Origin of the sequence: Blattabacterium cuenoti (genome assembly GCF_014252295.1) — a bacterium.
Lineage (GTDB): Bacteria > Bacteroidota > Bacteroidia > Flavobacteriales > Blattabacteriaceae > Blattabacterium > Blattabacterium cuenoti_V.
Map to the genome: position 1 here is coordinate 173,015 of NZ_CP059215.1, position 115,343 is coordinate 288,357.

Sequence of the window (115,343 nt, forward strand, 5' to 3'; positions counted from 1 at the left end):
TTTATTACTTAATCCTTTTCCTGCATTGAAAATAGCTCCTCCATTAGATAGTTGAATAATAACAGGAGAGTTAACTGCTGCCGCAGTTTCCATAACAGCGTTTATACTATTAGATCCAATAACATTTACAGCAGGTATAGCAAAAACATTTTCCTTAGCATATTCAAATATTTCTAGAACAAGATCACCAGTAGCCACTCCAAATGGGAATTTTTTAGACATGTATTTATTTATTTAATTTAAGGATAAACAAATGTAAAAAAAGTATTAATAGGTTAGGTTATAATTTATAGTTATAGTTTTGTTTCATCAGAGTAAAATATATGAAAAAATTTTTTTGCGTAAACTATGCTTATTCCATCAACATTAAAGATATATAACGCTTCGGCAGGATCTGGGAAAACCTTCTTTTTAGTAAAAAATTATCTTTACGTTCTATTAAAAAGTCCTTATCCAGATGAATTTAAAAGAGTTTTAGCTTTGACTTTTACTAAAAAAGCTTCTGAAGAAATGAAAAAACGCATATTACAATGTTTTAAAGAGTTTTCAAATAAAAAAGTTAAAGAAGAATATTCTTCTTTGTTTGAAAATCTCACAAAAGATTTAAGATTATCAAAACATCAATTGTATGAACGTTCTAAAAAAATATTGTTTTCTATTTTACATGATTTTTCTTCTTTTTCTCAAAATACAAGTACAATAGATAAATTCACTTATAATATTGTTAGATCTTTTATTCTAAAAAAAGAAAAAAATTTGGAATTAGAAATGGATACTAACAGATTTCTATTGAATGTTGTAGAAAATCTATTATATAGATTAAAAGATTCAAAAAAATGGTCAAATATTTTAGTTCAATTTTCTCTGGAAAAATTAAAAAAAGGAAAAAACTGGGATGTAAGAAAAGAATTATTTAAAATAGCTAATCTTATGTTGAAAGAAAACAATTTTTTTCCAATAAAAGAAATTAAAAGTCATTCTTTAGAAGAATTCATACAATTAAAAAATTCTTTAATAAGAAGAACTCAAAAGTTTGAAAAACAATGCAATATACAAGGGGAAAAATTTTTTCTCTTTTTAAGAGAAACTTCCATTGAAAAAAATTTATTTCTACATTCAGATTTACCAAGACTTTTCCGAAAATTTCAAACTAAAAATATATTTTTTAATCCTTTTAATGAACGTCTTGAAAAACACATTCAAAAAAGAGTTTTTTATTCTAAAAATTCTAGACAGAAAAATCAAAAAATATTAATAGAAAGAAATCAAGAGAATATTATTTCCTTATATGAGGAAACAAAATCTATTTATAAAAAAAACATATCGTGTTATCTTTTAGATAAAATTCTTCTGAAGAATATCAATATACTATCGATAGTACATGAAATAGAAAAAGAATTCAATTTTTTAAAAAACGAAAAAAAAATTTTTCTGAATGCTGAGTTAAATAAAATTCTTTATGAAAGAATTCTTCAAGAAAAATTTCCTATGATTTATGAAAAAATAGGAACGGAATACAAATATTATTTTATAGATGAATTTCAAGATATTTCATTTTTGCAATGGAGTAATATTAGAATTTTAGTTGAAAATGCATTATCTGAAAATGGATCAGCTATGATAGTAGGAGATCCGAAACAATCTATATATAGATGGAGAGGTGGTGATGCAAAACAATTTATTCATTTAATTAATTATAAATCATTTTTTTATAAAAAAGACTTCAAAAGTTTAGACACAAATTTTCGTAGTTACGAGGAAATTGTAAAATTTAATAATTTATTTTATCAGTCTATATCCAAAATTTTCCATTCAAATACTTATCGAAATATATATCAAAATTCAAAACAAAAAATATTTAAGAAGAATGGAGGATATGTAGAAATAAATTTTCTAAAAAAAAAGGATAAGGACTACAAAGAATATATTTATTTTCAAGTAAAAAATAAGATTAAAAAATTATTGAAACAAAAATATGTTTTATCAGACATTGCTCTATTGGTTAGAAATAATAAAGAAGGCCACTTTTTATCTGAAAAACTTGTTGAAGATGGTATTAACGTAAACACTTCTGTTTCTTTATTAATAAAAAATCATTTAGAAATACAAATAATCATAAATTTACTTTATGTCATTGCTAACCCTCATTGTTATCAAAAAAGAGTTTCTTTAATTTTTCTTTTATTAAAACATAAATTCATTCGTTCTAAAAAAAATCATCACGATTTTATTATGGAAATAATATTTTTACCATTAGATCTTTTTTTAACAAAAATTACATCAAAAAATTCATTATCATTAGATAAATTATATAATAAATCCATATACAACATTGCAGAAGAAATAATTGAAGTTTTTGGTTTGTTAAACAAACAAAACATTGCATCTATTTATTCTTTTCTGGATTTGATTTATAGGTTTATGAGAAATTCAGAAAATTCTATTTTCGATTTTTTAAGTTATTGGGAATCTAAAAAAGAAAAAGAAAGCATTATGATTTCTGATCATAAAAATGCTATTCGTGTTATGACTATTCATAAATCTAAAGGATTGCAATTTCCTGTCGTTCTTCTTCCTTTTACTGATTGGGATTTTTTTTCTAAAAAAAAAGAAGAAGGATGGATCGACGTTAATCCTTATTTATATAATGGATTGAATACTATTTACTTGAAAATAGAATCATATCTCCAACGAATAAAACATGATAAAAAAATACGTAACTTTTATGAAAGTTACCTATTAAACACTGCATTTGAAAATATCAATCTATTATACGTTGCTACTACCCGTTCTATAGAACAATTGATATTATTTTCTAAACTAGAAAATGAAAAATCTGTCTCATTTTATATTAAAAATTTTCTTCGTGAAAGAAAAATATGGAATGAACAAAAATATAAATATTGTTTTGGAAAGGAAAAAAAAAATTCTTAATGTCACTTTACATGTTTTTCTGCATGATAAGAAGATCTAACCAAAGGACCGCTTTCTACATATTTAAATCCCATTTTTAATCCAATTTCTTTCAATTCTTTGAATTGTTCTGGGAGAACAAAAAAACGGATAGGATAATGCTTTAAAGAAGGACGTAAATATTGTCCCATTGTTAGAATATCTACTTTAGATTTTATCATATCTTTCATTGTTTCTATGATTTCTTCTTTTGTCTCTCCTAATCCTAACATAATTCCTGTTTTTGTACGAATTTTATGATTTTTTTCTTTAATGTATTGTAGAACTTCAAGACTTCTATTGTATTTAGCTTGAATGCGTATTTCTTTTGTTAATCTGAAAACTGTTTCCAGATTGTGAGAAATTACTTCTGGTTGAACATCAATAATTTTATCTATTATTTTTTTTTCTCCTTTAAAATCAGGGATTAAAGCTTCTATCGTTATATTTGAATTTAAATATCGTATTTCTTGTATAGTCTGTACCCATATAGAAGATCCCATATCCTTTAAATCGTCTCTATTAACAGAAGTTAATACAGCATGTTTTATATTTAATATTTTTATGGATTTCGCCACTTTTTTCGGTTCTTCCCAATCTACTTTTTCAGGACGACCCGTTTTTACTCCACAAAATCTACAAGATCTTGTACAAATATTTCCCAATATCATAAAAGTAGCTACTCCTTTTTCCCAACATTCTCCTATATTAGGACAGCTCCCACTCTGACAAATCGTATTTAATTTATGCAAAGAAACTAGTTTTTGTAGTTTATAATAATTTTTATTCATTGGTAATTTGACTTTGATCCATTTTGGTTTTTTGAAAAGAATATTCATAATTATTTTAATTTTGTTTATTATAATAATAATCAATTTTTTTTGATAAATTTGTTGATATAGGGATTTTTTAACATGTAATATGGAAGTATTTGTAAAAAATATAGCTGAAAAATTAGAAAATTTAGCACCTGTAGAATATGCTGATTATTATGACAATGTTGGACTGATAGTAGGATCTTACCATCAAAAGGTAAGTAACATATTAATTACTTTAGATCTTACTGAAGAAGTTTTTTATGAATCCATTAAGAAAAAGTGCAATTTGATAATATCCTTTCATCCTGTTATTTTTAAACCAATAAAAAATTTAATTGGAAAAACATTTTCAGAAAGAGTTCTAATTCATGCATTAAAAAATGATGTATCTATTTATGTTATTCATACAAATTTAGATTTCATATGGGAAGGAACTTCTGCCTATATATCGAAACTATTGAAAATTAATAAGGAAAGAGTTCTTATTCCAAAAAAAGGAACTATAAAAAAAATGATCACTTATGTTCCAGTTCATTATGCAGAAAAAGTAAGAAATTCTTTATTTGAAGCAGGAGCCGGAAAAATTTCCAATTATAGTCATTGCAGTTATAATTTTGATGGACTAGGAAGTTATATGGGAAACGATAAAACAAACCCATTTTCTGGAAAAAAAGGAATTCTTTCTATGGAAAAAGAAACTTGTATTGGTGTTATTTTTCCATCTCATAAATTAGATCACGTAAAAGATGCTCTTTTTAAAAATCATCCTTATGAAGAAGTAGCTTACGAAATTTTCAATATTGAAAATATTAACCCTTACATAGGGTTAGGATTCATAGGAAGTATAGAAAAAGAGATGAACGAAGATGACTTTTTATTCTTCCTAAAAAAGGAAATGAATTTTTTTTGTATTCGTCATTCTCATTTTGTAGGAAAAAAAATCAAGAAAATAGCTATAGTAACAGGATCTGGACGTTTTGGAATAGAATATGCTATAAAAGAAGAAGCAGATGTTTTTATATCTTCTGATTTAAAATACCATGATTTTTTTAAATCTGAAAAAAAAATATTGATAGTAGATGTAGGTCATTATGAATCAGAAAAAATTTCTAAAAATTTATTAAAATCTTTTTTAGACAAAAATTTTACTTCTATTTCTATTTATGAATCGAAGGTTAATACTAATCCAGTTAAATATTTTTATTGATATTATTTATGTCCCGTAAAATACAAGAAGCTATCACAGTAGTAGATAAATTAAGAGCATTGTATAATCTTCAATTAATAGATTCTCGTATAGATGAAATACGAAAATTTCGAAGAAATGTTCCCATGGAAATAAAAAGTTTGGAAGAAGAATTAAATAAAATGAAAAAAAATATAGAAGATATCCGTGAAGATATTCTTTCTATAAAAGAAAATATAGATAAACAAAACAAAAATATTAAATCTTCAGAAAAATTAATTAAAAAATATGAAAAACAGAAAGATAATGTAAAAAATCATAAAGAATTATATTCTCTTGATAAAGAAATAGATTATCAAAAATTGGAGATTCAGTTATCCAAAAAAATAATCAAAGAATTGAATATAAAAATCAATAAAAGAAAAGATATTCTAGAAAAAAAAGAAGATTTTTTGAAAAAAAAAGAAGAACATCTTTTTCACAAAAAGAAAGAATTGAAGAGTATTCTATTAGAAAATGACAAAGAAGAAAAAATACTTAGGGAGAAATCTTTATGTTTCTCTAAAAAAGTTGATAATAGTTTATTACAAATTTATAAAAAAATAAGAAGTGGAGTCAAAAATGGATTGGCTATTGCTCCAGTACAAAGAGGGGCTCCATTGGGATCTTATCTAGCAATAACACCTCAAAAATATTCAGAATTAATACAACGCAATAAACTTTTAATAGATGAACACAGTGGAAGAATATTAATAGATTCTGAATTAGCTGAAGAAGAAGAGAAAAAATCTCTTGTTTTTTGTTCTAAAATAAAAAAATAATAAAATCAATAAATTATGGTATTAACTTACTCTTCTAGTGAAATTAAAATGCAAATAAAAGATTTTAACTTATTAGAAGTTTCTTCAGGGAAGAAAAAATCCATGAAAGACTTTTTTTCGAGTAAAGCAACTGTAATTATGTTTATTTGTAATCATTGTCCGTATGTCAAACATATCAATGCAGAGTTAGTGCGTTTATCTAACGATTTTATTAAAAAAGGAGTTTCATTTTTAGCTATCAGCTCTAATGATGAAGAAAAATATCCAGAGGACTCTCCGGAAAACATGAAAAAAATACATCATAAATTAGCTTATCCTTTTCCTTATTTTTTTGATGAAAAACAAGATGTAGCTAGATATTATTGTGCAAAATGTACTCCAGAATTTTTCATTTTTTCTGGAAAAGGAAATTTGTATTATCATGGTCAACTAGATGATTCTCGTCCTGATAATGACATACCAGTAACAGGGTTAGATGTAAGAAATGTATTAAAAAATATTTTGAAAGGAACGAATATAAATAGTCCAATTTCGAAATTAAGTTACGGATGTAATATCAAATGGAAAACATAAGATTTCTATGATAATTAGGAATAATTTTTAAAAAATACTCAATGGATTCAGATAAACTTTTTTCTGAAATACCTCCTGCTGCATTTTTATGTCCTCCTCCTCCAAAATGATCTCTTGCAAACTTATTAACATCAAAATTCCCTTTAGAACGAAAAGAAATTTTAATTGGATATTTCTTTCTTTCTTCAAAAAAGAAAACAGAAAAAATAATGTTTTTTATTCCTAATCCATATGTAGGAATACCTTCAGTATCTCCTTCTTGATAAGAATAGTAATTTCTATCATAAGCATTGATACTTGTGTAAGCTGTGCGATATTTTTTTATTGTTTTTAGTCTTTTCAATGCTTTAGATAATAATTTTAATTTATTTTCATTGTATTTCTCTTGCAGATGATTATATATATCATTTATATCAATGCCCTTTTCTATTAAATTTCCGGCAATAAAATGAGTTTCTGAAGTAATAGAAGGAAAACGAAAGTAACCTGTGTCAGTCATTAATCCAACGTATAGACATGTAGCTATTTTTTTATCTATTTTATCCAAATGATTCATTTGAGATATAAATCTGAAAACTAAAATACTAGTAGCTGCAACTGTTGAATCAGAAAACATAAAATCGAAAAGAAATGGAGAAGGGTGATGATCTATTAGTACTTTTTTTGCCTTTGAAAATACAAGAAATTTTTCTAAATTTTTTATTCTTGATAGATTATTAAAATCTACAAAGAAAACATAATCAGAATTTATAATTTTCTTTTTTACTAAAGATTGAGTTTTTTCTGATAAAATAATAATATTTCCGGTTCCTGGAAGCCATTGAAAAAATTCAGAATATGCTGTTGGAGATATTAAATCTACATCATGTTTAAGTTTTCTTAAATAAAATAAAAGAGCTAAAGAGGATCCTAAAGCATCACCATCCGGATTATTATGTGGCAATATAACTATTTTTTTTTTGTTTGTTCCATTAATACTAGAAAACATGTTATTTCTTTTTTAAACCTAATTCTTCTCCTTTTTTTAACATAAGAAGATAAGCAGAATGAAATTCGTTAGATATTTTACCTTCCAAAATAGAATCTTTAATAAAATTTTTTATGATTCCTATCTTTCTACATGGATCAATATGAAAAACTTTCATGATATCATTTCCTGATATAGGGGATCTCCAATTTCTGATTCTATCTTTTTCTTCCAATTTTTTAATTCTTTCCATAAGAAGATAAATATTTTTTTTATATTTTCTCCTTTTTTCTATATTATTCGTAGTAATATCAGCGATACATAATTTCATTAAATCTTCTATATCTTCACCAAGATCAAACAATAATCTACGTATAGAAGAATCACTAGTATTATTTCCTATTAATGCTATAGGTTTATAACTGTGTTGAATAATCTTCTTCACATATTTCATGGTATTACCCTTTGGTAGTTTCAACCGATGGAATATATTCTGTGCAATTTTTGATCCTACAAATTCATGAGAATGAAAAGACCAACCTATTTTTGGTAAAAATTTTTTTGTATAGGATTTTCCGATATCGTGAAGCAATGCCGCCCATCTTAACCAAAGAGAATTAGTTTTTATTTTACTAATGTTATCTACTACTTGCAAAGTATGATAAAAATTATCTTTGTGTTTCCATCCATTTTTTTCTTCTATTCCTCTTAACAAAATTAATTCTGGTAATATAATTGACAATAATCCAGACTCATATAATAACAATAATCCTCTAGAAGGAGTTTCAGATAATAGAATTTTATTAAACTCTTCTATAATTCTTTCTATAGAAACAATATTTATTCTATTCTTGTTCTTCTGAATAGATTTAAATGAGTATTTTTCAATTGTAAATTGAAGTTGCGTCGCAAATCTAATAGCTCGCATCATTCGTAATGGATCGTCAGAATAAGTAATATCTGAATTTAATGGAGTTCTTAATATTTTTTTTTTTAAATCTAACAATCCTCCAAATGGATCAATCAATTTACCATAATTATCACGATTTAAACTAATAGCTAAAGCATTGATTGTAAAGTCTCTCCTATTTTGATCATCTCGTAGTGAACCTAATTCTACAAAAGGTCTCCTACTAGAAAAATGATATGATTCTTTCCTAGATCCAACAAATTCTATTTTCTGATTTCCGTATTTTAACATAGCAGTTCCAAAACGTTTAAATATCCTTATTTTAGGATAAGGTTTAATATATTTAGAAACTTCCTTAGCTAATCTAATTCCTTCTCCTATAGTTAAAATATCTAAATCTTCTGATTTCATTCTTCCTAACAAAAAATCTCTTACATAACCTCCTACTACGTAACTATCTTGTTTTATTTTTTTAGCAGAAAGACTGACGATACGGAATATGTTTTTATGAAGGGCAGATGACAAATTCATTACTGAACTACATACGTAATATTTTTACCTTATTTGAAACAATCTTTATAATTGATGAGCTACTATAAGTAGCTATTTCTTTTCTTCTAAAATTCACAGCATAATCTATTTTTTTTACAATAAAAGAATTTATTTCAGAAAATGATGTAGGAGCAGCAAATCCTGATAAATTTGCAGAAGTAGAAATAATTGGACTATCAAAATTTCGTATTAAACAAACACAAAATGGATCATGTGTTAAACGAACGGCTAAAGTATCATTTTTTAAATTAGATCCTATTTTTATTTTGCTAACGTTAACATGATCGTACACGATGGTAATAGGTTTTTTTTTGATAAAATTATCAAGAATAATTTTTCTAGTAATATTCGTAATATTTCCTACCAACTGATGTAATCTATCCATGCTTTCTACTAAAACAATCATAGATTTAGAAAAATCTCTATTCTTAATTTTACATATTTTTTTAATAGCATGTATATTAAATGCGTCACATCCTAATCCCCATACAGTATCTGTAGGATATAACAAACTCTTTCCTTTTTTTAAAATATCAGTACTTTTTTTTATTTCTTCGTAAAAAGACATTTAAATTACTAATTTGTGAGTTCTTAATGCATCATTCAATGATGTTTTTTCATCCGTACTTTTTTTTCTCTTTCCTATAATCATAGCGCATGGAACATAATATATTCCTGAAGGAAATTTTTTTGGATAAGAACCAGGAATAACAACAGAATACTTAGGAATAAATCCTTTAAATTCAATAGCGTTATTATCATTAGTAACATCAAAAATTTTAGTAGAAGATGTTAAAACAACATTTGCTCCTAAAACAGCACCTTTTTTTATTAATACTCCTTCTACTAGAATACATCTAGATCCAATAAAAACATCATCTTCTATTATTACAGGATTATCTTGTAATGGTTCTAAGACTCCCCCTATTCCTACTCCACCGCTTATATGAACACGGGATCCAACTTGAGCACAACTACCTACTGTAGCCCATGTATCTATCATTGTTTCTTTTCCTATATAAGCGCCTATATTAATATAAGAAGGCATAAGTATTACTCCTTGTGATATATACGAACCATAACGTGCTATAGCATGAGGTACGACGCGAACATTTTTTTCTCGAAATTTATTTTTGATAGGTATTTTATCATAAAACTCTAATGGTCCTAATTCTATAACATTCATTTTTTTAATAGAAAAATACATTATGATTGCTTTTTTTACCCATTCATTAACTATCCATTTTTCATTTAAAAAATCAGACACTCTTATTATTCCATTTTCTAGATGATCAATAACCTGAATAATTACATTTTTCATATTAGTGGTAGACCAATCTTTTTGATCCCAAGCTTTTTCTATCTCTAATTTTAATTTTTTCACTTTCATAAAGTTTGATGAAAACAAAAATAGTAAAATAAAATAAGATAACAAGTATATATATTTGTCATAGTAGTCATAAGTAATAAAGATGTCCAAAATATTGGGAATAGATTATGGAAAAGTAATAACAGGTTTATCTATAACTGATAATAAACAAGTATTCGCTTTTGGATTGGATGCTATTCCAACTAAACAATTAATGAATTTTTTAGAATCTTTCTTTTTTAACGAAAAAATTGATAAAATCGTTATAGGTTTACCTAAGAAATTAAATAATCAAAAAGAAATATTAATAGAAACAGATATTCAAGCATTTATAAATAAATTCTGTATAAAATATCCTAAAATTATTATAGAAAGATTAGACGAGCGTTTTACGTCTAAAATAGCTTTTAATACTATGATAGAATTAGGTTTAAAGAAAAAAAAAAGAAGAAAAAAAGCAATTTTAAATAAAATTAGTGCTATTATTATTTTACAATCTTATCTCGCAAAAAAAGAAAAAGAAATTAATTTATGATATTACCTATAGTTCTTTATGGAGATCCTATTTTAAGAAAAAAATGTTCGAATATAAATTTATCTTCTTGTAAAGAAAAGATCAACCTTTTAATAAAAGATATGTTTGAAACTATACATAAAGAAAAAGGAATAGGATTGGCTGCCCCACAAATTGGAAAAAATATACGTCTTTTTATAGTAGAAACCCCTTATTTAGACGGAAAAAATATAAGTAATTATAAGGAAGTTTTCATTAATGCTAAAATATTAAAAATTCATGGAAAAGAGTACAAATTTAATGAAGGATGTCTTAGCATTCCTGGTATAATGGGATATATAAAAAGAAAATCTAATGTATTGATCGAATATTATGACCATAATTGGAAGAAACAAAAAAAAACTATAACCGGTATATGTGCTAGAGTTATTTTACATGAATATGATCATCTTGATGGAAAACTTTTTATAGATTACTTTTCTTACAAAAGAAAAAAATTAATAAAAAATAAATTGATTAGTTTGTCAGAAATGAGTTCTTCATGAAGAAATATAATTCACTATTTTTTTGAAAGTATTAGGCTCATTCATAGAAAAATCTGAAAGTATTTTTCTATTTATTTTAATTTTTTTATCGTATAATTTTTTCATAAAAATAGAATAAGATATTCCATACTGACGTACTCCGGCATTAATACGTTGAATCCAAAGAGATCTAAAATCTCTTTTCTTTTTTTTTCTTCCTGAAAAAGCATATATAAAAGATTTTTCTACTGCATTTTTAGCAACTGTATAAACTTTACTTCTTGAGCCATAAAAACCTTTTGCTGATTTTAGTATTTTTTTTCTTCTTCGTCTAGAAGAAACTGAATTTGTGGATCTTGGCATTATTTTATATTTGTTTTTTTATATTTTTTCGATCTGATTGATTCAATATATTAAATTTAGAAAGATGACGTTTTCTTCTTTTCGATTTTTTAGTTAAAAGATGATTTTTGAATGCATATTTTTTTTTTATATATCCATTAGACGTTTTCTTAAATCTTTTTTTTGATCCAGATTTTGTTTTCAATTTTGTCATATTTTTAAAACTTTTTGGGAGACAATATTATATACATTCTTTTCCCTTCCATAACTGGCATTTGTTCCACTTTTCCATATTCCTCAATTTCTTCTGCGAATTTTAACAATTTTATTTTTCCTTGATCTTTATATACTATAGAACGACCTTTAAAAAAAACAAAAACTTTCACTTTATCTCCACGCATTAAAAATTTTTCAGCGCTTTTTATCTTTACTTTTCCATCATGATCCCCTATTTGTGGACCAAATCTTATTTCTTTAGTATTTACTTTAGTTTGTTTTGCTTTAAATTGTTTTTTTCTTTTTTTTTGTTCATATAAGAACTTTTTATAATCCAATATTTTACATACTGGTGGTTCCAATTTAGGATTAATTTCAACTAAATCTAATTCTCTTTCTCTAGAAAATTGAAGAGCTTCTTGGATAGAGTAAACTCCATTTTTTATAGACGAATCACCAACCAGACGAATTTTTTTAGAATTAATATTTTCATTAATCCTATGTTCTTCTTTTTTTTGTGGAAATGGTCTAAAAATTCTTTTTTTCTTTTTTCCTCTTGAAAACTTCTTTTTTATAATAGTTTTATAGTTTTAGTTTTTAAATTTATTTCATCAAAAATAGTTTCTATTCCTTTGGGAACAGAAAATGTTCCTATATGTCCTAACCTATGACGCCGCAATGAAATCATTTTATTTTTTTCTTCTTTTTCACCCAAAATAATCATATAAGGAATTTTATTACTTTCAGAGTCTCTAATTTTTTTGTTAATTTTTTCATTTCTATTATCAACAAATACTCGAATATTATAATCCAGCATCAAATTTAAAATTTTTTTTGCATAAATTATATATTTATTACTTATAGGAAGTATGACTGCTTGATTAGGAGCTATCCATGATGGAATATTACCTTTGGTATGTTCTATCATAATGGCGATAATCCTTTCTAAAGAACCAAAAGGAGCTCTATGTATCATAACTGGACGAAATTTTTCATTATTCTTTCCCTTATAATATAAATCAAACCTTTCAGGTAGATTATAATCTACTTGAATAGTTCCAAGTTGCCAACTTCTTCCTAGGGAATCTTTAATAATAAAATCCAGTTTTGGACCATAAAATGCTGCTTCCCCATAATTAATAGATGCTTTAATTTTTTCTTCTTTAACTGCTTTCAATATAGCTTCCTCTGCTTTTTCCCAATTTTTTTCTGATCCAATATATTTATCTATTTTTTTTGTATCTCTAAGAGATATTCTAACTGTATATTCAGAAAAACCTAAACATTGAAAAACATAAAAAACTAAATTAATAACCTTTTTAAATTCTTCTAATAATTGATCATGTGTACAAAAAATATGTGCGTCATCTTGAGTAAAACACCTAACTCTAGTTAAACCATGAAGTTCTCCACTCTGTTCGTAACGATATACTGTTCCAAATTCAGAAAAACGTTTAGGAAGATCTCTATAAGACCATTCTTGAGAACGATAAATTTCACAATGATGAGGACAATTCATAGGTTTCAATAAAAATTCCTCACCTTTGTGAGGTGTATGGATAGATTTAAAATTATCTTTTCCATACATTTCCCAATGACCACTTCTAACATACAGTTTTTTATGTCCAATATGAGGAGTTACTACCATTTCATATCCAGATTTTTTTTGAATATCAGTTAAAAATTCTTCTAAATTTTTTCTAAAAATTGCCCCTAAAGGCAACCATAGAGGTAGTCCACTTCCTACTCTATTAGAAAAAATAAAAAATTTTAGTTTTTTCCCTATTTTTCTATGATCTACAGTATTGGTTTCTTCTTTTAAAGAATATGATTTATCCATTAAAAAAAAGTTACAAATTTTTTTATCATGATAAAAATAAATATAATGTTGAAGCTATTAAACACCCCAAAATAGGACCTAATACAGGAACAAATGCATAATCCCAGTTACTTTTTCCTTTTCCAGGAATTGGAATGATAGAATATATAATTCTCGGACCTAAATCACGAGCAGGATTAATAGCTGAACCAGTATTTCCTCCTAATGATAAAACAACACCTAATAATACTAAAGAAGGTAATAATGCCCCTAAAGATCCTAAACCTATAGGATATTTATTTTCTTTCAAAAAAAGGGTACCCTCTACTGTTAGGTATAAAGAAATGAATATAAAAATAAAAGTAGATAATACTTCACTTAAAAAGTTAGAAAATAAATTCTTTATAGAAGGAACTGTAACAAAAACAGATAGTTTATCTTGTTCTTTTTCCGTTTTTACAAAATGATCCTTATACAAAAACCATACAAATAAAGATCCTAACATAGCTCCAATTAATTGAGCAATTATATAAAATGGAACCATATTCCAATTGAATTTTCCAATTATAGCAAAACTTATTGTAACACATGGATTCAAATGAGCTCCACTATAAGGAGCAGAAACTATTATTCCCATAAAGACGGCTAATGACCATCCTATGGTAATCGTTAGCCATTCTACATTACGGCTGTGACCTTTAGTTTTTGACAAAATTACATTTGCTACTACTCCATTTCCTAAAAGAACCAAAATCATTGTTCCTATAATTTCTCCATATATTTTTGTCATTTTATTTTATTTTTTATATATTGACAATATTATTGACAAGACCATGAACGAGTTGCTTTTACCGCTTTTTCCCATCCTTTAATTCTTTCTAAACGATTAGACATTTTTTTCGGTTCAAAAATATGTTCTAATTGCCATTTTTTTTGAATATCTTCAAGACCGGTCCAATAATTTACAGATAATCCAGCTAAATAAGCTGCTCCAGCCGCTGTAAGCTCTGATATTTTAGACTTTACTACTCTTACATTTAAGATATCAGACTGAAATTGCATTAGTAATTTATTTACTGTTGCTCCTCCATCTACACGAAGTTCCTTTATAGAAATTCCAGAATCTGCTTCCATAGCTTTCAAAACATCCATATTTTGAAAAGCAATACTTTCTAAAGCGGCTCTAACAAAATGAGCAGAAGAAGTTCCTCTTGTTATTCCAACAATAGTTCCTCTAGCTTTTTGATCCCAATAAGGAGCTCCTAAACCTGAAAAAGCTGGAACCAAATATAACCCTTCTGTATTCTTGACTGAAGAAGCTAAAATTTCTGCTTCATTTGAAGATAAAAGTAATCCTAATCCATCCCTTAGCCACTGTACAACAGCACCCGCAATAAAAACACTTCCTTCTAGTGCATATTGAACTTGATTTTGAATTTTCCAAGCAATAGTGGTTATTAAATTATTTTGAGAAAAAACAGGTTTGTCTCCTACATTCATTAACATAAAACAACCTGTTCCATAAGTATTTTTTACCATTCCAACTTTAGTGCACATCTGACCAAAAAGAGAAGCTTGTTGATCCCCCGCAATTCCTGATATAGGAATTTTATGAGAAAGAATGTGTCCTGTAGTATATCCAAAAATTTCACTAGAAGATTTAACTTCTGGAAGCATTGTTATAGGAATATCAAACAGATCAATTAATTCTTGATCCCAACTGAGTGTATGAATATTAAAAAGCATAGTACGAGATGCGTTAGTGACATCTGTCACATGAATTTCTTTTCCTGTTAAATTCCATATTAACCATGAATCTATAGTTCCAAAAGCTAAAGATCCAGAATTAGCTTTTTTTCTTGCTTCTGGAACATTATCTAATATCCATTTAATTTTTGTTGCGGAAAAATAAGGATCTATGATTAGACCTGTTTTTTTCCTAATCATTTCAGTTAATCCTTCTTTTTTAAGAAGATCACAATATTTATATGTACGTCTATCTTGCCAAACTATAGCATTAAAAATAGGCTCTCCAGTTTTCCTTTCCCAGACTACAGTAGTTTCTCTTTGATTGGTAATTCCTATCGAAACAATATTTTGACCTTCTAAATTTGCTTTTAAAATTGCCTCTAAAGCAACTGAAGCCTGAGTAGACCATATCTCTTCTGCATTATGTTCAACCCATCCAGGATAAGGATAAATTTGTGTAAATTCTCTTTGAGCTACGGAAATAATATTCCCAATCTTATCAAAGATGATAGCTCTAGAACTAGTAGTTCCCTGATCTAATGATAGCACATATTTTTTCATAAACATATGATGAATAAAGGTGTTACAACATCAAGCAATCGGATAATAGTACCGAACAGCTAACTTTTTGAAAGCAGCTATTTGTGATTTTTCCCATTTTTCATCTTTAGATAGTTCTTTAGCCATTAACTTTGCTACTCTTGGCGCTATATTTATTGCTTCCTTCGCATTCAAAAACAATAAACGAAACCTTCTTGCCAAAACATCTTCCACTGTTCTAGCCATTTCATAACGAACCATCCATATAACTTCTGCTTCCGTACAATAATAATAAGAAGTAGCATTCTGATATTTTGGGATCAAGGGTGTTTCTAATAATGGATTTTCCTCAATTAATTTTTTTATATGATATTCATCCTCTCCATATTTTTTCCAATGATAATTTTCGTTTTTATATGAATAATTTGATCCATAAATTCTAATATTTTTTGTAATAGAAGGTATTTTATCTAATTTTCCTATTTCAATAGCTTTATTAACAGTTTCTTCTGCCATTTTTCTATACGTAGTCCATTTTCCACCTATAATGCTTATTAATCCGGATGAACTAATCATAAGTTTATGTGATCTAGAAATATCTTTTGTTTTAGTAGAAACAGAAGAATCACTAGAAACAAAAAGAGGACGTAATCCAGAAAAAGCGCTGAGAATATCAGTTTTTTTTGGTGGTGAAACAAAATATTTGTTAAAAGTTTGCAAAATAAAATCTATTTCCTCTTCTAAAGGCTTCGGTTCAAGAACACTTTTTTTTAAAAAAGTATCTGTAGTCCCTACTAACACATGATTGTACCATGGAACACAAAATAATATTCTTCCATCCGAAGTTTTTGGAATAACTACTGCATTTGAACTGCTAAAAAAAGATTTATTTAATACAATATGAGTTCCTTGACTAGGTTTTATTAAAATAGGGCATTCTGACTCATCCATTCTAGAAATAGAATCAGAAAAAACTCCAGTAGCATTTATAACTATTTTTGAATAAATAGAATACTTTTTTTGAGTTTCAAGATCATAAGCGACAACTCCAGATACTCTATTACCAACCTTTTTTATAAGATTTTTGACTTGAAAATAATTTAGAAGAATTCCACCCTTTTGAACACAAGTTTGTGCTAGATTAATAGCTAAACGAGCATCATCAAATTGACCATCATAATATAAAATTCCTCCTTTTAAATTATTTGTTTTTAATTCAGGAAAATTTTTAATTATTTCATTTTTTGATAAAAATTGAGACTTTCCAAAACTTAATGATCCAGATAAACATTCATATAGTTTTAATCCAGTCCAATATAAAATTCCCATTTTCCAACTGAAAATTGGAATAATAAATTTTTGCTTTTTCACTAAATGAGGAGCATTTTTTAACAAAAGACCTCTTTCTTGTAATGCTTCATAAACTAATTTTATATTTCCTTGAGATAAATACCGTATTCCTCCGTGAACTAATTTTGTACTACGACTTGAAGTTCCTTTAGAAAAATCAGATTGTTCTAAAAGAAGAGTTTTATATCCCCTGGAAGAAGAATCCAAAGCTATGCCTAATCCTGTAGCTCCTCCTCCAATAATGATAATATCCCAAATATTGACATTCTCCAAAATATTCAAAAACCTATCTCTATTTAAAAAACCTTTCATCATATTTCATTCATATCAAATTCCAAACGGAATATTTTTCCTATTGGGGTTTTGAAAATGTTCAACGAACAAAATTAAAAATATTTTCAACAAAAGAAAATTTTAAATTAACACGACCTAAACATTATTATTTTTTATTCATCATTTTATACATAAAATCTTTTATGATTTTTTGTCCTGAATTATCATTAATTTTCTTCATTATCTTGTTTATATCGTAAAATTTTTTGAAGAAAATATCTATGTGATTTAACGTAACTCCAGATCCTTTAGATATTCTTTTTCTTCTTTTAAGATCAGTAAATAATTTCGGGTTTTCTCTTTCATTAGGAGTCATAGAATAAATAATTGACTCTATTCTTTTAAAAGAATCTTTATCTCCATTATGAAAAAATGAAAAATATCTATTAAGTCCAGGAATCATAGAAACAATATTTTTTATATTTCCTATTTTCTTGATTTGTTGAATTTGTTCCAATAAATCATTAAAATTAAAACGATTTTTTGAAATTTTTTGATAAATTTTTTTAGTTTTTTTTTCGTCAAATTTTTCCTGTACTTTTTCTACTAAAGAAACTATATCTCCCATACCTAAAATCCTATTAGCTATTCTATCTGGATGAAAAATTTCTATATCTTCTATTTTTTCACCATTGCTAATAAATTTAATAGGTTTTCCCACTATGCTAGACATAGTTATAGCAGATCCACCTCTACTATTTCCATCTAATTTAGTCATTACAATTCCATCAAAATTCAATATTTCTGAAAAAGATTTAGTAGTATTCACAGCATCTTGTCCAGTCATTGCATCTACAACAAATAAAATTTCATCTGGATTTGAATGTAGATTAATTATTTCGATTTCTTCCATCATGACCTTATCAATAGCTAATCTACCAGCTGTATCAATGATAATTACATTTCTATTCGTTTGAGAAGCAACAATAATAGATTTATCTATTATTTCTATAATATTTTTACTTTTTTTTAAAGAAAAAACAGGAATATTTACTTCTCCTGCAAGAAATTTCAATTGGTCTATAGCTGCAGGTCTATGAATATCTGCAGCTACTAATAAAGGACGTTTATTCTTTTTTTTTAAAAAAAAAGCAAGTTTAGAAGAAAAAGAAGTTTTTCCACTTCCCTGTAATCCACAGATTACAATAATAGAAGTCTCTTTAGAAAGATTTATATCTACACTTTTTCCGCCCATAAGTTTTACCAACTCATCATATACTATTTTTATAATAAGTTCTTTTGGACTTAATGAAGTCAGTACTTTTTCTCCAAGAGATTTTTTTTTAACTTTTTGAATAAATTCTTTAGCAATTTTATAATTTACATCTGCATCAATAAGGGCTCTTCCAATTTCTTTCATAGAAGATGCAATATTAATTTCTGTAATTGTATCATTTCCCTTCAAAAATTGAAGAGCTTTGTGAAATTTATTTTGTAAATTTTCGAACATATAATGTATTTTTATTTAATCTTTACATGACTATTTTATTTAATGAATTTTATTACATACGATCCAGCATTTTGATACCTAATAAATTCATTCCAGATTTTAACACATTTCCTGTAACATGGATAATATTCATACAAATATTACTCTGAACAAGATTTAGAGGATCTATCAGTCTTTTCTTTTGATAAAGAAGATTGAAAGTTTTGGATACTTCAAAAACATAATTTGCTATCAACGAAGGATTTAAACTTTTTGATGATTTTTTTAATATTAATGGATATTTTTGAAGAATTTTAATCATATTTTTCTCATACACATCAAATTTTATATTTGACCAATAATCATTTAACAATGAACATAAATTGAAAAATTTACGTTCTAAAGAACGAATTCTTGAATAAGTATACTGAATATATGTTCCTGTTTTTCCTTTAAAATCTATAGATTTTTCAGGATAGAATACGATTTTTTTTTTCGGATCTACTTTAAGAAAATAATATTTCATAGCTCCTAATCCTATAATTTTAGCGGAACTATCTTGTTCTTTTTTTTCTTTTAATTTTGAATATTTATTTAAAAAATTTTTTTTTGCGATAGAATACATTTTTAAAAATAGGCTATCTGCATCTATTATATTTCCTTCTCTAGATTTCATTCTACCACTTGGTAAATATACCATTTCATAAGAAAAATGGGATAATTTATTTACCCATGAATATCCCAAACATTTTAATATTTTGAAAAGAATCTGAAAATGATAATCTTGTTCTTTTCCAACAATGTAGATTAACTTATCTATGTTATATTTCTTAAAACGTTCTACTGCAGTTCCAATATCCTGAGTTATATATACTGAAGTTTGATCGGATCGTAACAAAAGTTTCTTATCAAAACCTTCTTTAGTTAAATCAATCCAAACAGATAAGTCTTTTTTCTGAAAGAAAATTCCTTTTTTAAGACCTTTTTTAATAATTTCTTTTCCAGTTTTATACACATTACTTTCGTATTCTATTTTATCAAAATTTATTTCCAACTTTCGATAAGTTTCCTCAAATCCATTGTAAACCCAACGGTTCATTCTTTCCCAAATTTTTCTAGTTATTAAATCTCCATTTTCCCATTTATTTAATAATTCTCTAGCTTCGTTTAAAATAGAAGAATTTTTTTCTTTGGGAACTTTTGAAAGTTCTTCACGATAGATTTTATCAAACAAACTGTAATATTTTCCGACAAAATGATCTCCTTTCATATTAACATCATCTGGTGTTTCTCCTTTCCCAAATTTTTTCCATGCTACCATTGATTTACATATATGAATACCTCTATCATTAATAATTTGAATTTTTATTATTTGATGTCCAACCATTTTTAATATTTCAGCTATAGAAGATCCAATTAAGATATTTCTAACATGTCCTAAATGAAGAGGTTTATTAGTATTAGGAGATGAATATTCGATCATAATTTTTTTAGATGGTAATTTTAAATGATAAAAATTTGTATTTAACATTCTTTTTAAAAGAAAAATATAATAACCATCTTCGAAAATAAAATTTAAAAAACCTTCAATAATAGAAAATCGAATTAATCCTTTTAATTGATTTTGAACATATGTTCCTATATTTTTCCCTATATCTTCTGCAGGTTTTCTTAATTTTTTAGATAAGGAAAATAAAATAAAAGTAAGATCTCCTGGATATTCTTTTTTCGTATATTGAAAATCTAATTCAGGACAATATTCTAATTTATACAAAACAAATATAGATTCTTTTGTTATTTCCTCTATAGATTGAAAATGATCATTCATACATATACAACGCATACTATTAAGAATATTTTTATAAATATTTTTTTAGTTGAACTCTCCATCCAAAAGGATCTTTTGATAAATTATGTTGTATATCCAATAATCTTTTTTTCAAACGAAGAGATATTCGTTCTTTTTCAGAAATATTTGGTAATAAAAAATTACGACCTTTATAACTGATCATTTTAAAATAATTTATGACAGCTGCAGTTCCACATCCAAAAGATTCTTTTAACTTTTCTTTTTCTAATCCATTTATAATTTCTGAGACACTTAAATCTCTTTCTTCTACGTGAATTCCTTCTTCTTTCGCTAAAGAAAGAATGCTTTTACAAGTAATTCCACTTAAAATGTTATCATTCAATTTTGGAGTTACAAGTTTATTATTTAACCAAAAAAAAACATTCATAGTCCCTAATTCTTCTATCATTGTATGAGTAGAAGAATCTGTCCACAATATTTGATCAAATCCTTCTTCATTTGCTAGTCTAGTAGGATAAAAAGAAGAAGCATAATTTCCAGCAGCTTTAGTAAATCCAATTCCACCTGCTGAAGAACGACTATATTTTTCTTCTATTTTAATTTTCAAAGGATGTTTGTAATAGGAATCTGCAGGAGTAGATATTATTATAAACATATAATCTTGAGAAGGTTTTGCCGATAAAACTCCATTTGTAGCAATTAAAAAAGGACGAATATATAAAGATTGTCCATAGTTTTTAGGAATCCAATTCCTGTCTATATCTATTAATTTTATAAGTCCATTCATAAAAATATCTTTTGGGATAGAAGGCATTTCTAAACGAGCAGCAGATCTATTTATTCTTGTAAAATTTTCTTTTGGACGGAATAAAAAAACTTCTTCGTTTTTATCTTTATAAGCTTTCATACCTTCAAAAACAGCTTGTCCATAATGGAAAACAGGAGATACAGGAGAAAACATGATATTTCCAAAAGGCTTAATAATAGAATTTATCCATTCTCCATTTTTGTATTCAGAACAAAACATATGGTCTGAATACTGATTCCCAAAGGAAATATTGTTAAAATCCATTTTTTCAATTCTTGATTGAAAGATTTTTTCTATTATCATTCTCATAAATAAAGTAAAAAAATTAGTGAAAACAAATATAACAAATGATTATTATGTTTAAATAAAAATTTTATAATAAAAAACTTACTTTTTTTAAGTATCATACATTATCTCTAACACTTTTTCTACAATATTTTCAACAGAAGGTTTTGAAAAATAATCACCATCTGATCCATAGGGAGGACGATGTTCTTTCGCAGTAATTGTAACAGGAGGACTATCTAAGTAATAATATCCATTTTGTTCTTCTAATATTTTTTGTAAAATATAAGCGGAAGCTCCACCTGGAACATCTTCATCTATAATTAATAGTCTATTTGTTTTTTGTAAACTTTTAACAATATTTTTTCGTAAATCAAAAGGAATTAAGGATTGAACGTCAATTATTTCTGAATCTATATTAATCTTAGATAATTCTTCTGCTGCTTCATTTACAATCCTCCAAGTAGAACCGTAAGTAACTATAGTTATATCTTTTCCTTTTCTTGTAATTTCTACGATTCCAATAGGAGTTTTAAAAAAACCTAAATTTTCCGGTAGTTTTTCTTTTATCCTATATCCATTTAAACATTCAATAACTAAAGCAGGATCATCTCCAGATAATAAAGTGTTATAGAATCCAGCAGCTTTTACCATATTTCTTGGGACTAAAACAAGAATTCCTCTTAAATAATTAATAATACCTCCCATAGGAGATCCTGAGTGCCATATACCTTCTAGTCTATGTCCTCTAGTACGAATAATGACAGGAGATTTTTGACCTCCTTTTGTTCTGTATTGTAAGGTAGCAAGATCATCACTCATTATTTGTAATGCATATAAAATATAGTCTATATATTGAATTTCAACTATAGGTCTAAGTCCACGCATAGCTAGACCAATTCCCTGTCCAATAATAGTAGATTCACGTATTCCAGTATCAAAAATTCGAGTTTTTCCGTATTTTTTTTGTAATCCCTCTAATCCTTGATTTACATCTCCTATTTTTCCGACATCTTCTCCAAATATTAAAAGATCAGGATATAACTCTAATAATTTATCAAAATTTTCTCTTAATACAATTCTTCCGTCTACTTCAAAATTACTATTTTTATATATTGGAAAAATTTCTGTTATCTTGAAAGAAGATTTATCGGAAATACTATATAAATGAGAAGAATAATTTTCTTGTTCTTGATTATACTTATTTTTGACCCATTCTATCAAACAATACTTTGAATTTAATTCTACTTTAGATAGTAGATATAAAATTTTTCGAGCAATACGAAATATTGATTTTTTTGTTGAAAAATTTTTTTGTGTATCATTTAATTCTTGAATATGTTTTTTGATACATTTGTTAATCCATTTTTTATTCTTAGTTAAAGAAGAAGAATTTTGCATTTTATGCAAAATTCTTACAACTTCATTCTTAATTTTAAGAATTGGAGATTGAAAGGATTTCCAAGCTTTTTCTTGTTCATTTTTTACGTATTTTTTGGCTTCTACATCTATTTGATCTAAATAATAAACGTCTGTTAAACTTTGTAAGTTATTTTTTTTGTTGAACTTAAAATTTAAAATCCAATTTCTAAATTTTTTGATACCATCGTTGTTTATTTCCCACTCTAAACGTTCTTTTGATTTATATCTTTCATGAGAGGAAGATGTGGAATGTCCTTGTGGTTGAGTTAAATTTGTGACATGAATAATAACTGGAACATGCTCATAACGAGCAATTTTATCTGCATGAACATATGTTTGTGTAAGATTCATATAATCGTATCCATTTACGCGAATAATTTCTATTCCTTTCTCTTTTTTATTTCTATGAAATCCAGACAAAAGGTCACTAATATTTTTTTTAGAGAATTGGTATTTATTAGGAACAGAAATTCCATATTCATCGTCCCAAATAGATAAAATGATAGGAATTTGTAAGACTGAAGCTGCATTCAATGTTTCCCAAAATAATCCTTCCGAAATACTAGCATTTCCAATAGTTCCAAATGCAACTTCGTTTCCATTATTAGAAAACATTTTATGTGTTTCTCTTAAATTTTTTAATTTTTTATAAATTTTAGAAGCCTGAGCTAATCCTAATAATCTAGGCATTTGAGATGCTGTAGAAGAAATATCTGCAATAGAATTTTTTTTTTGCACAATATTTTTCCAAGTTCCATCATTATTGATAATACGAGTTCCAAAATGTGATGTCATCATTCTTCCAGATGAAACAGGTTCAGATTCCAAATCTGAATGTGCATATAATTGGGAAAAAAAATTTTTTACAGTTAAAACACCAATAGCCATCATAAATGTTTGATCTCTATAATATCCAGATCTAAAATCTCCATTTTTAAAAACTTTTGCCATAGCTAATTGAGGAATTTCTTTTCCATCCCCAAATATTCCAAACTTAGCTCTTCCATTTAAAACTTCTTTTCTTCCTAAAAGACTAGTTTCTCTACTAATTCGAGCTAATCTATAATCATTCAGAACTATTTGTCTAAATGAATCAAAAGAATTTTCTTCTTCATCGTTAGTATTATTTTTATTGTTGCAATTCATAATTTCTAATTTTTTAGATGAAAATACAGGAATTTTCATTTATGAATTTCTTTATTTAATTTTATGTTTTCTTTCAAAAAAAATTATAATTTGTTTGGAAAAATAACTCTTTCTATTATAAAACCGGATGCAGTTGAAAAAGGATATAGTATATCTATTTTATCTAAAATAATTGATGCAGGATTTCATATTATCGCTCTTAAAATGATGGAACTTTCTAAAAAATCTGCCTTCATATTTTATGAAGAACATAAAGAAAAATATTTTTTTGATTCTTTAATAGAATTTATGTCTTCTGGACCAATTATATCTAGTATCTTAAAAAAAGAAAATGCTGTAAAAGATTTTAGGATTTTAATAGGAGATACAAACCCAATAAATGCTAAAAAAGGAACTATACGAAATCTATATGCTACTTCTTTAGAAAAGAATGCTATACATGGATCAGATAGCAATAAAAATGCATTTAAAGAATGTCAATTTTTTTTTCCAATAGAAAAATTTTATTACAAATGAAAGAAAAAAATTTTATAATAACGATTTCCTCTATTTTTATTTTAATATTCATAATTGGATTATGGATTTCCAGTATATATAATCACCTAGTAGAGCTAAACGAAAATATTAAAACGCAATGGGGACAAGTAGAAAATGTTTATCAACGAAGAGCGGATTTAATTCCGAATTTAATAAATACAGTAAAAGGATCTGCAAATTTTGAAAAAAATACATTAACACAAATAATAGAAGCCAGAACAAAAGCTACTTCTATTCATACCAATACAAATAACTTAAATCAAAATCAAATCAATAAATTTCAGAAAGTACAAGAAAATTTAAATGACTCTGTTAGCCGATTTCTTCTTATTGTGGAAAATTATCCTAATTTAAGCTCTACAAAAAACTTTTACGAATTACAAAATCAATTAGAGGGAACAGAAAATCGTATTAATATAGAAAGAAATCGATTTAATGATCATGTCAATTATTTTAACACTTATAGAAATCAATTCCCTAAAATTATCATAGCAAATTTTTTTGATAAGTTTCAAGAAAAAGGATATTTCCAATCTAAAATAGAATCCAGAAAATCTCCTGTTGTAGATTTTTCTAAATGAGAATTGAAAAAAAAATTCAAAAAATCATGAGAAAAATTATTCAAATAATCATTATAATTTCTTTTTATATAAACCTAGTACAAGGACAATTTTATTTACCTGATGCTCCTAAAAAAATATACCCTGTTCAAGATTACGCCGGTGTACTATCCAAAATACAGATAGAAAAATTGAATCAAAAACTTGTTTTATACTCTAAAAAAACATCAACAGAAATTTTAATTTCTATTATTCAGGATCTTCACGGAGAAGATCCAAATTTTCTAGCTGCAAAATGGGGAGAAAGATGGAAAATTGGAAAATTTCATAAAAATAATGGAATAGTTATATTATTGTCTATAAATGATAAAAAAATATCTATCCAAAATGGATACGGATTAGAACCCTATCTAACTGATTTTTTGACTAAAAAAATTATAAAAGAAATAAATCCTATGTTAAAAAATCATTTATATTATCAAGCTATAGATTTTTGCACTAAAAAAATATTTAAAACTATTGATAATAAAAATTATCAAAAAAAGAAAAAAAAGAAAGTTTTTTATGGATGGAATTTTTTTATTTGCATGAGTTTTTTATTTTTTGTGTCCTTTCTTCTTTACAGAAAAAGAATAATAGATTTTCCATTATTAAATACTTTATTTTTGACAAATTTTTTATTTAAAAATAATAATTCTAATAACCATGAAAATGATGATAATTTTGATGGATTTGGGGGGGGGGGACATTTTGGAGGAGGAGGAAGTAGTGGTACTTGGTAATTTTTCTAATTATTGAATTTAATTTTTGTCTTTTTTTAAAAATTCTAAATACTTTTCGAGTTTATATATTTTTTTCAGTGTGTCACTTTCTTTTTTTTTCTCTTTCAAAAGAACATTTTCTGATACAGAAATTACATATTTATCATTGGATAAATTTTTTCGAATTGAAGATAAAAAGTTATAAAAATATTGAATTTTTTTCTTAATATTAAGAATATCAAGATTACGACTAATATTAAGATAATTTTCCGGATCTGTTAAAGATAAAAAAAACTGATCCGTATCTAAAAAAAAAGAAAATAATTTTGATATATTCTTCGGTTTTTTTAATACGTAAATAATTTCCGATAAATTAGCCAATTTTAATATAATAGGATCGTATTCTTTTTTTTCTTTTTTTATCGGAGAAAATAATATAAGACTTCTTTTATAAGAAATATTATTACTATTTCTAATATTACGTATTTTAGATATTATTTTAGTGACTTTTTCAAAAGAAGCTAACATTTTATAATCGTAACTTTTTTTCTTAGGCCAAGAAGAAATAATCAAAGCTTCTTTCGGGTTCCTTTTCTTAAAAAGATTCCAAATTTCTTCGGATAAAAAAGGCATATATGGATGTAATAATTTCAATATTTTTTCAAAAAATTTCACAACGTTTAAGTATTCTATTTTTGAAATATATTTACATTCATGAGTAGGTTTAATGACTTCAAGAAAGTAAGAGCAAAAATCACACCAAATAAATTTATATAAAACCATTAATGATTCATCAAATTTATATTCTTGAAAATGTTTTTCAAAAATTTCCAAAATATAATAAAAACGATTTTTTAACCATTTAATAACGATTATAGAAGAATTAGGTATATTCTTATTTTTCTGTACTTTCCAACTTTTTATTAAACGAAAAGCATTCCAAATTTTGTTGGAAAAATTTCTTCCTTGTAAACATATTTTTTCCTCAAAATGAAAATCTTGTCCTGCACTAGTTTTTAGTATCAAACCTATGCGTACAGCATCGGCCCCATATTGATTAATTAAATCTATAGAGTTTGGAGAATTATTCAATGATTTTGATATTTTTTTATTATTAGAATCTCTAATAATTCCTGTAAAAAAAACTTTTTTAAAGGGTTTTTTCTTTTGAAAAAGGAATCCTGCCATAATCATACGAGCTACCCAAAAAAATAATATATCTGATCCTGTTACGATATTTTCAGTTGGATAGTAATAACAAATTTCTTTATTATTAGGATGACAAATACCATCAAAAACAGATAATGGAAATAACCAAGAAGAAAACCAAGTATCTAAAACATCGGTATCTTGCCATATTTTTTCACAACTTAAATATGAATTTTTACTTTTTTTTCTTGCTTCTTTCAAAGCTACCTCTAAATTTTCTGCAACTACAAATTCATTAGGTTTTTCTCCATAGTAATAGACAGGAAGACGATGTCCCCACCATAATTGTCTAGAAATATTCCAATCACGGATCTGATTCATCCACTGAAAATAAATTTTATTTAATTTTTTTGGATAAAATTGAATATCTCCATTCTTTACTGCTTCTATAGCGGGAATAGATATTTCCTTCATTCTAAGAAACCATTGAAGAGATAATTTTTGTTCTACTACTGATAAAGTTCTTTCTGAAAAACCTATTTTATGACTATATTTTTCTATCTTTACTAAAGATTCTAATTCTTTTAATTCTTCAATAATTTTCTTTCTGACTTCAAATCGATTCATCCCTTTATAATGAAGAGCTTTTTCGTTTAAGGAAGCATCTTCATTAAAAATGTCAATTACGTCTAATTTATGTTTATCCGCTATATTCTTATCATGTATATCATGAGCTGGAGTAATTTTTAAACATCCTGTACCGAAATTTTTATCTACATAAGGATCTTGTATAATGGGAATATATCTATTAATTATTGGAATTTTTGCAAATTTTCCTTTTAAATGAAAATAACGTGAATCACATGGATGAAAACAAAGAGCCGTATCTCCAAATATTGTTTCAGGACGAGTTGTTGCTACAATTACATAATTTTCCTCTCCTTTTATTTGATACTTTAAATAACAAAGCTTACTATTACGTTCTTTATAAATAACTTCCTCATCCGAAAGAGTAGTTCTAGCTTCTGGATCCCAATTAACAATATGATATCCTCTGTATATATATCCATGTTTATATAAATCTATAAAAATTTTTGAAACAGATTTCGACAATTTTTTGCTCATTGTAAATTGAGCACGATTCCAATCACACGAACACCCCAACTTTTTAAGTTGATTAAAGATAATATTTTGATGTTTTTCTGACCATTCAAGAACATAATGCAAAAATTTTTCTCTTCCTAAAAGAAACTTGGATAAACCTTGTTTTTTTAATTGATTAACTACTTTAGCTTCTGTTGCAATAGATGCGTGATCAGTTCCAGGAATCCAACATGCGTTATACCCTTTCATTCTAGCATGTCTAACCAAAATATCTTGAATGGTATTATTCAACATATGTCCTATGTGGAGAGCACCAGTAATATTTGGAGGAGGCATAATTATTGTATAAGGAATTCTACTATCTGGATAAGATGAGAAATAATTTCCTTTCATCCAATAATGATATCTTTTTTTCTCTACAGATTCAGGGTCATATTTAATTGAAATATCCGAAATATCCATATATTTAAAAATATAAAAAAAATTGAAATAATGACAAAAATTATTTTAATTGCTGCTGTATCAAAAAACGGATTTATAGGAAAGAATAATCAGATAATGTGGAATTTACCTAATGATTTAAAACGTTTTAAAAATTTAACCATTGGAGAAACAGTTTTAATGGGAAGAAAAACTTTCGAATCCATTGGAAAAACACTTCCAAAAAGAACAAACATTATATTAACAAAAAATAGAATAGACTTCATAAAGTCATTATCATTACAAAACAAAAAAAACATAAAAGTTTTCTCATCCATTAAACAGATAGATTATTTAAATAATAAGAGAATATTTATTATAGGAGGAGAAAAAATATATGCTTCTACAATTGAAAAAGCACAAACTATAGAATTAACATTAGTTCATAAAAAATTTTATGGAGATGCAAAATTTCCTAAAATAGATACAAAAAAATGGAACAAAATATTAGAATTTTTTTACAAAAAAGACAAATACCATTCATGTAATTATAGTTTTATCAGATTTGAAAGAAAAAAATAATTATTATCTTCTATCTAATTCTTTTTTAATTCGTGCTGCAAGTTCATAACACTCATTGACTACCGCATGATTTAATAAGGCATTTAAATCTCTTTCAGTCATTTTTTCCAAATCTTGTTGACTTTTTTCTTTAAAAAAAATAAATTCACCATTTTCTATTCCTTCTTCAGAATATTCATTTTCTTTATCAATAGGAAACCCATTTTCAAAATAAATACCAGCTTTATCAAAAATTTCTCTGGTGGTATAAATAGGAGCTTGAAATCTTACTGCCAAAGCTACAGCATCTGACGTTTTTGAATCTATTTTATGCTCTATTTTATCTGTTTTTTCTCCTTCTATGTTTTTTTCCAATTCGAATAAGATGTAAGAAAAAAATATTCCATTCACTAGTTTATATATTACTACTGCTTTTAATCTTATATGAAAAACTTTTGCGAAAGTAAGAAATAGATCATGTGTAAAAGACCTAGATGTATCTCTTTTTCCTAAAGCAGAAGCAATTGATTGAGCTTGTAGACTTTCTATGATAATAGGAAGTTTTATTCTTCCAGAATCTTCTTCAAGCAATAAAACATATATCCCAGATTGTATTTGACTCAAGGATATACCCCGTATAGCTAATCTAATGAATTCATCCATAGGAAAATTTAAATTATATAATAAATCTTTCTATTGTACAACCAAACATCCTAAATTTAATTAAGGATATTTCTATTTATTTATAATATATAAAAATTATTCTTAATATGTAGTAATTTTTTTTATATATTTATTATCAGTAATTTAAACTTTTTTATCATGAAAACTTTTGTGAATTTTGTAAATTCAACGTTTTTTTTTACGTTGGGATTTATTCTATCTTGCAATGATAACGTCACCCCAGTAAAAAAAGAAAAATCTGAAGGTGATAATCCTCCTGACATTGTGGGAATTTATTCCCCTAATCTTCCTCCTAATTTTATTTCTTCTTCCATGGTTTCTTCTAATACACCTAATCATTATCAACAAAATTCCAACTCTGAAAAAAATCTTCTAGATATAGAATATGAAGATTTGTCTAGACAAATCCAAGAAAAAGATGATAAAATAAAAATACTAGAAAAAGAAAGTGAACAATATTTTGATGAATATTATTCATTAATAGATGTTCAGAAGGGAATATTGAATGAAATTATAAGAACAAAAAAGATTATGAGATCTAAACCTGTTGGATCACAAGAAGAAAAAGATGCTCAAAAAGAATTTGAACATCAAAAAAAATTAGGAAAAGAAAAATTAGAAATAATAAAGGATAAAAATATATTTTTGAATAAAAAAATAAAAAAAATAATGGAAATAAGAAATGAAAAAACAGATTTGCAGATGAGACAAGAAGAATTGAAAAAACAAAAAGAACAAAGTAATTAGATTAATTAATTTATTTTTTGTTTTCATTTTTTTTATAACGGAAAAGAAAAATTTTTCTTTTCCGTTTATTATTTATAAAATAAAAACAATATCCATTTAAATTATATGTACATGAAAGAAAAGACTTTTCGTGAAGTTATAGCAGAAGCAATGAGTGAAGAAATGAGAAGAGATGATTCTATTTTTCTTATGGGAGAAGAAGTTGCCCAATATAATGGAGCTTATAAAGCATCTAAAGGAATGTTAGAGGAATTTGGATCAAAAAGAGTTATTGATACACCTATATCAGAATTAGGATTTTCTGGAATAGGTATAGGTTCTGCAATTAACGGATGTAGACCTATTATTGAATTTATGACTTTTAATTTTTCTTTAGTTGCCATGGATCAAATTATTAATAACGCATCAAAAATACGTTATATGAGTGGAGGCCAATGGAATATTCCAATTGTGTTTCGAGGTCCTACTGGTTCTGCAGGACAATTAGGAGCTACACATTCTCAATCTTTTGAAAGCTGGTATGCAAGTTGTCCAGGATTAAAAGTAATAATTCCATGTAATCCTTATGATGCAAAAGGTCTTTTAAAAGCAGCAATAAGAGATAATAATCCAGTAATTTTTATGGAATCTGAACAAATGTATGGAGATAAAATGATGATTCCAGAAAAAGAATATATTTTACCTATTGGAAAGGTAGATATAAAAAAAGAAGGAACTGACATAAGTTTAGTTTCTTTTGGAAAAATCATAAAAATGGCTTTAGATATAGCAAAAAAATTAGATAATGAAAATATTAGTGTAGAAGTTATAGATCTACGGACTATACGTCCTTTAGATTATGAATCTATAATTTTTTCTGTAAAAAAAACGAATCGATTAGTTATTTTGGAAGAATCATGGCCTTTTTCATCTATTGCTTCGGAAATTTCATATTTTATACAAAAAAAAGCATTTGATTATCTAGATGCACCTATTCATAGAATAACTTTGTTAGACACTCCAGCCCCTTATGCTCCAAACTTAATTAAAGATTGGTTTCCAAATGAAAAAAAGATAATAAGTGGAATAAAAGAAACTCTCTATTTAATTTAAAGCTTGAACGATTTTATAAATATTTTCTGGTTTATCCATAGTGTAATAATGGATAACTTCTACTCCAGAATTTTTTAATTCTTTGGATTGATGAATAGACCATTCGATTCCAATATGGGATACAATTTTTTTATCTTTTGCTTTTTCAACTTCTTTGACCAATTCGTTAGGAATATTTAAGTAAAAACGAGAGGGAAGACTATTCAATTGTTTTTTTGAAGAAATAGGTTTGATTCCAGGTATAATAGGAATAGAAATACCTTCTGATCTACATTTTTTTACAAAAGAAAAATATTTTTTATTGTCAAAAAACATTTGAGTTACAATATAATCAGCTCCTGATTCTACTTTTTTTTTCAAAAAAAATAAATCACTTTCAATATTTGGAGCTTCTAAGTGTTTTTCTGGATATCCTGCTACTCCAATGCAAAAATCAAATAATGGAGACTCTTTCTGTTCAATAAAAGTTTTATCAAGGTATATTCCTCTATTTAAATCGTTAACTTGCTTAACGAGTTCTACTGCATATTTATGTCCATCTTTTTTTGCAAAAAAACTTTTTTCTGATTTTAAAGGATCTCCTCTAAGAACTAAAACATTATCTATTCCCAAAAAATTTAAATCTATTAAAGCATTTTCTGTCATTTGTTTATTAAATCCACCACAAATAAGATGTGGAACTGCATCTACTCCATATTTATTCATGATAGCAGCACAAATTCCTACAGTTCCTGGACGTCTTGAAATTTTTCTTCTTTCTAATAATCCATTATCCTTTTCTACATAAAGAAATTCTTCTCTATGATAAGTAACATCAATAAAAGGCGGATTAAATTCCATTAGAGGATCTAAAGTAGAAAAAATATTTTTAATATCATGTCCCCTTAAAGGGGGTAATATTTCAAAGGAAAATAAAGTTTTTTTTGCTTTATATATATGATCAATCACTTTCATAACATTGGAATATTTTACTTTATATGATCAAATTCGGTATAAGGAACCAAAACTTTAGGAATGTTAATTTTATTTTTAGTTTGGTTATTTTCTAATAGAGCAGCCATAATTCTTGGTAAAGCTAAAGAACTACCATTAAGAGTATGACAGTATTTCATTTTTCCTTTAAGAGTTCTGTATTTAATATTTAATCTATTAGATTGAAAATCATTACAGTTAGATATAGAACTTACTTCTAACCATTTTTTTTGTGCTATAGAATAAACCTCAAAATCATAAGTCATAGAAGAAGAAAATCCAAGATCAGGAGCATTTAAACGAATTAGACGAAATGGCAAATTTAAAGATTTTAAAATACTTTTAACATGCAAAATCATTTCTTCTAAAGAAATATTTGATGATTCTTGTGTAGTGATTTGAATGATTTCCACTTTTTCAAATTGATGCAACCTATTCAACCCTCTAACTTTAGATCCATAAGACCCTGCTTCTCTTCTAAAACAAGAAGTATGAGTAGTAGCTTTAATAGGAAGATCTATATCTGTGAATATTTTATCTCTATAACAATTCATAATAGGAATTTCTCCGGTAGGAATTAAATAAAGATTATCTCTCTCTATGAAATACATTTGATTTTCTTTATCTGGAATTTGTCCTGTAGAATATCCAGATTTTTCATTTATAAGATAAGGGAGACTGTATTCTTTATATGAAGCTTGGATGTTTTTATCTAAAAAAAATTGAATTAAACTTCTTTGTAATTTTGCTCCTTTTCCCATACAAACTGAAAAACCAGGAGCACTTATTTGTGTACCTAAATTTGAGTCAAATAAACAAAACTTTTTAGACAATTCCCAATGTGGAAGTGGAGTTTCAATATTACAATTCATCTTTCCTTCTTGAAAAAGAATATCGTTTTTTTCAAAATTATTTCCTATTTTATCATTAGGAATGTTAGGAATTTGGTTTAATTTTTTTTCTAAAATTTTTATAATTTTTTGTAACTTAATATTTACATTATTTTTTTCTCTCTTTAAAAAGAGAGATCTTTCTTTCAAAAATTCTATTTGAGTTTTTTCACCAGAATTTATAATTTTTCCTATTTTTTTGGATATTAAATTTTCTCTTTCTAATATTTTGTTCAGTACATTTTGAACTATTTTTTTTTTTCCGTCTAAAATTAATATTTCATCTATCAGATGTATTTCTTGAAAATTTCTTTTTTTCAATCCTAATAAAACTTTTTCTCTATTTTCTCGTATAAAAGAAGTTCTCAGCATATATAATAGAATAAAATACTGTTTGTTATAATTTGAACAAGATACAAATAAAATTTTCTATATTTGTACAATGCGAATGCATAATCCTGTTTTTAGAATTCGAAACAAATTTGATCAATATTTTTTGAAAGATAAAAATATAGCAAAAAAAATTGTAAAAATTCTTTCTTTTCAAGATTATGATTCTGTAGTAGAAGTAGGTCCTGGATTAGGAATTTTAACCCAATATTTATTAAATTATCGTAATAATATTTTTTTAATAGAAATTGATGGTGAATTAATTTCCTTTTTAAGAAAAAATTTTTCTATTTCTAGAAACAGAATTATTCATAAAGATTTTTTAAAATGGAGTCCTGAAGAGGTAAACTTGCGAAAGTTTGCAATTATTGGTAATTTTCCTTACAGTATTTCTTCTAAAATATTATTTCATATATTAAGATATAACCAATATATACCAGAATGCGTTGGCATGTTTCAAAAAGAAGTAGTTAAACGTATTACATCTCATGCAGGAGAAAAAACTTATGGTATCTTATCAGTTTTAATTCAAACATTTTATGAGGTAAAACATATTTTTACTGTAACTAAGAAAGTTTTTTATCCTATTCCAAATGTAAAATCCGCAGTTGTTTTTTTAAGAAAAAAAAATAATCCTTTACATTGTGATAAGGATTTATTATTCAAATGTGTTAAAACAGCCTTTAATCAAAGAAGAAAAAAATTAAGAAATTCTTTACAATTATTTAAACATCTTCCAAACTTTTATGATATATCATTTTTGAATAAAAGAGCAGAAGAATTATCTGTAAAAGAATTTCTCAAACTAACAAAAGAAATAGAAATTAGAATAGGATATGACTAAATTACTAGATGGAAATCAATTAGCAATAGAAATAAGAAAAGAAATTTCCAATGAAATAGAAAAAAATATTATAAATAAAAAACAACGAGTTCCACATCTCGGAATTATTTTAACAGGAAACGACCAATCTAGTATCACATACGTAAATAGTAAAATCAAAGAATGTAAAAATATAGGAATAAAATCTTCTTTAGTTCATTTACCATTAGGATCTTTAGAGAAAATTTTATTGAAAGAAATCAAAAAAATGAATAAAAATCCATTAATAGATGGATTTATTGTTCAATTACCCATTGAAAAACATATTAATCAAAATAGAATAATTTTATCTATCAATCCTAAAAAAGACGTAGATGGGTTTCATCCTGAAAATTTTGGAAAAATGGCTTTAAATATGAAAGCATTTTTTCCTGCAACTGCATTAGGAATATTAACTCTTTTAGAAAGAAACAAAATTAATATTTCTGGAAAACACACTGTAGTCCTTGGAAGAAGTAATATAGTTGGAAGACCTATTAGTATTTTAATGAGTAGGAAATGTAATTTTGGTAATAGTACTGTAACCTTAATTCATAGTAAGACTCCAAATATAGAAAATTATACAAAACAGGCTGATATCATTATAGTTGCAATTGGTATTCCAGAATTTATTAAAGGAAAAATGATTAAAAAAGGATCCATTGTTATAGATGTAGGAATAAATAGCAAAAAGGATGAAAAAAAAATAATAGGAGATGTTGATTTTCATAGTGTTTATGGAATAGCATCATATATTACTCCTGTTCCAGGTGGAGTTGGGCCCATGACTCGTGTCATGTTATTAAAAAATACTTTAATAGCTGCATTGAATAATAGAAAAGAAAAATAATAGATGAAAGGAATTTCATTTCCTATAAAAGAATCTTTCTATTCCATTCAAGGAGAAGGTTATTATTATGGTATAGCTGCATATTTTATTCGTTTTGAAGGGTGCAATATAAAATGTGATTGGTGCGATACAAAAGAAAGCTGGAAAATAGAAAAAAAAGATTTTGTTCCTATTCATCAAATTATTACTAATATTAGCGATTATGCTGTAAAAAATATAGTAATTACTGGAGGGGAGCCTATGATGTGGAATTTATATCCTTTAACAAAAATTCTTAAAAAAAAAGGATATCGAATTCACGTTGAAACCTCAGGATCTTATCCTATAAAAGAAAAATATATAGATTGGATTACAGTTTCTCCTAAAGAAATAAGACCTCCTTTAAAGGAAAATTATAAAAAGACTAATGAGTTAAAAATCATTATTTCTAATGAAAAAGATTTTCATTTTGCAGAAGAACAATCCATTCATGTAAATACTACTAATTGTTTTCTATTTTTACAACCTGAATGGAATCATTTGGATAAAATCCTTCCAAAAATAATCTTCTACATAAAGAAAAATCCAAAATGGAGAATCTCTCTTCAAATTCATAAAATTTTAAAAATTCCTTAATTCAATTTTTAGAATTGGAATAATGTCTTTTTTTTAGAACATTTATAACATCTTGTATAGAAAAACCTTTTTCATGTAAAAGAATCAGATAATGAAAGAGTAAATCTGAAGATTCATTTAAAAATAAATTTTTATTATTGTCTTTAGATTCAATAATAAGCTCTACTGCTTCTTCCCCTAATTTTTGAGATATTTTATTAATTCCTTTTTTTGATAATTGATATATATAAGAATTTTTTTTCTTTTGATTTATTCTATTGGCAATTAAATCTTCTAAATAAAATAAAAAATTCTTTTTATTAATTTCTTTCCAACATGTATCTGTTCCTTTATGACAAACAGGTCCGGCAGGTTCTGCTTTAATTAATAATGTATCTTCATCACAATCTATCAATATTTTTTTAATAAATAAGTAGTTGTTACTTATTTCTCCTTTAGTCCACAATCTTTTTTTAGATCTACTATAAAAAGTAACTTTTTTCTCATGAATACTTTTTTCATAAGCTTCTTGATTCATATATCCGAGCATTAATACTTTATCCGTGTTTACATCTTGAATAATCACAGGTATTAAGTCTACAGATAGATTACAGAATATTTTTTCTTTGAAAAATCCTTCTTTCATAAAAATTATATTGTAGTTCTAACAGGTATATGAAAACGTTCTAAATAATATTTTAAATTTGAAATTTCTATTTCTCTATAATGAAATATGCTAGCAGCTAGAGCTGCATCTGCTTTTCCAATATGAAATATTTTATAAAAATCTTCTAATTTTCCAGCTCCACCTGAAGCAATGACAGGAATAGAAATATTTTCTGATATTTTTCTAGTAATATCTAAAGCAAATCCGTTTTTTGTTCCATCATGATTCATTGAGGTCAATAATATTTCTCCTGCTCCTCTATTAAAAGCTTCTTTAGCCCAATCTAAAGTTTTTGTTTGAGTAGAAATTCTACCTCCATTTAAATACACCCACCATTCATTGTTCTCATATTTTGTATCAATAGCTAATACAATACATTGACTTCCAAATCTTTTAGAAAGATCCTCTAGAAGATTTGGATTTTTAAAAGCAGCTGTGTTAATAGATATTTTATCTGCTCCAGCATTTAATAATAATTCTACATCTTCTTCTTCTCGAACCCCTCCTCCAACTGTAAAAGGAATATTAATATGACTAGAAATATCTCGTACTAAACTAGTCAACGTTTGACGTTTTTCATTTGTAGCTGTTATATCCAAAAATATTAATTCATCTGCTCCTTGTTTCGTATACCAACAAACTAATTTAATTGGATCTCCAGCGTCTTTTAAATGTTGAAAATTAACACCTTTAACTGTTCTTCCATTTTTAATATCTAAACAAGGGATAATACGTTTAGCTAACATATTTATTTTTATTATTCTTTTTTTGCCAATTTTTAAGCTCTAATAATGATATTTTATTTTCATATATAGCTTTTCCAATAATCACTCCACCACAACCTAAATTGTATAATCTATTTACATCTTCTATATTTCTAACACCTCCACTTGCTATAAGTTGAATATTTGGAAATTTTTGAATAATTTCCTTGTATAATGAAAAAGAAGGTCCGGTACCAGAAAGAACTCCATCTCTAGATATATCCGTACAAAAAAATTTTTTTATTCCATAATTTTTTTTTTCTTCTAAAAAATCAAAAAATGGAATATCAAAAAATTTTGTCCATCCATTAGTTGCAATTTTTTTATTTTTAAGATCTACTCCTAATAAGATTTTATCTTCTCCATAAATATGAAGAATTTTTTTCAAAAGCATTGGTTTTTTTACAGCAATACTACCAATAGTAGCCATATCCCCACCATTTTCAAATACAGTACGAACATCCTCTTCAGTATGAATACCTCCTCCAAAATCTATAATCAGACGTGTATGTTTTGCTATTTTTTCTAAAATTTTCCAATGTACTACTCTCCCTTTTTTTGCTCCGTCTAAATCTACCAAATGAAGTCTAGATATTCCATTATTTTCTAATAAAAAAGCCGTTTCTAACGGATTAGAATTATAAATTTTTTTTCTTTGAAAATCACCTTGTGTTAAACGAACGCATTTTCCATCAATTAAATCTATAGCTACTATAATATTCATCCATTAATTATTTTTATAATCGTATAAAATTTTCCAATATTTTATGCCCTACATAAGAAGATTTTTCTGGATGGAATTGCACAGCATAAAAATTTTTTTTTTGTAAAGCGGCACTATAAGAAATTATGTACTCTGTTCTTGCTGTTGTATATTTTCCTAAAGGAGCATAATAACTATGAACAAAGTATTGATAACTACCATCTGGAATATTTTCAAATAAAGGTCCTTTTAGGTTATGAACAGTGTTCCAACCTATTTGAGGAATTTTATCATTTCTGTTCTTTGATTGAAATTTTTTAACTAACAAATTAAAAATTCCTATACATGTAGTGTTGCTTTCTTCTGATAACTTACAAAGTAATTGCATTCCCAAGCATATTCCTAATACAGGTTGTTCCAATTCAGATAAAAGTACATCCAATTTCTTTTCTTTCAAATATTTCATTGCACAACTAGCTTCTCCTACTCCTGGAAGAATAATTTTCTCTGCATTTTTAATAGACTCTTTAGAATCTGTGACTATTGCTTTGACTCCTATCCTTTCTAGAGAAAAAAGAACAGATTGTACATTTCCAGCAGGATATTTTATGATAATTGTTTTCATAATTTTTCATTAAAAATTTTTTTACAATAGACCTTTAGAACTTGGTATTTTATTAGAAGAATTTTTTCTTATTGCCATTTTAATAGATTTTCCAAAACACTTAAAAATGGATTCTATTTTATGATGTTCATTTTTTCCTTGTGAATGGATATATAAATTGCATTTTGCAGATACAGAAAAAGATTTAAAAAAATGATAAAACATCTCTGTAGAAACTTTTCCTATTTTTTCTCTAAAAAACTTGACTTTCCATATTAATTGACTTCTACCTCCAAGATCTAACGCTACTGTGGATAAACTATCGTCCATAGGAATCAAATAAAATCCATAACGTTCTATTCCTTTTTTATTTCCTAAAGATTTATCAAAAATTTCTCCTAAAGCAATTCCAGTATCTTCTATAGTATGGTGCTCATCTACGTAGAGGTCTCCTTTTGTTTTAATATTCAAATCAATAGAACTATGAAATGCCATTTGTTGTAGAAGATGATCAAAAAAACCAATTCCTGTTTGAATATGGGACGACCCTTTTCCATTTAGAAAAATGGATATTTTAACATTTGTTTCTAGCGTAATACGATTGTGTTCTAATCTATTATTGGAAATGGATAATAAATATTCATAAATATTTTTCCAACTATTTGTTTTTAAAGATATTGTTTTTTTTAAATCTTTTTTATTTATAGTGGAGTAATAATCTTTTTCATCTTTCGTTAAATTTTTATAGTGATCATTTTCTTTTATCCATATAGATTTGCATCCTAAATTTTTAGCGAGTAATACATCAGTTAATCTATCTCCAATAACAAAAGATTCAGAAATATTGTATAAACCATTTGATTGCAAATAATTAACAAGCATATCTATTCCAGGTTTTCTGGTAGAAGACTTTTCTTCTGGAAAAGTTTTATCTATATGAACAGAAGAAAAATTAATTCCTTCTGATTTTAGAACATTTAAAATATGATTATGAATAGGCCAAAATATTTTTTCAGGAAATTTTTCCGTTCCTAAACCATCTTGATTAGTAACCATTACTAAATCATAGTTTAGATCTTGTACTATTTTTGCTAAAAAAAATATAACCTTCGGATAGAAATTTATTTTTTCAATAGAATCTATTTGATATGTATGGTGGTTTTCTCTAATAAGAGTACCATCTCTATCAATAAATAATACTTTTTTCATTATTTTACTTTTTTATTTTTTGAATGGAGTATTTTTTAATTTGATTAATTAAATACTCGTTTTCTTTGTGAATTCCTACCGTAATTCTTAAACAATTATTGCATAAAATAATTTTGGAACGATCTCTAACAACAATTTTTTTCCCTACCAAATATTGATAAAGATTTTTTGAAGAAAAATTGAGTTTTGTTTTAATTAATAAAAAATTAGCAGAACTAGGGTATACTTTTTCTATAATAGGAATTTTTTCTAATGATTTTTTTATATATTCTCTTTCTAAAAGAATATTTTTTAAATGATAAAAAAACAAATCTCTATTTTCGAGAGATTGTATAGCAATTTTTTGAGAATGAAGACTGATATTATATGGATGTTTAATTTTATTCATCCATTGAATAATATCTGCAGAAGCAATAGCTATTCCTATTCTCAAACCTGCTAACCCCCAAGATTTAGAAAGTGTTTGCAAAATAATTAAGTTTGGATACTTATCAATATCCAAGGATAAAGATTTTTGATTTGAAAAATCAATATAAGCTTCATCTAAAACAACAATTCCTGTAAATTTCTTGATAAGATATTCAATATCTTTTCTTTTTATATCGTTTCCTGTTGGATTATTTGGAGAACAAATAAAAATAATTTTACTTTTCTTAGTAAGAGATTTTTCTATTTTTTCCAAATCTAATTGATATTTTTCCTTTGTAAGATAAATTTTCACAATATTTACTCCATGAATTTTTCCACTTACTTCATACATACCATAAGTAGGAGGAAAAATGATAGAATTGTCTACTTCTGGACGAGAAAAAATACGATAAATTAAATCAATAATTTCATCACTTCCATTCCCCAAAAATATTTTAGATGAAGGTATATTTTTTAAATTAGATATTTTCTCTTTTAGTTCCTTTTGCAAAGGATCTGGATATCTATTATAAGAGTTCAAAAAAGACAAAGGAGATCCAAAAGAATTTTCATTAGCATCTAAGAAAACATAATTTTTCTCTTTATCATGTTCTATTCTTGCGGATATATAAGGATCTACTTCTAAAATATTCTTTCTTATTATAGAATTCAGATTAAAACTAGAACTACAATTTTTATCTTTACTATTGTTCATGCATTTAAAATTCATTTTTGTAATCTAATATTAATGGATTTTTGGTGTGCTATTAATCCCTCTTCGGAAGATAAAATATTTACACATTTCGATAAATTTTGTAATCCTTCTTTAGATATTTTTTGAAAAGTAATTTTTTTTACAAAGCTATCTACAGATACTCCACTATAAGATTTTGCATAACCATATGTAGGTAATACATGATTTGTTCCAGAAGCATAATCTCCAACACTAACTGGAGAATAATTTCCTAAAAAAACGGAACCAGCGTTAATTACTTTTTTACTCCAGTAAGAAGAATCATTACAATTAATAATGAGATGTTCTGGAGCTATTTGATTTATTAAATCCATACATTTTTTTAAAGAAGAACAGACAATCATTTTACTATTTTTTATAGATTTTTCAATGATATCCTGTTTTTCAGTTATTTGAGAAAATTGCTTTTTCAATTCTTCTTTTACTTTTTCTATCCAAAATTTATTGTTGGTGGTTACTAAAAGAATATAACTTTCTGGATCATGTTCAGATTGAGATAGTAAATCGGAAGCAACATATTCAGGATTTGCTTTTTCATCAGCCATAATAACAATTTCTGAAGGACCTGCAGGGATGTCTATAGATACAATTCCATTGTGTGAAACAATTTGTTTAGCTATTGTAACATAAGAATTACCAGGTCCAAATATTTTGTATACAGAAGGAATGCTTTCAGTTCCATAAGCCATAGCAGCTATTGCTTGAACACCTCCTACTTTGTATACACTTGTTATTCCAATATATCTAGCTGTATATAATATAGATGGATGAATATCTCCGTTCTTATTGGGAGGACTGCATAAAATAATATTTTTACATCCAGCTATTTTTCCAGGAACTCCTAACATCAATACAGTAGATAATAAAGGAGCAGATCCTCCTGGGATATACAAGCCTACTTTTTCTATTGGGATAGATTTTCTCCAACAAAAAACTCCTGTTGTTACTTCTATTTTTTTTTCTTCATGTACTTGTTTTTGATGAAAAAATTCAATATTCTTATGTGCAATTTCTATGGATTTTTTCAAAGAATTTGAAACTTTCATGTTTGCTTTTTGAAAATCTTCTTCTGTAACTTGAAGATTTTTTACGTTAACATTATCATACTTTCTAGTATAACTTCTTACAGCAGTATCTCCATAGTTTTTTACATCATTTATAATAGGAAACACTAAATCTGTTAACTGAGAAATTTTTTTCGATGATCTATTTAAAATAGATTTACATGTTTTGTATGTAGGATCAATATACACTTGAATCATAAATTATAGTATAATTTTTTCTATTGGTAGTACTAATATATCTTGCGCTCCAAGTGCTTTTAAGTTTTCTACAATTCCCCAAAAATCATTTTCGTTTACAACGGAATGAACAGAACTACATTCTGAATTAGCTAGAGGAAGAACAACTGGGCTTTTAATTCCTGGAAGGTAAGATATTATTTTTTCTAATCGTTCATTGGCAACATTTAATAAAATATATTTATTATTCTTTGCTTTTTTTACAGCTCTAATTCTGAATAATAATTTATCCATAATTATATTTTGAGGATGTCCTAAATATAAATTTGAAGCTAATACAGCTTCAGATTGAAGAACTGTTTCTACTTCTTTTAGTCCATTCATAAAAAGTGTAGAACCACTACTAACTAAATCGCAAATACAATCAGCTAATCCTATTCCAGGTGCAATTTCTACAGCTCCAGATATTTCGTGAATTTCTGCATTGATATATCTTTTTTTGAAAAATTCTTGAACTAAAAAAGGATAACTTGTTGCAATTTTTTTCTCGTTTAAATCTTTTATATTATTATAAGATAAAGATTTAGGGACAGCAATAGAAAGTCTACATTTTCCAAAGCCTAAAGCTTCTTTTATTTTTATTTTTTTTCTTTTTTCTAAAAGAACATTTTTTCCTACAATTCCTATATCAGCCACTCCATCTTCTAAATATTGAGGGATATCATCATCTCTTAAAAAAAGAATTTCTAACGGAAAGTTAAGAGCCGTTGTTTTTAATTTATCTATGCCAATATTAACTTCAATACTGCAGTCTTTCAGTAATTTTATTGAGTCGTCATAAAGACGCCCTGATTTTTGAATAGCTATTTTAAGTTTATCCATAAGGAAAAAATAACAAAAGCTTACTGTTGTAAGCTTTTTAATAGTAGATTAAATTAATGCATTAAGGCAAATATAAAAACTATTTTGAATATTTTATAATTAAATTGATCAACTAAAAATAACATAATTTAAATGAAAATTATTAGTTATAATATAAATGGAATAAGATCTGGAATTAATAAAGGATTATTTGATTGGATTGAAAAAAAAAATCCAGATATCTTATGCTTACAGGAAATAAAAGCTTTTCCAGAACAAATAAATACAAAAATTTTGGATAAATTAGGATACAATTATTATTGGCATCCTTCAAGAAAAAAAGGTTATAGCGGTGTCGGAATTTTATGCAAAGAAAAACCTATTCATGTGGAATATGGAATAGGATATGATCCTATTGATGAAGAAGGGAGAGTATTGCGTATAGATTTAAAAAAATTGTCAGTAATTAGCCTTTATCTTCCTTCAGGAAATAATATAAAAAAAAGATTGAGTTTTAAATTTCTTTTTATGAAAAAATTTTTTTTTCATATGAAAAAAATCATAAATCAATTCAATAATCTTATTGTTTGTGGAGATTACAATATCTGTCATCATGAAATAGATATTTATGACCCTATTAAACATCAAAAAATTTCTGGTTTCTTATTAGAAGAAAGAGAATGGATGACTAAGTTTATTAACTTAGGATTCGTAGACAGTTTTAGAAAATGTGTAAAAGATGCGCATCATTATAGTTGGTGGAGTTACCGTTTTAATTCTAGAATAAAAAATAGAGGATGGAGAATTGATTATATTATGGTTAGATCTTTTTTAAAAGAAAAAATTAAAAATGCTTATTTATTGTCAAATGTAAAATTTTCTGATCATTGTCCTTCTGTATTAGAATTTATAGATCTATAAAATGACCTGACTGGGATTCGAACCCAGGACCCTTACATTAAAAGTGTAATGCTCTACCATCTGAGCTACCAGGTCTTCTAAATCAAATTATTAATCATTTCATTGAGAAAACAAATATACTATAAATTATGAAAATCACTTTAATAGGATACATGGGAAGTGGAAAAACTTCTATAGGAGAAAGATTATCTCAGATAATAAATTATAATTTTTATGATTTAGATTCTATTCTTGTTGAAAGTGAAAAAGATTCTATTTATAATCTCTTTAAAAAAAAAGGAGAACTTTCTTTTAGAAAAAGAGAACATTCAGTTTTAAAGAAAATTTTAAAAAATAAAGATAAATATGTTTTGTCTGTTGGAGGAGGAACTCCTTGTTTTCATAATAATATTTATTTATTGAATAGATATTCAAAAACATTTTATTTACAAACGAATAGTTATACATTATTCAGAAGGTTACTTTTAGAAAAAAATTCAAGACCTTTAATTTCTCATCTATCTAAAAATGAATTGTTTCAATTTATTATGAAGCATTTATCACAAAGGATTTATTTTTATGAGAAATCTTATCAAAAAATTAACGTAAGTGCAAAATCTAAAGATGATATAGTTCAAGAACTTATAAAATATATTAAAATATGATAACACATCATCATGTTTTTATAGAGAAAATAAAAAAATATTTATCATTTCAAATAAAAAAAAAAGTATGTGTTGCTTTAAGTGGAGGATTAGATAGTATGGTTCTAATCAATCTATTACTTCACATTTCTAACATTGAATTAGAAGTAGCTCATTGCAATTTTACATTAAGAAATAAAGAATCGGATGAAGATGAAATTTTTATAAAAAACTTTTGTATAAAAAAAAAAATTATATGTCATGTTAAGAGATTTGATACTTTAAATTTTGCTAAAAAAAATAAATTATCCATACAAATGGCTGCTAGAAGACTTAGATATGATTGGTTTTTTGAGTTATTAAAAAAAAATTCGTATGAATACATAGTTTTAGGGCATCATCTCAATGATTCTATAGAAACTTTTTTTCTCAATATTTTGAGGGGGACTGGAATCAAAGGATTGTTAGGAATACCACATAAAAATGAAAAATTTTTACGGCCTCTTTCTGATTTTACAAAAAAAGAAATACTACATTATGCTAAAACAAAAAATATAAAATGGAGATCTGATAGTAGTAATCAAGATACTAAATATTTAAGAAATAAAATTCGTTTAATTTTATCCGAATTTTCTTCTTTTTCATCTTTTTTTTATAGAGGGTTTGAAAAAACCATAAATTATCTTTATGATGAAAATTTTTTAATAGAAGAAAGAGTAAAAGAAATCCATCACAAAATTACAGTAGAAAAAAAAGATAATCCATTTTTTTGGAAAATAAAATGTAGTAAGATAAAAAAACTACATCCTTTATCCTTTTACTTATTTAAATTATTTTCTCCATACGGATTTAACGATATAAAAAGTCTCAAACATCTTATTCAGGCGCAATCAGGAAAACAACTTATATCAAAAAAATATCGTATTATTAAAAATAGAAATGATTGGATTTTAATTTCCAAAAAATTATTATCCGAAAATAATAAAAAAACTTACACGATATTCAATATAAAAGATGTTGAAAAAGTTTCATTACCTATTAATATCAGATTTTTTTTGGATCCAAAAAAAAAAGATAGAAGAAAAATTTTTCTTGTAGATTTTGATAAAATTCAATTTCCATTATTATTTAGAACGTGGAGAAAAGGAGATTTTTTTTTCCCTATAAAAATGAAAGGTAAAAAAAAGTTAAGTAAATATTATAAAGAAAAAAAATTTTCTCTTTTGGAAAAAGAACAAACATGGTTATTGATTAACGGAAATGGAGATATAATTTTTATTGTAAAAAATCGTTTAGACGATAGGTTTAAAGTAACAAAAAAAACAAAAAAAATATTAGGAATAAAAATATAGTTAATCTATTTTCCACTACATTTACAATTTCAATTAGTATTTTTTTTAATTTTGGAGAATTAGTTGTTCTATTTATTTATGTTTATGAAAATACATAATTTCAATGCAGGACCTTCTATTTTACCCAAAGAAGTTATTAGAAAATCAGCTGAATCTGTAATCGATTTTAATGAATCCGGTTTATCTTTACTTGAAATCTCTCATAGAAGTATAGAATTTTTAGAAATAATAGAAAGAACTACTTCTTTAGTAAGAAAAGTTATGAACTTGAATCATGATTATGCTATTTTATTTCTTCAAGGAGGAGCTACATTACAATTTTCAATGGTACCATATAATTTGATGAATAAAGAAGCCGCCTATTTAGATACAGGTTTTTGGGCAAAAAATGCTATTAAAGAAGCAAAAAAATTTGGAAAAGTAAAAATTCTATTTTCTGGGAAAGATCAAGAATATACATATATATTGAAAAATTATCAAATTCCATGTAATATAGATTATTTTCATTGTACATCTAATAATACAATAGTTGGAACACAGGTAAAAGTTTTTCCTAAAACATCTGTTCCGATAGTTTGTGATATGTCTTCCGATATTTTTAGTAGAAAATTAAATTTTTGTCAATTCAGTTTAATTTATGCTTCTGCACAAAAAAATGTAAGTTCTGCTGGAATGACTATTGTCATAGTAAAAAAAGATGTTTTAGGAAAGATAAAAAGAAATATGTCATCTTATATGGATTATGAAATTCATATAAAGAATAAAAGTATTTTAAATACTCCGAATGTTTTTTCTATTTATACATCTATGTTGACTTTAGAATGGATAGAAAATAAAGGAGGTTTATCTATTTTAGAAAAAGAAAATCAACATAAGGCTAAATTGTTATATGACGAAATAGATAAAAATAATTTTTTTGAAAATAAAATACATAAAGAAGATCGTTCTAATATGAATGTATCCTTTTTTTTAAAAGAGAAAAAACTAGAAGAAGAATTTAATAAAATGTGGAAACAAGAAAATATTGTTGGATTAGATGGGCATAGATTTTTAGGAGGATATAGAGCTAGCATTTATAATGCTCTTCCATTAAAAAGTGTTCAATTTTTGATTGAAGTTATGAAAGAATTTGAAAGAAAATTTTCATCATGATAGAAAATAGATTTTTTTCTATAAAAAAATTAATTCCTAAAAATGTAAAAATATTAGCAGTTTCTAAAAATCAAAAAATTTCTTCTATAGAAAATTTATATAAATTAGGGCAGAGAGATTTTGGAGAGAATTATATTCAGGAGATGATGAAAAAATATAAAGTTTTGCCTAAAGATATCCGTTGGCATATGATTGGAAAAATTCAAAGTAATAAGTTAAAATATATAGTACCTTTTATTCATTTAATTCATAGCGTTCAAAACTTAGAAGAAATTCAAATAATAAATAAAATTGCATTAAAAAATAATAGAATTATTAATTGTCTTTTACAAATAAAAATTAGCAATGAAAAAAATAAATCTGGAATAACTGAGAAAGAGTCTTATAAAATATTGGAAAATAATATTTATAATTCGATGAATAACGTTAAAATAGTAGGAATAATGGGTATGGCCTCTTTTCAAGACCTTACTAAGGTTCGTAATGAATTTTCGTATTTACATACGTTATATAATGAATATAAGAAAAAATACGGACATTATATACTTTCTATGGGAATGAGTCGAGATTATAACATAGCAATAAAATATGGGAGCACTATCATTAGATTAGGAACTTCTCTTTTTGGAGAAAGATGAAAGAATTAACTTCTAATATATTTTATATATTTTTTTATATTTTCTTCTAATTTATCGTCATTCGATACTAATTCCAATGATTGAATAAAAGAACTTCCGATTATTCCTCCATTTGCATATTTACATGAAAAATCAAAGGATTTTTTGTTTTTTATTCCAAAACCAACTAATTTCGGAATATTTGTAGATGATTGTTTTATACGTTCAAAAAAAGATACTTGTTTTTTTCCAAAAAAATCTACTACTTTTCCTGTAGTTGAATTGGAAGATACTAAATATAGAAATCCGTCAGTAATTTCACTGAGAAAAGCAACTCTATGTGAATTTGTTTGAGGAGTCACTAAAAATATCATTGATAATGAATATTTTTTAAATAAACTTTGATATTTATTAATAAAAAGATCTACAGGAAGATCTGGAATAATTAGTCCAGAAATACCTGATTTCTGGCATTTTTTTAAAAATTTATCTTCTCCAAATTTATAAATTTGATTATAATATCCCATAAGAACAATGGGTGTTTTTATTATATTTTTACATTCTTTAATTTGAGAAAATAATAAAGATAGATTCATTCCATTATTTAATGATTTTTTGTTACTGTTTTGAATAATCATACCATCTGCCAAAGGATCGGAATAAGGAATTCCTATCTCTATCATATCAACAGAAAGATCCTGAAGTATTTTTATTATTTTTACTGTGCTATTTAAATTTGGAAATCCAGCTGTAAAATAAATGCACAATATTTTTTCACTTTTTTTTATAAATAAATTATGTATTTTATTCATTGATTAGATAATTTTTCAAAAAATTTTTCATAAATATTAATATCTTTATCTCCTCTTCCAGATAAAGTTACAATAACAACATCATCATTTTTAAATGAAATATTTTTTAATGCAGCTAATGCATGAGAACTTTCTAAAGCAGGAATTATTCCTTCTAATCTTGTTGATTCATATCCAGCTTGCAAAGCTTCCTCGTCTGTAGAAGACAAAAAATGGACACGTTTTTTTACAAAAAGATTGGCAAACATAGGACCTATTCCAGGATAATCTAATCCAGGAGATATAGAATGAGCAGGGAGCACTTGTCCATCTTTATTTTGTAATAGTATAGTCATACTTCCATGTAATACTCCCTGAGATCCACAATGGATAGATGCAGCTGTTTTTCCTGTATTTATACCTAATCCTGCAGCTTCTACTGCTATAAGATTAACTGATTCCGTATCTAAAAAATGATAAAAAGATCCTGCTGCATTACTTCCTCCTCCTATGCAAGAAATTACATAATTAGGAAAATTAGATCCTTCTTTTTCTTTTAATTGTATTTTAATTTCTTCACTAATAATAGATTGAATATCCGCTACCATTTGAGGATAAGGATGAGGTCCAACTGTAGAGCCTATTAAATAATAACTTTCCGGATGATTAATCCAATAACGAATAGCTTCGTTGACTGCGTCTTTTAAAGTTTTATCTCCACTATAAACAGGAAGAACTTCTGCCCCGAGAGTTTTCATCCTAAGAACATTAGTATATTGACGATTTATATCTTTTTCTCCCATAAAAATAATACATTTTAAATTCATTAATGCGCAAGCAGTAGCAGTTGCTACTCCATGTTGTCCGGCTCCCGTTTCGGCAATAATTTTTGTTTTCCCTAATTTTTTTGCTAACAGTGATTGACCAATAGCATTGTTAATTTTGTGAGATCCTGTATAATTTAGATCTTCTCTTTTAAAGTAAATTTTAGCTTTATACTTTTTGGAATATTTTTTGCAAAAAAATAAAGGAGTAGGTCTTCCTGCATAATTTGTTAGTATTTCTTTATATAATTTTTGAAATTCAAAACTTGTAATCAATTTTTTATATTTATCCTGTAAATTTTTTATATTTGGGTATAACATTTCAGGGATAAAAGCTCCTCCAAATTCTCCGTAATACCCATTTTTATCAACAAAGTATTTCATACTTTTCTTATTTTTTTTATAAAAGAATTTAATAAGATATCGTTTTTTTCCCCTGGAAAAATTTCGAATTTACTATTTACATCGATTCCAAACATTTTAGGATGTGTAAAATTTTTAATTTTATCAAAATCTTTTTCTCCAATTCCTCCACTTAAAAAAAATGGAATATCAAAATTATATTCATGAAGTTTTTCCCAACAAAATTTTTTTCCACTACCTCCATTATTATCAAATAGAAAATAAGTACAAAAAGGAATGTAATCTACAATGTTTTCTTTAAAAGAAAAGGAATCATTTATTCTAAAAGATTTAATTATTTTTAATTTTTTCTTAAATAATTTTTTACAATAAAAAGAACTTTCTGTTCCGTGTAATTGAATAAAATCCAATTTATTTCTTTTATTTATTTCCAATAAATTTTCCTCTGATTCATTTACAAAAACACCAACTTTTGATATTCTTTTTTTTAGTTTTGGAATTATAAAATTAAAACCTACAAATCTTGGAGAATGAGGATAAAATATAAAACCTATAAAATCAGGTAATAAATTAGAAATTTTCTGTATATGAGATTTAATTCCACATATCTTTATTTTTAATGATTTATTTATCATATTTTGAAGACAAATATTTTATTAAATTTTTGCAAATTTTTCCAGGATCTTTTCTTTTCATAAAATATTCTCCAATCAAAAAACCTTTAAATCCTTTTTTTCTTAATTCTAAAAGATTATTTATATTACTAATTCCACTTTCTGCTATTTTTATATATTTTTTAGGAATTTTAGAATATAAATTCAAACAATTATTATAGTTTATGATAAAAGTTTGTAAGTCTCTATTATTAATTCCCACAATATCTAAATTATCTGTTATTTTATTTATTTCAAATTCATTATGAATTTCAATAATAACTTCTAATCCAATATCTTTTGCTATTTGAGTAAAATTTTTTATTTGATTTTTAGAGAGGATACTAGCAATTAATAAAATAACATCAGCTCCTATAGATTTAGATTCTATAATTTGATACTCATCTATAATAAAATCTTTTCTAAGTATAGGAATAGAAACTATGGAACGTGATTTTTCTAAATCTTCATTTTTACCAGAAAAAAAATTATAATCCGTAAGTATAGATATACCACTTACTCCTGATAATTCATAATCTTTCACGACCTTTTCTACTGAAACTATATTATTTATAACTCCTCTAGATGGTGATTTTATTTTAAATTCTGCAATAATTCCACTTTCTTTTCTATTTAAACTTTCAATTAAGGAGAAAGTTTTTCTTTTGAATAAGGAACTTTTTTCCAATTCTTTTATAGAATGGGCATTTTTCTTGTTAGAAATTTCTTTTTTTTTAACACATATTATTTTTTCAAGAATTTTCATAAACTCAATAATTTTTTAAGAACATTCTTTGCTTTTCCGCTTTGTAAAGATTGTTTTGCTTTATCATAATTATTTTCAATACTATCCTTATTCAATAAACTTAATGCAAATGCAGAGTTTATCAAAACAACTTCATTTTGATATAAAGTTCCTTCTCCTGATAAAATTCTTGTGAACAGACGCACATTTTCTTCTGTATTTTTTCCTCCTTTTAATTCATCTGGAATTACTTTTATTTTATCTTTTCCTATTCCTATTTCTAATAATTTTTCAACAGAATAAAATTTTTCTCCCTTTGGGGTATAATATTTTATATCATTAGTAAGTGTTATTTCGTCGTATCCATCTATTGAATGAACAATAGCATAATTATTTTTTGTTTCTTGATAGAAGTAATAATAAATTCTAGCAATTTCTAAACTAGAAACTCCTAAAAGTTGATTTTTTGGTTCTCCTGGATTAATTAATGGACCAAGCATGTTAAAAATAGTTTTATTTCCTAATTCTTTTCTTTCTAGAGAAAGAATATTTAAGGTTTTATGAAATACAGGAGCATGTAAATAACAGATTCCAACTTTATCCAACTGATGTTTTAAATTTTCTTCTTTATTTGTGAAGTGATATCCTAAACTTTGCAATATATTTGAAGACCCTGTTATAGATGAAGAATTAAAACTTCCATGTTTAATTACTTTTTCTCCTGCTCCTGCTACAATAAAACATGTTAAAGTGGAGATATTAAAAGTATTTTTTTTATCTCCACCTGTTCCTACTATATCAACAGCATTAAATTCTTTCAAATTAATTTTTATACATAATTCCATTAACGCTTGTCTGAAACCTATTATTTCTTCTAATGTAGGAGTTCTCATGTTATATATAGTTGTTATAGCAATTGCTTGAGTTTTATTAATTTTTCCTTTTGATAATCCTATAAGAAAATTTTTAGCCTCTTTTTTTGTTAAAGTTTTTTCTGAAAAAAGATTTTCTAATATTTTTTCCATGTTTTTCTTCATTATTTTATTTTAACCAATTGCTTATTATTTTTTCTCCATATGGAGTTAAAATAGATTCTGGATGAAATTGAACGCCACAAACATCATAAAACTTATGACGTAGAGCCATAATTTCTCCCTTACCTCCAATAGCTGTAATATGAAGATTTTCAGGAAAATTATTCGGAGATATAATCCAAGAATGATAACGTCCAACTTTAATTTCTTTAGGTAGTTCCTGAAAAAGAATTTCTTCTTGGTCTACAATTTTTATCAAACTAGATATTCCATGATAAACTTTTTTTGTGTTTATGAGAGTGGCTCCGAAAACTTCTCCTATAGCTTGTTGTCCTAAACAAACTCCAAAAATACTTTTAGTAGAAGAAAAAGTTTTTATTAAAGATTTTAAAATATGTGCTTCATCAGGGATTCCAGGACCCGGAGAAAGAATAATTTTATTATATTTTTCTATATCAGAAAGTTGAATTTCATTATTCCTAGATACTTGAACAGGATTTTTTGTTAATTTTTTTACAGCATGAACAAGGTTATAAGTAAAAGAATCATAATTATCTAAAATCAGTATTTTTTTCATATAAACTTCATATATTTTTAGCTAATTCTATAGCTTTAAATAAGGCCATCAACTTATTATTTACTTCTTTTAGCTCATTTTTTTCCTTAGAATCAGCAACAATTCCTGCACCAGCTTGAAAAAAAAGAATATTGTTTTTACTTACAAAGGAACGGATCACAATAGCTGTATTTATATAAGAATTATTCAATCCAAAAAATCCAATCGCGCCACCGTATATTCCTCTATTTTGATTTTCTATTTTATCTATTAACTCCATTGCTTTATACTTAGGTGCTCCTGATAAAGTTCCTGCAGGAAAAGTATCTCCAAATACTTTTATGATTGATATCTTGTCTTCTATCTTTCCAGATACTTTAGATACCATATGTAATACATGAGAAAAAATTTGAATTTTTTTAAATTCTTCTACTTTAACATCTGAAGAATTTTTGCTTAGATCATTTCTAGCTAAATCTACCAACATAACGTGTTCTGCGTTTTCTTTTGTATCCTTAGCCAGAATTTCATATAGCTTTTTATCCTTTTCTTCATTTCCAGATCTACGTATAGTCCCTGCTATTGGGTTGATATAAGCTATTTTATTATTAATAATCAATTGTGATTCTGGAGATGATCCAAATAATTTATAATTTCCGTAATCAAAATAGAAAAGATATGGAGAAGGATTTATAAATCGTAATGCTCGGTATACATTAAATTCATCTCCTAAAAATTTTTGTTGAAATTGTCTAGATAATACTATTTGAAAGACATCCCCCCGTAAACAAGATCTTATACCTTTAGATACCATTTTTTGGTATTCCATATCTGTCACATTTGAAGAACGAGTTCCAATAGATTTAAATGAAAAACAAGGAAAATTTTTCTTTTGAATTAATTCTATTAACTGGTCGATGTAAGTCTTTTTATCAATATTGATATTGAGAAATTGGTGTTCTACTAAATAAATTTCATTGTAAAACTGTCGAAATATTATTAGATTTTTGTAAAAACTAAGTCGTATTTTCGGAAGATTATATGTTTTTTTAATAGGAGCATTAAGTTGAATATTTTCAAAATATTGAATACTATCGTAAGATATATATCCATATAATCCAGTATAATAAGGAATAAAAAGATCTTTGCTTTCAAACTTTTTGAAAAAATCTTCAATCAAAAATTGGATATCTAATCGATCATTTATAAAAATATTTTTATGAATGAAATTTGGATATGATATCTGTAAGACATTATTATTTAGAATAAATTCAGAAATTGGGTTCATGCAAAGTATAGAGGAATTATATTTAAATTTCTGATCATCAGAAATTTCTAGCAATAATGTTTTTGGAAAAATATCTCTTAGTTTTAAATATAATTCTATCGCTGTAGTACTATCAGCTAAAATTTTTTTCTGAATAGTTCTAAAATTAAACTTAAACATGGTTTATGGTATTTTACATGATGAAAAAAAAGGCCGTCATTGAGACAAGCCTTAGAATTAAAAAGGATTTAAGATCCCTCAAAATTAATTTTTTAAGAATACCATTTACTTTAAGATAAGAAATGACATTTACCTATTACAAATATATATAAATTTTTTATAACGAATAAAAATTATAAACAGTATTATAATGGAAATATTTATTTTTTCTTTTTTATTTTTTATATCTCCTTTTTCATCTATATCTATGAAATCTGGAGATTTTTCTATAAAAAATAAAGACATGTTTAATCTGGATAAAGATTGTAAAAATAATACTGGTATGGAAAAGAATAATATAGGTATTAATATTTATAATCCAACTTATCAAGATTATAAATTTTGGACAGAAGAAAATCGATTCAAGAAAGTTTTATTGGATACTGATTCTTTTTCAATTGAAAAATATTATTCTCACAATTTTTTTAAACATGATAATTTTGGATTATTTCATAATATTGGAAATGGAAAAAATTTATTAATTCCCAACAATTTTTTTTTACAAAGAAATTCATATTATTTTCAAAAAATTAGTTTTTTTGAAGATCCTTTTTTTTACCGTGAAAAAATTCAATATTTTGATGTTAAAACTCCTCTTTCAGAAATTTTTTATGAAAATAATTTTTCTCAAGAAAGAGGATTAGGTGGTTTTTTTTCTCACAATTTAAATGAAAAAATTAACTATTCCATAGAGTATAGAAACGTCAAATTCCAAAAAGATGAAATTGACTTTCAGAAAAATCAAGAATTATTATTAACTACTTTTAATTATCAAGATCAAAAAGATGATTTTTATTATAAATTATGGGGTCATTATATTAAACAAAATTTCCTTTTCAAAGAAAAAGAAGAAATCATAAAATGGAAAAACATAAAAAACTATAAAAATGTTTTTTTTGATTTTTTTGATCAAAAAAAAATCAATTATAATAGATTTTATATTAGTTTCCTTCAAAAAATTTTTCCTAAAGAAACTTTTTTTTTTAAAAATTATATAGAATATGAAAAATATTCTAAAAGTCATTGTTTTTCTGAACAGAAAAATAAAATAAATTTTTTTTATTTAAAAAATGGTTTTTTTTTTCTTTTTAAAAAAAATGAATTTGATATAGAAATAGGATCTATTTTTGATAGAATAGATTATGAATTATTTTCTAATAAATATTATTCTAATAATAGAATAGTTCCGAAGAAAAAGCACATAAATAATTTTTCTATAGAAGCTCAAATAAATTATCCCATTAGTAATACTTTTATATTTCATTCATTTAGTAAATGGATGGTGGAATTTAATAATTTGAAGAAACCATTGTTCCATATAAATATGGAATTAAACACTTTTTTATTCCCAAAGTTTCATTTTATCACTCAATTTTATATTACTGAAAATAAAAAACTTTCACCCAATTTTATTCATCTTTATACTCTAAAAGAAAATAATGATTGTTACAATAATAGAAGAAAAAATATGCCATTCTTTGATAAAGAAAGAACAATAGATTTTTCTTTTTCTTACATGAAGAACTATAATATTTCTTTTTATGTATCTAAATTAGGACATTTGTTTCTAGATGAAAAAAAAGAAATGGAAACGTTTTTATATCGTAAATTTATAAAATCATATGGTTTAAAAATTGGAACAAAAAACAAAATATGGAAATTTCAAATTTCCAATCTTTTTTTCTATCAAAAATATGATTCTAATCCATTAATTTTTTCTATTCCTACTTTTTTATCGAGAAATACAATATCTTATCAAGATCGTTATTTTAATAAATCATTATTAATGGAAACTGGTTTTTCTCTCCATTATTTTAATAATTTTTCTTACCAAAGAATTTATTATCCTTTTGATAATTATATTTTTTCTTCAGAAAAAGAATGTTATCCAAATAAAACAGGAAGACATTTATTTATGGATTATTTTTTCAATTTTAAATTGAATAGAATTACATTCTATTTTGGGATTCAAAATATTAATTGTAAAAAATTTTTTAATGAAGAATCATTTATTAGAACTGGTTTATTGTGGACTTTTTTTACTTAAGAAAAAATTTCCTATTTTTAGATTTTTGAAAAAAAATGTAATTTCACATATCAAAAGTTGATAAAAATGAAAAATTTTTTTTATTTTATATTATTCCTTTTGATATCTTTATTCTCATTTTCAAAAGAAGCAAAAGAAACAAAAGAAGCAAAAGAAGCAAAAGAAGCAAAAGAGATAGAAAATGTTATTGAGTACATTAAAAAATATGCTGTTTTTGCAATTGAAGAAATGGAAAAATATGGAATACCAGCTAGTATAAAGCTAGGACAAGGAATCTTGGAATCATCTACTGGACAAAGTACTTTATCCAAAGAGACAAATAATCATTTCGGAATAAAGTGTGGAAAAAAGTGGATGGGAGAAGTTTCTTACCATGATGATGATCTTCCACAAGAATGCTTCCGCAAATATAATTCTGTACGAGAATCTTTTCAGGATCATTCAAAATTTTTGCAACAACCACGTTATTCCAAATTATTTCTTTTAAACAAAAATGATTATCAATCTTGGGCATTAGGTCTTAAGAAAGCCGGTTATGCAACATCATTAAATTACGCAGACTTATTGATTTATCAGATAGAAAAGTACTTACTGTGGAAATTTGATGAAGAAAATTCTTATGGAATAGAAAAGAAGATAAATCTGTATTTAGATTCCATTTCGAAAAAAAATGAAAAAAATGATTCTTTTATGAAAAAGAATATATATTTTCTTTATAAAATTTTTCTTTTGATTAAACAAAAATTGATATCTATCAAATAAAAGAAAATCATTGTTAAAAAAAATTTTATTTATGAATCCCAATAATTTGAGGTATAGTAAGAACCATGAGTGGGTAGGGTTAATAAACAAGAAAAACAATAAAGCATATGTAGGGATTACTCATTTTGCACAAAAAGAATTGGGGGATATTGTTTATTTAGATATAGAAGATTCTATAATAGGAAAGAAAATAAACAAAGAAGAAACATTTGGAACAATAGAAGCTGTAAAAACTGTTTCCGATTTATTTATGCCTGTTTCTGGATACATAATTGATATTAACAAAGAAATAATATCTCATCCTGACCTTATTAATACCAGTTATTATGATGATGGATGGATTATACAAATAGAAATTTTAAATATCGATGAATATAATAATTTAATGAAATTAGAAGAATACAAAAATTATATACAAGAATATAATTAATTCAGGAATTATAATTTTTTATGATTTATGAAAAAAATTAATTCTTTTGATTTTCTTGATGATAAAAAAATTTCGGAAAAAATCATTTATTTTCATCATAATAATGTTACAACCGTTCGTTTTTTAATACCTTCTATTCATTGTAGTTCTTGCATTTTTATTTTGGAAAGTTTACCTAAATTTCATAAAAATATTTTAGAATCTACTGTAGATTTCTCTAGTAAACAAGTTTGGATAACATTCAATAATATTGAATTGAGACTAAGTCATTTAGCTGAATTACTAGAGAAAATGGGATATAAACCTTCAATTAATTTTGAATCAATAGAAAAAAGAAAAACAGAAAAAAATTATTTTGATAGAAAATTAATAGGAAAATTAGCTATTTCCTTTTTTTGTTTTGGAAATATTATGCTTTTAGCTATTCCAGGATACATTGGAGCTTATAAAGATTCATGGTTTTTAGAAAATAGAAATTTTTTTCGTTATTTAATGTTAATTTTATCTTTACCAGTAGTAATCTTTTCATTTGTAGATCATGTAAAACATGCGATTTTTGGATTAAAAAAACATGTTTTGAATATAGATGTTCCCATTTCAATTGGAATATTAGTTCTTTTTTTATGGAGTTTGTATGAAGTTTTTTTTGACTTAAGTTCCGGATATTTTGATACTATTTCTAGTTTTTCTCTATTTCTTCTTATTAGCAAAATGCTTCAAGTTCACACTCATAATAAAATTCTTTCTTTTAAGAATAGTTATAAATCTTTTTATCCAGTTTTAATAACGAAAATAGATAATGATAATAATGAAAAAAAAATTTTTCTTTCTTCATTAAAAAAAAAAGACATTATTATAATTAGAAATGAAGAAATCATTCCTGCTGATTCCGTTTTAATAAAAGGAAAAGCTATTTTGGATAATAGTTTTATTACAGGGGAATCTTATTTAACAATAAAAAAAATAGGAGATAGAATATATGCGGGATCTAAACAGAAAGGAGAATCTATTGTTTTAAAAGTTCTTAAAAATATAGATCATAGTTATTTAAGTCATTTATGGAACAAAAATAAATCTAATTCTAATTATTATAAAAAATTATATTATCTAAATTCTATATCCAATAAATTAAGTCAATATTTTACTCCTACAATTTTAATGATTTCAATAATAACTGGAATTTATTGGTATTTAAACAATGATATTCAAAAAATATTTCAAACTACTTTTTCTGTTTTAATTATTACTTGTCCTTGTGCTTTGGTACTTTCTACTCCATTGATATTTGGAAGTATAATACGATTCTTTTCAAGAAAGAATTTTTATGTAAAAGATATTTTTACAATGGAAAAAATTTCCACAGTAGAAACTTTAATTTTTGATAAAACAGGAACTTTAACTTCTCCAGATAAAGAGAAAATATTTTTTATAGGAAATATTAAATATGAGGAAAAAAAAATTATAGCATCTCTATTAAAAAATTCTATTCATCCTTTGAGTCAAAAAATATTATCAGAATTATCTATAAAAAATTTTTATTCTATACAAAATTTTAGAGAAATAGTTGGAAAAGGATTAGAAGGTATTATAAATAATATACCGGTTAAAATTGGATCTCAAAAGTATTTGGGAATTACAAAAAAATTAAATGATAAGACAACAGTTTCTGTTTCTATAAACAATAAATTTATAGGTTATTTTTTATTTAGAAATCATTATAGAAAAGGTATAAGAAACATTTTTCAAAATTTAAAGGAATACAAGATAGTTATTCTTTCTGGAGATCAAAATGAATTAGAAAAGAAATATTTGAAATCTATCTTACCAAGATCTGGAAAAGTTTTTTTTAGTCAAAGCCCTGAAGATAAACTTAATTATGTAAAAAAATTACAAAAAAAAGGAGAAAAAGTGATGATGTTTGGAGATGGGATTAATGATTGTGCCGCTTTAAGTCAAAGCGAAGTAGGTGTTGCTATATCTGAAAATACAATTGGTTTTTTTCCAAGTTGTGATGCTTTTTTGCAATCTGATTATTTAAATCAAATTTTTTTATTTTTGAAGATATCCAAAATTTCCAGAAAATTAGTAATTATTAATTTTATGATTAGTATATTTTATAATGTTGTAGGAATTTTTTTTGCTGCGACTGGAAATTTAAAGCCTTTGATAGCATCTATTTTAATGCCTTTAAGTTCCTTTTCTGTTATTTTTTTTTCTGTCATATCTACTTGGATAATTTCACGGAAATTTATATTTTAATTTCAATAAAAATTATGAAATTTTCATATTATGGATATATTAATTATTATGATATTATCTAGTATTTCTTTAGGAGCACTCTTTCTTATATTATTTTTAATTTGTCTTTCTTCTGGACAATTTGATGATTACGAATCTCCTAGAATTAGAATTTTGATTGAAGATATTGAAAAAAAATGATTTTTTAATGAAAATGCAATTGAATACATCATATAATAATCGCATTGTAAAAGCTTTTTTATACGCTACAATATTTTGGGCACTTCTTGCATTTTTGGCTGGATTATTTATAGCACTATTATTGTTTTCCCCTGAAATTCCTGATTTCATTTTTGGAGATAGACTCAAGGATTCTCAAGGAATTATGGGATTTGGACGATGGAGGATGTTACATACAAATACTGCTGTTTTTGCATTTGTAGGAAACATAATATTTACAGGTTATTATTATGCTTTACAACGTCTATTAAAAACTAGAATTTTTAGTGATACTCTTAGTATTATTCATTTTTGGGGTTGGCAAATATTTATTGTTTCTACTTGGATTACTTTTTTATTAGGGATAAATACTAGTAAGGAATATTCTGAACATGAATGGCCATTAGACATAGGACTCTTTTTTATTTGGATAGTTTATGGAATTAATATGATAGGAACTATTTTAAAAAGAAGAATTAAACATTTATATGTTAGTATTTGGTTTTTATTAGGAACATGGGTGGCTGTAGCTATGTTGCATTTATTTAATAATCTGGAATTACCTATATCCCTCTTATCTTTTAAAAGTTATTCTATATATGCCGGAGTACAAGACGCTTTAATGCAATGGTGGTATGGACACAATGCTGTTGCGTTTATTTTAACTACTCCTATACTAGGGTTAATGTACTATTTTGTTCCAAAAGCTTCTAATCAACCTATTTTTTCTTATAAGCTTTCTATTATACATTTTTGGTCTCTAATATTTGTATATATATGGGCAGGGCCCCATCATCTTATGTATACATCTCTCCCTAACTGGGCTCAAATGTTGGGTACTATTTTCTCTATTATGTTAATTGCACCTTCTTGGGGTGGCATGCTGAATGGAATTTTAACATTAAGAGGAGATTGGAATAAAGTAAAAAAGGACCCTATTTTAAAATTTTTTGTTATTGGAATTACTTGTTATGGAATGGCTACTTTTGAAGGTCCAATGCTAGCTACTAAAACTCTAAATTCTATTGGACATTTTACGGATTGGATTATAGCTCATGTCCATTTGGGAACTTTAGGATGGAATGGATTTATGGCTTTTGGAATTATATATTGGATAACAAAAAAGATATGGAATACAGAATTATATTCTGTTTCCTTAGCTAATATTCATTTCTGGTTAGGAGTTTTAGGAATCGTGTTATATATTTTTCCTATGTATTTCGGATCTGTATTACAATCTATGATGTGGAAAAAATTCAATCCAGATGGGACTTTAACCTATAAAAATTTTTTAGATTCAGTGTTATCTATTCTTCCATTTTATAAAATAAGATTTGTAGGTGGAATGATATACTTTGTAGGTTTTGTTTTAATGATTTATAATATTTTTAAAACAATTCAAAACGGACATTCTGTTGATAATGAACATTTTAAATGTGATCCTTTTCATAAAAAAACAGAAGAAAAAAATGATAATTTTCACAATTGGTTAGAAAGGAAACCAATTCAATTAACAATCCTTTCTTTTATAGCAGTAGCTATTGGAGGATTTATAGAAATAATTCCTACTTTAGTAATCAAGTCAAATGTTCCTACCATTCACAATGTTAAACCTTATAAAGCACTTGAATTAGAAGGTAGAGATATATTTGTTAGAGAAGGATGTAATTCATGTCATAGTGCACAGGTTCGTCCATTTAGAGATGAAGTAGTTCGTTATGGTGAATATTCTAAGGCAGGTGAATTTGTGTATGATCATCCATTTCTTTGGGGATCAAAAAGAACAGGCCCTGATTTAGCTAGAGAAGGAGGAAAAAATCCTAGTTCCTGGCATTATAATCATATGTACAACCCTAGATCAACTTCTCCTGGTTCCATTATGCCAAGATATCCTTGGTTAATTTATAACAAATTGAATAGGTCTAATACTGAAAAAAAAATAAAAGCAATGATAAAGTTAGGAGTTCCATATACTTTAGAATATGTAAAAAATTTTAATCAAGATATGGATCTCCAAGCAGGTAAAATTGTATCTGATATTTATAAAGAGTATCCGAGTTTAAAAATAGAAATTAATCAACAAAAAAAAATAGAAAAGGAAAAATTTGTACCCCTAGAAAAAAGAGAAATTATAGCAATAATTTCTTATTTACAAAGACTTGGAACAGATATAAAATCTTAAAAATTAATGATGGGTTTTTTTAAAAAATATTTTACAGAAGAAAAAAATGTAGGAATTTTTCAATCTATTATGCTAATTTTATTTTTATTAATTTTTTTTTTGATTTTATTTTTTATTTTTTCAAAACCAAGAAATTATTATGAAAAAATAAGTTCTCTTCCTTTAGAAAAAGAAAAAACAAAGAAAAAATTATGAGATCTAAAATTCCTTTTTTCATTATGATTCCTTCTTTTTTATCTGTTATAACATTTATGTTTTATGTTTTTTTTAGAAGTTATAATCGTATGCATTATTTTTTTCATCCTATAACAGTGTCTTTCTTTGTTATAATAACAATATTATTATTCGTTTTAGAATCTATTGATAATTTGATTTTCATAAAAAAAATACAGTCACTTTCAGAGGAAGAAAAAGTAAAAATCTTCGAAGAAAATGAAGGAAATTACTTTTATAGGCTTTATAAATTTATATTTCATGATCATAAAAAAATGAACCATGGAGTGAAAAAAATAGATCATGGATTTGATGGAATTATAGAATTAGATAATAAACTACCAATGTGGTGGGTTCATCTTTTTTATTTAACAATTATTTTTTCCGCAATTTATTTTTTTTCTTATTTATTATTAGATTTTTCTAATCCTTATAAAGAATATGATATAGCTTATACAAAACAGATGAAAGAAATAGAAATTTTTGAAAAAAATACTCCACAGACAACTACAGAAAATGCTTTTTTTAAAAAAGATTTAGTAAATAGTGGAAAAATTCTTTTTAATGAAAATTGTGCCACTTGTCATCAATCAGATGGAAGCGGAAATATAGGCCCTAATTTAACAGATGACTATTGGATTAATAGAAATGAAAAAGATTTATTTAAAAACATATTTTCTATTATTTGGAATGGAAGTGATAATAACCCAACTATGCGTGCTTTTGGAAAATCAGGAGAAATTAAAGGAAATGATATTGAAAAAATATCTAGTTATGTTTATTCTATCAATAGAAATTCTAAAAAACCTTTAAACTCTAAATCTCCTCAAGGTAAAAAAATAATAGAATGGAGTAATGTATAATATTTTACTATTATATACATTTTTATTTTTCATTATCATTTTTTTCTGTAAAATCTGTAAAATTTGAATTATGAAAATTAAATTCAATTGGGAGATCGGAATTATATTGTCTTTAATTACTTTTATAGTTTTTATTACTTATATTGCTTTTTTTTTCCCTCATGGAAAAAGAGAACTAGTATCGGATAGATATTATGAAGAAGAAATAAAATATCAAGAAATTATAAATGAAAAAAAAAACGTACTAGAACTTCCTAAAAATAAGAAAATAAAAATTTCTATTTTACCTTATGGTATTGGAATTTTATTTCCACCTAACGATAATTTTTATGGATTTTTCACTTTATTTAGACCAAATTCTAAAAAATTAGATATTACAAGATCTTTTAAGATATTGAAATATTCAAAAAATATATTATTTATTCCTAAAAAATTCTTAAAAAGAGGATACTATAAACTTATAATAAGATGGAAGTCAGATAAAAAATATTTTTTAGAAGAAGAAATTTTTTGGAAATGAGAATTTCAATTTCTCATTTGGATAGATTATTTCTTCTTCAGAATTATTAATTAATATTTTACACTGTTTAACTATATGAAAAAATGATAAAAAAAATAAGTAATCTTCGTGAAGAATCTTTGAATTATCATAGTCAATTTCCTTCTGGAAAAATACAGATTACTCCTACAAAAAAGTATAATAGTCAAAGAGATCTTTCTCTTGCTTATTCTCCAGGAGTAGCAGAACCTTGTAAAGAAATAGCTCGTTCTTCTCAAGAAGTATATAAATATACATCTAAAGGGAATCTTGTTGCAGTTATTACTAATGGATCAGCTGTATTAGGTCTTGGAGATATTGGAGCATTAGCCTCTAAACCTGTTATGGAAGGAAAAGCTCTTTTATTTAAAATTTTTTCTGGAATTGACGTGTTTGATATAGAAATCGACGAATCGGATCCAGAAAAATTCATAGAAATAGTAAAATCTATTGCTCCTACTTTTGGAGGGATTAATTTAGAGGATATTAAAGCTCCAGAAGCTTTTGAAATAGAAAGAAGACTTCAAAAAGAACTTGATATTCCTGTCATGCATGATGATCAACATGGAACGGCTATTATATCTGGAGCTGCATTAATTAATGCTATTACTTACGTTGGAAAAAAAATTAATGAGATTAAAATGATTATTAATGGAGCTGGCGCTGCTGCTATTTCCTGTACAAGAACTTATAAAAAACTCGGAGTTAATCCAAAAAATATTTTTATGTTTGATAGTAAAGGATTACTACATTCTTCGAGAAATGATTTAAATAAAGAAAAAAAAGAATTTTCTATTAACATTTCTCATCCTATACAAAACTTAAGTCAAGCTATGAAAAATGCGGATGTTTTTATTGGGTTGTCTATAGGAGGAATATTAACTCCTAATATGTTGAAAAGTATGGCAAAAGATCCTATTGTTTTTGCTATGGCGAACCCTGACCCAGAAATAGATTATAATGTAGCAATAAAGATTCGTCCAGATGTTATTATGGCCACTGGAAGAAGTGATTATCCAAATCAAGTCAACAATGTATTAGGATTCCCTTATATTTTTAGAGGAGCCCTAGATGTTCATGCTAGTGTTATTAATGATGAAATGAAATTAGCAGCAGTACATGCTATTGCTTCTTTAGCAAAAGAACCTGTTCCAGAACAAGTAAATATTGTTTATAATAAAAAAAACATTTCTTTTGGAAAAGAATACATTATTCCTAAACCTTTTGATAATCGTTTAATTACTCGTGTTTCTCCTGCTGTAGCTAAAGCAGCAATGGATTCCGGTGTAGCTAAAAATCCTATTTTAGATTGGGATACATATCGAGAAAAATTGCTTGATAGGATGGGATATGAAAGTAAAATGCTTAGAATGATTCAAAATAGAGCTCGAACAAATCCTAAAAAAGTTGTTTTTTGTAACGGAGAAGAATACAACATATTGAAATCTGTTCAAATTCTTCATGAAGAAGGAATAATATCAGTTCCTATAATTTTAGGAAATGAAGATCGTATCAAACGTTTAATAAATGAAAATAAGTTTGATATGGAATTAGAAATTATAGATCCAGAAAAAGAAAAAAATAGAGAAAAAGTAGAATATTTTGCTCAAATTCTTTGGAAAAGAAGACAGAGAAAAGGTTTAACTTTATACGATTCAAAAATTCGTATGCGTACCAATGATCACTTTGGTGCTATGATAGTTGATCAAGAAGAAGCAGATGTAGTGATTACTGGATACTCAAGAAGTTTTTCATTAAGTTTACGTCCTATGTTAGAAGTTATTGGAAAAGCAAATCATGTTCATAAAACAGCAGGAATGATGATTTTATTAACAAAACGTGGTCCTTTATTTCTAGCAGATACAGCAGTAATTCCCAATCCAACAAGTGAAGAATTAGCTAGAATAGCATTAATGGCTTCTCATGTAGTTAGAGGATTTGATATTGAACCACATATAGCAATGTTATCTTTTCAAAATTTTTCATCTAATTCAACAATATCTACTAAAGTATCTCAAACAGTAGATTTTTTACACAAAAAATATCCAAAATTGATAGTGGATGGAGAATTGCAACCAGATTTTGCTCTAAATGAATTTTTATTAGCTAGTAAATTTCCTTTCTCTAAACTTGTTAAAAAGAAAGCAAACATTTTCATTTTTCCAAACCTGGAATCAGGAAATTTAACCTATAAATTTATTAGAGGATTAGGAAATATTCAAACTATTGGACCTGTCATGTTAGGAATGCGAAAACCTGCACATGTTATGCAGATGCAATCTAGCATAGAAGAAATAGTTAATTTAACTACTTTATCTGTTATAGATGCACAAATCAGGAAAAATTAAAAACATGTGTTTTAATAAACACTTTTTCTCCAAAAAAAATTCTGACTTTTTTTTCAAAAAAAGTAGGAATTAAATTAGATGTATAAAAAATAGGATCTTTTCCTTTTTTATTTGAAATAAAACACAACAATTTTTCTTCATATAATTTTTTTCTTATTTCTTTTACTACTATTTTTTGTATATCAATTAAATGAACCTTTCCATTATAAAAATTATCTATTTCTTTTCTCAAAAATAAATAATGAGTACAAGCTAGTAATAAAGTGTCTATGGATTTAAAATGATTTAAGTAATTTCCAATAATATTTTTTTTGATTTTTAAACCTTTCTCAACCATTGGAGCTAGTAAAGCTGCGGATATTTGAACTATATCTAAATGTTGATAATATTTTTTTATTTTTTTTATATAAAAATTTGATCGTATTGTAGCAGGTGTAGCTATTATTCCTATTCTTTTGGAAGAAAGGAGAATTTTATTTTTCACTATAGGATCTATAACATTGAATATTAATATTTTATTATGAAATTTTTTATAAATAAAATCTAAAGCATTGGAAGCTATTGAATTGCATGCTATCACTAAAGCTTTACATTTTTTTTCATAAAGAAAAGATGCTATTTTCGTAGAATTTTCTATAATAAATTCTTTGGATTTTTCTCCATAAGGCATATTGATTGTATCTCCAAAATAAATAAAATATTCATTAGGCATTTGTATTTTAATTTCTTTAGCTATAAGGAGTCCACCAATTCCAGAATCAAATATTCCTATTGGGGATAATGAACTAATTTTCATAAATTAATTAATTTAAAAAGAAAACGAATCATTTTATTTCTTTTTTATAGAATTTACAACTACAACATAGAAAGATGAATCATATTACAGAACAAGTATAGCTGAAAAAAAATATTTCATTTAATATTATCATTTAATATTAGATAACAGTTTTTTATTCAATTGTGTTTTCAATCTGGATGCCTTGTTGATATGTATAATATTTTTTTTAGCTAATTTATCTATCATAGAAATTACAATAGAATGTTTTTCCATTTCTTTCCGGGTTAATAATTTTTTGATAGCTGTTTTTGTACTTTTATATACATATCTGTTACGCAAACGTCTAGTATTATTTTGTCTAATTCTTTTCAGAGAAGAAAGATGATTTGCCATAATCAATAATTAATTTATTAGTAGCCCATAGGGGAATCGAACCCCTCTTTCCAGGATGAAAACCTGACGTCCTAACCAATAGACGAATGGGCCTTCGACAAAAAAATTTAAAAATACAAATTAAATTTTTTTTGTATTCAATACAAGTATTTTATTTATATTTGACATTATTGGAATTACTTTTTGAAATTTAAAATTTATTAATTATCCTTAATAAAAATAGAATTTTCTTACTTATAATTTTTTACTATCATTTCATTTCTGTATCTGTATTTTCTTTATATGGAAATGAAAAACAGAAATATGGAAAAACATTTTTTCGAAAAAAAAATTATGATACATGCAGTGATAATTACAAAAATTCGAAAAATTATTTTCAAATTTTTAACAAAAAAATGATCCTTGAAAAGGAATTTCTTATAGAAAAAGCAAAAAATTATATGTTTACCCCATATAGATTTGGAGGAAAAACAAAATCTGGAATTGATTGTTCTGCTCTTATAAAAAATATATTTGCTTATTATAAAATATCTTTGCCAAGAATTTCTTATCATCAAGCAAAAAAAGGTTGTTTTATTCCTAAAAAGAGGATAGAAAAAGGAGATTTATTATTTTTTGCGACAGGAACATCGAAAAAAATAAATCATGTAGGAATGGTAATTAACGTTAATTCCAAGGACATATTTTTTATCCATTCTTCTACATCTAGTGGTGTAATAATTTCCCAATTATATCAAAAAAAATACTGGCATAATAGATTTATTATGGCAAGAAGAATTCTTTATTCTTCATAAGAATCAATGAAAAATCCTAAATATTTCAAATCCTCCCAAAAATTGGGATATGATTTTTTGACGACATTTGGCTCTTCTATTTGTAAAAAAGAAGAACATAATCCAAACGGAGAAAAAGACATTGCCATTCTGTGATCTTGATAAGTCTTTACTCTTATAAAAGAATTGATTTTTTTTCTAGAAAAATTCGTTATTTCTAAAGAAGAATCTGTAATTTTTGTTATTACTCCAAATTTGAATAATTCTTCTTTTAATGCTAGCAACCTATCTGTTTCTTTAATTTTTAATGTTTCTAATCCTTTTAAAATACATTTTATTCGAAGGGCTGAACAAGTAATAATAATAGTTTGTGCAATATCTGGAGTTTTATTCAAATTTAATTCAATAATTTTTTTTGGAAAAGAATTAATTTTTTTATTTAATGTAATAGTATTTTTATCAAAAACAGTAGATACTCCAAAATTTTTTTCATATATAGAAACGATATCTTTATCTCCTTGTAAACTCATATTATTATATGAGCATAAAGTAATGTTACTTTTTTTTGCAATAGCTGCCATTGAATAATAATAAGAAGCAGAACTCCAATCTGATTCTATGTAAAAAAATTTTTTACCCTCTTTTTTTTTTGGATAAATATGGATAATTTGTTCTTCCCAAGACGTTTTTATTCCTGACAGAACTAGCAAATCAAAAGTCATTTTTATATATGGAATAGATGTAATTTTTCCTTTTAGATGAATTGTCAGTCCCATTTTAAATTGACTAGCTATTAACATCAAAGAACTAATATACTGACTGCTGATTTTTGCATTTACATCTATTTCTCCTCCTAAAATTTTATTTCCAAATATTTTTATTGGTGGAAAACCTTCTTTTTCCAAATAATAAATTTTTGCCCCTAGTTTTCTTAGAGCTTCCACAAGAATAGAAATTGGTCTTTCTTTCATTCTTTTTGATCCCGTTAATACAATTTCTTTTCCCTCTTGTATAGAAAGATAGGAAGTTAAAAAACGCATAGCAGTTCCAGCATGATGAATGTCTAATATATTAGAATTGCTAATTAAACTTTTCTTTAATACTTCTGTATCTTCACAATTTGAAATATTTTCAATTTGAATATCATCTTTATAAATCGCTTTTAAAATTAAAAGACGATTAGATATGCTTTTAGATCCTGCTATAGATATAAAACCGGATAGATAATTCTTTTCTTTTTTATAAACTCTAATATAAGAAGACATATTTTATTTTAGTTTTTTATTTTTATGGTGTCTTGTATGATCTCTTATTTCTTTTTTCTTTAATTTTTTGAGAAAAGATTCTTCTAAATCAATATCAGTTTGATTAGCTAAACAAACAACAATAAATAAAACATCTGATAATTCTTCTCCAAGATCTTCATTTATTTGAAAATTTCTCTTTTGAGATTGTTCTCCATAATGTCTAGCGATAATTCTAGAAACTTCACCAACTTCTTCTGATAAAAGAATAGTGTTAGTTAATATATCAAAATAACGCACACCATGATTTATGATCCAATTATGAACCAAACTTTGTATATTTTTAATTTTCAATGTCAATTTTTCTTTTTTTTCAATAAAAATTTTACATGATTGATGATAGAATCACGATCAATATTATATTTTTTTAAAAGCTCCATAGGTTTTCCACTTTCTCCAAAAACATCGTTTACAGCAACTAAACTTTGTGGAATAGAACACCCTTTTGTTGTAAGTATCCTTGCTATACTTTCTCCTAACCCCCCCCAATAATTATGCTCTTCTGCAGTTACAATGCATTTCGTTTTATTTACAGATTTCAATATAGAATCTTCATCCAAAGGTTTTATTGTGTGAATATTAAGAACTTCACATTCTATTCCTTGTTCTTTGTATAAAATTTTAGAAGCTTCTAAAGCTTCCCATACTAAATGCCCTGTACAAACAATAGTAATATCTTTTCCTTTTGTTAAAAAGAGAGCTTTTCCTATTTCAAATACTTGGTTTCTCTCTGTGAAGTTAGCTACAGAAGGACGTCCAAAACGCAAGTACACTGGACCAAAATAATTGGCGATAGCTATAGTAGCAGCATAAGTCTGATTATAATCACAGGTATTGATAACGGTCATTCCAGGTAACATTTTCATCATTCCAATATCTTCCAAACTTTGATGTGTTGCTCCATCTTCTCCTAAAGTCAATCCAGAATGAGAAGCACATATTTTTACATTTTTATAAGAATAAGCAATAGATTGACGAATCTGATCATATACACGAGATGTTGCAAAATTTGCAAATGTTCCAGCAAACGGAATATATTTTCCAATGCTGAGTCCAGCAGCTATTCCCATCATATTTGCTTCTGCTATTCCTATTTGAAAAAACCTTTCTGGAAATTCTCTAGAAAATTGATTCATAAATAAAGAATTAGTTAAATCTGCGCATAATGCCACCACTTTACTATCTTTTCTTCCTAAGAATGTTAAAGCTTCTCCAAAACCAGCTCTAGTTTCTTTTAGACCTTTATTTTCATATTGTTTCATACTAAATAATTAATTCTACATTATTATGTAATTGGATAATCACCCAAAGTTTCATTAAGTTGAGATAGTGCTGTTTCTAATTCTTTATTATTAGGATATTTGCCATGCCATGTATTTTTTCCTACCATAAAATCTACTCCGTATCCCATTTGAGTGTATAAAAGCACCAAAACTGGTTTTCCTTTCCCTGTTTCATTTTTTGCTTCTTTTAAGATAGAAACTACTTTTTCAATATTATTTCCTTCTAATTCTTCTAAAACTTTCCAATCGAAGGATTCAAATTTTTTTTTTAAATTACCAAGAGGTAATACTTCATCTGTAGTTCCATCTATTTGTTGCCGATTGTAATCAATTGTTGCTATGTAATTATCTATATTTTTTCCCCCAGCATATAATACAGATTCCCAAATTTGTCCCTCATTTAATTCTCCGTCCCCATGTAAACTGTAAATAGTTCTATCCAATTCTCCGTTTAATTTTTTAGATAAAGCTGCACCGATAGATATGGACATTCCTTGTCCTAAGGATCCAGAAGAAATCCGTATTCCTGGAAGTCCTCCATGCACAGAAGGATGCCCCTGTAAACGAGAATTTAATTTTCTGAAAGTAGATAATTCTTTGATTGAAAAAAAACCAGACCGAGATAATATGCTATAATAAACAGGAGAAATATGTCCGTTAGATAGGAAAAAAAGATCTTCATCTTTTCCTTCCATAGTAAAATTCCTAGAATCAAAATGCATAATTTCTTGATATAATGCTACGAAATATTCTGTACATCCCAATGATCCACCTGGATGTCCAGATTTTGCATCATTGACCATTCGTAGAATATCTCTTCTCACCTGGGAACATAAGTTTTTTAGATAATTTACATTCATTTTTATTTTTACTTTTGAAAATAAAATATTTGTATATTCACAATTCTGCAAAATTAATAATTAATTATGAGTATTCTAAATAGAAAAGCAAAATTCCAATATCATTTTTTAGAGCATTATGTAGCTGGAATACAACTTTTTGGAAATGAAGTAAAATCTATCAGGCAAAATCAAGTCAGTATTATAGAAAGTTTTTGTCAAATAAAAAATGGAGAACTATATTCTTTTAATATGTATATAGCTAAATACCAATTTGATACTGATATAAATTGTGATTATTCAAATAGAAGGGAAAGAAAATTATTATTAAAAAAAAATGAACTAACGAGAATTAATAAGAAATTAAAGAATAAAGGTCTAACTGTTATTCCAATTGAATTATTTATCAATGATAAAGGGTATGTAAAAATGAAAATAGTTTTGGCAAAAGGAAAAAAAATATATGATAAACGAGAATGCTTACGAAAAAAGGATTCTCTGAGAGAAATAGATAAAAACAAAAAATATTTAAAAATCATTTAATTTATTTTTGAAAATATTTATATATTTTTGTATTTGTTTCAAAGAAATTATAGTTTTATGAAAAACGTAAATTTTTTTATTGTTGCTTTATTTGTTTTTTTTTCGTCTATTTCACATATCTTTTCTCAGGATTTAGAGAAACAAGAAGAAGGTAATGGGAAATGGTTGATTAAAATAGGGACGCATAGTATTAATTATTATCCTATAACGTCTCCTTTCGATGGTTTTTTTCTGAAAAAAAATAATAGTTTTGATCCTACTATATCTAGTCTAGGATTAGAACATAAAATCAAAAAAAATATTGGATTATATGTAGATGGATCAGTGGGATTTGTAAATAATAACAGGTGGGACATAGAAGATTGTTTTTTCGTCAAGTTGAGTCATGGAGTTAATTTATACATTTTCCCTTATCACAAATTTGATCCTTATGTGCGACTAGGTGCAGGTTATCATAAATTTAACGAGTATCTACAAAGAGATTTAAGGATCTCAGACACAAAATATTTTAAAACAAATAGAAAGGATTTTTTTGTTTTAGACGGTGGATTAGGGTTAAATTTTTGGATTGTTCCTAATCTAGGAATAAACGTACAAAGTACTTATAATCAAGTATTTGCGTATCAATCAAGAGATTACTTAAATTTTTGGAAACACAACGTAGGAGTTGTTCTTCGTTTTGGAAATTTAAAATTTGTAGAAAATGATAAATATGATCAAAATTGGAGAAACAGGAACAGGAAAATAATAAATAAAGACCGTCCTCGTATTCCCACTCCCTTTATTTCTGAAAAATCTGAAAAAGAAAAAAAGGAAGAAGATAAAATTTGTTGTCATAAACAGTATCAACAAAAAGAATTTAAAGATTCTGATAATGATGGAGTTTTAGACAAAGAAGATTTATGTCCAAATCAATTTGGATTAAAGAAATTTAAAGGTTGTCCTGATACAGATTTTGATAATATTCCAGATCATGAAGATAAGTGTCCTAATAAATTTGGAAAAAAAGAAAATAAAGGTTGTCCTGATATAGTTTTTAGTCCTATTTTATTTGATGTAGGTAAGTTTGGATTATCTCATAGATCCTTAGTTATTATCAATGAAATAGCTAAAATTATGATCAATAATTTACCTAATTCAAAATTTTATGTAGATGGATACACAGATATTCATGGAAAACTTTTTTATAACAAAATTTTATCTCTAAAAAGAGCAAACTCGGTATTTGAGGCTTTAGTTTCTAAAGGAGTAGATCCTTCTAGAATAGAAATTAGAGGATTAGTAGGAGGTAAAAAAAAGGGAAGACGTGTTGAAATAACAATACGAAAATTTTTAAACTAATAAAACAAAAATCATCAAACAAAAATGCCTCTTGAAATCAAGAGGTTTTTTTGTTTACAGAAACAGAGAACGATATATATATACTTATTTGATAAAGTATTAACAAGGGGATTAGAACAATTATTGTACTTAAAATGTCACCAGGAGTAATAGCAGAAGCTATAATTAACATTATCAAAAATGCATGTTTTCTATATTTTTTTAAAAAAATATAAGAGATTAATTCCATTTTAGTAAGAAGAAATATAAAAAATGGAAACAAAAAAATAATTCCCATAGATAATACAGTATGTAGAATTAAACAGATATAATCCGATAAATCGAATATATTTTTTGGAACTTCGCTTATCCTAAAAGAATATCCAAAGTGAATTAAAAATGGACATAAAATAAAATAACCAAAAAAAACTCCCAATAAAAATAAAAAAGTTACTACTACAAGTATGATTTTGGAATATTTTCTTTCTTTCTTCGAAAGGGCAGGTTGTAAAAACCTCCAAAACTCATAAAAAACATAAGGAAACGATAAAATAAATCCTCCTATAAAACAAGTCCACAGATAAATATTAAATTGTCCAAATATTTGTCTATTTTGTATTTCCAGATTTTTGGATAAAAGAAAAATAGGATGTAAATGAATTCCAAAAAATGTATTTGTAAATTTATAAAAGATACGGTAAGTGATGAAATCCGTTTTAGATGGAGCAAAAATAATTTTGTCAAAAATAATATTTTTATTATTCATTAGAATAATCATTGCAATGATTATTGCAAAAAGACAACGAATAATATGTTTTCTTAGTTCTTCAATGTGTTTCCAAAACGGCATTTTATTTTCTTTCATTCATTAAATGAAAATTAATTGGTGATTAAATTGATTAACTGATAAAAATATTAAATTAAATAAAATCAATGAACTGTGGAATAGTAGGTCTTCCCAACTCAGGAAAATCGACATTTTTTAACTTTATTTCAAATTCGAAAGTTTTATCAGGAAATTTTCCTTTTTGTACTATAGAACCCAATTATGGAATGACAAAAATTCCAGATAAAAGACTATATGAACTTAAAAAAATAGTTGATCCTATGAAAATAATTCCATCCGAGATAAAAATAGTGGATATAGCTGGTCTCATTAAAGGTTCTCATAAAGGAGATGGATTAGGGAATAAATTTTTATCTCATATTCGTGAAACAAATCTCATAATCCATATGATACGTTGTTTTAATGATATGAATGTTTTGCATGTAGAAGGTTCTATAAATCCTATCAGGGATAAAGAAATTATTGATATGGAATTACAGTTAAAAGATCTAGAAACAATAGAAAAAAGATTGAACAATATAAAAAAGAAAAACGAAATTAATAGATCTGTAAATACACTACAAAAAATTCTATCTTTTTTAAAAAAAGGAAAAAATATTAGAATGTATCCGTTTCAAGAAAATGAAAAAGAACATATAAAGGATTTACAATTATTAACAGTTAAACCTGTTCTTTATGTATGTAATACTGATGAAAAATTGAATGATAAAACTAATTTTCATATAAAAAGAATGAAAAAAATAGTAGAAATGGAAAATTCTATTTTGGTTATTTTATCGTTGAAAAAAAACTGTATATCCTATGAACTCAAAAAAATTTTGAATGAATCTTATAAGTTATTAAACTTGCAAAGTTTTTTTACAATAGGAAAAAAAGAGATAAGATCTTGGACTATTTCCAATAAATGTACAGCATATGAAGCTTCTTCAGTGATTCATACAGATTTTAAAAAAGGATTTATAAGAGCAGAAGTAATTCATTACGAAGATTTTATAAAATATAAATCAGAGGAAAAAATAAAAAAATTAGGAAAAGTTTTTCTAGCAGGAAAAAACTATCTTATTCAAGATGGAGATATTATTCATTTTCGATTTAATCGATAAAAAATTTTTTAGAGTTATTAATTTCTTGTAAAGTTTCGAATATTAATAATATAGTTTTTTCTACATCTTTTTTATGAACCATTTCTACTGTAGTATGCATGTATTTTAATGGTATAGATATCAAAGCAGATGATACTCCTTTGTTGGAATAAGCAAAAGCATCTGTATCTGTTCCTGTATATCTAGGTGATACTAAACGTTGAAAAGGAATTTTATTATTATTAGCAGTATGAACAATAAATTCTCTGATATTTTTTTTTATCGATGGAGAATAACCAATAACTGGTCCTAACCCACATTTTATATCTCCTTGTATTTTTTTATCAATCATAGGACTATATGTGTCATGCGTTACATCAGTGACAATAGCCATATTTGGTCGTATTTCTTGAGAAATCATTTTAGCTCCTCTAAATCCTACTTCTTCTTGAACAGAATTTACTATATATAATCCAAATTTTAAACGAATGTTATTCTCCATAATTATCTTTGCAATTTCTGCTATTATAAATCCTCCTATTTTATTATCTAACGCTCTGGATACAAAATAATTTTTATTCATGATAAAAAATTCGTCAGGATAAGTAATAATACAACCTACATGAACTCCTAAGTTCATAACTTCAGTTTTACTAGAAGCACCAATATCTATAAATATATTATCTATACTAGGATATTTTTCTTCTGAAGATTTTCTTGTATGAATAGCTGGCCATCCAAATATTCCGTGAACAAATCCCATTTCTGTATGAATAAGAACTTTTTTAGATGGAGCTATTTGATGATCGGATCCTCCATTACGAGAAACATATATAATACCATCTTCTGTTATATAATTTACATACCAAGATATTTCATCAACATGAGCTTCAATAATTAATTTGTATGGAGAATCCACATTTATAATTCCTACGGCTGTTCCATATAAATCTGTTTGAATTTTATCTACATAAGAATTAATATAATCCATCCATATTTTTTGTCCTTCACTTTCACATCCTGTTGGAGAAGTTCCATTTAAATATTTTTTCAGAAATTTTAAAGATTCACTGCTAATTGAATAGTTATTTTTCATTTTCATTATTTTATATTTCTATATATCCTTTAAATATAAATTTAACAGATCCAGTTAAATAAATATTTTTATATTCGTTTTTTTTTTCTTCGAATGAAACCCACAATTTTCCTCCCATAGTATTAACAAGAATTTTTGCAGCATAATGAATTTTATTCGTTTTATATGCTGCAATGACAGAAGCGACCACTCCTGTTCCGCATGATAAAGTTTCATTTTCTACTCCTCTTTCATAAGTTCTTACCTTTAATGTAGTCTTATTCAATACTTCTACGAAGTTAACATTAACTCCTTGTTTCAAATAAGGATTTTGAAATCTAATTTTTCTTCCTTCTTGAAACACGTTTATTTTACTTATGTTTTTTACAAATAAAATATGATGAGGAGATCCAGTATTTAAAAATACATTTTCTGAATTAATTTCTATTTTATTTTTTTGAATATCGAGTAAACTTATAGAGACAAAATTGTTATGATTATTTTTTATCATTCCGAAATGATATCCATCTATAGCTCCAAAATAAATTTTCTTTTTTTGTAGTAATTCCATAGCGAAAAAAACTGCACACCTTCCTCCATTTCCACACATCGTACTTTCTTTTCCATCTGAATTGTAATACTGCATATAAAAATCACTTTTATAGTCATTTTGTATGAAAATAATTCCATCTGAACCAATTCCAAAATGTCTATCGCATAATTTTTTTAAATGTTCCTTCTCTATTTTTATTCTTTTTTTTCTAGAATCTATTAGTATAAAATCATTACCTGTTCCCTGATATTTAAAAAAATTCAATTTCATAATTTCAAAAAAAAACGAAGTTAACATTTATTTTTCATAATAAAGTTTTATTTTATTGATCCCTTTCTATCTATTCTAGATATTCTATATATTTGTTTTTTTTCGAAGAAAAATTAACTATAATTCAAAATCAAAATATGAAGAAAATAGTTTTTTACATTGTACTTAGTAGTATTATGAGTTCGATTATAACCATTGCAGGGTATAAAAAATACACCAAAGAAACCAAAGAAGAACTTAATAATACAACATATCCATTATCTTTAGCACAAACAAAACTTATATCTTCTTCTCCTTCTTCTCCTTCTTCTCCTTCTTCTCCTTCTTCTCATTCTTCTCATTCTTCTCCAACATTAGTTCGTCCTACAGTATATCCTGATTTTACTAAAGTTGTGGAGAAAACAATACATGCAGTAGTTAATGTGAAGAATTATTCAAGAAGATACAATAATCAATTTGATCCATTTGATTTCTTTTTTGGATTTCCCGATGATTTTGGATATAAAGAAAAAAAACCTAAAAGAAATGATATTCCTGGACTTCATGGATCAGGAGTAATCATATCTCCTGATGGGTATATTGTAACTAATAATCATGTTATCAAAGATGCAGAAAAGATTGAAATTACTCTTAATGATCAAAGAACTTATAAAGCTGATTTAATAGGAACAGATTCTAGCACGGATATAGCTTTATTAAAAATAAGTGATAAAAATTTACCTTTTATTTATTTTTCGGATTCTAATAAAGTAAAGGTAGGGGAGTGGGTTTTAGCAATAGGAAACCCTTTTGATTTAAATTCTACTGTTACAGCTGGTATAATTAGTGCAAAAAATAGAAGTTTAGGAATATTAAAAGGAGAAGCTCAATCAGCTATTGAATCTTTTTTTCAAACGGATGCAGCAGTAAACCCTGGAAACAGTGGAGGAGCATTAGTTAACACTAATGGAGAGTTAATTGGAATTAATACAGCTATTTCTTCATCATCAGGAAATTTTATAGGGTATAGTTTTGCAGCACCTTCTAATTTAGTAGCAAAAGTTATACAGGATATAAAAAATTATGGAACAGTACAACGTGCATATTTAGGAATAAGAGGAATGGATCTTTCTAAAACAGAACATTTAAAAGACTATAATAAAGAAGCAAATCAAAGTATAAAACCGCAACAAGGGTTTTTAATAGGAGAAGTATTTGATAAAAGTGGAGCTTCAGATGCAGGATTAAGAAAAGGGGATATCATAAAAAGTATAGACGGAATAACTATACAAAATATTGCAGATTTATCATTTATTGTTGGAACCAAACATCCAGGAGATAAAATTAAAGTAAACATTATACGTAATGGATATAAAAAAACTTTTAACGTTACTTTAAAAGATTTACAAGGAAGAAAAAAAATAAGAAATAGAGATGAAATTGGTTTGTCTGAATTATTAGGGATAAAAGTGGAACCACTTAGCAAAGAATCTAAAAGATATTTCGGAATTGATTGTGGAATTAGAATAATAGAAATTAAAACAGGTCGACTAAGTTCTATAGGAATGGAAGAAGGAGACATTATTTTATTGATTAACGGGAAAAAAATAAAAAAAGCTAATGATATTGATCGTGTTTTAAAAAAATACTCAGGAGATGTTACCATAAAATTTATTAAACAAAATGGACAAGTATATATAGCAGGATTTGAAATGAATTAATTAATATTATTATTCCAATAAAAATAAAAAAATGATGTAATTATTCCTAAAATTCCATTAGGAAGCCAAATAGATAAAAACGAAGGAATATAATCTTTTGCTGAATATATTTTTGTAATTTCCATAAAAAAAATGTAAAGAACAGACAATGTAATTCCTATAATAATACCTATTTCACTTTTTTTTCTTTTTGAGGATAAAGACAATCCTAGAATAGTGAATATAAAAGTGGAAAAGGGTAAACTTGTTCTTTGATAATATTCATTTAAATGAATATTTACATTTCTGTTCTTTTTTTCTATATCTATAAATTTTCTCAGATCACAAATATTCATAGTTTCTGCTATATATTCTTCCGGTAAAAGTTCTTCAGGAGTGAAAGAAAATTTTTTGATTTTATAATCACCATTCACAAAAAAATCATAATTTTTTTTTAATAGAGTTTCTCTATAATCATACAAAACATATATTCTATTTCTTTTCCAAAAAATATTTTTGGATTTTAAAATATATATTAATTTTTTACCATGAAATTTTTGATAAACAAAATCTTTTCCTAAATTTTTTTTTCTTGAGAAATTTCTAATGAAAATATATTCATTTTTTGAAATTTGAATACTTATAGATTGATTTCTCTCGTACTTATTTTTATATCTTGTACTTAACATGTATTGATAATGAAATTGATTTTTTTTCCTGTTAGCTACAGGAAGAAAATAATAGTTCACTAATAATGATACAATTCCTATGATAAAAGCCGATATTAAATAAGGAATAGTTAATCTGCTGAAACTTATTCCGCTTGATAAAATGGCCGTAATCTCTGAATTTTTTTCTAATTTATATGTAAAAAAAATGACAGATAAAAAAACGGAAATAGGAGAGAAAGTATTAGCTAACCATATGGACCAAAAAGGATAATAAAAAATTAGAGCTTTTTTAATTGACCCTTGATTATTTTCTAAACGATGCATGCGTTGAGAAATGTCTATCACTACAGATATTAATTGCATAGAAACAGTAATAAATATAAAAGTAAATAAAAGATTACGAATAATATAGCGATCAAGAATTTTCATAAACGTTCTTGTAACAAAGAAATAACAGACTTCTTCCAAAAAGAAAATTTATTGTGCATGATATGGATTCTCGCTTGTTTCATTAAATTGGAATAAAAAGATAGATTATGTATAGAAGCTATCTCCTTAGCTAAATTATCTTTGGATAAAAAAAGATGTCTTACATAAGATTTGCTATATAATCTATCTACATAAGAGTCTCCGAATTCATCTAAACATGAAAAATCTTTTTCCCATTTTTTATTTTTTATATTGATGATTCCCTTCCATGTGAATAACATTCCGTGACGTCCATTTCTTGTAGGAATAACACAATCAAATATATCTATTCCTAGGGAAATTCCCTCCAAAATATCTACGGGATTCCCTACCCCCATTAGATACCTTGGTTTTTCTTTAGGTAAAAAATTCGTCAATAAATCAATGATATTATGTGTTTGTTCTTTTTCTTCTCCTAAACTTAATCCACCTATGGCATACCCTTCAGGATCTAATAAGGATATTTTTTCTGCAGAATACTTTCTTAAATCAGGATAAACACTTCCTTGTAGAATAGGAAAAAAACTTTGCTTATAATCGTATATTTCTGGATTCTTTTGTAAATAAGAAAGACATTTTTTTAACCAAAAATGCGTATTTTCCATAGATTTTTTAGATTCTCGATAACTACAAGGAAAAGGAGGGCAATCATCGAAAGCCATAATAATGTCTCCTCCAATAAAACGTTGAATTTCCATGGATTTTTCTGGAGAAAAAAAATGATAGGATCCATTTATAAAAGATTGAAATACTACTCCATCTTCTGTAATTTTATTAAATTTTCTGAGAGAAAAAACTTGAAATCCTCCACTATCCGTTAGTATAGATTTTTTCCAATTCATGAAAGAATGAATTCCTCCTACTTTATGTAATACTTCAACTCCAGGTTGGAAGTATAAATGGTAGGTATTTCCAAGAATTATTTTTGATATTTTATGTAATTCGTTGATTGGAACTGTTTTAACGCCTCCTTTTGAAGCAACTGGCATAAAAGCAGGAGTTTTTATTTTCCCATGATCTGTTTCTAAAATACCAGTTCTTCCTTTAGAAAGGGGATCTGTTTTAATTAAATGAAATTTCATTTGAAAAAATTTTTTATGATAAATGAAATATATATTAATTGTATCAAATCATAAATATATAGATTTGTAAAAAAAATGTATTTTCGGCATCTTGACTACCATCATGAACCAGTTCTTCTAAAAGAAAGTATAGAAAATTTAATTACAGATAAAAATGGAATTTATATAGATGCAACATTCGGTGGAGGAGGACATTCTTATACTATTTTAAAAAAATTAAATAAAAGAGGAATTTTAATTTCTTTAGATAAAGATAAAGAATCTATAGAAAGAAATATTATTAAGGATAAACGTCTTCATCTATTTCACAGTAATTTTATTCATATACGTAATATTTTGAACCAAAATAATATTAAAAAAGTATCAGGGATATTAGCTGATTTAGGTGTTTCGTCTTTACAAATAGAAAATCCAAATAGAGGATTTTCAAATCAATTAAATTGTCCTTTAGACATGAGAATGAACCAAGAATCTTCTTTGTCTGCAAAAAACGTTATAAACGAATGTTCAGGAAAAGAGTTGTTTCATATATTTCGCGAATATGGAGATTTTAAAAATGCACAAAAAATTGTGAAAAAAGTACTAAAAAAACGTTTTCAAAAAAAAATTGATAATACTTTTGATTTAAGTAACCTTTTTTTTGTTCAAGGATCTTTCAAAAAAAGAAAAAGATTCATTTCCAGACTGTTCCAGTCAATACGAATAAAAGTGAATGATGAAATAAATGTTTTAAAGGATTTTTTATTAGAATCATCTAAAGTTATTCGACCAGGAGGTAGAATAGCTATAATTTCATATCATTCTATCGAAGACAGAGTCGTAAAACATTTTTTTAAAAAGGGTATTTTAATAAACAAAATTAATTGTGAAACTCTTCCATTTAGAATGATCCATAAAAAAGTTATAAAACCAAGTATTCAGGAGATTATAAAAAATACAAGATCCAGAAGCGCTAGGCTAAGAATAGCGGAAAAAATTTAATAATTATTATTTTTTTTAAATAAAATGAAAATGAAAAATAACATGAGAAAAAATATAAAAGATATCCTAAAAGGAAAATTCTTAGTCAAAGACTATGCCTACCGTAGTTGGAATTTCATTCTTTTTCTGACATTTTTATCTTTAATCAGTATTACTAGTTCACACATGATGGATAGAAAAATTAGAAAAATAAATAAAATAAGCGAAGAAATTAAAGAATTAAAATCTGAATATGCAAATTTACATAGTAAATGTATGAAAATGCAATTAGCTTCTTTTCTTAAAAAAAAATTAGTGAATGAATTAAAATATTTAGAGGAACCTCCATATGAATTAATATTAGAAAATAAACAAGAAAAATAATTATAGATACAAGAATCAAATGAAGAATGAATCGAAAAAGGTATATTTTATTATATAAATCTTATTTAATTGGTTTTTTATTCATCTTTATTGCAGCATTAATTATTTTTAATTTGTTCTATATTCAAAATTCTTCAGAAAGATACAAAAAATCTGTGATAGAAAAAACAATTAGAACTAATTTAATTAAGGCTAAACGAGGAAATATTTATTCATCGGATAATAGTATTTTAGTTATGTCTGTAATAAGATATGATATTCACATTGATTTTAGGTCCATATCTGAAAAATTATTTCAAGAAAATGTTCATTCTTTGTGTAACTCATTAGAATATTTATTTAAAAAACCAAAATTTTTTTTCTATAAAAAATTTCAGTTGGAAAAAAAAAGGGGGAACAGATATTTTTTGTTAGCAAAAAATTTAGATTATTCACTTTTCAAAAACTTACGAAAGTTTCCAATTTTCAATAAAGGACAAATAAGAGGTGGTTTTATTGTAGAAAAAAAAATATGCAGAATACATACATTAGAAAATATTGGAAAAAGAACTTTAGGATATGATGATCATAGAGGAAAAGCAGGATTAGAAGGAGCGTTTAGTAAATATTTAAAAGGAAAAGATGGAAAAAGGTTAGAACAGAGGATCAGTTCTAAAATATGGAAACCATTAAAATTAAAAAATGAAATAGATCCAGAAGATGGAAAAGATGTTTATTCAACTATAAATACATCTTTTCAGGATATAGCATATCATGCCTTACTTCAAGAATTGTATATATCTCAAGCAGATCATGGATGTGTTATTCTTATGAATGTAAAAAGTGGAGAAATATCTGCTATGATTAATTTAGAAAAAACAAAAAGAAATACTTACGAAGATTTAAGAAATTTTTCAGTGTGGGAAGGGAATGAACCAGGATCAACGTTCAAAACAATGGCTATTCTTGCAGCCCTGGAAGATAAAAAAATAAATCTTGATATGATCGTTGATGTTAAAGGTGGAGTAATGCAATTAAGAGGAAAAAAAATACGTGATAGTCATTATAATGGATATACAGAAATTAATCCGAAAAAAATTTTGGAATTATCTTCAAATGTAGGAATAGCAAAAATTATTTATGATAATTATAAAAATAATCCAGGAAAATTCATAAAGCACTTATGCAATTGGAAATTAGATAAAAAAATAGGTATAGATATTCCAGGAGAAAGCATTCCTTTCATTCCAAAACCTGGTGGAAAGAATTGGAGTGGTATTACACTACCATGGATGACTTTTGGATATAATATTAAATTAACTCCTTTACAAATACTTACTTTTTATAACGCTATAGCTAATCAAGGTATAATGATTAAACCTTTGTTTATTAGAGAAGTAAAATATCATGGAAAGAGCATAAAAAAATATACAAAACCTATTATAATGAATCCTTCTATAGCGGATAAGTCTTCTCTTATTAAAATTCAAGATATGTTAGAAGGAGTAGTTAAAAATGGAACAGCGAAAAAATATTATAATTCAGAATATCCTTATGCGGGAAAAACTGGAACAACACAGTTAGAATACTGGATTAAAGGTAAACGACTAACTTATAATAGTTCTTTTGTAGGATACTTTCCTGCTAAAAAACCAAAATATTCTTGTATTGTAGTTATTTCAAAACCAAAAAAAGGATACTACGGAATTGAAGTTGCGGTTCCTGTTTTTGATAAGATAGCTAAATCCATTTATCCAAAAATAGAAAAAAAAAAGTTTACTGAAAAAAAAGTAATTCAAAAAAATTTACTGAAAACAATTAGAAAATCAAAAAATTTTTTTGGGGAAAAATGGGTTATGCCTAATTTAATATCCCTTCCTGGAAAAGAAATTATACCTCTATTAGAAAATAGAGGGTTTCATGTTAAATATCAAGGAGTGGGAAAAATTGTTCATCAATCTGTTAAGATAGGACGTCAATTGAAAAAAAATCAGATTATATTTCTTAAACTAGAAGAATGAAAAAGAAATTAAAAGATCTTATACAAAGAGTTAATGTGTTAAAAATAATGGGTGAAAATTCTTCCTTGATAGAAGGAATTTCTATGTATTCCAAAATCATACAAAAAAATATGATTTTTGTAGCAAAAAAAGGGAAAATAACAGATGGACATAAATTTATTACAGATGCCATAAAAAATGGAGCTAATACTATAGTTTGTGAAAAACTACCATATCCCCTTTTTCAAAATATTACTTATGTACTTGTTCCTGATTCTATGAATGCTTTAGGAATTATATCCTCTAATTTTTATGATAATCCTACAAAAAATATAAAATTAATAGGCATTACCGGAACAAATGGAAAAACATCTGTAGCAACGATACTTCATCAGTTATTCTCTAAAATGGGAGAAAAAAATATTCTTATTTCTACTATGGGAATAAAAATATTATCTAACAAATATACAAGTACAACACATACTACTCCAAATATTATTGAAATCAATAAATATTTAAATCTATCAATCCGTAAAGGGTGTAAATATGCTTTTATGGAAGTGAGTTCACATGGAATTCATCAAAAAAGAATTGAAGGATTATTATTTCAAGGTGGAGTTTTTACTAATATTACACATGATCACTTAGATTACCATGAATCTTTTGATCGTTATTTATCTACTAAAAAGTTTTTTTTTGAAAATTTATCTGAGAAAGCTTTTGCATTAATTAATTTGGACGATAAAAATTCGGATAAAATTATAAAAAATATTTTATCTAAAATCTATTTTTATGGTTTGAAAAAAGATGCAAATTTTAAAATTAAAGTTTTAAAAAAAAGTATTCATGGAAGTCAATTACTCATTGATGGTCATACAATTTTTACGAGTTTAATTGGAACATTTAATATTTATAATTTACTAGCAAGCTACGCAACAGCGATTTTGCTAGGAGGAAAAAAAGATTCTATTTTAAAAGAAATAAAAAATATCAAACCTATCAGAGGGCGTTTTGAACAATTTCTATCGAATTCAGGAATTCGTGTTATTGTAGATTATGCTCATAATCCAGATGGATTAAAAACCGTTTTAAATACCATTAATGAAATAAAAAATGATGATAGTAAATTAATTTGTGTTATAGGTTGTGGAGGTAATAGAGATATAAAAAAACGTTCTTTAATGGGAAAAATTGTTTATGAGAAATGTGATGTATCTATCTTTACATCAGATAATCCTAGAGAAGAGGATATAGAAAAAATATTAATTGATATGAAAAATTTTCAATCATTTCTCAAAAAGAAATCTATTTTAACTTTTGTCAGAAGAAAAAAAGCTATTGAAACTGCAATTCGAATTGCAAAAAAAAAAGATATTATTCTAATTGCTGGGAAAGGACATGAAACTTATCAAGATATAAAAGGAAAACGTTTCCCATTTAATGATATGAAAATTGCTAAAGATTTATTAGCAATAAATTAACTCAATTTTTGAGTGTATTCTAATTTAAATTAGAAGTGTAAAGAGATAAGATGATGATTTCTTATATTTTCAAAGACAGAATTTATTTCTCTTTTTTAAGAGAGACAAATTCTGTCTTTTTAAGATCTGCAGTTGCTTTTTTTTTATCATTTTGTATAGCATTGATTTGTTATAAAAAAATTATATGTTGGAATAAGAGAAAAAAGAATGGAATAGGAGAACAAATACGAGATCTTGGACTCATTGGACAAAAAGAAAAAGAAGGAGTACCAACGATGGGAGGAGTTGTAATGATATTTTCTACATTAATTTCTACAATTATTTTTTCTTCTTTGAAAAACATATACGTAATAATGTTGATTACAACAATGTTAATTATGGGGATTGTTGGATTTTTAGATGATTATATTAAAATAAAATATAATAAAAGAGGACTTAGTATAATGGGAAAAATATTAAGTCAGATTTTATTAGGATTTTTGATTGGAAATATTATGTATTTCTTTACAAATACAAATGAATCTATTTTAGATTCAAAATTTTTAGTTAAAAAAGAACATGGTTTTAAAACCACTCTTCCAATTTTTTATTCTAGTCATAATAATGAATTTGATTATGCTTTTTTTTTAAGTTGGTACAATAAAAAATGGAAAAAATATACATGGATTGTTTTTATTCCTATGGTCATTTTAATTATGACATTTCTGTCTAATGGAGCTAATTTAACAGATGGAATAGACGGATTAACAGCCGGAATTTCTTCAATTATTTTTGCTACTTTATCTTTATTATCTATCATATCCAGCAATAAAACATATTCTTCTCATCTTCATTTGATATATATTCCTCATTTGGATGAAATAAGCATATTTTCTTTTTCTTTTATAGGTACTTTGATAAGTTTTCTTTGGTACAATGTTTATCCTGCTCAAATATTCATGGGAGATACTGGTAGTTTAACTATAGGAGCTGTCATCGCAACTTTAGCTTTTATAAATAGAAAAGAACTAATATTACCAATATTGTGTGGAATTTTTTTTATAGAAAATATTTCTGTTATAATACAAGTATTGTATTTTAGATATTCTAAAAAAAAATATGGAATAGGAAAAAGAATTTTTCTCATGACTCCTTTACACCATCATTTTCAAAAACTAGGATATCATGAAAATAAAATTTTTAACCGTTGTCTCATCATACAAATGATTCTTTCTATGTTAGTGTTTATTTTATTAATTATATAAACTATGAAAAAAAAATTAATAGTAATCCTAGGAGGAGGAGAAAGTGGGGTAGGGGCCGCTTTATTAGCAAAAAAAAATAGATTAAAAGTATTTTTGTCTGATTCAGGAATTATTTTAAATAAATACAAAAGAATTTTAATGAAAAACAAAATTCCTTTTGAAGAGAAAGGACATACAGAAAGTATAATAGAAAAAAAAGCTATTAAAGTAATAAAAAGCCCTGGAATTGATAGAAAAAATTCTCTTATAAAAAAAATTAATTTTTTGAAAATTCCTATTCAATCCGAATTGGAATTTGGAATAAGTTATCTAGATAAAGAGAAGCCCTGTATTATAAGCGTGACAGGAAGTAATGGGAAAACAACAACCAGTTCAATAATTTATAAAATACTTCAAAGTAATGGAATTAATGTAGGAATAGCAGGAAATATTGGACATAGTTTTTCCAAAGAAGTTTTAAAAAAAAAAACGTTTATGTATTGGAAGTTAGTAGTTTTCAATTAGATGATTGTTTCAATTTTAGATCAAATATTTCAGTATTATTAAATATTACACAAGATCATTTAAATAGATATGATAATATTGAAAGTTACATGTACTCTAAATTTAAAATAGCAACTTTACAGAAAAAAGAAGATATTTTCATTTACAATTATGATGATCCTATCATCAGAAAGGGATTAAAAAAATATCCTATTTTTTCTATTTGTATTCCTTTTTCCATAAAAAAAGAATTAAATATTGGATCTTATATAAGAAGTAATAAAATATTTATTCGGAATCAAAAAAATCAAGAAATATGTTTCTTAAATATAAGAGATATTCCTTTAATAGGAGATCATAATTTATACAACATTATGGCTTCATTAATTATATCAGAAATATTAAATGTCCAAAAAAAATCAGTACTTCCTATCATATTAAAGTTAAACCCTATAGAACATCGTATGGAAAAAATACTAAATATAAATGGAGTTCAATTTATTAACGATTCTAAAGCAACAAATGTTAATGCTGTTTTTTATGCATTAAAAAGCATAAATGGACCTGTTATATGGATAGCAGGGGGAAAAGATAAAGGGAATGATTATGTAGAACTAATTCCTATGGTTCAAAAAAAAGTGAAAGCCATAATTTGTTTAGGAAAAAACAATGAAAAAATTATCAATTTTTTTAAAAATATTATTGATATTATTTTGGAAACGAAAGATATTCAAAAAGCTGTTTACATGGCTTACATATTATCTTCTCATGGAGATAAGATTCTCCTCTCTCCTTCCTGTTCTAGTTTTGATCTTTTTAAAAATTATGAAGATAGAGGGAATAAATTTAAAAAAGAAGTCATAAAGCTTTTATATGAAAAAATATGAAGAAATTAAGTGTTATTTTTAATAGGTCTCTAAAAGGAGATAGGTATTTATGGGCTTTTATCTCTTTATTAGCTATATTTTCTTTTTTACCAGTATATTCCGCTAGTACTAATTTAGTTAGTACATATGGAGGGACAAATACAGTTTTTAGTTATTTATTAAAACATGCTTTTTTCTTGTTAATTGGTTTTTGTATTCTTTTTTTTACTCAATTTATAGACTATAAATATTTTTACAGAGTGTCTCTACTATCTATTCCGATAGTATTCATTTTATTAGTTTTGACTATTAGTCAGGGAAAAGAATTAGATGGAATAAATGCTTCACGTTGGTTACATATTCCTATTATAAATATATCTTTTCAAACTTCCAGCATTGCTGGATTAGTTCTTTTTATTTATTGTGCTAGATATTTATCAAAGAAAGAAAATATAAATTTCATGAACTCTTTTTTACCTTTATTGTTCCCTATATTTGTTATTATTGGGCTTATTTTTCCAGATAATGGTTCTACTGCAGTTATTGTTTTTATTTCTGTTTTAATTTTGCTTTTTATAGGAGGATATCCATTAACAGGTGTTATGGGAGTTTTATTGATGGGTATTTTATTTGCAGGAATCTATATTTACTCGGTTATAAAATGGGGCGATAAAAATCCAATGAATAGAGTTTACACATGGAAAAGCCGTATAGAACAATTTTTAGATCACGAATCTGAAGAAAGTTATCAAATGAAACAGTCTAAAACGGCAATTGTATTAGGAAATAAATTTGGTCGTGGTCCTGGAAAAAGTGTTTCAAAAGCATTTCTTCCTCAATCTTCTTCTGATTTTATTTATGCTATTATAATAGAGGAATATGGATCTTTTGGAGGAGTAATACTTTTATTTATTTATCTTCTAATTTTGCTTAGGATCATGGTTATAGCGACGAAAGTAAAAAATTATTTTTGCTCTTTATTGGTATTAGCTGTTGGGTTACCTATTATTAATCAAGCACTCATTAATATGGGGATTGCTGTAGGTTTATTTCCAGTAACAGGACAAACTTTACCATTAATTAGTGCTGGAGGTACTTCTATGTGGGTTACTTTTTTTAGTTTTGGTATCATATTAAGTGTTAGTAGAATTATATATAATAATTCAAATAATGATAATTCAACTAATAAAATTATAATTAATCATGAACAATAATATTTCACCGAGAATAATTATTGGGAGTGGAGGAACTGGTGGACATATATATCCTGGAATAGCTATTGCAGATGAGATGAAAAAACAAATTCCAAAAACCAATATTTTGTTTATTGGATCTAAGAATCATATGGAAATGAAAGAAATTCCTAAATTCGGATATTCTATTAAAGAAATTTGTATTTCAGGAGGAAAAGATAAATTTTTTTCCATAGAAGGTTTTATTTTATCTATCAAATTGATATATAGTTTATTTGTGGCAAATAAAATTATCAAAAAATTCTCTCCAGATGTAGTTGTTGGAACAGGTGGATTTGTAAGTTTCCCTACTTTATATGCTGCAAAAAAAAATAAAATACCTATTTTGATTCAAGAACAAAATTCTTTTCCTGGATTAACTAACAGAATATTTTCTCGTTATGCTCATAAAATATGTGTTGCTTATGAGCAAACAAAAAAATACTTCCCAAAAGAAAAAACCATAATAACTGGAAATCCAGTTCGATCTGAAATATTTCAATTACCTAGTAAAAAAAAAGCTTGTATTCATTTAGGACTAAAAATAGAAAGACCTATTATTTTATCTATAGGAGGAAGTCAAGGTTCTAATAGTATGAATAATGCTTGGATAAAAGGGTTAAAAAAACTAATAGAATTAGATATGCAGCTCATTTGGCAAATTGGAAAATTTGATATTCATAAAATAAAAAAAAATAAAATGTCTCATCATTCAAATTTTATTTTAATGGATTTTATTGAAAATATACAGATATGTTATGCTGCAGCAGATATTATTGTCTCTAGAGCTGGAGCTTTAACTATATCAGAAATATGTTTAATAGGAAAACCATATATATTAATTCCTTTTCCTTGGTCCTCTGATGATCATCAGAATAAAAATGCCAAAATATTAGAAGAAAAAGAGGCAGCTTTACTTATTAAAAATGAGGAAATAGAGAAAAAATTAGTGGATTCAACTATTCAATTAGTTAATGATTCCAAAATGAAAAAAAAAATGAGTCAAAACATCCTTAGATTAGGAAAACCTAGAGCTACAAATGATATTGTTAATGAAATTTTACAAATTATTTTATGAATTTAAATAAATTTGATTTTTTTTATTTTCTAGGAATAGGAGGAATGGGGATGAGTTCTCTTGCTAGATATTTTAATTCTGTGGGGAAAACAGTTTGTGGACATGATAGAAATAGAACTTTTTTGACTGAAAAATTAGAAAAAGAAGGAATATACATTAATTATCATGATTCAATAGAATTGTTACCAAAATGGACGATTTCTAAACAATGTTTGATTGTGTATACTCCAGCAATTCCGAATCATCATAAACAATGGATTTATTTAAAGAAATATGGAAAAAATATAAAAAAACGTTCTCAAGTATTGTCCTTTATTGCAGAAAATGGAATTTGTATAGCAATAGGAGGTACACATGGAAAAACAACTACTTGTACTTTTCTAGGACATATTTTATATAGTGCAGGAATTCATATTACTGCTTTGTTAGGAGGAATATCTGAAAATTATAAATCTAATATTATATTGAGTGGCACTCATATTTTTTTGGTAGAAGCAGATGAATTTGATCGTTCTTTTTTATATTTATCACCTAATATTGCATGTGTTACGTCTATTGAACAGGATCATGTGGATACTTATCCAAAAAAAGAAATTTTAAAAAAATCTTATATAGCTTTTTTGAATAGAATAAAAAAACCATATAAAAAAATATTTCTTTGTCAGGAAGAATCTTTTCCACTCATAAAAAATGCTATATATTATTCCGTTATAGGAAAAGCGAATTATTATTCGAATCATATATCTATAAAAGGAAATAAATGGTATTTTGATTTTCATACTCCTACAGAAACATGGAAATTTTTACCTTTACCTATTCCAGGTATACACAATTTAAAAAACGTAACAGCAGCATTAGCTATATCTGACTATCTAAAAATTGATAAAGAAAAAGTAAGAAAAGCTTTGTTTTTATTTAAAGGAATCAAAAGAAGATACTCTATTCATTATCAATCTAAAAAAAAAATATATATAGATGATTATGCGCATCATCCTACAGAAATAAATGCTTTGATTCACACTGTTAAAAAGTGTTTCCCAAATAAAAAGATATTGGGTATTTTTCAACCTCATTTATTTAGTAGAACAAAATTTTTTGAAGAGTCTTTTGCAAGAAGTTTAGAAAATCTTGATATTTTAATCTTATTAGATATTTATCCTGCTAGAGAATTTTATACATATGGAACAATGAATTCCAATAGTTTATTAGAAAAAATAAAAATAAGTTCTAAAAATAAAGAAATATCTACCTTATCCAAGGTTTTGGAAAAAGTTAAAAAAAAACATTTTGATGTTCTTCTTACAATAGGTGCTGGTGATATAGATACCTTAATCATTCCTATAAAAAAATGGTTGTATAAACGATATGGATAAATGAAAAATAAATTCTTTATCCTTATTTTGTTTTTATATGTAATTTGTATGGTATCTCTTTTGTCTTTTTCTCAAAAAATACATCAAAATAGAACTTTGAATAAGTTTAACATTATATTTGATCCCTTATCAAGGGATCATTTTGTAAATGAAGAAATTATTAAAAATATTCTATTTTCTAAAATAGAAAAAATTGAAAAAAAAATCGGTCAATTATGTATATTGAGAATGGAAAAAAAATTAAATAATTATCCTTTTATAAAAAAATCTGAAGTATTTCTTAGTATAGATGGAACTTTGAATATTAAAATTTGGCAGAAAGAACCACTTTTAAGAGTGAAAGATGGAAATCAAGAATATTATTTTACTAAAGATGCAGAAAGTTTAAAACTTTCTCCTTTTTTTTCGTCAAAAGTTATTTTAGCAAAAGGACCTTTTTCCAAAAAAGAAAAAAAATATTTAGTTGATTTGGTCAATTTTATAAATTCTGATGAATTACTCAAAAATCAAATTATTAGCATAAAAAAAAATGATCAAAACTCATTCATTTTAATCCCAAAAATAGGAAATCATCATATTATACTAGGAAATATAAAGAATTTTAAAAATAAATTGAATAAATTAAAAGCATTTTACAAGCAATACCTAAATAGAATAGATATTAGTAAATATAAAAGTATTGATTTACAATATAAAGACCAAATAGTCGCAAAAAAAAGATAAGTCTATGGAATATCAAGATATAGCTATAGGTCTTGATGTGGGAACCACAAAGATTGTAGCTATGGTAGGAAGGAGAAATGAATATAATAAAATTGAGATCTTAGGCATAGGGAGATCTAAAAGTATAGGTGTTCATAGGGGGGTTGTAAATAACATAACTCAGACAATTGAAGCTATTCGTGAAGCCGTATCTGAAGCAGAACATAGTTCTGGATTAAAAATAAAAGAAGTTGTTGTTGGAATAGCAGGTCAACATATTAGAAGTCTACAACATAATGATTATATTACTAGATTAGATTTTGAAAATGTAATTAATCAAAAAGATATACAAAAATTAATAGATCAAGTTCATAAATTGGTGATGCTTCCAGGAGAAGAAATAATTCATGTTCTTCCACAAGAATATAAAGTGGATAGTCAAGCAGAAATCGGGGAACCGATAGGAATGTATGGAAGTCGTTTAGAAGCAAATTTTCATGTAGTTGTAGGGCAAATTTCTTCTATTCGTAATATTGGAAGATGTGTTAAAGCAGCAGGATTAAATTTATCTGGAATGACTTTGGAACCTTTAGCTTCTGCAGAAGCTGTATTAAGTACAGAAGAAAGAGAAGCAGGTGTAGCTTTAGTGGATATAGGTGGAGGGACCACTGATATTGCCATATTTAAAGATAACATTATTCGTCACACTGCTGTTATACCTTTCGGAGGAAATGTCATAACTGAAAATATTAAAACAGATTGTTTGATTATTGAAAGACAAGCAGAATTACTAAAAATAAAATTTGGATCTGCATGGCCTGGAGAAAATAAAGAAACGGAAATTGTTTGTATTCCTGGATTAAGAGGTCGTGATCCTAAAGAAATTTCTTTGAAAGATCTTTCTCATATTATCCATAACAGAGTATGTGAGATTTTAGAACAAGTAAATTTGGAAATAAAAAATTATGGAAATGAAGAACAAAAGAAAAGACTGATTGCAGGTTTAGTTATGACTGGAGGTGGATCTCAATTAAACCATATTCGTCCTTTGACAGAATATATTACTGGAATGGATGTTCGTATAGGTTATTCTAATGAATATATTGCAGGAGGAGAAAACGGTCTTATAAGTAATCCAGAATATGCTACATCTATAGGTTTAGTTATTAAGGGACTGAATGATAAGAAAAAATATCTTTGTACAACTGATATGGTACATAGACATGATGCAAATCATACTTCAGAATTTATTTCTAAAAAGTTTTATAACAAAAATCATAAATCAAATAATGATAATTCGGATCATTCAAAAAAGAAAGAAAATCAAAAAAAATCAAAATCGTTTCTTGAAATTTGGGCAGATAAATTCCGTCAAATATTGAATGATACAGAATAATCAAAAATGAAATGAAAAAAGAAGATTTTATACAACAAAAAAAGGAGAACGTTCAATTTGGATTTCCTAAAAATCGTTCCGCTGCGATTAAAGTAATTGGAGTAGGAGGTGGAGGAAGTAATGCTTTAAGTCACATGTTTGAACAAGGAATTACTGGTGTCGATTTTATAGCATGTAATACAGATGCACAAGCTTTAAAAAACAACCCAGTTCCTGTAAAAATTCAATTAGGAGCTTCTATTACAGAAGGGTTAGGCGCTGGTGCAGATCCAGAAGTAGGAGAAAAAGCGGCTTTAGAAAGTCTAGAAGAAATAAAGAGTGTTCTAGATTCGAATACTAAGATGACATTTATAACAGCAGGTATGGGAGGAGGTACGGGAACTGGTGCTGCTCCAATTATTGCAGGAATTTCTAAAGAAAAAGGAATTTTAACTGTGGGAATTGTTACAATCCCATTTCATTTCGAAGGGAAAATGAGATTGCAACAAGCTCACAAAGGAATAGAATCATTAAGAAAAAACGTGGATTCTCTCATTGTGATTAATAATGACAAATTGAGAGAATTATACGGTAATTTAGGGTTCAAAGCTGGATTTGCAAAAGCAGACGAAGTTTTAACAACTGCAGCTAAAGGAATTGCAGAAGTAATCACTCATCATTATAAACAAAATATAGATTTAAGAGATACTAGAACGGTTCTCAAAGAAAGTGGAACAGCTGTTATGGGTTCTTCCATTTCTGTTGGCGAAAACAGAGCAAAAGAAGCTGTTGTGCAAGCCTTGGATTCTCCATTATTGAATGATAATAAGATCACTGGTGCAAAAAATGTTCTTTTGCTTATTGTTTCAGGAAGAATAGAAATTACTATAGATGAAATTGGAATTATCAGTGATTATATACAAGCAGAAGCAGGAAATAATGCTAACATTATTATGGGAATAGGAGAAGACGAAAGTTTGGAAGAAAGCATATCAGTAACTATAGTAGCTACAGGATTTCCTACTGAAATTCAGAGAGCCATTAATCACGAAGAAAAAAAAATTTTTCATAGGTTAGAAGAACCTTACGAACAAAGATTAACAAAAATAAAAGAAGTTCATTCTTATTCTAAATCTCGAAAAATAGACCCTTTTTCTGTAAAAAAACCCTATCCAAGTCATTCAGATAATAAGAAAGAAAATTTTTTATTAAATCAAAAAAAAAGTGTTTTTGATCAATCTATTAATTCAAATTTTGTAGAAAAAAAACAAAATAAAAAATATATGATGCTAGAAGATAGTTTTGAGCTTCCTATTTCATATAATAAAAATGAAAAAATGTTAAAAAAAAAAGGAAATAATAAAAATGAAAAATTAAATGACTATTAATTTTATTTTAGATTATGGAATCTAATAATATTCCTAAAGGAACGAGGGATTTTTCATTTATTGAGATGAGTAAACGTAATTATTTAATTAAAACTATTCGAAAAAAATTTGAGCTCTTTGGTTTTAATCCAATAGAAACCCCTTCTTTTGAAAATATTTCTACTCTTATTGGTAAATATGGAGAAGAAGGAGATTATTTAATGTTTAAGTTACTTCATTCAGGTAATGTTTTAAAAAAAAGAATTTCAGATTTTTTTCGAAAAAAAAATGAAAAAGAAAAAACGGTTGATCTTGCAAAATTTTTAACTGAACAGATATCTAATAAAGCTCTTAGATATGATTTAACGGTTCCTTTTGTACGTTATGTAGTTATGCATAAAAATGAAATAGTTTTTCCTTTTAAAAGATATCAAATACAACCTGTATGGCGTGCTGATAAACCTCAGAAAGGAAGATTTAGAGAATTTTATCAATGTGATGCAGATATCATATCATCATCATCTTATCAATCATTATGGGAAGAAATAGAATTAATTCAACTATGTGACGAAATTTTTACAAAATTGAACTTTCCTATTATCATCTATATTAATCATAGAGATATATTGGGTGGATTAGTTGAAATTTCTGGAATAAACAATAATTTATTGAAAGATTTTACTACATCTTTAGATAAATGGAAGAAAATTGGACGAGATTTAGTCAAAAAAGAAATGTTATGCAAAGGTATTCCATCTCAGTCATTTGAAAAAATAGAATTTTTTTTCGATATGAAAGAAAATTTTTATAAAAAAGAAAAACACTTAACTGTAGCTTTTCAAGCTTCTCAAAAAGGGAAAAAGGGGATAAAAGATATTAGTTTTATTTATAAAAATATAAAGAACCTTTCTTTAAAGAACACAAAATTGGAATTGGATATTTCTTTAGCTAGAGGAATGAACTATTATACAGGGACAATATTCGAAATTGTTCCATTTCATAGGAATAATGATCCTTCAAATTACATTTCTATTGGTGGAGGAGGAAGATATGAAAAATTAGCCAATTTATTTGGAATGAAAAATATTTGTGGAGTAGGAGTTTCTTTAGGTTTGGATAGAATTTATTTAGCTATGGAAAAAGAAAATTTGTTACAAACTATTTCTTACAATTATCCTTCAAAGGTTTTGTTTATTAATTTTGGAGATGAGGAGGTTTTATATGCATATAAAATGATAAATTTTTTAAGAAAAAAAGGAATTTCCACTCAATTATATCCTCATGCTGTTAAAATAGAAAAACAATTTAGATATGCTAACGATAATAATATTCCATTTACTATTAGTATAGGAAAAAATGAAATTAAGAGGAGTAAAATAAGAGTCAAAAATATTCAAGAAAGAACAGAAAAAGAATATAATAATATCAGTGATGTTGTGAGCCAATTACAATTAATAAAATAAATCATCAAAAAATTATTTTTAATAAACTGATCGTACTGATCGTAGTGCTTTTTTCTTCCAAATGAAAAATCCTCCTATAGCCAATAGAACAAGAATGATAAATAAAATTCCCGTTAATACAAAACCTTTTAAAAAATAAAGAGGTACGGAAATTATGTTTCCAATTATCCAAAATATCCAGTTTTCTACTTTCTTAATAGCCATTTGATACATACCAGAAAAATAAATACCTGTAGTAAATACATCCATCCAATCAAAATGAGATTTAAGTTTTCCATTAAAATAATAAACCATCATACTAAAAATACAGGTTAATAAAAATAAAATAGAGGTGTATAGATAATCTTTTTTATTGCAAAAAGTGATAGAGATTTTTTGATTAATCTTACTTTCTTTATTCATCCATACATACCATCCATAAAAACTCATTATCGTATAATAAATATTAATGATAAAATCACCGTAAAGAGAACTCACAAAAGTTAAATAACTATATATTACAGTACTTACTATTCCTATTGGATAGACCCATATACTATTTTTTTGAGCAAAAAAAACACTAAATATTGTAAATGTTACAGCTATAAATTCTATAATTATATGAAAAATATTACTATTATAATAGGGGGATAAAATAATATTTATCCAATCATTCATCAGATTCATATTATTTATCTATAATATAAACTAAGTAATATTCTCCTATTTTTCTATAGAAAGCAGAAAATTTTTTACTATATGTTTTTTTTATTATCCAACATGATATATAATAATCTTTTTTAATACAAAAAGTAGAAACTTTATAACGATCTAAAAAACTATAATAAATGTTATAAATTCCGCCTTCTAGTTTATACAAACTTTCCTTAATTCCCCATATGATATGCAAATAATCTTTTTCATAATTTGAATTAATAAAAATAGATTCATCTTCTCTAAGAAACTTTTTCTTTATCTTGACTATTTTATTATCTTTTCGTAATTTTTCTATATCTACTCCTATATGATAAGAGCTTATAGCTATTGCTATTTTTTCAAAAGAATGACTTAAGGAAATATGTTCTTTTTCAGGGAAAAGAAAGGGTTTTCTTTTTTCATTGTAAAAAATATTTATTTTCATTCCTATATATCTAAGGGCATAACGTACTCCTAAATATTCTCTTTTTCTTTTTTCCGATAAAGAAAAAAAAAGAATTTTTTCTTTATCGGAAAGGATTTTTTTTTCGAAAAAATGTTCACACTTATCCCATCTAAAAACTAGAATTTTTGTATGAAATTTATAAAAATTATAGAGACATGAATTCATATTCAATTTTAGTATTTTTTTCATTAAATCTAGTCATTTTTTTTGTACTATTGTGAATTAAAAAATTCAATATTCTTTGATGTATGAAAAAAAAAATTGAAAAGGCATTAGAAAATATTATTCTTCTTAATAAGAAAAATATTATGGAATCTGGATTTGTAAAAAAGATAGATATCTTATCTAATAAGATAGTAATCTATTTAAGTTTATCTAATCCTTCTCTACATTTCAAAAATAAATTAATAAAAGATATAACTCATTCTATAAAAAGAAAAAATATATTATATCCAATATGTATAAAAGTAGAAATGAAATCAGAATCATGTATCAACATAAAAACTAGAAAAACTGTTATAAAAAATATAATAGCTGTAGCTTCTGGAAAAGGAGGTGTTGGAAAATCGACAATAGCAACTAATATAGCTGTTTCTTTAGAAAGAATGGGCTTCCATGTTGGATTATTAGATGCTGATATATATGGGCCTTCTATTCCATTAATGTTTAATATTAATCTTGATAAAGAAGATTTTCATACAAAAATACATAAAAATGGTATGATAATTCCCGTTATTAGTTATGGAGTAAAAATTTTATCTATAGGTTTTTTTTCAAAAAATGGACAAGCTATTGTTTGGAGAGGCCCCATGGTTACTAAAGTTTTAAGACAATTTATTCATGAAACCGATTGGGGAGAGTTAGACTTTTTAATTGTGGATTTACCACCAGGTACAGGGGATATACATTTATCTCTCTTACAAGAGATCAGATTAAAAGGAATTGTTATAGTTAGTACATCTCAAAAAATAGCATTGACGGATGTAAATAGATCTGTAGAAATGTTTCGTATTAAATCTATTTACGTTCCAATTATAGGAATTATAGAAAATATGTCTTTTCTTCTTACAAAAGAAGAGAAATTCTATTTTTTTGGGGAAAATGGAGTAAAAAATTTTTCCAAAAAGATGAATATTTTTTTTCTTGGAGAAATTCCTATGTTACAAGAAATACGAAAATATTCAGATTTGGGAACTCCTGTAGTTTTAAGAAACGAAATAATTAAAAATATTTTCCTAAAAATTACGAAAAATATCATCAATCAATTATAGAAAATTAATTCTAAAATTAGAAACAAAGTTTTATAAATTCTTTGACTATTAATATTAGAAGAGATATAGATTTTTCTGTTTCATGGAAAAATGTATTTCTAGAATATGAACTATTTTTCATATTCGATTCATATGAATCCATCACAATTATGGATAGTGCAAACACTCGTATATCCATAGATCTAGCTGTAATCACATCTGTTACTATGTTCATTCCAACACTATCTCCACCCATAGATCGTATCATAGCATATTCTGCGTAAGTTTTATAATTAAAATATGGAGAAGCTACATAAACCCCTTTCTGGATAATTATGTTATGATTCATGGCTATATTTTCTGCAATATCCAACATTTTTCGATCATATGGTTCTATTATTTCAAAAAATCTATTCCTTATAAGATTATTTATATTAGTTTTTTCTGTAAAAAAATTTATATGATCTTTAATAAACATAACATCTCCCATTTTATAATTTGGGTTAACTCCTCCAGAAATATTGATCAATATTAATTTATCAATTCCTATATTTTTACATAAAAAAATAGAAAAATAATTTCTACTATTCTCTTGATCTTCAGAAAAAGGTTCTATTAAAAAAACTACATTTTTTCCTTCTATCTTACCAAATAAGAATTTTCCATATAATTTTTCTTTCGAAAAAATGGGTATTTCTTTGTAAGAAATGTATATAGGATTTTTAATTTCCTCTATAAGTTTATCAAATTGATTTTCTAGTAATAAAATTCCAAATTCAGGTTTTTCTTTGATTTTGTTTTGTATGTATTGTTTTGATTTTTCTAAAATAATAGTCATTGATATAAATTCAATTTTTTATACGGAACGGAACTTCAAAAAACTTTATGGTCAATGAAAAAAATGAGAAATTGTTTGATTGATTTTTTGAATTATTGGATTCATTCTTATCGTATGATGTTTACTTCTATTGATAAAGGAATACTAAACTTTTTTTTTATGTCTTTCATTATTTTTTTGGAAAAAAAGTATATATCCATTCCACTAGCTTTTCCATAGTTTACTAAAACTATAGGTTGTTTTTTATATACTCCTACATTTCCAATTTTTTTATTTTTCCATCCTGTTTTTTCAATTAAGGAACTAGCAGATAGCTTCACTTTATCTTTAGAAATATCATAACCAATAATATCGGGATATTTATATTTTAGTTTTTTAAAATCAAAAATATCTACTGTAGGATTCAGGAAAAAACTACCAGCATTTCCAATTTCTTTTGGATTTGGAAGTTTACGATATCTTATATTGAAAATAGCCTTCCTTAAATCATTAATAGTAGGTGTTTGAATATTCATATTTTCTAGTTCATTTTGAATTTCCACATAGGATGTATTCAATTTTTTATATTTCTTTCTTAAAAGAAAATAAACAGATAAAATTAGAAATTTATTTATGTAATGAGGATCCTTGAAAAAAGAAGAACGATATTTGAATTGACATTCTTCACGTGTAAATTCTCGTATTTTTCGATGATTAGTTTCATATGCTTGTACTTTTAGTAAAGTATCTTTTATTTCTGCTCCATATGCTCCAATATTTTGAATTGGTGCAGATCCAACTGTACCAGGAATGAATGATAAGTTTTCCAAACCTAGAAATCCTTTTTTTATAGTCCATTTAACAAATTCATTCCAATTTTCTCCAGCAAAAGCTTGAACAATTACTTTATAATCATTTTCCTGTATTATTTTTTTACCTTTAATCCCAATTTTCATAACTAATCCTGGATAGTAATTTTTTAAAAAAAGAATATTACTTCCATTTCCTAAGAAAAGTTTCGGAATTGATGGATATATATCCAATATTTTTTGAATATCTCCTATACTTTTTAATTCTACAAAATAACGAGCATAAACATTTATTCCAAATGTATTAAATTTTTTAAGAGAAAAATTTTTTTTAATTAACATGTGAAGAATATTATATTTACTAAAATACACAAATACAATTTTGTGCGTAATATTGATTAAATTTATCAAAAACATAAAATTGTTATTCTTTATGAATATGAAAAAAGGAGGAAATTTTTTTTTGGGAGTTATTATAGGAACCATGGCTGGCTTAATAATGGGAATTTTATTAGCTCCAAAAAAAGAGGAAAAAATAAAAAATATACTAGGAAAAAAAACAGAAGAATTAAGAGATAATTTTCAGAAAATTAGTAAAAAAATTGGAAAAAAAGTAGATCGAATAAAATCTAATTTTGAAGAAAGGTGGAAAAAAAACAAAATAGAGAAGGAAAAAATGGATAAAGTAGAAGATGAATTGGGGACTTAAAAAAGTTTTTATTTTTTATGTTGTTCATTTTCATTAAAAATTTTATCCATAGAAAATGGTGTCTTTTCAAAGATGAACTTGTTAAAGTATTGGTTTCCATCACAGGAGAGATCTTATTTAATTTTTTTTTGTTGATATTTTGCATTATTATCTTTTTTTTAGGGAGTCTTTCTTTATGCTTTTTTCTTTCTTTTTATTTCGGAAATTATATTATTGGATTTGGATTTTTAACTATTTTATATTTTTTTCTTTTTCTTTTTATCTTCTTTTTCTTTAGAAAGATTTCACTTTTTTTTATAAAAAATTTATTAAGAAAATCTATTTTTAGAATTTTTGAAGAAAATAAAAAAAATTAGAATTATCGACTTTTATATGAAAAAATTGGAAATTGTTTATGGAATACATCCTTTAATAGAAGCTCTTTTAGCTAAAAAAATTATTAAAAAAATTTTTTTTCAAAGAGGATTTCAACAAGTATCAAATACTTACAAAAAAATAATACATCTTTCTAAAAAAGAAAATATTCCAATTCAAACAGTTACAAAACAAAAATTTTATCAATTAAAAAATAAAAATCATCAAGGAGTTTTTGGAATTCTTTCTCCTATAAAAACTTACAAAATAGAAAATTTGCTTCCTATGTTTTATGAAAAAGGAAAAAATCCACTTTTAGTCATTTTAGATCGCATTACAGATGTAAGAAATTTTGGATCTATAGTACGTACTTCTGCATGCGTTGGAGCAGACGCCATTATTATTCCAAAAAAATCAACAGCAATGATTGGATCAGATTCAATCAAAACTTCTTCAGGAGCTTTATTTAAGCTTCCAATATGTCAAGAAAAAAATATAAAAAACACTATAGAGTTTTTAATGAAATATGGATTTAAAATTGTTTCCGCTACGGAGAAATCCAATGTATATTGGTACGATATTGATTTTTCAGGTCCAATAGCTGTAATATTAGGAAATGAGGAAAAAGGTATTTCTACAAAATATTTGGAAATTTCTTGCGAAAAAGTAAAAATTCCAGTAATAAAAGGAATTTCTTCTTTAAATGTATCTGTAGCTTGTGGAATAATTTTATATGAAGTTTTCCGACAAAGAAAATATCACTCTAAAACTCACTTTTAAATTGTCTTAGAAAACGAATATCATTATTAAAATAAATTCTAATATCTTTCATATCATAAATCATTAAAGATAAACGTTCTATTCCAACTCCAAAAGCAAATCCAGAATAAACTTCTGGATTAATATCTACATTTTTCAAAACTTCTGGATCTACCATTCCACAACCCATAATTTCTAACCATTCACTATTACAGTGTATATCTACTTCCGCACTAGGTTCTGTAAATGGAAAATAAGAAGGACGAAATCTTATTTTTGCTTTTCCAAAAAGAGAAGTTATTAAATAATGAACCGTTTGCTTTAAATCTGAAAAGGAAACTTTTTTATCTATAAAAAATCCTTCTGCTTGATGAAACATGAAATTTGAACGTGATGAAATGGTTTCATTTCTATATACTTTTCCTATAGATAAAACACGAAAAGGAGGACGATGTTTTTTCATGTATCGTATTTGTATAGATGAAGTATGTGTCCGTAACAAAATATCTGGATTTTTGCATAAAAAAAATGTATCTTGCATATCTCGAGATGGATGATGAATTGGAATATTCAAAGCCGTAAAGTTGTGCCAATCATCTTCTATTTCTGGTCCGTCTACATAAGTAAATCCAATATTTAGAAAAATTTCTATTATTCTGTTTTTTATTATGGATAACGGATGTATAGACCCTATTTCTATAGATTTTCCAGGTATAGTAGGATCGTAGTCATGCTTTAGTCCTTTTTCATTTTTAATGATGTCGTTTTTTGATTGATAGTGAAAAATTTTTCTTTGAACTTCTTTTTTTAATTCATTAATAATTTTTCCATAAATTTTTCTTTTATAAATGGATATTTCTTTTAATTCTTTGAATAAATTTGTTAAAATTCCTCTTTTTTTTCCTAAAAATTTAATTCTAAACGTTTCTAAATCATCATATGTTTGAATATTAAAACATTTGATATACTTTTTTATTTCATCTATTTTTTGATACATATTTATTCGATAATATTTTCTTCATTCATATAACGAATGATAGCTTTTTGAATTAAAAACAATTGTTCCTCTTGATTAGAAAAAGGTATTTTTGATTTTAATATATAATGTGGCCATCCTTCCTTATCTCTTCCTAGAAAAGAATAATAACCAAAAGGTTCTAAGATTCTACATATTGCAATATGCAAAATATTAATTTTATCTTCTTTATTTGAAAATCTATTTTTACCTTTACCCAGCTCTTGAATTCCTATTAAGTAAATAATTCCAATAATATCAATTTTTTTTTCTATGAAAAAATGATTTTGTATGTATAATATTACTTTATTCCAATTGATATGAAATCGTTTCATTTCCTTATTAAATTATGTTAACATTAGATATAATTATCGTCGTTATAGTTTTATATGGAGGATATCATGGCTATCAAAAAGGTTTAATATCTCAATTTTTTGTATTCATGATATTTCTAATATTTATTTACAAAGGTCCTGTTGTATTTGATTTTGTCAAAAAAGTAAATGTGGTAAACAGAGAATCCTATTTTTTTTTAGCTTCTTCTCTAATCATTTCTTTTCTTTCTATAATTTTTTTATCTTTTTTTTCTAAAAAAATTATAGAATTTATTATGATGATTACATGGATGAAACCTGTGGATAGATTTTTTGGTGTAATATTAGGCATGATTAAATATTTTTTTTGGATTTCAATATGTCTTTTTTTTCTAAAAGAAGTAAATAAAAAAATTTATGTCATTCCTGATAATTTTTTTCAAAATTCCTTTGAAAAAGAGTTTCAATTTTTTTTTTCTAGAAAAGGATATTTATTTAATAAATTGAAAGAATTATATTTTTATTTTCAATATAAATAAATAAAATGATCTTTAAAAAAAAGGTTTTTTCGATCTCATCTAAGAATGAATTTGAAAATTTGACATTGGATATATTTCATTACCAAATGAAAAATAACATAGTTTATAAAAACTATCTTAAATCGTTAAAAATAAATCCAATGAAAATAAAAAATATTTCTGAAATTCCTTTTTTACCTATTTCTTTTTTTAAAACACACTGTATTTGGAGTAGTTTAACTAGTATACCAGATATTGTTTTTACTAGTAGCGGAACGACAGGAGAAAAGAGTAAACATTATGTAGCAGATTTAAGTATTTATATTAATAGTTTTATAAAAGGATTTGAGTTTTTCTATGGTCCAATAGAAAAATTCAAATTTTTAGGATTTTTTCCTACTTATAGAAAAAATTCTTCTTTAATTTATATGATAAAATATTTGATCCAAAAAACAATTCAAAATGGAAGTCGTTTTATTTATTCCTATGATAAAAAGAAAAATATTATTATTTCTGATAAAAAAAATATTTTAATTTTTGGACTTAGTTTTTCTTTATTAGATTTTATAGAAAAAATAGAAAAAAGTGGATATCAAGAAAATTTGATTATTATGGAAACAGGAGGAATGAAAGGAAAAAGAAAAGAAATGATTAGAGAAGAATTACACAATATCTTAAAAAATATTTTTTCTGTCAATGAAATTCACTCGGAATATGGTATGACAGAATTTCTTTCTCAGGCATATGCAAAAAAAAACGGTATTTTTCGATGTCCTCCTTGGATGAAAATATATATCAGAGACACGAAAGATCCTTTCATTCACATAGATAATAATAAAATAGGAGGTATTGATGTTATAGATTTATCGAATTATTTATCTTGTCCTTTTATTTCTACCGAAGATTTAGGAAAAAAAATAAATGAAGAAGAATTCGAAGTCTTAGGAAGAATGGATTTTTCAGATATAAGAGGATGCAATATAATGACTATTTGATTTAAAAAATATAGAAAAGATGTATCTTTTGTTTCTATAAACTATGTTGATACAATAAAAGAATACCTTCTATACTTTTTGTTATTCTTTTTGAATGTAAAAGAATATCTAACATTAATAAAGTGTTTTTTGTCCCATATTTATTATAAATAATACCCATGACCTGTTGATTCATTTGTTCCTCTATTTTTTTTATAATTTTATATTGGATAGAACAAGAAAGTTCTATTTTTTGACAATTTCTATCTATTGTTACTTTTTTGATGATGTGAAAATGTTCACCCATTAGATTTTCAAGTGTTAATAAATTTTTCTTTTGCTGATATTTTAAAGGTTTATGGCTATTTATAACATGAAATAATGTATGATTAGTAATAATATCTGAGGATTCAATAATTTCTTTAGTTTTGTTATATATATGGAAATATATGATACCAACATTAGGTTCACTATTTTTTGTGTTTCGAATTACTCTGATTAAAGAGTTTTGTATACTTGTAAAATGTTCTTTTACTTTTAAAAAAGTATTTCTACTATTTTGAAGAGTTTTTAAATTTTCTTGAGTAATTCCTTCTATACTATTTTTATAAATCTTCTCTACATATTCAAGTATAGGGTTGAGAATCTCAAAAGTTTTGTTTAAGGAAATTTCCAAATTAATATTTACTATATTAAACAATGGTTTTTCTTCTTTTATTATTTTTTTATAGTATTTTTTATAACTTTTGTAAAAAACGAATACAATTAAAAAAATAAGAGAGAATAAAGCCCATGCTTTAAAAAAGTACAAAAAAGCAGCGGTCATTCCAGACATTATAAAAGCCATTAACCCTGTTAAAAACCATCCTCTTATTACTTTTAATACACCTGATACTCGATAAACAGCACTTTCTCTATCCCAAGCTCTATCTGAAAGGGAAGTCCCCATAGATACCATAAAAGTGACAAAAGTAGTAGACAATGGTAATTTTTGCACTGTAGCTATAGATATCAATATGCTAGATATGGTTAAATTAGCAGAAGCCCTAACTAGGTCAAAAGCTACGTTCCCTTCTTTTTCTGTTTTTTTTTGTTTAAAATTTTTTTCTATTTTAACTAAAAATCTTTTCGGAAAAAATTTAAAAAAATAATTTCCAAAATATAAAAAAAATCGAACGATTCCTCTAGAAAAAGAATTAGATAAAAATTTTTCTTGCCCTTCATTTTGTCTACTCAAATTAATCTCTGTGCTAGTAATGTTTTTTGTTTTTTTGGAAAACCAAAGAGTCAATATCATAATCATTCCTGCAAAAATTAAAAATAAAGATGGAACCTGCACATTTCCAGATAAACTTTTCATATTAAATTTTTCAGCAGGAGGACTTCCCGATTCTTTCCATATATTGTAAGATTGTATACCAGCTATAGGTATTCCGATAAAATTAACTAAATCATTTCCTGCAAAAGCCATAGCTAAAGAAAAAGTTCCATATAATACAACAAACTTTAATATATTGTATCCGAAAGAAACAAATATTTTCGCTATAATTGTCCATGTTGAAAATAATATGATAAAAAAAACAAAAAAATTATGGTGAATCCATTTTATGAAATTTTGAATAAAGAAGGAAAATCCTGATAACTGATTATCAGTAAAACCTTGTAAAGTGCTATGCATTCCTCTAACAATCAGGAAATAAGTCATACAACTTAATGAAATAGAGGCCCATATGACTCCTGCATCTTTTAATTTTTTTTCATATTCAAAACTAAATAAAGAACGAATGAAATAGTGAATGAAAGTTCCAGAAGTAAAAGAAATTATAATAGATAAAAAAATTCCTATACTAATAGTTAATGTTTTTTCTGTTTTAATATAGAAAGTCAAATGATGAAAAGGCTCATTATTTAAAGGAGAACTGATTTTAATCATGGCTATACTGAAAGCACCACCTAATAAACAAAAGACCATAGATACTGTAGTGGAAGTAGGTAATCCTAAAGTATTAAAAATATCCAGCAAAATGATATCGGATATCATAACCGCTAAAAAAATAAAAATGATATCTGAAAAGTAAAAATAGGAAGGATCAAAAACTCCTTTTCTTGCTACTTCCATCATACCACTAGATAAAAAAGCTCCTAAAAAAATACCTAAACTAGCGAAAATCATAATCGTTTTACGAGAAGCTACTTGAGATCCAATGGCAGAATTGAGAAAATTAACGGCATCGTTAATTAAACCAACAATCAAATCAAATATGGATAATAAAAAAAGAACCACTATAATTGAGGAATAAAAAAATTTCATAAGTAAGATTGAATTTACAAAATAAAGAAAAAATATATTATTTATTATGTAATAAATTGTAAATATTAGAAATTATTTACAATTTTTTTAAAAATTCTTTAATAATATTTTCTACAGAAAATTCTGGATGTTCATTCAAAATATCATCCAAAACATTTTTAGATACTGTAGGAGAAAAACCAAGTACGTTCAAAGCGTTTAAAGCTTCTTTTTTAATTAAATCAGATGTACTGCCCAAAAATTTTACGTTTTCTACCTTTCTATTACTAATTTCTTTAGTAAATTTATCTTTTAATTCAATAATAATTCTTTGAGCTGTTTTTGTTCCGATTCCTTTTACTTTTCTAAATGCCTTAACATCATTTTTATATATAGATTCTGCTATTTCATATGGAGTTATAGAAGATAATAACATGATAGCAGAACTTGGACCTATTCCATTAACGGATATTAAATAAGAAAATATTTCTCTTTCTATTTTTTCAAAAAAACCGTACAGAACATGTTTATTTTCTTTTATAAAGAGATAAGTATAGATGCTTATCTCTTTTCCTTCTTCTCTTTCTTTTTCTAACAAAAAAGAATAGGTATATAATGAAATATGAATATGATATCCTACTCCATGACAATCTATTATTAAATAAGATTTATTTTTTTCTATTAACTTTCCTCTTAAATGTGTTATCACAGTATTATCGAAAAAGGTATTGTCAAAAAAAGTTATATTAAAGAATATAAAAAATACTAAGAAATTATTTTTTTCTAAAGAAAATTTTCATAGGAACGCCTTTAAAACCAAAGTGATAACGAATTTTATTTTCAATAAATCTTTTATAAGATTCTTTTATATATTGAGGAAAATTAGAAAAAAAAAGAAATACGGGACTGCATGATGGAATCTGAGTACAATATTTTATTGTTATTAATTTATTTTTTTTCTTAGAATGAGGAGGATTTTTTTTAAAAATTGGTAACATAATTTTATTTAAAATATTCGTTCTTAATCTGTTCTTACGTGATTTTAAAATTTGATCAGCTATGGGAATAATATGATGTATTCCATATTTATTCTTAGCAGATATAAAAAGAATGGGAACATTATCAAATGGAGATATTTTTTTTTGAATCAGAAATTGTAAATTTTTTTGCAACAAATGATTTTTATTATTAAATAAATCCCATTTGTTAATAAGAATTATAATACCTTTATGATTATTTTTTACTAATCTAAAAATATTCATATCCTGTCTTTCCCATCCACGAACTGCATCTACCATTAAAAGACAAACATCAGTGTTTTTGTCTTCTATTGTTTTTACCGTTCTTAAAGAAGAATAAAATTCAATGTTTTCTCCTATTTTTGATTTTTTTCTTACTCCTGGAGTATCAACTAAAATACATTCATATCCCAATTTTTTATAAAAAACATCTAGACTATCTCTAGTAGTACCAGAAATATTAGTTACAATATGATGAGGTTTATCTAGAAAAGAATTAATTAAAGTCGATTTTCCTACATTCGGACGTCCGACTATAGAAAAACGAGGAAGAAATTCTTTTTCTATGATATTTTCTTTTCTTTCAAAAAATTTATCTTTAAATATTTCTACTATTTTATCTAGTAATTCTCCCGTTCCACTACCATTTATAGCTGATATATAGTAAAAGTTTCCAAATCCTAAATGAAAAAAATATGTTTCTGAATATAAAGACGTAGATTCTACGTTATCCACTTTATTCACTACTAATAAAGTGACTTTTTGAAATTTTTTGAGTATTTTAGCAATTTCTCTATCTCTTTCTAAAATTCCCATTTTTATATCTACCAAAAATAAAATAACATCGGACTCTTTAATAGCTATGAAGATTTGATTTTTTATTTCTTTTTGAAGAATATCATTTTTTGAAATTGAAGAACTAAAACCACCTGTATCCAACACAGAGAATTTTAGTCCATTCCATTCTGAATTTCCAAAAACTCGATCTCTTGTGACTCCACTTGTAATATGAACAATAGCTTTTCTTTTTCCTACAAGACGATTAAACAAAGTCGATTTTCCTACATTTGGACGTCCAACGATAGATACAGTATAATTCATTTGAATAAATTATTCGCATAACAAAGGTAGAATTTTTTTATTAGTTTCATTACTAGATTCTTAGTCAAAGTGTATATTACTAAAAAAAATAATGCGTATAGATATTGTTAGCGTAGTTCCTGAAATTTTACACGGTTCTTTTTCCAATTTTCTTATTAAGAGAGCAATTAATAAAGGATTAATTGATATTCATATCCATGATTTACGTTTATATGGCTTAGGTAAAAGAAAGAAAGTAGACGATTATCCCTATGGAGGAGGATCAGGAATGGTTATTCGAATAGAACCTGTATATCAGTGTTTTTCAGAATTATTGTCAAAAAGAGATTATGATGAAAAAATTTTTATGACTCCTGAAGGAAATCTTTTTTCACAAAAAAATGCAAAATCTCTAACAGAGAAAAAGAATATCATAATTCTTTGTGGACGTTACAAAGGAATTGATCAGAGAATCAGAGATCATTTAATTTCTAAAGAAATATCTATTGGAAAATACATATTATCTGGAGGAGAATTAGCTGCCGCTGTTGTAGTAGAATCTATAGTAAGATTATTACCTGGAGTAATACAAAATCAAGATTCCATTCTCACTGATTCCTTTCAAAAAAAATCCTTTGTAGCTCCTCCAATTTATACTAGACCATCTATTTATAAAGGATGGGCTGTTCCAGAAATACTTTTATCTGGTCATCATAAAAAAATAAAAGATTGGTTTTATAAAAAATCCATGCAAGTTAAAAAAAGAAGATTGGATTCGTAACGTAAAATGTTTTAATACCCTTAAAAGGAAATTTTTCTGTAAATTAAGCGTTTGATAACATTTTGGATTTTATCAAAATCAAATCTTTTGATTACATTTTGCATCAAAATTCTAATTTCTTTGTTGCATAAATTTCCTATGCTTCCTTCATGAGAATAAGAATTATTTGTCAAATATAATGGTTGAAAACATCCGTTCTGAATATCTAAACCTACTTTTTGATAGGCTTCTCTAAAAGAATATCCTTTTTCAATAACAAGTTTGTTTACTATTTCTACACTGAACAAATATTTATACTTCTCTTCCTGAAGAATGTTCTTTCTCACTATGATATGATTCAACATATACTGAAACATAGAAAAACATTCTTTGATTTCTTCAAAAAGAGGAATAAATCTTTCTTTAATAATTTGAAAATCTCTATGATATCCAGAGCACAAATTAGAAGATATCAAAGAAATCTCATTAGGTAATGAAATCATTCTATTACATTTAGCTCGTATCATCTCAAAAACATCTGGATTTTTTTTATGAGGCATAATACTAGATCCGGTAGTTAGATAATCAGGGAAACTAATGAAATTGTAATTTTTACTTACATATAAGCAAATGTCTTGTGCCATTTTACTTAAAGTTCTTGCTAAAGAAGCAATAGATTCTGAAACTATTAGTTCCATCTTACTACGTCCCATTTGAGCGTATATTACATTATAATTTAAATTTTCAAATCCTAATAAATCTGTTGTCATTTTTCTATTTAAAGGAAAAGTAGAACCATAACCAGCAGCAGATCCTAAAGGATTTTTGTTAACAATACGATATGCTGTGTGAATTAATAGTAAATCATCTATTAAACTTTCTGCATATGCAGCAAACCAAAGTCCAAAGGAAGAAGGCATAGCTATTTGATAATGAGTATAACCAGGCATGAATGTATTTTTGTGTTGTTCACTTAGTTTTAATAACAAATCAAAAAAAGAATAAGTTATCAAAACTATTTCTTTTATTTCTGCACGAATAAAAAGTTTCAAATCCACCAATATTTGATCATTTCTGGATCTACCACTATGTATTTTTTTTCCTACATCTCCTAAACGATTTATTAATAAAAACTCTATCTGAGAATGAATATCTTCTATTCCTTCATCTATTCTAAAATTATTATTTAATATTTCGTGCACATAAATATGACGTAACTCCTGAATCAAAATTTTTAAGTCTCTTTGATTTAATAATCCAACATTTTTTAACATAATGATATGAGCAATAGTTCCTATAACATCATGTGGAGCTAAAAGTAAATCTATTTTAGAATCCTTACCTGAAGTAAAATTTTCTATTTTTTTATCAAAATTCGAATTAGTCTTTTTATCCCAAATTTTCATTTTTTTTATTCTATCTTTGAACAAAATAAGAAAAATTTCTAATAAAAATGGATTAAATAATGGATTATGAGTAAACAAAATACTACCAAAAATTATACAGCAGATAGTATTCAATCTCTTGAAGGAATAGAGCATATAAGACTTAGACCTTCTATGTATATTGGAGATGTAGGAAGTAGAGGATTACATCATTTAGTCTACGAAGTAATAGATAATTCTGTGGATGAATCCTTAGCAGGTTTTTGCAATAAAATATGGGTAAATATTCATAAAAATGGATTTATTACCGTACTTGACAATGGTCGTGGAATTCCAATAGATATTCATAAAAAAGAAGGAAAATCTGCTCTTGAAGTAGTTATGACTAAAATTGGAGCAGGTGGGAAATTTGATAAAAATGTTTATAAAATTTCTGGAGGATTGCATGGAGTGGGGATTTCCTGTGTAAATGCTCTATCTCAAAAACTTATAGTTACAATTTATCGTAACAAAAAAATTTATCAACAAGAGTATTTAAAAGGAAAATCCGTTTCTACTGTAGAATGTATAGGTACAACAGATATGCAAGGAACAAAAATTCATTATCTTGCTGATCGTTCTATTTTTCATTCTATCACATATAATTATGAAATCTTAGCTAATAGATTGAAAGAATTATCTTTTTTAAACAAAGGACTCTACTTATTTTTAGAAGATGAAAGAGAGAATATCAAAGAGTATTTTTTTTCTAAAAATGGATTAAAAGAATATCTTCCTATTTTGGATAAAAATCAAGAACCTTTAACAAAAGATGTCATTTTTATTGAAGGAGAAAAAGATAATACAATTGTAGAAGTTGCAATGCAGTATAATACTTCCTTTAAAGAAAAAATTTATTCTTATGTTAACAATATCAATACTCATGAAGGTGGAACTCATCTTTCTGGATTTCGAAGAGCACTAACAAGAACATTAAAAAAATATGTGGATGGATATGGAATTTTATCCAATAAAGATAAAATTGAGTTTACTGGAGATGATTTTAGGGAAGGAATTACAGCTATTATATCTGTTAGAGTAATGAACCCCCAATTTGAAGGACAAACTAAAACAAAATTAAGTAATCACGAAGTAGGAGGAATTGTAGATAAAATTGTTGGGGAAATGCTGAGCAGTTATTTAGAAGAACATCCTAGTGATAGGAAAAAAATTATTGACAAAGTCATACTATCTGCTAAAGCACGTCAAGCTGCTAAAAAAGCTCGTGAATTCATACAAAAAAAGAATCCAGTAAATAATAGTATTTTACCTGGTAAATTAGCAGATTGTTCTTTCAACAATCCAGAAAATTGTGAAATATATTTAGTTGAAGGAGATTCTGCTGGTGGAACAGCTAAACAAGGTAGAGATAGAAATTTTCAAGCTATTTTACCTTTGCGAGGAAAAATACTAAATGTTGAAAAAGCTATGCCGCATAAAATATTTGAAAATGAAGAAATAAAAAATATATTTACTTCTTTAGGAGTTTCTATTATAACAGAAGAAGATCAAGAAATTTTAAATGTCAAAAAACTGAGATACAATAAAATTATTATTATGACAGATGCAGATATAGACGGAAGTCATATATCTACTCTGATTTTAACATTATTCTTTCGTTATATGAAACCACTAATAGAAAAAGGACACATTTATATTGCAACACCTCCACTTTATTTAATACGAAAAGGCAATCATTCTCAATATGCTTGGAGCGATCAAGAAAGAGAAAATATTCTCAATCAATTAGGAGGAAGAAAATATGTTAATATACAACGTTATAAAGGATTAGGAGAAATGAATGCAGAACAACTTTGGGAGACAACTATGAATCCAAAAAATAGAACTCTACGAAAAGTAAAGATAGAAAATTATTCAGAAGCAGAAAAAATATTCTCTATTCTTATGGGAGATGAAGTTCCACCACGTAGAAATTTTATAGAAAAAAATGCAATACATGCAAAAATTGATGTATAAGTATCATGAATTATATTCAATCAATCTTATTAGGGATTATTGAAGGAATTACAGAGTTTTTTCCTATTTCTTCTACAGGGCACATGGTTATTGTTGCTTCTATTCTGGGTATATTAAAAGATAAAATAACAAATTTATTTTTTGTTTCTGTTCAGTTTGGAGCAGTTTTATCAATTGTTTTTTTATATAGAAAAAAAATCTTCTTTCAAAAATTGGATTTTTACCTAAAAATTTTTGTAGCTATTTTTCCTGTAGGAGTTTTAGGATTTCTATCTTCTAAAAAAATAAATTATTTATTAGGAAATCCGATGATTGTCGCTATATCTCTTCTGATAGGAGGATTATCCATTCTGAAAGCAGAAAATTTTTATGTAAAAAATTACACTAATAAAAATAATAATATCACTTAT

112 protein-coding genes, 2 tRNA genes and 1 pseudogene (2 of these 115 running past the window's edge) are annotated in these 115,343 nt (G+C 25.7%); 56 read left to right on the plus strand and 59 right to left on the minus strand.

Annotation, left to right across the window (positions count from 1 at the left end; all coding sequences use genetic code 11):
- On the minus strand, positions 1 to 222 hold the 5' portion of the coding sequence (gene fbaA, locus H0H40_RS00815; RefSeq protein ID WP_185869180.1) for a class II fructose-bisphosphate aldolase. The gene continues 846 nt to the left of window position 1, outside the view; 222 of the gene's 1,068 nt are visible here — the first part of the coding sequence; it begins with the start codon at positions 220 to 222; the stop codon falls past the left edge of the window.
- A 126-nt stretch (positions 223 to 348) separates the two neighbouring features.
- Here fbaA and H0H40_RS00820 point away from each other — a divergent pair, with 126 nt between their 5' ends.
- On the plus strand, positions 349 to 2,934 hold the full coding sequence (locus tag H0H40_RS00820; RefSeq protein ID WP_185869181.1) for a UvrD-helicase domain-containing protein: 2,586 nt from the start codon (positions 349 to 351) through the stop codon (positions 2,932 to 2,934).
- Between the two features lie 2 nt (positions 2,935 to 2,936).
- Here H0H40_RS00820 and lipA read toward each other — a convergent pair whose 3' ends face one another.
- A complete protein-coding gene (gene lipA / locus H0H40_RS00825; protein WP_185869182.1) occupies positions 2,937 to 3,791 on the minus strand; it encodes a lipoyl synthase in 855 nt (284 codons plus the stop codon).
- 82 nt (positions 3,792 to 3,873) lie between these two features.
- Here lipA and H0H40_RS00830 point away from each other — a divergent pair, with 82 nt between their 5' ends.
- From H0H40_RS00830 to H0H40_RS00840, 3 genes are read left to right on the plus strand one after another with little or no spacing between them, the layout of a single operon-like run.
- The gene (locus tag H0H40_RS00830; RefSeq protein WP_185869183.1) at positions 3,874 to 4,977 is read left to right on the plus strand and encodes a Nif3-like dinuclear metal center hexameric protein; all 1,104 of its coding nucleotides are present in this window, start codon (positions 3,874 to 3,876) and stop codon (positions 4,975 to 4,977) included.
- A gap of 8 nt (positions 4,978 to 4,985) precedes the next feature.
- On the plus strand, positions 4,986 to 5,777 hold the full coding sequence (locus tag H0H40_RS00835) for a zinc ribbon domain-containing protein (protein WP_185869184.1): 792 nt from the start codon (positions 4,986 to 4,988) through the stop codon (positions 5,775 to 5,777).
- 15 nt (positions 5,778 to 5,792) lie between these two features.
- The gene (locus tag H0H40_RS00840) at positions 5,793 to 6,350 is read left to right on the plus strand and encodes a thioredoxin family protein (protein ID WP_185869185.1); all 558 of its coding nucleotides are present in this window, start codon (positions 5,793 to 5,795) and stop codon (positions 6,348 to 6,350) included.
- On the opposite strand, the gene H0H40_RS00845 is transcribed toward H0H40_RS00840, so the two are convergent.
- From H0H40_RS00845 to H0H40_RS00860, 4 genes are read right to left on the minus strand one after another with little or no spacing between them, the layout of a single operon-like run.
- Complete coding sequence (locus H0H40_RS00845; RefSeq protein WP_185869186.1) at positions 6,334 to 7,338, minus strand: DHH family phosphoesterase; 1,005 nt, start codon at positions 7,336 to 7,338, stop codon at positions 6,334 to 6,336. The genes H0H40_RS00840 and H0H40_RS00845 overlap by 17 nt on opposite strands.
- 1 nt (position 7,339) lies before the next feature.
- Entirely contained in the window at positions 7,340 to 8,758 is a 1,419-nt protein-coding gene (locus tag H0H40_RS00850; protein WP_185869187.1) for a CCA tRNA nucleotidyltransferase, read from the minus strand.
- 7 nt (positions 8,759 to 8,765) lie between these two features.
- Entirely contained in the window at positions 8,766 to 9,347 is a 582-nt protein-coding gene (locus tag H0H40_RS00855; RefSeq protein WP_185869188.1) for an L-threonylcarbamoyladenylate synthase, read from the minus strand.
- The gene (locus H0H40_RS00860; RefSeq protein ID WP_185869189.1) at positions 9,348 to 10,169 is read right to left on the minus strand and encodes a 2,3,4,5-tetrahydropyridine-2,6-dicarboxylate N-succinyltransferase; all 822 of its coding nucleotides are present in this window, start codon (positions 10,167 to 10,169) and stop codon (positions 9,348 to 9,350) included. It abuts the gene before it with no gap.
- Between the two features lie 82 nt (positions 10,170 to 10,251).
- On the opposite strand from H0H40_RS00860, the gene ruvX reads away from it, so the two are divergent.
- Together ruvX and def are read left to right on the plus strand one after the other, a co-directional pair.
- The gene (gene ruvX, locus H0H40_RS00865) at positions 10,252 to 10,683 is read left to right on the plus strand and encodes a Holliday junction resolvase RuvX (RefSeq protein ID WP_185869190.1); all 432 of its coding nucleotides are present in this window, start codon (positions 10,252 to 10,254) and stop codon (positions 10,681 to 10,683) included.
- Positions 10,680 to 11,207 (plus strand): peptide deformylase, encoded by a 528-nt coding sequence (gene def, locus H0H40_RS00870; protein ID WP_185869191.1) that lies wholly within the window; start codon positions 10,680 to 10,682, stop codon positions 11,205 to 11,207. The genes ruvX and def overlap by 4 nt, the downstream gene beginning before the upstream one ends.
- On the opposite strand, the gene rplT is transcribed toward def, so the two are convergent.
- From rplT to H0H40_RS00925, 11 genes are all read right to left on the minus strand, one after another.
- A complete protein-coding gene (rplT, locus tag H0H40_RS00875; protein WP_185869192.1) occupies positions 11,202 to 11,549 on the minus strand; it encodes a 50S ribosomal protein L20 in 348 nt (115 codons plus the stop codon). The genes def and rplT overlap by 6 nt on opposite strands.
- A 4-nt stretch (positions 11,550 to 11,553) precedes the next feature.
- Entirely contained in the window at positions 11,554 to 11,742 is a 189-nt protein-coding gene (gene rpmI, locus H0H40_RS00880; RefSeq protein ID WP_185869193.1) for a 50S ribosomal protein L35, read from the minus strand.
- 4 nt (positions 11,743 to 11,746) lie between these two features.
- Positions 11,747 to 12,280, minus strand: coding sequence for a translation initiation factor IF-3 (gene infC / locus H0H40_RS00885; RefSeq protein ID WP_238785698.1), 534 nt, complete (start codon positions 12,278 to 12,280; stop codon positions 11,747 to 11,749).
- A gap of 35 nt (positions 12,281 to 12,315) precedes the next feature.
- On the minus strand, positions 12,316 to 13,584 hold the full coding sequence (gene thrS / locus H0H40_RS00890) for a threonine--tRNA ligase (RefSeq protein ID WP_185869194.1): 1,269 nt from the start codon (positions 13,582 to 13,584) through the stop codon (positions 12,316 to 12,318).
- Between the two features lie 25 nt (positions 13,585 to 13,609).
- Entirely contained in the window at positions 13,610 to 14,353 is a 744-nt protein-coding gene (locus tag H0H40_RS00895) for an MIP/aquaporin family protein (RefSeq protein WP_185869195.1), read from the minus strand.
- Positions 14,354 to 14,382: 29 nt separating this feature from the next.
- Positions 14,383 to 15,879, minus strand: coding sequence for a glycerol kinase GlpK (gene glpK, locus H0H40_RS00900; RefSeq protein ID WP_185869196.1), 1,497 nt, complete (start codon positions 15,877 to 15,879; stop codon positions 14,383 to 14,385).
- 24 nt (positions 15,880 to 15,903) lie between these two features.
- The gene (locus H0H40_RS00905; protein ID WP_185869197.1) at positions 15,904 to 17,517 is read right to left on the minus strand and encodes a glycerol-3-phosphate dehydrogenase/oxidase; all 1,614 of its coding nucleotides are present in this window, start codon (positions 17,515 to 17,517) and stop codon (positions 15,904 to 15,906) included.
- A 124-nt stretch (positions 17,518 to 17,641) separates the two neighbouring features.
- Positions 17,642 to 18,985, minus strand: a complete 1,344-nt coding sequence (gene ffh, locus H0H40_RS00910; RefSeq protein WP_185869198.1) for a signal recognition particle protein — start codon at positions 18,983 to 18,985, stop codon at positions 17,642 to 17,644.
- A gap of 52 nt (positions 18,986 to 19,037) precedes the next feature.
- Positions 19,038 to 20,792, minus strand: a complete 1,755-nt coding sequence (argS, locus tag H0H40_RS00915) for an arginine--tRNA ligase (protein WP_185869320.1) — start codon at positions 20,790 to 20,792, stop codon at positions 19,038 to 19,040.
- A gap of 31 nt (positions 20,793 to 20,823) precedes the next feature.
- On the minus strand, positions 20,824 to 21,885 hold the full coding sequence (locus tag H0H40_RS00920) for a branched-chain amino acid aminotransferase (protein WP_185869199.1): 1,062 nt from the start codon (positions 21,883 to 21,885) through the stop codon (positions 20,824 to 20,826).
- A gap of 93 nt (positions 21,886 to 21,978) precedes the next feature.
- A complete protein-coding gene (locus tag H0H40_RS00925) occupies positions 21,979 to 24,435 on the minus strand; it encodes an alpha-ketoacid dehydrogenase subunit alpha/beta (protein WP_185869321.1) in 2,457 nt (818 codons plus the stop codon).
- A gap of 63 nt (positions 24,436 to 24,498) precedes the next feature.
- Between H0H40_RS00925 and ndk the strand changes: the two genes are divergently transcribed.
- From ndk to H0H40_RS00940, 3 genes are read left to right on the plus strand one after another with little or no spacing between them, the layout of a single operon-like run.
- The gene (gene ndk / locus H0H40_RS00930) at positions 24,499 to 24,951 is read left to right on the plus strand and encodes a nucleoside-diphosphate kinase (RefSeq protein WP_185869200.1); all 453 of its coding nucleotides are present in this window, start codon (positions 24,499 to 24,501) and stop codon (positions 24,949 to 24,951) included.
- Positions 24,948 to 25,553 (plus strand): LemA family protein, encoded by a 606-nt coding sequence (locus tag H0H40_RS00935; protein WP_185869201.1) that lies wholly within the window; start codon positions 24,948 to 24,950, stop codon positions 25,551 to 25,553. Before ndk ends, H0H40_RS00935 begins: the two co-directional genes overlap by 4 nt.
- 26 nt (positions 25,554 to 25,579) lie before the next feature.
- Positions 25,580 to 26,314: a TPM domain-containing protein gene (locus H0H40_RS00940; protein WP_185869202.1), complete on the plus strand. Its 735-nt coding sequence runs from the start codon at positions 25,580 to 25,582 to the stop codon at positions 26,312 to 26,314.
- Between the two features lie 18 nt (positions 26,315 to 26,332).
- Here the strand turns inward: H0H40_RS00940 and H0H40_RS00945 are convergent, their stop codons facing one another.
- Positions 26,333 to 29,008, minus strand: a complete 2,676-nt coding sequence (locus tag H0H40_RS00945; RefSeq protein ID WP_185869203.1) for a valine--tRNA ligase — start codon at positions 29,006 to 29,008, stop codon at positions 26,333 to 26,335.
- Between the two features lie 30 nt (positions 29,009 to 29,038).
- On the opposite strand from H0H40_RS00945, the gene H0H40_RS00950 reads away from it, so the two are divergent.
- On the plus strand, positions 29,039 to 29,548 hold the full coding sequence (locus tag H0H40_RS00950; protein ID WP_185869204.1) for a dihydrofolate reductase: 510 nt from the start codon (positions 29,039 to 29,041) through the stop codon (positions 29,546 to 29,548).
- A gap of 3 nt (positions 29,549 to 29,551) precedes the next feature.
- Here the strand turns inward: H0H40_RS00950 and H0H40_RS00955 are convergent, their stop codons facing one another.
- On the minus strand, positions 29,552 to 30,190 hold the full coding sequence (locus H0H40_RS00955) for a bifunctional nuclease family protein (RefSeq protein WP_185869205.1): 639 nt from the start codon (positions 30,188 to 30,190) through the stop codon (positions 29,552 to 29,554).
- 159 nt (positions 30,191 to 30,349) lie between these two features.
- On the opposite strand from H0H40_RS00955, the gene H0H40_RS00960 reads away from it, so the two are divergent.
- Complete coding sequence (locus tag H0H40_RS00960) at positions 30,350 to 30,958, plus strand: hypothetical protein (RefSeq protein WP_185869206.1); 609 nt, start codon at positions 30,350 to 30,352, stop codon at positions 30,956 to 30,958.
- Between the two features lie 111 nt (positions 30,959 to 31,069).
- A complete protein-coding gene (locus H0H40_RS00965) occupies positions 31,070 to 32,050 on the plus strand; it encodes a pyruvate dehydrogenase complex E1 component subunit beta (RefSeq protein ID WP_185869207.1) in 981 nt (326 codons plus the stop codon).
- Here the strand turns inward: H0H40_RS00965 and metF are convergent.
- Both metF and serS read right to left on the minus strand, forming a co-directional pair.
- On the minus strand, positions 32,042 to 33,004 hold the full coding sequence (gene metF / locus H0H40_RS00970) for a methylenetetrahydrofolate reductase [NAD(P)H] (protein ID WP_185869208.1): 963 nt from the start codon (positions 33,002 to 33,004) through the stop codon (positions 32,042 to 32,044). The two genes, H0H40_RS00965 and metF, sit on opposite strands and share 9 nt — an antisense overlap.
- Before the next feature lie 14 nt (positions 33,005 to 33,018).
- Positions 33,019 to 34,284 (minus strand): serine--tRNA ligase, encoded by a 1,266-nt coding sequence (gene serS / locus H0H40_RS00975; protein ID WP_185869209.1) that lies wholly within the window; start codon positions 34,282 to 34,284, stop codon positions 33,019 to 33,021.
- A gap of 70 nt (positions 34,285 to 34,354) precedes the next feature.
- Between serS and rsmA the strand changes: the two genes are divergently transcribed.
- Genes rsmA through H0H40_RS00990 form a run of 3 tightly spaced genes read left to right on the plus strand, consistent with a single transcriptional unit; the run spans position 34,355 to position 36,629 of the window.
- Positions 34,355 to 35,146: a 16S rRNA (adenine(1518)-N(6)/adenine(1519)-N(6))-dimethyltransferase RsmA gene (gene rsmA, locus H0H40_RS00980; RefSeq protein WP_185869210.1), complete on the plus strand. Its 792-nt coding sequence runs from the start codon at positions 34,355 to 34,357 to the stop codon at positions 35,144 to 35,146.
- The gene (locus tag H0H40_RS00985; RefSeq protein ID WP_185869211.1) at positions 35,139 to 36,014 is read left to right on the plus strand and encodes a bifunctional 5,10-methylenetetrahydrofolate dehydrogenase/5,10-methenyltetrahydrofolate cyclohydrolase; all 876 of its coding nucleotides are present in this window, start codon (positions 35,139 to 35,141) and stop codon (positions 36,012 to 36,014) included. Before rsmA ends, H0H40_RS00985 begins: the two co-directional genes overlap by 8 nt.
- 3 nt (positions 36,015 to 36,017) lie before the next feature.
- The gene (locus H0H40_RS00990; RefSeq protein WP_185869212.1) at positions 36,018 to 36,629 is read left to right on the plus strand and encodes a 7-carboxy-7-deazaguanine synthase QueE; all 612 of its coding nucleotides are present in this window, start codon (positions 36,018 to 36,020) and stop codon (positions 36,627 to 36,629) included.
- 1 nt (position 36,630) lies between these two features.
- On the opposite strand, the gene hisIE is transcribed toward H0H40_RS00990, so the two are convergent.
- The 8 genes from hisIE to hisG are packed head-to-tail and all read right to left on the minus strand — an operon-like array spanning position 36,631 to position 43,840.
- Entirely contained in the window at positions 36,631 to 37,254 is a 624-nt protein-coding gene (gene hisIE, locus H0H40_RS00995) for a bifunctional phosphoribosyl-AMP cyclohydrolase/phosphoribosyl-ATP diphosphatase HisIE (RefSeq protein ID WP_185869213.1), read from the minus strand.
- A gap of 5 nt (positions 37,255 to 37,259) precedes the next feature.
- A complete protein-coding gene (gene hisF, locus H0H40_RS01000; protein WP_185869214.1) occupies positions 37,260 to 38,021 on the minus strand; it encodes an imidazole glycerol phosphate synthase subunit HisF in 762 nt (253 codons plus the stop codon).
- Positions 38,011 to 38,763 (minus strand): 1-(5-phosphoribosyl)-5-[(5-phosphoribosylamino)methylideneamino]imidazole-4-carboxamide isomerase, encoded by a 753-nt coding sequence (hisA, locus tag H0H40_RS01005; protein ID WP_185869215.1) that lies wholly within the window; start codon positions 38,761 to 38,763, stop codon positions 38,011 to 38,013. Before hisA ends, hisF begins: the two co-directional genes overlap by 11 nt.
- A 13-nt stretch (positions 38,764 to 38,776) precedes the next feature.
- The gene (gene hisH, locus H0H40_RS01010) at positions 38,777 to 39,367 is read right to left on the minus strand and encodes an imidazole glycerol phosphate synthase subunit HisH (protein ID WP_185869216.1); all 591 of its coding nucleotides are present in this window, start codon (positions 39,365 to 39,367) and stop codon (positions 38,777 to 38,779) included.
- A 21-nt stretch (positions 39,368 to 39,388) separates the two neighbouring features.
- Positions 39,389 to 40,555: a bifunctional histidinol-phosphatase/imidazoleglycerol-phosphate dehydratase HisB gene (gene hisB / locus H0H40_RS01015; RefSeq protein ID WP_185869217.1), complete on the minus strand. Its 1,167-nt coding sequence runs from the start codon at positions 40,553 to 40,555 to the stop codon at positions 39,389 to 39,391.
- A gap of 4 nt (positions 40,556 to 40,559) precedes the next feature.
- Positions 40,560 to 41,678, minus strand: a complete 1,119-nt coding sequence (hisC, locus tag H0H40_RS01020; RefSeq protein WP_238785692.1) for a histidinol-phosphate transaminase — start codon at positions 41,676 to 41,678, stop codon at positions 40,560 to 40,562.
- A gap of 11 nt (positions 41,679 to 41,689) precedes the next feature.
- Positions 41,690 to 42,979, minus strand: a complete 1,290-nt coding sequence (gene hisD, locus H0H40_RS01025) for a histidinol dehydrogenase (RefSeq protein WP_185869219.1) — start codon at positions 42,977 to 42,979, stop codon at positions 41,690 to 41,692.
- Positions 42,980 to 42,982: 3 nt separating this feature from the next.
- Entirely contained in the window at positions 42,983 to 43,840 is an 858-nt protein-coding gene (hisG, locus tag H0H40_RS01030) for an ATP phosphoribosyltransferase (protein WP_185869220.1), read from the minus strand.
- Between the two features lie 132 nt (positions 43,841 to 43,972).
- Between hisG and H0H40_RS01035 the strand changes: the two genes are divergently transcribed.
- The gene (locus tag H0H40_RS01035) at positions 43,973 to 44,740 is read left to right on the plus strand and encodes an exodeoxyribonuclease III (RefSeq protein WP_185869221.1); all 768 of its coding nucleotides are present in this window, start codon (positions 43,973 to 43,975) and stop codon (positions 44,738 to 44,740) included.
- A 2-nt stretch (positions 44,741 to 44,742) separates the two neighbouring features.
- On the opposite strand, the gene H0H40_RS01040 is transcribed toward H0H40_RS01035, so the two are convergent.
- Positions 44,743 to 44,815, minus strand: a tRNA-Lys gene (locus H0H40_RS01040).
- Between the two features lie 53 nt (positions 44,816 to 44,868).
- Here H0H40_RS01040 and H0H40_RS01045 point away from each other — a divergent pair.
- From H0H40_RS01045 to H0H40_RS01060, 4 genes are all read left to right on the plus strand, one after another.
- A complete protein-coding gene (locus tag H0H40_RS01045) occupies positions 44,869 to 45,384 on the plus strand; it encodes a shikimate kinase (protein ID WP_185869222.1) in 516 nt (171 codons plus the stop codon).
- Entirely contained in the window at positions 45,381 to 46,715 is a 1,335-nt protein-coding gene (gene tilS / locus H0H40_RS01050; RefSeq protein ID WP_185869223.1) for a tRNA lysidine(34) synthetase TilS, read from the plus strand. Before H0H40_RS01045 ends, tilS begins: the two co-directional genes overlap by 4 nt.
- A gap of 84 nt (positions 46,716 to 46,799) precedes the next feature.
- Positions 46,800 to 47,867, plus strand: a complete 1,068-nt coding sequence (serC, locus tag H0H40_RS01055; protein WP_185869224.1) for a 3-phosphoserine/phosphohydroxythreonine transaminase — start codon at positions 46,800 to 46,802, stop codon at positions 47,865 to 47,867.
- A complete protein-coding gene (locus tag H0H40_RS01060) occupies positions 47,864 to 48,505 on the plus strand; it encodes a YggS family pyridoxal phosphate-dependent enzyme (RefSeq protein WP_185869225.1) in 642 nt (213 codons plus the stop codon). Before serC ends, H0H40_RS01060 begins: the two co-directional genes overlap by 4 nt.
- A gap of 5 nt (positions 48,506 to 48,510) precedes the next feature.
- Here H0H40_RS01060 and trpA read toward each other — a convergent pair whose 3' ends face one another.
- The 7 genes from trpA to H0H40_RS01095 are packed head-to-tail and all read right to left on the minus strand — an operon-like array spanning position 48,511 to position 54,897.
- Positions 48,511 to 49,296, minus strand: coding sequence for a tryptophan synthase subunit alpha (gene trpA, locus H0H40_RS01065; protein ID WP_185869226.1), 786 nt, complete (start codon positions 49,294 to 49,296; stop codon positions 48,511 to 48,513).
- Positions 49,293 to 50,483, minus strand: a complete 1,191-nt coding sequence (gene trpB / locus H0H40_RS01070; RefSeq protein ID WP_185869227.1) for a tryptophan synthase subunit beta — start codon at positions 50,481 to 50,483, stop codon at positions 49,293 to 49,295. The genes trpA and trpB overlap by 4 nt, the downstream gene beginning before the upstream one ends.
- Positions 50,480 to 51,097 (minus strand): phosphoribosylanthranilate isomerase, encoded by a 618-nt coding sequence (gene trpF / locus H0H40_RS01075; protein WP_185869228.1) that lies wholly within the window; start codon positions 51,095 to 51,097, stop codon positions 50,480 to 50,482. Before trpF ends, trpB begins: the two co-directional genes overlap by 4 nt.
- Positions 51,087 to 51,881, minus strand: a complete 795-nt coding sequence (gene trpC, locus H0H40_RS01080) for an indole-3-glycerol phosphate synthase TrpC (protein WP_185869229.1) — start codon at positions 51,879 to 51,881, stop codon at positions 51,087 to 51,089. The genes trpF and trpC overlap by 11 nt, the downstream gene beginning before the upstream one ends.
- Positions 51,878 to 52,885: an anthranilate phosphoribosyltransferase gene (gene trpD, locus H0H40_RS01085; protein WP_185869322.1), complete on the minus strand. Its 1,008-nt coding sequence runs from the start codon at positions 52,883 to 52,885 to the stop codon at positions 51,878 to 51,880. Before trpD ends, trpC begins: the two co-directional genes overlap by 4 nt.
- Before the next feature lie 16 nt (positions 52,886 to 52,901).
- Positions 52,902 to 53,471 (minus strand): anthranilate synthase component II, encoded by a 570-nt coding sequence (locus H0H40_RS01090; protein ID WP_185869230.1) that lies wholly within the window; start codon positions 53,469 to 53,471, stop codon positions 52,902 to 52,904.
- A 7-nt stretch (positions 53,472 to 53,478) separates the two neighbouring features.
- The gene (locus H0H40_RS01095; protein WP_185869231.1) at positions 53,479 to 54,897 is read right to left on the minus strand and encodes an anthranilate synthase component I family protein; all 1,419 of its coding nucleotides are present in this window, start codon (positions 54,895 to 54,897) and stop codon (positions 53,479 to 53,481) included.
- A 190-nt stretch (positions 54,898 to 55,087) separates the two neighbouring features.
- Here H0H40_RS01095 and H0H40_RS01100 point away from each other — a divergent pair, with 190 nt between their 5' ends.
- The 10 genes from H0H40_RS01100 to H0H40_RS01145 all read left to right on the plus strand — a co-directional run bounded on the left by H0H40_RS01100 (position 55,088) and on the right by H0H40_RS01145 (position 66,776).
- A complete protein-coding gene (locus tag H0H40_RS01100; protein WP_185869232.1) occupies positions 55,088 to 56,983 on the plus strand; it encodes a putative porin in 1,896 nt (631 codons plus the stop codon).
- 99 nt (positions 56,984 to 57,082) lie between these two features.
- Positions 57,083 to 57,745, plus strand: a complete 663-nt coding sequence (locus H0H40_RS01105; protein WP_238785693.1) for a glycoside hydrolase family 73 protein — start codon at positions 57,083 to 57,085, stop codon at positions 57,743 to 57,745.
- Between the two features lie 31 nt (positions 57,746 to 57,776).
- On the plus strand, positions 57,777 to 58,175 hold the full coding sequence (gcvH, locus tag H0H40_RS01110; protein ID WP_185869234.1) for a glycine cleavage system protein GcvH: 399 nt from the start codon (positions 57,777 to 57,779) through the stop codon (positions 58,173 to 58,175).
- A 27-nt stretch (positions 58,176 to 58,202) separates the two neighbouring features.
- A complete protein-coding gene (locus tag H0H40_RS01115) occupies positions 58,203 to 60,434 on the plus strand; it encodes a heavy metal translocating P-type ATPase (RefSeq protein ID WP_185869235.1) in 2,232 nt (743 codons plus the stop codon).
- A gap of 30 nt (positions 60,435 to 60,464) precedes the next feature.
- On the plus strand, positions 60,465 to 60,614 hold the full coding sequence (ccoS, locus tag H0H40_RS01120) for a cbb3-type cytochrome oxidase assembly protein CcoS (RefSeq protein WP_185869236.1): 150 nt from the start codon (positions 60,465 to 60,467) through the stop codon (positions 60,612 to 60,614).
- A 13-nt stretch (positions 60,615 to 60,627) separates the two neighbouring features.
- Positions 60,628 to 62,814, plus strand: a complete 2,187-nt coding sequence (gene ccoN, locus H0H40_RS01125) for a cytochrome-c oxidase, cbb3-type subunit I (protein WP_394366751.1) — start codon at positions 60,628 to 60,630, stop codon at positions 62,812 to 62,814.
- Between the two features lie 6 nt (positions 62,815 to 62,820).
- Positions 62,821 to 63,009 carry a cytochrome oxidase gene (locus tag H0H40_RS01130; RefSeq protein ID WP_185869238.1) on the plus strand — a complete coding sequence of 63 codons (189 nt, stop codon included), beginning with the start codon at positions 62,821 to 62,823 and terminating at the stop codon, positions 63,007 to 63,009.
- Positions 63,006 to 63,890, plus strand: coding sequence for a cbb3-type cytochrome c oxidase N-terminal domain-containing protein (locus tag H0H40_RS01135; RefSeq protein WP_185869239.1), 885 nt, complete (start codon positions 63,006 to 63,008; stop codon positions 63,888 to 63,890). The genes H0H40_RS01130 and H0H40_RS01135 overlap by 4 nt, the downstream gene beginning before the upstream one ends.
- A 70-nt stretch (positions 63,891 to 63,960) precedes the next feature.
- On the plus strand, positions 63,961 to 64,410 hold the full coding sequence (locus H0H40_RS01140; protein WP_185869240.1) for a FixH family protein: 450 nt from the start codon (positions 63,961 to 63,963) through the stop codon (positions 64,408 to 64,410).
- A gap of 83 nt (positions 64,411 to 64,493) precedes the next feature.
- Positions 64,494 to 66,776 (plus strand): NADP-dependent malic enzyme, encoded by a 2,283-nt coding sequence (locus H0H40_RS01145; protein ID WP_185869241.1) that lies wholly within the window; start codon positions 64,494 to 64,496, stop codon positions 66,774 to 66,776.
- Here H0H40_RS01145 and murI read toward each other — a convergent pair.
- The 3 genes from murI to H0H40_RS01160 all read right to left on the minus strand — a co-directional run bounded on the left by murI (position 66,763) and on the right by H0H40_RS01160 (position 68,040).
- A complete protein-coding gene (murI, locus tag H0H40_RS01150; protein WP_185869242.1) occupies positions 66,763 to 67,572 on the minus strand; it encodes a glutamate racemase in 810 nt (269 codons plus the stop codon). The genes H0H40_RS01145 and murI overlap by 14 nt on opposite strands.
- Before the next feature lie 129 nt (positions 67,573 to 67,701).
- Positions 67,702 to 67,947: a 30S ribosomal protein S20 gene (rpsT, locus tag H0H40_RS01155; protein ID WP_185869243.1), complete on the minus strand. Its 246-nt coding sequence runs from the start codon at positions 67,945 to 67,947 to the stop codon at positions 67,702 to 67,704.
- Between the two features lie 21 nt (positions 67,948 to 67,968).
- Positions 67,969 to 68,040 (minus strand) — tRNA-Glu (locus H0H40_RS01160).
- A gap of 302 nt (positions 68,041 to 68,342) precedes the next feature.
- On the opposite strand from H0H40_RS01160, the gene H0H40_RS01165 reads away from it, so the two are divergent.
- Positions 68,343 to 68,741 (plus strand): C40 family peptidase, encoded by a 399-nt coding sequence (locus tag H0H40_RS01165; RefSeq protein ID WP_238785694.1) that lies wholly within the window; start codon positions 68,343 to 68,345, stop codon positions 68,739 to 68,741.
- On the opposite strand, the gene H0H40_RS01170 is transcribed toward H0H40_RS01165, so the two are convergent.
- The 4 genes from H0H40_RS01170 to H0H40_RS01185 are packed head-to-tail and all read right to left on the minus strand — an operon-like array spanning position 68,729 to position 72,167.
- The gene (locus H0H40_RS01170; protein ID WP_185869244.1) at positions 68,729 to 69,985 is read right to left on the minus strand and encodes a 3-phosphoshikimate 1-carboxyvinyltransferase; all 1,257 of its coding nucleotides are present in this window, start codon (positions 69,983 to 69,985) and stop codon (positions 68,729 to 68,731) included. The genes H0H40_RS01165 and H0H40_RS01170 overlap by 13 nt on opposite strands.
- Before the next feature lie 3 nt (positions 69,986 to 69,988).
- A complete protein-coding gene (locus H0H40_RS01175) occupies positions 69,989 to 70,318 on the minus strand; it encodes a nucleotide pyrophosphohydrolase (protein ID WP_185869245.1) in 330 nt (109 codons plus the stop codon).
- A gap of 2 nt (positions 70,319 to 70,320) precedes the next feature.
- Positions 70,321 to 71,286 (minus strand): transketolase family protein, encoded by a 966-nt coding sequence (locus tag H0H40_RS01180; protein WP_185869246.1) that lies wholly within the window; start codon positions 71,284 to 71,286, stop codon positions 70,321 to 70,323.
- 23 nt (positions 71,287 to 71,309) lie between these two features.
- A complete protein-coding gene (locus tag H0H40_RS01185) occupies positions 71,310 to 72,167 on the minus strand; it encodes a transketolase (protein WP_185869247.1) in 858 nt (285 codons plus the stop codon).
- 66 nt (positions 72,168 to 72,233) lie between these two features.
- On the opposite strand from H0H40_RS01185, the gene smpB reads away from it, so the two are divergent.
- Entirely contained in the window at positions 72,234 to 72,689 is a 456-nt protein-coding gene (gene smpB, locus H0H40_RS01190; RefSeq protein WP_185869248.1) for an SsrA-binding protein, read from the plus strand.
- Positions 72,690 to 72,746: 57 nt separating this feature from the next.
- Positions 72,747 to 74,030: an OmpA family protein gene (locus tag H0H40_RS01195; RefSeq protein WP_185869249.1), complete on the plus strand. Its 1,284-nt coding sequence runs from the start codon at positions 72,747 to 72,749 to the stop codon at positions 74,028 to 74,030.
- Between the two features lie 37 nt (positions 74,031 to 74,067).
- On the opposite strand, the gene tatC is transcribed toward H0H40_RS01195, so the two are convergent.
- Positions 74,068 to 74,874, minus strand: coding sequence for a twin-arginine translocase subunit TatC (gene tatC, locus H0H40_RS01200; RefSeq protein ID WP_185869250.1), 807 nt, complete (start codon positions 74,872 to 74,874; stop codon positions 74,068 to 74,070).
- A gap of 68 nt (positions 74,875 to 74,942) precedes the next feature.
- Here tatC and H0H40_RS01205 point away from each other — a divergent pair, with 68 nt between their 5' ends.
- Positions 74,943 to 75,959: a redox-regulated ATPase YchF gene (locus H0H40_RS01205; RefSeq protein WP_185869251.1), complete on the plus strand. Its 1,017-nt coding sequence runs from the start codon at positions 74,943 to 74,945 to the stop codon at positions 75,957 to 75,959.
- On the opposite strand, the gene H0H40_RS01210 is transcribed toward H0H40_RS01205, so the two are convergent.
- A complete protein-coding gene (locus tag H0H40_RS01210) occupies positions 75,949 to 77,034 on the minus strand; it encodes a M42 family peptidase (protein ID WP_455708579.1) in 1,086 nt (361 codons plus the stop codon). The genes H0H40_RS01205 and H0H40_RS01210 overlap by 11 nt on opposite strands.
- Before the next feature lie 10 nt (positions 77,035 to 77,044).
- Positions 77,045 to 77,836 carry a diaminopimelate epimerase gene (gene dapF / locus H0H40_RS01215; protein WP_185869253.1) on the minus strand — a complete coding sequence of 264 codons (792 nt, stop codon included), beginning with the start codon at positions 77,834 to 77,836 and terminating at the stop codon, positions 77,045 to 77,047.
- 137 nt (positions 77,837 to 77,973) lie between these two features.
- Here dapF and H0H40_RS01220 point away from each other — a divergent pair, with 137 nt between their 5' ends.
- On the plus strand, positions 77,974 to 79,536 hold the full coding sequence (locus tag H0H40_RS01220; protein ID WP_185869254.1) for a Do family serine endopeptidase: 1,563 nt from the start codon (positions 77,974 to 77,976) through the stop codon (positions 79,534 to 79,536).
- Here the strand turns inward: H0H40_RS01220 and H0H40_RS01225 are convergent.
- On the minus strand, positions 79,533 to 80,615 hold the full coding sequence (locus H0H40_RS01225) for an LptF/LptG family permease (protein ID WP_185869255.1): 1,083 nt from the start codon (positions 80,613 to 80,615) through the stop codon (positions 79,533 to 79,535). The two genes, H0H40_RS01220 and H0H40_RS01225, sit on opposite strands and share 4 nt — an antisense overlap.
- The gene (gene tgt / locus H0H40_RS01230) at positions 80,612 to 81,736 is read right to left on the minus strand and encodes a tRNA guanosine(34) transglycosylase Tgt (protein ID WP_185869256.1); all 1,125 of its coding nucleotides are present in this window, start codon (positions 81,734 to 81,736) and stop codon (positions 80,612 to 80,614) included. Before tgt ends, H0H40_RS01225 begins: the two co-directional genes overlap by 4 nt.
- Positions 81,737 to 81,811: 75 nt before the next feature.
- On the opposite strand from tgt, the gene rsmH reads away from it, so the two are divergent.
- The 13 genes and pseudogenes from rsmH to hisS all read left to right on the plus strand — a co-directional run bounded on the left by rsmH (position 81,812) and on the right by hisS (position 97,723).
- Positions 81,812 to 82,717 carry a 16S rRNA (cytosine(1402)-N(4))-methyltransferase RsmH gene (gene rsmH, locus H0H40_RS01235; protein ID WP_185869257.1) on the plus strand — a complete coding sequence of 302 codons (906 nt, stop codon included), beginning with the start codon at positions 81,812 to 81,814 and terminating at the stop codon, positions 82,715 to 82,717.
- A 24-nt stretch (positions 82,718 to 82,741) separates the two neighbouring features.
- On the plus strand, positions 82,742 to 83,080 hold the full coding sequence (locus H0H40_RS01240; protein WP_238785695.1) for an FtsL-like putative cell division protein: 339 nt from the start codon (positions 82,742 to 82,744) through the stop codon (positions 83,078 to 83,080).
- 26 nt (positions 83,081 to 83,106) lie between these two features.
- A complete protein-coding gene (locus H0H40_RS01245) occupies positions 83,107 to 85,080 on the plus strand; it encodes a penicillin-binding protein (protein ID WP_185869258.1) in 1,974 nt (657 codons plus the stop codon).
- The gene (locus H0H40_RS01250) at positions 85,077 to 86,540 is read left to right on the plus strand and encodes a UDP-N-acetylmuramoyl-L-alanyl-D-glutamate--2,6-diaminopimelate ligase (protein WP_185869259.1); all 1,464 of its coding nucleotides are present in this window, start codon (positions 85,077 to 85,079) and stop codon (positions 86,538 to 86,540) included. The genes H0H40_RS01245 and H0H40_RS01250 overlap by 4 nt, the downstream gene beginning before the upstream one ends.
- Before the next feature lie 53 nt (positions 86,541 to 86,593).
- Complete coding sequence (locus H0H40_RS01255; protein WP_238785699.1) at positions 86,594 to 87,784, plus strand: phospho-N-acetylmuramoyl-pentapeptide-transferase; 1,191 nt, start codon at positions 86,594 to 86,596, stop codon at positions 87,782 to 87,784.
- Positions 87,785 to 87,787: 3 nt separating this feature from the next.
- A pseudogene (gene murD, locus H0H40_RS01260) lies at positions 87,788 to 89,154 on the plus strand (UDP-N-acetylmuramoyl-L-alanine--D-glutamate ligase).
- Positions 89,151 to 90,347 (plus strand): FtsW/RodA/SpoVE family cell cycle protein, encoded by a 1,197-nt coding sequence (locus H0H40_RS01265; protein WP_185869261.1) that lies wholly within the window; start codon positions 89,151 to 89,153, stop codon positions 90,345 to 90,347. The pseudogene murD and the gene H0H40_RS01265 overlap by 4 nt, the downstream one beginning before the upstream one ends.
- On the plus strand, positions 90,337 to 91,443 hold the full coding sequence (gene murG, locus H0H40_RS01270; RefSeq protein ID WP_185869262.1) for an undecaprenyldiphospho-muramoylpentapeptide beta-N-acetylglucosaminyltransferase: 1,107 nt from the start codon (positions 90,337 to 90,339) through the stop codon (positions 91,441 to 91,443). The genes H0H40_RS01265 and murG overlap by 11 nt, the downstream gene beginning before the upstream one ends.
- Entirely contained in the window at positions 91,440 to 92,816 is a 1,377-nt protein-coding gene (gene murC / locus H0H40_RS01275) for a UDP-N-acetylmuramate--L-alanine ligase (protein ID WP_185869263.1), read from the plus strand. The genes murG and murC overlap by 4 nt, the downstream gene beginning before the upstream one ends.
- The gene (locus H0H40_RS01280; protein WP_185869264.1) at positions 92,817 to 93,539 is read left to right on the plus strand and encodes a cell division protein FtsQ/DivIB; all 723 of its coding nucleotides are present in this window, start codon (positions 92,817 to 92,819) and stop codon (positions 93,537 to 93,539) included.
- A 4-nt stretch (positions 93,540 to 93,543) separates the two neighbouring features.
- The gene (gene ftsA, locus H0H40_RS01285) at positions 93,544 to 94,914 is read left to right on the plus strand and encodes a cell division protein FtsA (RefSeq protein ID WP_185869265.1); all 1,371 of its coding nucleotides are present in this window, start codon (positions 93,544 to 93,546) and stop codon (positions 94,912 to 94,914) included.
- An 11-nt stretch (positions 94,915 to 94,925) separates the two neighbouring features.
- Positions 94,926 to 96,281, plus strand: a complete 1,356-nt coding sequence (gene ftsZ / locus H0H40_RS01290) for a cell division protein FtsZ (protein ID WP_185869266.1) — start codon at positions 94,926 to 94,928, stop codon at positions 96,279 to 96,281.
- Positions 96,282 to 96,295: 14 nt separating this feature from the next.
- Entirely contained in the window at positions 96,296 to 97,723 is a 1,428-nt protein-coding gene (gene hisS / locus H0H40_RS01295; protein ID WP_185869267.1) for a histidine--tRNA ligase, read from the plus strand.
- A gap of 18 nt (positions 97,724 to 97,741) precedes the next feature.
- Here the strand turns inward: hisS and pnuC are convergent, their stop codons facing one another.
- Both pnuC and H0H40_RS01305 read right to left on the minus strand, forming a co-directional pair.
- Entirely contained in the window at positions 97,742 to 98,389 is a 648-nt protein-coding gene (gene pnuC / locus H0H40_RS01300) for a nicotinamide riboside transporter PnuC (protein ID WP_317167213.1), read from the minus strand.
- Between the two features lies 1 nt (position 98,390).
- Positions 98,391 to 99,029 (minus strand): 4'-phosphopantetheinyl transferase family protein, encoded by a 639-nt coding sequence (locus H0H40_RS01305; RefSeq protein ID WP_185869268.1) that lies wholly within the window; start codon positions 99,027 to 99,029, stop codon positions 98,391 to 98,393.
- An 83-nt stretch (positions 99,030 to 99,112) separates the two neighbouring features.
- Here H0H40_RS01305 and H0H40_RS01310 point away from each other — a divergent pair, with 83 nt between their 5' ends.
- Positions 99,113 to 100,135 carry an Mrp/NBP35 family ATP-binding protein gene (locus H0H40_RS01310; protein WP_185869269.1) on the plus strand — a complete coding sequence of 341 codons (1,023 nt, stop codon included), beginning with the start codon at positions 99,113 to 99,115 and terminating at the stop codon, positions 100,133 to 100,135.
- Between the two features lie 16 nt (positions 100,136 to 100,151).
- Here H0H40_RS01310 and H0H40_RS01315 read toward each other — a convergent pair whose 3' ends face one another.
- The gene (locus H0H40_RS01315; RefSeq protein ID WP_185869270.1) at positions 100,152 to 100,952 is read right to left on the minus strand and encodes a purine-nucleoside phosphorylase; all 801 of its coding nucleotides are present in this window, start codon (positions 100,950 to 100,952) and stop codon (positions 100,152 to 100,154) included.
- 107 nt (positions 100,953 to 101,059) lie between these two features.
- Positions 101,060 to 102,082 carry a UDP-N-acetylmuramate dehydrogenase gene (gene murB / locus H0H40_RS01320; RefSeq protein WP_185869271.1) on the minus strand — a complete coding sequence of 341 codons (1,023 nt, stop codon included), beginning with the start codon at positions 102,080 to 102,082 and terminating at the stop codon, positions 101,060 to 101,062.
- A 91-nt stretch (positions 102,083 to 102,173) separates the two neighbouring features.
- Between murB and H0H40_RS01325 the strand changes: the two genes are divergently transcribed.
- Both H0H40_RS01325 and rlmB read left to right on the plus strand, forming a co-directional pair.
- Positions 102,174 to 102,449, plus strand: coding sequence for a YtxH domain-containing protein (locus H0H40_RS01325; RefSeq protein ID WP_238785696.1), 276 nt, complete (start codon positions 102,174 to 102,176; stop codon positions 102,447 to 102,449).
- 372 nt (positions 102,450 to 102,821) lie between these two features.
- Positions 102,822 to 103,583: a 23S rRNA (guanosine(2251)-2'-O)-methyltransferase RlmB gene (rlmB, locus tag H0H40_RS01330; protein ID WP_185869273.1), complete on the plus strand. Its 762-nt coding sequence runs from the start codon at positions 102,822 to 102,824 to the stop codon at positions 103,581 to 103,583.
- On the opposite strand, the gene pheS is transcribed toward rlmB, so the two are convergent.
- Both pheS and H0H40_RS01340 read right to left on the minus strand, forming a co-directional pair.
- Positions 103,567 to 104,559 (minus strand): phenylalanine--tRNA ligase subunit alpha, encoded by a 993-nt coding sequence (pheS, locus tag H0H40_RS01335; protein WP_185869274.1) that lies wholly within the window; start codon positions 104,557 to 104,559, stop codon positions 103,567 to 103,569. The genes rlmB and pheS overlap by 17 nt on opposite strands.
- Before the next feature lie 2 nt (positions 104,560 to 104,561).
- Positions 104,562 to 104,912, minus strand: a complete 351-nt coding sequence (locus tag H0H40_RS01340; RefSeq protein WP_185869275.1) for a hypothetical protein — start codon at positions 104,910 to 104,912, stop codon at positions 104,562 to 104,564.
- A gap of 14 nt (positions 104,913 to 104,926) precedes the next feature.
- On the opposite strand from H0H40_RS01340, the gene H0H40_RS01345 reads away from it, so the two are divergent.
- Both H0H40_RS01345 and H0H40_RS01350 read left to right on the plus strand, forming a co-directional pair.
- Entirely contained in the window at positions 104,927 to 105,430 is a 504-nt protein-coding gene (locus H0H40_RS01345) for a CvpA family protein (protein WP_185869276.1), read from the plus strand.
- A 5-nt stretch (positions 105,431 to 105,435) separates the two neighbouring features.
- Positions 105,436 to 106,404, plus strand: coding sequence for a long-chain-fatty-acid--protein ligase (locus H0H40_RS01350; protein ID WP_185869277.1), 969 nt, complete (start codon positions 105,436 to 105,438; stop codon positions 106,402 to 106,404).
- Between the two features lie 34 nt (positions 106,405 to 106,438).
- On the opposite strand, the gene H0H40_RS01355 is transcribed toward H0H40_RS01350, so the two are convergent.
- The 3 genes from H0H40_RS01355 to der form a co-directional block, all read right to left on the minus strand.
- Positions 106,439 to 108,694, minus strand: a complete 2,256-nt coding sequence (locus tag H0H40_RS01355) for an inorganic phosphate transporter (RefSeq protein WP_185869278.1) — start codon at positions 108,692 to 108,694, stop codon at positions 106,439 to 106,441.
- Positions 108,695 to 108,770: 76 nt separating this feature from the next.
- A complete protein-coding gene (gene ruvA, locus H0H40_RS01360; protein WP_185869279.1) occupies positions 108,771 to 109,382 on the minus strand; it encodes a Holliday junction branch migration protein RuvA in 612 nt (203 codons plus the stop codon).
- A gap of 64 nt (positions 109,383 to 109,446) precedes the next feature.
- The gene (gene der / locus H0H40_RS01365) at positions 109,447 to 110,793 is read right to left on the minus strand and encodes a ribosome biogenesis GTPase Der (protein WP_185869280.1); all 1,347 of its coding nucleotides are present in this window, start codon (positions 110,791 to 110,793) and stop codon (positions 109,447 to 109,449) included.
- A 91-nt stretch (positions 110,794 to 110,884) separates the two neighbouring features.
- Between der and trmD the strand changes: the two genes are divergently transcribed.
- Positions 110,885 to 111,553, plus strand: coding sequence for a tRNA (guanosine(37)-N1)-methyltransferase TrmD (gene trmD / locus H0H40_RS01370; RefSeq protein WP_185869281.1), 669 nt, complete (start codon positions 110,885 to 110,887; stop codon positions 111,551 to 111,553).
- A gap of 20 nt (positions 111,554 to 111,573) precedes the next feature.
- Here trmD and argH read toward each other — a convergent pair whose 3' ends face one another.
- A complete protein-coding gene (gene argH, locus H0H40_RS01375; protein ID WP_185869282.1) occupies positions 111,574 to 112,938 on the minus strand; it encodes an argininosuccinate lyase in 1,365 nt (454 codons plus the stop codon).
- A 66-nt stretch (positions 112,939 to 113,004) separates the two neighbouring features.
- Here argH and gyrB point away from each other — a divergent pair, with 66 nt between their 5' ends.
- Both gyrB and H0H40_RS01385 read left to right on the plus strand, forming a co-directional pair.
- Entirely contained in the window at positions 113,005 to 114,933 is a 1,929-nt protein-coding gene (gene gyrB, locus H0H40_RS01380) for a DNA topoisomerase (ATP-hydrolyzing) subunit B (RefSeq protein WP_185869283.1), read from the plus strand.
- Positions 114,934 to 114,938: 5 nt separating this feature from the next.
- Positions 114,939 to 115,343, plus strand: partial view of an undecaprenyl-diphosphate phosphatase gene (locus H0H40_RS01385; protein ID WP_185869284.1) — the 5' portion only. Its footprint extends 378 nt past the window's final position; 405 of the gene's 783 nt are visible here — the first part of the coding sequence; it begins with the start codon at positions 114,939 to 114,941; the stop codon falls past the right edge of the window.

Bases quoted from the DNA above. Each gene is read 5' to 3' on its own strand.
- H0H40_RS00940 (WP_185869202.1), top strand. From the start codon at position 25,580: ATGAGAAAAATTATTCAAATAATCATTATAATTTCTTTTTATATAAAC.
- def (WP_185869191.1), top strand. From the start codon at position 10,680: ATGATATTACCTATAGTTCTTTATGGAGATCCTATTTTAAGAAAAAAA.
- hisD (WP_185869219.1), bottom strand. From the start codon at position 42,979: ATGATTCAAGTGTATATTGATCCTACATACAAAACATGTAAATCTATT.
- rpmI (WP_185869193.1), bottom strand. From the start codon at position 11,742: ATGACAAAATTGAAAACAAAATCTGGATCAAAAAAAAGATTTAAGAAA.
- H0H40_RS01180 (WP_185869246.1), bottom strand. From the start codon at position 71,286: ATGAAACAATATGAAAATAAAGGTCTAAAAGAAACTAGAGCTGGTTTT.
- metF (WP_185869208.1), bottom strand. From the start codon at position 33,004: ATGAAAGTGATTGATCATATATATAAAGCAAAAAAAACTTTATTTTCC.
- argH (WP_185869282.1), bottom strand. From the start codon at position 112,938: ATGAAAATTTGGGATAAAAAGACTAATTCGAATTTTGATAAAAAAATA.
- H0H40_RS00860 (WP_185869189.1), bottom strand. From the start codon at position 10,169: ATGAAAGTGAAAAAATTAAAATTAGAGATAGAAAAAGCTTGGGATCAA.
- trpF (WP_185869228.1), bottom strand. From the start codon at position 51,097: ATGATAAATAAATCATTAAAAATAAAGATATGTGGAATTAAATCTCAT.
- H0H40_RS01060 (WP_185869225.1), top strand. From the start codon at position 47,864: ATGATAGAAAATAGATTTTTTTCTATAAAAAAATTAATTCCTAAAAAT.
- lipA (WP_185869182.1), bottom strand. From the start codon at position 3,791: ATGAATATTCTTTTCAAAAAACCAAAATGGATCAAAGTCAAATTACCA.
- trpD (WP_185869322.1), bottom strand. From the start codon at position 52,885: ATGGAAAAAATATTAGAAAATCTTTTTTCAGAAAAAACTTTAACAAAA.
- hisG (WP_185869220.1), bottom strand. From the start codon at position 43,840: ATGGATAAACTTAAAATAGCTATTCAAAAATCAGGGCGTCTTTATGAC.
- H0H40_RS01350 (WP_185869277.1), top strand. From the start codon at position 105,436: ATGATCTTTAAAAAAAAGGTTTTTTCGATCTCATCTAAGAATGAATTT.
- H0H40_RS00845 (WP_185869186.1), bottom strand. From the start codon at position 7,338: ATGTTTTCTAGTATTAATGGAACAAACAAAAAAAAAATAGTTATATTG.
- hisF (WP_185869214.1), bottom strand. From the start codon at position 38,021: ATGTTAGCTAAACGTATTATCCCTTGTTTAGATATTAAAAATGGAAGA.
- ndk (WP_185869200.1), top strand. From the start codon at position 24,499: ATGTTTTCTTTCAAAAAAAATTATAATTTGTTTGGAAAAATAACTCTT.
- H0H40_RS01220 (WP_185869254.1), top strand. From the start codon at position 77,974: ATGAAGAAAATAGTTTTTTACATTGTACTTAGTAGTATTATGAGTTCG.
- H0H40_RS01240 (WP_238785695.1), top strand. From the start codon at position 82,742: ATGAAAATGAAAAATAACATGAGAAAAAATATAAAAGATATCCTAAAA.
- H0H40_RS01210 (WP_455708579.1), bottom strand. From the start codon at position 77,034: ATGAAAAATAACTATTCAATTAGCAGTGAATCTTTAAAATTTCTGAAA.
- tgt (WP_185869256.1), bottom strand. From the start codon at position 81,736: ATGAAATTTCATTTAATTAAAACAGATCCCCTTTCTAAAGGAAGAACT.
- H0H40_RS01145 (WP_185869241.1), top strand. From the start codon at position 64,494: ATGATAAAAAAAATAAGTAATCTTCGTGAAGAATCTTTGAATTATCAT.
- serS (WP_185869209.1), bottom strand. From the start codon at position 34,284: ATGCTGAGAACTTCTTTTATACGAGAAAATAGAGAAAAAGTTTTATTA.
- ccoN (WP_394366751.1), top strand. From the start codon at position 60,628: ATGCAATTGAATACATCATATAATAATCGCATTGTAAAAGCTTTTTTA.
- glpK (WP_185869196.1), bottom strand. From the start codon at position 15,879: ATGTTTATGAAAAAATATGTGCTATCATTAGATCAGGGAACTACTAGT.
- hisIE (WP_185869213.1), bottom strand. From the start codon at position 37,254: ATGAAAGAAGGATTTTTCAAAGAAAAAATATTCTGTAATCTATCTGTA.
- H0H40_RS01245 (WP_185869258.1), top strand. From the start codon at position 83,107: ATGAATCGAAAAAGGTATATTTTATTATATAAATCTTATTTAATTGGT.
- tilS (WP_185869223.1), top strand. From the start codon at position 45,381: ATGATAACACATCATCATGTTTTTATAGAGAAAATAAAAAAATATTTA.
- hisS (WP_185869267.1), top strand. From the start codon at position 96,296: ATGGAATCTAATAATATTCCTAAAGGAACGAGGGATTTTTCATTTATT.
- H0H40_RS00965 (WP_185869207.1), top strand. From the start codon at position 31,070: ATGAAAGAAAAGACTTTTCGTGAAGTTATAGCAGAAGCAATGAGTGAA.
- ruvX (WP_185869190.1), top strand. From the start codon at position 10,252: ATGTCCAAAATATTGGGAATAGATTATGGAAAAGTAATAACAGGTTTA.
- rlmB (WP_185869273.1), top strand. From the start codon at position 102,822: ATGAAAAAATTGGAAATTGTTTATGGAATACATCCTTTAATAGAAGCT.
- hisA (WP_185869215.1), bottom strand. From the start codon at position 38,763: ATGAATATTATAGTAGCTATAGATTTAATTGATGGAAAATGCGTTCGT.
- rpsT (WP_185869243.1), bottom strand. From the start codon at position 67,947: ATGGCAAATCATCTTTCTTCTCTGAAAAGAATTAGACAAAATAATACT.
- H0H40_RS00830 (WP_185869183.1), top strand. From the start codon at position 3,874: ATGGAAGTATTTGTAAAAAATATAGCTGAAAAATTAGAAAATTTAGCA.
- ccoS (WP_185869236.1), top strand. From the start codon at position 60,465: ATGGATATATTAATTATTATGATATTATCTAGTATTTCTTTAGGAGCA.
- murC (WP_185869263.1), top strand. From the start codon at position 91,440: ATGAATTTAAATAAATTTGATTTTTTTTATTTTCTAGGAATAGGAGGA.
- H0H40_RS00920 (WP_185869199.1), bottom strand. From the start codon at position 21,885: ATGATAATAGAAAAAATCTTTCAATCAAGAATTGAAAAAATGGATTTT.
- H0H40_RS00925 (WP_185869321.1), bottom strand. From the start codon at position 24,435: ATGAATTGCAACAATAAAAATAATACTAACGATGAAGAAGAAAATTCT.
- H0H40_RS00850 (WP_185869187.1), bottom strand. From the start codon at position 8,758: ATGAATTTGTCATCTGCCCTTCATAAAAACATATTCCGTATCGTCAGT.
- trpC (WP_185869229.1), bottom strand. From the start codon at position 51,881: ATGAAAATTCTTGAAAAAATAATATGTGTTAAAAAAAAAGAAATTTCT.
- murB (WP_185869271.1), bottom strand. From the start codon at position 102,082: ATGTTAATTAAAAAAAATTTTTCTCTTAAAAAATTTAATACATTTGGA.
- H0H40_RS00835 (WP_185869184.1), top strand. From the start codon at position 4,986: ATGTCCCGTAAAATACAAGAAGCTATCACAGTAGTAGATAAATTAAGA.
- murG (WP_185869262.1), top strand. From the start codon at position 90,337: ATGAACAATAATATTTCACCGAGAATAATTATTGGGAGTGGAGGAACT.
- H0H40_RS00820 (WP_185869181.1), top strand. From the start codon at position 349: ATGCTTATTCCATCAACATTAAAGATATATAACGCTTCGGCAGGATCT.
- trpA (WP_185869226.1), bottom strand. From the start codon at position 49,296: ATGAATAAAATACATAATTTATTTATAAAAAAAAGTGAAAAAATATTG.
- H0H40_RS01135 (WP_185869239.1), top strand. From the start codon at position 63,006: ATGAGATCTAAAATTCCTTTTTTCATTATGATTCCTTCTTTTTTATCT.
- dapF (WP_185869253.1), bottom strand. From the start codon at position 77,836: ATGAAATTGAATTTTTTTAAATATCAGGGAACAGGTAATGATTTTATA.
- murI (WP_185869242.1), bottom strand. From the start codon at position 67,572: ATGAAAATTAGTTCATTATCCCCAATAGGAATATTTGATTCTGGAATT.
- tatC (WP_185869250.1), bottom strand. From the start codon at position 74,874: ATGAAAGAAAATAAAATGCCGTTTTGGAAACACATTGAAGAACTAAGA.
- H0H40_RS01265 (WP_185869261.1), top strand. From the start codon at position 89,151: ATGAAGAAATTAAGTGTTATTTTTAATAGGTCTCTAAAAGGAGATAGG.
- H0H40_RS01170 (WP_185869244.1), bottom strand. From the start codon at position 69,985: ATGTCTTCTTATATTAGAGTTTATAAAAAAGAAAAGAATTATCTATCC.
- H0H40_RS01185 (WP_185869247.1), bottom strand. From the start codon at position 72,167: ATGAATGTAAATTATCTAAAAAACTTATGTTCCCAGGTGAGAAGAGAT.
- hisC (WP_238785692.1), bottom strand. From the start codon at position 41,678: ATGAACAATAGTAAAGATAAAAATTGTAGTTCTAGTTTTAATCTGAAT.
- H0H40_RS01225 (WP_185869255.1), bottom strand. From the start codon at position 80,615: ATGAAAATTCTTGATCGCTATATTATTCGTAATCTTTTATTTACTTTT.
- ftsZ (WP_185869266.1), top strand. From the start codon at position 94,926: ATGAAAAAAGAAGATTTTATACAACAAAAAAAGGAGAACGTTCAATTT.
- H0H40_RS01340 (WP_185869275.1), bottom strand. From the start codon at position 104,912: ATGAAACGATTTCATATCAATTGGAATAAAGTAATATTATACATACAA.
- rsmH (WP_185869257.1), top strand. From the start codon at position 81,812: ATGTATTTTCGGCATCTTGACTACCATCATGAACCAGTTCTTCTAAAA.
- hisB (WP_185869217.1), bottom strand. From the start codon at position 40,555: ATGAAAAAAGTATTATTTATTGATAGAGATGGTACTCTTATTAGAGAA.
- H0H40_RS00950 (WP_185869204.1), top strand. From the start codon at position 29,039: ATGACAAAAATTATTTTAATTGCTGCTGTATCAAAAAACGGATTTATA.
- H0H40_RS01035 (WP_185869221.1), top strand. From the start codon at position 43,973: ATGAAAATTATTAGTTATAATATAAATGGAATAAGATCTGGAATTAAT.
- pheS (WP_185869274.1), bottom strand. From the start codon at position 104,559: ATGTATCAAAAAATAGATGAAATAAAAAAGTATATCAAATGTTTTAAT.
- H0H40_RS00985 (WP_185869211.1), top strand. From the start codon at position 35,139: ATGACTAAATTACTAGATGGAAATCAATTAGCAATAGAAATAAGAAAA.
- H0H40_RS01130 (WP_185869238.1), top strand. From the start codon at position 62,821: ATGATGGGTTTTTTTAAAAAATATTTTACAGAAGAAAAAAATGTAGGA.
- H0H40_RS00855 (WP_185869188.1), bottom strand. From the start codon at position 9,347: ATGTCTTTTTACGAAGAAATAAAAAAAAGTACTGATATTTTAAAAAAA.
- serC (WP_185869224.1), top strand. From the start codon at position 46,800: ATGAAAATACATAATTTCAATGCAGGACCTTCTATTTTACCCAAAGAA.
- H0H40_RS00990 (WP_185869212.1), top strand. From the start codon at position 36,018: ATGAAAGGAATTTCATTTCCTATAAAAGAATCTTTCTATTCCATTCAA.
- H0H40_RS01140 (WP_185869240.1), top strand. From the start codon at position 63,961: ATGAAAATTAAATTCAATTGGGAGATCGGAATTATATTGTCTTTAATT.
- H0H40_RS01255 (WP_238785699.1), top strand. From the start codon at position 86,594: ATGATTTCTTATATTTTCAAAGACAGAATTTATTTCTCTTTTTTAAGA.
- gcvH (WP_185869234.1), top strand. From the start codon at position 57,777: ATGAATCCCAATAATTTGAGGTATAGTAAGAACCATGAGTGGGTAGGG.
- H0H40_RS00935 (WP_185869201.1), top strand. From the start codon at position 24,948: ATGAAAGAAAAAAATTTTATAATAACGATTTCCTCTATTTTTATTTTA.
- H0H40_RS00895 (WP_185869195.1), bottom strand. From the start codon at position 14,353: ATGACAAAAATATATGGAGAAATTATAGGAACAATGATTTTGGTTCTT.
- H0H40_RS00905 (WP_185869197.1), bottom strand. From the start codon at position 17,517: ATGATGAAAGGTTTTTTAAATAGAGATAGGTTTTTGAATATTTTGGAG.
- ftsA (WP_185869265.1), top strand. From the start codon at position 93,544: ATGGAATATCAAGATATAGCTATAGGTCTTGATGTGGGAACCACAAAG.
- H0H40_RS01310 (WP_185869269.1), top strand. From the start codon at position 99,113: ATGAAAAAAAAAATTGAAAAGGCATTAGAAAATATTATTCTTCTTAAT.
- H0H40_RS01100 (WP_185869232.1), top strand. From the start codon at position 55,088: ATGGAAATATTTATTTTTTCTTTTTTATTTTTTATATCTCCTTTTTCA.
- der (WP_185869280.1), bottom strand. From the start codon at position 110,793: ATGAATTATACTGTATCTATCGTTGGACGTCCAAATGTAGGAAAATCG.
- H0H40_RS01305 (WP_185869268.1), bottom strand. From the start codon at position 99,029: ATGAATTCATGTCTCTATAATTTTTATAAATTTCATACAAAAATTCTA.
- rsmA (WP_185869210.1), top strand. From the start codon at position 34,355: ATGCGAATGCATAATCCTGTTTTTAGAATTCGAAACAAATTTGATCAA.
- H0H40_RS01095 (WP_185869231.1), bottom strand. From the start codon at position 54,897: ATGTTTAAGTTTAATTTTAGAACTATTCAGAAAAAAATTTTAGCTGAT.
- trpB (WP_185869227.1), bottom strand. From the start codon at position 50,483: ATGAAATACTTTGTTGATAAAAATGGGTATTACGGAGAATTTGGAGGA.
- H0H40_RS01205 (WP_185869251.1), top strand. From the start codon at position 74,943: ATGAACTGTGGAATAGTAGGTCTTCCCAACTCAGGAAAATCGACATTT.
- H0H40_RS01355 (WP_185869278.1), bottom strand. From the start codon at position 108,694: ATGAAATTTTTTTATTCCTCAATTATAGTGGTTCTTTTTTTATTATCC.
- H0H40_RS01250 (WP_185869259.1), top strand. From the start codon at position 85,077: ATGAAAAAGAAATTAAAAGATCTTATACAAAGAGTTAATGTGTTAAAA.
- H0H40_RS01045 (WP_185869222.1), top strand. From the start codon at position 44,869: ATGAAAATCACTTTAATAGGATACATGGGAAGTGGAAAAACTTCTATA.
- H0H40_RS01115 (WP_185869235.1), top strand. From the start codon at position 58,203: ATGAAAAAAATTAATTCTTTTGATTTTCTTGATGATAAAAAAATTTCG.
- hisH (WP_185869216.1), bottom strand. From the start codon at position 39,367: ATGAAAACAATTATCATAAAATATCCTGCTGGAAATGTACAATCTGTT.
- H0H40_RS00945 (WP_185869203.1), bottom strand. From the start codon at position 29,008: ATGGATATTTCGGATATTTCAATTAAATATGACCCTGAATCTGTAGAG.
- H0H40_RS00840 (WP_185869185.1), top strand. From the start codon at position 5,793: ATGGTATTAACTTACTCTTCTAGTGAAATTAAAATGCAAATAAAAGAT.
- H0H40_RS01090 (WP_185869230.1), bottom strand. From the start codon at position 53,471: ATGAAAAAAATACTGATTTTAGATAATTATGATTCTTTTACTTATAAC.
- pnuC (WP_317167213.1), bottom strand. From the start codon at position 98,389: ATGAATCTGATGAATGATTGGATAAATATTATTTTATCCCCCTATTAT.
- H0H40_RS01315 (WP_185869270.1), bottom strand. From the start codon at position 100,952: ATGACTATTATTTTAGAAAAATCAAAACAATACATACAAAACAAAATC.
- gyrB (WP_185869283.1), top strand. From the start codon at position 113,005: ATGAGTAAACAAAATACTACCAAAAATTATACAGCAGATAGTATTCAA.
- H0H40_RS01280 (WP_185869264.1), top strand. From the start codon at position 92,817: ATGAAAAATAAATTCTTTATCCTTATTTTGTTTTTATATGTAATTTGT.
- H0H40_RS00955 (WP_185869205.1), bottom strand. From the start codon at position 30,190: ATGGATGAATTCATTAGATTAGCTATACGGGGTATATCCTTGAGTCAA.
- rplT (WP_185869192.1), bottom strand. From the start codon at position 11,549: ATGCCAAGATCCACAAATTCAGTTTCTTCTAGACGAAGAAGAAAAAAA.
- trmD (WP_185869281.1), top strand. From the start codon at position 110,885: ATGCGTATAGATATTGTTAGCGTAGTTCCTGAAATTTTACACGGTTCT.
- smpB (WP_185869248.1), top strand. From the start codon at position 72,234: ATGAGTATTCTAAATAGAAAAGCAAAATTCCAATATCATTTTTTAGAG.
- H0H40_RS01165 (WP_238785694.1), top strand. From the start codon at position 68,343: ATGATCCTTGAAAAGGAATTTCTTATAGAAAAAGCAAAAAATTATATG.
- thrS (WP_185869194.1), bottom strand. From the start codon at position 13,584: ATGGATAAATCATATTCTTTAAAAGAAGAAACCAATACTGTAGATCAT.
- H0H40_RS01345 (WP_185869276.1), top strand. From the start codon at position 104,927: ATGTTAACATTAGATATAATTATCGTCGTTATAGTTTTATATGGAGGA.
- H0H40_RS00960 (WP_185869206.1), top strand. From the start codon at position 30,350: ATGAAAACTTTTGTGAATTTTGTAAATTCAACGTTTTTTTTTACGTTG.
- H0H40_RS01195 (WP_185869249.1), top strand. From the start codon at position 72,747: ATGAAAAACGTAAATTTTTTTATTGTTGCTTTATTTGTTTTTTTTTCG.
- H0H40_RS01325 (WP_238785696.1), top strand. From the start codon at position 102,174: ATGAATATGAAAAAAGGAGGAAATTTTTTTTTGGGAGTTATTATAGGA.
- argS (WP_185869320.1), bottom strand. From the start codon at position 20,792: ATGAATGATCATTTTCAATCTATAGAGGAAATAACAAAAGAATCTATA.
- ffh (WP_185869198.1), bottom strand. From the start codon at position 18,985: ATGTTCGAAAATTTACAAAATAAATTTCACAAAGCTCTTCAATTTTTG.